This window comes from Eubacterium sp. AM46-8, from assembly GCF_003466705.1.
Classification (GTDB): Bacteria; Bacillota; Clostridia; order Lachnospirales; family Lachnospiraceae; genus Lachnospira.
Window position 1 is genome coordinate 1 of sequence record NZ_QSEU01000014.1, and the last position, 88562, is coordinate 88562.

Here is an 88562-nt window from a genome sequence, read left to right on the forward strand (position 1 = left end):
CTAGATACGTGGGTTCGATTCCCATCACCCGCTCTATTTTTTTATCTAAGTGAACTATTTTAGGGTGATGAGAATCGAACCCACGGGTTCGGTCTCCGCTTCGCTCCGGTCGGTGCCAGGCAGGTGCCACAGGCACCTGGCACCCCATCACCCGCTCTATTTTTTTGTCTAAGTGGACTATTGCTTCATTATATTTGCAGGTCGGGTAAATAAGTGTTATAACAGAAGTGCCGGATATATAAGGGGCAGAAAAGGTGAGTTTATGAAATTAAAGAAAGCAGCAATATGGGGGATTGCAGTGGTTTTGCTTGCAGGAGGTATTGCCGCAGGGGCTGTGGTATTGAATGGCAGACCGGAAACTAAAGATAATCTTATTAATATGGCTAAGATCATAAAACCACGTGGAGATAAAACACATGTAATTGTGAAGGTCTCACAGAATATCGGTACAGAAGATTATACAGAACCTTATGAAGATGATAAGGATTATTCAAGTGATACTGTATCAATTGCCTGCTGGGGCGACAGCATGATGGAAGGCTTTGGCTCAGATGATGCTTATATACTTACTAAAGCAGGAAGAGTTGATATAAGTTATTACACTGCACCATATACTTTAGGAAAGCTTACTGGTCTTAATACATTTAATTTTGGTGTATCAGGGGAGACATCAGAGGAGATAGCGAGAAGAGCTGGTGGTCTTAAGATGCATACTGACCGTAATCTTAATCTTAATAAGAATACATATCAGGATGTATGCCTTATGGATGATAAGGGGAATCCTGTTTATATGTATGATTTCAGCGGATATGGTATTGAATATAATGATTATCCTGATACTGTATATATAGATGGTGTATTATGTCAGATTGATAAGAAACGGGATATTGAAGATTACTGGGAAGATATGGAGGATGATGACTATAATATAGAGGATTATATGGTCAGCATCAGAATATGTGATGATACAGGTCTTGAACAGCCTGATTATATGTTTATTCCACAAGGTACTGCTGTTACAACTAAAGCAGCATATGATCATAAGGATGATATTCTTGTGATTGAGATGGGAAGTAACGGTGGATGGGATGACTATGATGAGCTTATTTCCCAGTATCAGGCAGTGATTGATTATACAGGTTGTGAGAATTATATCATAGTTGGAGACACGGATGATCCAGGTACATCTCTTGCAGACAACAGCCAGTCATATCTGGAGGATGGAGATGACTATGTAGGAGCTGATGACACTGCATGGGAAGCAGCGCTAAGAGAAGCATTTGGAGAACATTTCTTTAATACAAGAGTCTACATGATTCAGAACGGGCTGGATGATTGTGGTTTGAAAAAGGAAAAGATAGATGAGGTATATGGAGCGTTTGGATATATATCTGTGAAACTCCGTTCAGACTGGACACATTTTAATGCGTATGGTTATTATTCTAAAGGAGTAGGAATCTATAAAAAAGGTGTTGAGCTAGGATACTGGGAATAGTCTGTCCCAATGCTTTATAAAGGAAATTTACAATGAGTAAGAATAAATATGAAATAGATATGTGCAATGGCACAATAATGGATAAGTTAATATCGTTCTCAGTGCCATTGATGCTTTCAGGAATATTACAGCTAATGTTTAATGCTGTAGATATAATTGTTGTTGGAAGATTTGCAGGAAGCCAGTCGTTAGCAGCAGTAGGTTCAACGACAGCGCTTATTAATATGTTTGTTAATCTTTTCATAGGAGTTTCGTTGGGCGCAAATGTACTGGCTGCCAGATTCTATGCGTCAGGCAAACATAAAGAGATGTCAGAAACAGTGCATACTGCGATAACATTTGCGGCAATAAGCGGAGTTGTGATGGCGCTGATAGGCCTGCTGATGGCTAAGCCGGCACTTGAGCTTATGGGAACGCCAGATGATGTAATTAACCTTTCAACACTGTATATGAGGATATATTTTCTTGGTATGCCATTTTTTATGCTTTATAACTATGGTGCGGCTGTTCTTAGAGCAGTTGGTGATACCAAGAGACCGCTGATGTTTCTTATAGCAGCGGGAATTATAAATGCATGCCTTAATATGGTACTTGTTATTGTGTTTAACTTAGGGGTTGCAGGAGTAGCAATCGCAACAATATTTTCACAGTTCATATCGTGTGTGCTTGTATTAAGATGTCTGAATAAGACAGATGCAAGTTACCAGTTGAGATTCTCAAAATTAAGGATAAAGGGATACTATCTTAAACAGATATTTCAGGTTGGAATTCCGGCAGGAATACAGAGTACAGTTATTAATTTCTCAAATGCTTTGCTGCAGTCGTCAGTTAATTCATTCGGTTCAACAGCAATGGCAGGATATACAGCAGCCAACAATATTCTTGGTTTTCTATATGCATCAATTAATTCAGTAACACAGGCCTGCATGAGTTTTACAAGTCAGAATTATGGTGTAAGAAAGTTCAGGAGAATGGACAAGGTGCTTATAGATTGTGCAATACTTTCAGTAGGAGTGTCACTTGTATTTGGCTGCGGTGCATATATATTTGGTGATAAAGTGCTTATGATATACACTAACAGTGAAGATGTTATCAAATGTGGTGTTGAGATATTATCAATTACAACAGTGCCATATTTCTTATGTGGAATAATGGATCTGTTTCCGGGCGCACTTCGTGGAATGGGATATTCGCTAGTGCCGATGATATTATCAGTTATTGGTACAGTAGGAATGAGAATATTCTGGATATTCGTGATATTCCCAAGCCACAGAACACTGTATGACCTGTTCATATCATATCCGGCATCATGGACGGCAACGATAATTATGCAGGTTATATGTTTCCTTATAGTACGTCGAAAAGTGCATTCACAGATTAATAAATGATTATAAAATATTTAAGCCATTCCGTAAGGAGTGGCTTATTAACTATAAAGTTCTTCAAGAGTTCTGGCTATCTCGCCAGCATCACAGTCACATCCGTTTTCTTCCCATTTTAAAAATGCATTAAGCAATCCGCCAGAGTAACAGTATAGTCTGTACTCAGAGTAATTCTTAGGATTCGTAAAATGTTCAGACATAAAATTATTAATGCTGTTAATCAGAATAGAATAAAGTCCACATCTTGAAAGGGTAAGGAAATAATCCTTATACCGGTTAAAGAATTCAAGTGCAAAAAGGATGTGTGAATAATCAAGAAAGCTCCCGCTTTCAGGGTTGCTGGCACATTCTTCCAGATATTCAATTATAATAATATTAAGATAGTCGCATAGTGCATCATGGATTGATTGATAATATTTGTAAAAAGTTATGCGTGATACACCGGCACATTTCGCTACACTGGTAATGCGTATCTTATCAAAATCAGTGTCTTTAAGAAGCCTGATTACTGCTTCACCTATGCACATTCGTGTAAATGTATTCTTAGAATCTTTGTTTACTATATTCATAATGTACTCCTGAAATATACAAAAACGCTATTTTTGTATATTGTAACACTATAAGTTATAAAATACAATATGACGTAGTATTTAAAACTACATTAAAATGGAGTATATCTGGTAAACAGGAGGATTAATAATGAGATTAGTAGCAGATTCAGCATGTGATATAAAAGAACTTGAGGGAATGGTCTTTAAGGCAGTTCCGCTTACAATATCTACAGATAACGAGGAGTTTTGTGATGATGGACAGCTTGATATTCATAGAATGCTTGATGTTCTTGAAAAACATAAGGGACGTTCATACACTGCGTGTCCTGGAATAGATGCGTGGCTTGAAGCTTTTGGCGATGATAATGAGATATTTGTTGTAACAATAACTGCAGGAATGTCAGGAACATATAATTCTGCAATGGCAGCGAGAGCAGTGTATCTGGAGGAACATCCACAGGCTAAGGTCAGAGTAATAGATTCTAAAAGCACTGGTCCACAGATGCGTATTATACTGGAACAATTGCAGCAAATGATTAAAGAGGGAAAGACATTTGAAGAGATAGACGGAGCAATAGATGCATATATGCAGAAAACAAGATTGTTCTGTTCATTAAAATCACTGCATAATCTTGCACAGAATGGTCGTGTAAGCAAGGTTGTAGCATCGGCTGCGGAGGTTCTTGGCATAAGTGTAATAGGAACAGCAAGCAGTCATGGAACATTAGAAGCAATCGGTAAATGCAGAGGTGATAAAAAGCTTCTTGTAAAACTGCAGGCATTACTTGACGATGCAGGATATGAAGGCGGAAAACTCAGAATATGTCATGTTGAAAATGAAGCTCTTGCAGATAAGATAGCTGATATGATAAAGCAGGCATACGGTGCTACGGATGTGTGTGTATATAAAGCAGGAGGATTATGCAGTTATTATGCTGAGCGAGGCGGAATAATACTCAGCTGTGAAACGAAATAAATACTTTGAATATCAAAATAGTATTGACAAACCTGATTTGTGCTCTTATAATTAGCTCAAATATATTAGTTAAATATATTTAGATAAAATTATTTAAGGAGAACAAAACAATGACATTTGAAAAGGTAAAAGAAATTATTATGGATACTATTAACTGCTCAGAGGATAAGATTACATTAGAAGCGAATTTAAAGGATGATCTTGGAATTGATTCACTTGATTCAATGGAACTTATGATGGCAGTTGAAGATGCTTATGGAATTACTGTTCCAGAAGAAGAACTTCCTAATCTTACATCAGTTAAAGCAATTGTTGAGTATGTTGACAAGAATGCAGCTTAACATAAAGATTTTAAGGAAGACAGTTTGTTATGGATATTAATGATATTTATGGGATTATAGATAAGTTTGATGCAAGTGGATGCAGCGAACTGAATCTGGAGATGAATGGCGTATGCTTGGACTGAAGAAAACAATGTACGAAGCCATATGTGATGTGCCTGTAAAGAGAGATATTGTTCGCATTAATACAGAACAGGAACAGACCGTTACAGCTATTCAGGATGTACAGCCACAGTCAGATGAGCATATTAAAGAAATTAAGGCGCCATTGGTTGGAACTTTTTATACAGCAGCAGGTCCTGATGAGGAACCTTTTGTAAAACCAGGACAGAGCGTTCATGCTGGTGATGTTATTGGAATAATTGAAGCAATGAAGCTGATGAACGAAGTTACAGCAGATTGTGACGGTACGGTTAAGGAAGTGGCAGCAGAGAATGGCACTATGGTTGAGTATGGACAGCCGCTTGTAATCCTTAATTAACGGAGGTAGCAGAAGTGTTTAAGAGAATACTGATAGCAAACCGTGGTGAAATAGCGTTAAGGATAATCAGATGCTGCCGTGAGATGGATGTAGAAACCGTAATTGTATATTCAACAGCAGATAAGGATTCACTTGCTGTTATGGCAGCAGACAAGGCGGTTTGCATTGGACCGGCAAAGGCGGCTGAAAGTTATCTTAATCAGGATGCGATAATAGAAACAGCAATACTGACAGGGTGTGAGGCAGTCCACCCTGGCTATGGTTTTCTGTCTGAGAATGCTGCATTTGCAAGAAAATGTGAGGAGAACAATCTTATATTTATAGGACCATCAGCAGACATAATAAGCAGCATGGGAGATAAACAGTCGGCAAGGCAGCTTATGATTGAATGCGGGGTTCCGGTTGTACCAGGCTCTGATGGTCTGGTTGCAACAGCAGAGGAAGCAGCACACATTGCAGAAAGAATTGGTTATCCTGTACTTATTAAAGCGTCAGCTGGAGGCGGTGGAAAAGGAATGCGCAAGGCATTCAGCAGAGAAGATATAGAAAATGCATTTGAAACCGCTAAGAGTGAAGCTAAAGCTGCATTTGGCAACGATGATATGTACATAGAAAAGCTGATAATCAATCCACGGCATATTGAGATACAGATTCTTGCAGATAAATATGGCAATACAATATATCTTGGAGAACGTGACTGTTCAATCCAGCGTAATAATCAGAAGCTTTTAGAGGAAGCTCCAAGTGCAAAATTATGTAAAGATAAGCGGACAGTCATGGGAGAGACTGCAGTAAGAGCTGCCAGAGCAGCAGGATATTATAGTGCAGGAACTGTTGAATTCGTTATGAATGAACAGGGTGACTACTATTTTATAGAGATGAATACGAGAATACAGGTTGAACATCCGGTAACTGAGCAGGTTACAGGAATTGACCTTATAAGAGAACAGATAAGAATAGCTGCCGGAATGAAGCTTAATATCACTCAGGAAGATGCATGTGTCAATGGACATGCAATTGAGTGCAGAATAAATGCGGCTACACCGGGAGTTATTAAATTCTTACATTTTCCAGATGGTTATGGAGTAAGAGTTGAGAGCCATCTTTTTGAAGGTTATGAAGTGAGTCCGTTTTATGATTCAATGATTGCCAAGATTATAGTGACTGGAAGCAGCAGACTTGAGGCGGTAAGACGATTAAGAAGGGCTCTTGAGGAACTGATAATTGAAGGAGTTAAGACTAACAGAGAGTTCATGCATCTTCTTACATATCATAAGGATTTTATAAGAGGAAATTACAATACAGGTTTCTGGGAGAAGAATCATACCGAAATTGAAAAGTGGCTTAAGGAAGGAATTACAGTTAAATGAATATCAATGACATTTTCTTAAAGCGTAAGAAAAGGTGGGGTACTATCAACAGATTAAGGGATAGTGAGGAACAGGCAGATGGAAGCCTTACACCATCAAGAAGAATTGCACTTATAAGTGATGACAAAAGTTTCAGGGAATTGTATGCACAGGTTAAGACAGGCAATCCAAACAGCTTTCCGGGATATGAGAAGAAGGTTGAAGCAAACAGATTAAAGACAGGCCAGCAGGATGCAGTAGTTACTGGAACATGTCGAATAGGCGGAGTCAAAACAGCAGTTGCAGTTATGGATAAAAGATTCCTTATGGGAAGCATGGGAATTGCAGTAGGTGAAAAGATTACAAGACTTACAGAATATGCAATGAAAAAAAAGCTGCCTCTTATAATATTTGCTGCAAGCGGTGGAGCGAGAATGCAGGAAGGTCTTTTCTCGCTTATGCAGATGGCAAAGACAACAGCGGCAATTGAAAAGTTCAAGGATGCGGGTGGATTATTTATATCATATCTCACTAATCCGACAACAGGTGGTGTGAGCGCAAGCTTTGCAAGTCTTGGTGACATTATAATTGCTGAACCGGGAGCACTTATATGTTTTGCCGGTCCAAGAGTTATTGAACAGACTATCGGACAGAAGCTGCCGGAAGGCTTCCAGCACTCAGAGTTTCTGTTAGAACATGGCATGATAGATATGATAGTTGACAGAAAAGATATGAAGCAGACTTTATCAAAGATATTGAAAATGCATGTGAATACCGGAGGAGAAGCATGAACAATGAAAATGTTTTAACGCCATATGAGAAAGTTCTTGCAGCCAGAAAAAGCGACCGTCCGGATATTATGAAATACATAGAAGTGCTTTTCGATGATTTTATAGAAATGCATGGTGACAGATATTATAAAGATGATAAAAGCCTTGTTGCAGGAATTGCTTCATTTAATGGGAAAACGGTAACTGTTATTGGAAACCGCAAAGGAAAGAATATAGAAGAGAATATAAGATACAACTTCGGAATGGCGTCACCTGAAGGGTATAGAAAAGCAGTCCGTGTTATGAAACAGGCTGAAAAATTCAGGAGACCTGTCATAACATTTGTTGACACGCCAGGTGCATATCCGGGCATGGAAGCAGAAAGCAACGGACAGAGTAATGCAATTGCAGGAAGTATAGCAGCAATGCTTAAGCTTACAGTACCTGTTATATCTGTAATCACAGGCGAAGGTGGAAGTGGCGGTGCATTGGCACTGGCAGCAGCCGACAGGGTGTACATGCTTGAAAATGCAGTATATTCAATTCTGTCTCCAGAAGGTTTTGCGTCAATAATATATAAGGATGCTAAGAAAGCACCACAGGCAAGTGAGATTATGAAGCTTACTGCACAGGAGCTTTTTACTGCCGGACTCGTTGACGGTGTAATTGCAGAAGGAGACAGGTGCTTTTCAGATATAGCAAGAATGTTAGAAAAAGAACTCGGAATTCTTGGCAGGATGAAATCAAAAGAGATTGTTAATTCAAGATATGACAAATTCAGGAATATAGACAGGGGAGAGATAAAGTGAAAGGCATTCAGATAGTGTCCACAGGGAAAGCACTCCCAGAAGAGATAATTACGAATGATGACTTAAGCCGGATTGTTGATACAAATGATGAATGGATAACAACAAGAACAGGTATTAAGAAAAGATACAGATGTACACAGGAAAATACTACATCACTTGCAGTCAGAGCAGCATATGAAGCGGTAGAGGCATCAGGTGTGGATATTGCAGAAATAGGTGCAGTTATAGTTGCAACTTCAACGGCTGATAATGCATTTCCATCTACTGCAGCAATTGTACAGAAGGAACTAGGATTGGCAGAGAATGTACTTGCATTTGATTTAAGCAGCGCATGTACAGGTTTTCTGCATGCATTAAATGTCGGGCAGGCACTGTTTAACAGCACTGATTATAAATACATACTGCTTATTGGCAGTGAACAGATGTCTAAGATATTAGATTATACAGACCGCTCAACATGCGTGCTTTTTGGAGATGGTGCTGGTGCAGTTCTTATAAAAGCGGCTGACAATATGTATAGACAGATTAATTACACAAGAGGCGATACTGATGTACTTGTATGCAGAGGTATAGGTGCACAGGATGCATATGTAAAGATGAATGGAAATGCGGTGTTCCGTTTTGCAGTTGATGTTCTTAAACAGGGAATTGATGAAATATTGAAAAAATCGGACATGACACTTGATGACGTAGATTATATTGTGTGCCATCAGGCTAATGAAAGAATTATTAATCATGTAAAGAAGAAATATCCGGGGCATGAAGATAAGTTCTATGTAAATATAGCAGAATACGGTAATACATCAGCGGCAAGTATCCCAATAGCACTTGATGAGTTAGCACAAAGCGGATGCTTTGATAAAGGCAGAAAGCTGATTCTTGCAGGCTTTGGGGCGGGGCTTAGCTGGAGCAGTGCTTTGATAGAGACATAATAAGGAGCAGCATAATGAGATTAGATAAGATGTTAGGAATAAAATATCCGTTTATACAGGGCGGAATGGCTAATATTGCAACAGGAGAATTTGCAGCTGCAGTTAGTAATGCAGGCGGACTGGGGCTTATTGGAGCTGGTGGAATGAACACGGATATGCTTCGTGAAAACATAAGAAAATGCAGAACACTTACGGATAAACCATTTGGTGTGAATCTTATGCTTATGAATCCGGAAGCTGATGCAATGGCAGAACTGCTTGTGGAAGAAAATGTAAAGATTGTAACAACAGGAGCAGGAAGTCCGGCTAAATATATGGACAAATGGAAGTCTAATGGAATGATGGTTATACCAGTTGTTTCAAGTGCAGCACTTGCAATAAGAATGGAGCGCTTCGGAGCTGATGCAGTAGTTGCAGAGGGAACAGAAAGTGGTGGCCATGTCGGCGAGATGACAACTATGACACTTGTCCCAAAGGTAGTTGACAGTGTGAATATTCCGGTTATTGCAGCCGGAGGAATTGCAGATGGCAGACAGCTTGCAGCAGCATTTGCACTTGGTGCGGCAGGTGTACAGATGGGAACTTGTCTTCTGGCAAGTACAGAGTGTCCTATACATGATAATTATAAGCAGGCAATACTTAAAGCAAAGGATAATGACACTATAGTTACAGGAAGAATTGCTGGTACACCAGTGCGAGTACTTAAAAATGAGATGTCACGCGAGTATGTAAAGCAGGAGAAGGCAGGTGCTGATAAGATGGAACTTGAGAAATATACATTAGGTTCTCTTCGTAAGGCAGTGTTTGACGGTGATACAATGAATGGCTCACTGATGGCAGGTCAGGTTGCAGGTCAGATTGATAAGATACAGCCAATTGAGAAAATATTTGAACAAATATATGAAGAATATGAGGCTGTGCGAAAGGAATTGTATGCAGATTAAGGACAAGATACTTGATGTTCCGGTAATTCAGGGCGGTATGGGTGTCGGAGTTTCGCTTTCATCCCTTGCAGGTGCAGTCGCAGCAAGCGGGGCATGTGGAGTCATCAGTTCTGTTAATGCAGGTTATGATGAACATGATTTTGAGAGCAGCCCATATAAGGCTAATCTAAGGGCACTTGATTACCATATTAAGAGGGCTAAGCAGATTGCAGCAGAAAGTGCAAAGAAGGGACTTGTAGCTGTAAATATTATGACGGCGGTTTCTCATTATGATGAAAGCTGTAAGACTGCAGTTTCAGCAGGGGCAGATATTATTATCTCAGGTGCCGGACTGCCTCTTAATCTGCCACAGTTTACTAAGGGAACACACACACTGGCAGCACCCATTGTTTCAAGTGGCAGGGCTGCCAGGATAATTATGAAAACTTATAAGAAGCATTATGATGTGTATCCGGATATGTTCATTATTGAAGGCAGCATGGCAGGAGGACATTTAGGCTTTGATGCAGATGATATTACACAGGGAAAAACGCAGAGTAACGATGAAATACTGTCAGATGTACTTGCTGTAATAGAAGAGTCGGGTGCGGATATCCCGGTTTTTGTCGCTGGTGGTGTGTTTGATGGTAAAGATATGGCACATTATGTAAATAAAGGTGCTGCCGGGGTACAGATTGCGACAAGATTCATTGCTACCAATGAATGTGATGCTTCGGATACATTTAAACAGGCTGTTGTTAATGCAAAGAGAGAAGACATCCGTATTATTAAAAGTCCTGTTGGAATGCCGGCACGTGCAATTAACAGCCCACTGCTTGAAAGGCTTGATGCAGGAGAAACCTTCACGGCAAGAAAATGTAATGGTTGTCTTACAGCATGTAAGAAGGATGACAGTATACCATATTGCATAAGCAGGGCACTTATAGCAGCAGTTAAGGGTGACTGGGATAATGGACTGTTTTTTGCAGGAAGTAATGCAGACAGAGTTGACCGGATAATAAGCGTACAGGAACTTATTAATGAGATTATGACAGATTACAGATTGAATAAATCGGACATATAAGCTTTGGTTGAGCAAATCTGACATTGATTTGGAAAGGATAGGGAATGACTGAGAGAAGAAAAGCACTTATTACAGGTGCAAGCAGGGGAATAGGAAGGGCTATATGCGTTAAGCTTGCAAGTGAAGGAACAGATATTGTATTCAGTTACCGTTCAGGTGATGAGGCTGCCAGTGAAACAGTTAATTTATGCAGAGAGTATGGAATTGAAATCCATGCAATTAAGGCAGATGTGAGTGATTCAGAGGAATGTGAGCGTTTAATTAAGGAAGCTGTGGATTTACTTGGCGGAAGAATTGATATTCTTGTTAATAATGCAGGAATTACTAAGGACAATCTTATTGGACGTATGAAGGATGAGGATTTCGATGCAGTTATAGATGTGAATCTAAAGGGTACATTTTATATGATGCGTGGTGTCTCAAGACTTATGTTAAGACAGAGAGCAGGAAGAATTATTAATATGAGTTCTGTTGTAGGTGTCATGGGTAATGCAGGGCAGGTTAATTATTCTGCAAGTAAAGCAGGCGTTATTGGTATGACGAAGTCGCTTGCAAGAGAGCTTGCGTCAAGACATATTACTGTAAATGCGGTTGCACCGGGAATGATTGAAACTGATATGACTGGAGCAATGTCAGACGCTGTTAAAGAAAAAGTGGTGGAGAATATACCTTTTAAAGAGATGGGAAAGCCGGAAGATATTGCAGAAACAGTAGCATTTCTTGCAGGTGACGGAGCACGATACATAACCGGACAGGTACTTTGTGTAGACGGAGGAATGGCAATATGAGAAGAGTTGTAATAACAGGTATGGGAGCAGTTACTCCTGTCGGAAACAATGTTAATGATATGTGGGAAGCTGTAAAAGCTGGTAAATGTGGTATTGGAAAGATAACACATTTTAATACAGAAAACAGTGCAGTTAAGCTTGCCGGTGAAGTAAAAGGCTTTGACCCAGAGAGTATTGTCGATAAAGCAGAATTAAGGAAGATGGACGATTTCACGATATATGCACTTGCAGCTGCAGATGAAGCAGTGAAAGATTCAGCTATAGATTTTGGCAAAGAAGACACATTAAGGTGTGGTGTTATATTATCAAGTGGAATTGGTGGACTTACAACTATACAGAGAGAATGCTTAAGAGGCGAAAGTAAAGGATATGACAGAGTTTCGCCACATTTTGTGCCAATGTCGATAACTAACATGGCGGCAGGACATGTTGCAATCAGATTCGGACTACATGGAATGTGTACATGTGTTGTTACTGCATGTGCCAGTGGAACTAATGCTGTTGGAGATGCATTAAGACAGATCAGAGATGGATATCAGGATGTGATTGTGTGCGGAGGTGCAGAAAGCTGTATAACTGATTTTGGAATTGGTGGTTTTACATCAATGCACGCATTAAGCAAAGCAGAAGATGTAAACAGGGCTTCTATTCCGTTTGATAAAGAAAGAAGCGGATTTGTTATGGGTGAAGGAGCAGGTGTGCTGATTCTTGAAGAGTATGAACATGCACTGAAAAGAGGCGCTAAGATATATTGTGAAATTGCAGGATATGGCTCAACATGTGATGCAAACCATGTTACAGCTCCTCTCGAAGACGGAAGCATGGCGGCACAGGCGATGACTGAGGCTGTTAAGGATGCAGGAATAAAACCAGAGAATATTGATTATATTAATGCACATGGAACCAGTACAAAGCTTAATGATAAGGGTGAGACTAACGCGATAAAGAAGGCATTTGGAGAACATGCGTACAAGCTTGCGGTAAGCTCGACAAAGTCAATGACAGGACATATGTTAGGTGCGAGTGGTGCTGTTGAGGCAATTATATCGGCGCTTGCTGTAAAGAATGATATAATTCCGCCAACCATTAATTATCAGGTGCCGGATGATGACTGTGATCTTGATATCGTTCCAAATAAGGCAAGAGAGTCAAGAGTTGATTATGCAATGTCTAATTCACTTGGCTTTGGTGGACATAATGCATCCATCGTGCTTAGAAAGGTGGTGTAATGATGCAGCTTAATTCAGATGAAATACAGCAGATTCTGCCGCACAGATATCCATTTTTATTAGTAGACAGGATAACAGAGTGTGAGCCGGGAAAGAAGGCTTGTGGTATTAAATGTGTATCTGCCAATGAAATGCATTTTGTAGGACATTTTCCACAGAAGAAGGTGATGCCGGGAGTACTTATTATTGAGGCACTGGCGCAGACAGGAGCAGTCGCTTTGTTGTCGGAAGAAAAGAACAAGGGACATATAGCACTTTTTGCAGGAATTAAAAATGCTAAGTTTAAGGCTCAGGTAACACCTGGGGATGTGCTTTCCTTGTCATGCGAGATTATAGCAAGAAAAGGTCCTGTTGGCGTAGGAAAGGCAGAAGCTTATGTTGACGGAAAACTTGCAGTGTCAGCGGAACTTACATTTGCAATAGAATAGAGCTATTGTTATAATAATAAACAATTAAAAAAGCTTTGGAGGTAAAGTAAGGTGCTGCAGGATTCATTTAGTAAGGTATATACGAAGTTTAAGATGCATTTTTATCAGAAAATGTTTGAAAAGCTACAGGAGAGGGAGACATCTCTTACAACTGTAGAAACTTTCTGCATGGAGATAATATATGCACTTGATAAACCTACTGTGGCACAGTTTGCTGATATGGCAAATATATCATCTCCTAACGCGGCGTATAAGATTAATAACCTTGTTAAGAAGGGATACTTAAAGAAAGTACAGTCTGAGGAAGACAAGAGAGAGTATCATCTCGAGGTAACACAGAAGTATATAGATTATTATAATATCAGCAATACATATCTTAAGACTGTAATGGGCAGGATTGAGGACAGATTTTCTAAAGAAGAGTTAGAGACAATGGAACGTATGCTTAATGTAATAAGTGCAGAGCTTATGCCAGAGATAAAGTATTAGATTTTTACTTGACTTTGCTATTAACATGTTATATATTTCAAAAGATGAAATATATAACATGTTTTTTGCGTGTATGAAAAGGAGGATAAGAGAGCTATGGATTTAGCACTTATTACCGCGAAGCAGGTATTTGAATTATTCATACTTATATTGTGTGGAGTTGTTATCGGAAAGATTAAGATGGTTAATGAAGAGGGCAAGGGTATGCTTTCTAACCTTCTTATATATTTTGTTGTTCCATTTATGATTATTAATTCTTACATGTCAGGATATAATGCCGAGATTCTTGAGAATATGGGCAGAATGCTTTTTTACAGCATACTTACTATATGCATAGGAATGGCTTTATCGATTGGCATAACATTTTTGATGAAAAAGGAAGTGCGCGGCATTATAAGATTTGCAACTACATTTTCTAATGCGGCTTATATGGGATTTCCACTTATTCAGGCAATGTATGGTTCAGAAGGCGTACTGTATGCGAGCGTATATGTTACTGTATTCAATATTCTTTTATGGACTGTCGGAATTGTGTATGTTTCAGAGAGTATGAGTTTCAAGGAACTTTTAAAGAAGATTGTTACATGCCCACCAATTATATCGGTTGCGGTCGGTCTTGTCATATTCCTTGCAAGAATTCCGGTTGCGGATGTTCTTAAGGATACATTTAATGTTGTCGGCGGCATGAATACTCCGCTGTCTATGATAATAACAGGAATTACTATTTCACAGTTCCCGTTATTGAGTATCTTAAAGGATAAAAGAGTGTATTTTACGGTTATTCTCAGGATGTTTATTATACCGGTAATCTGTACTATAGTTATGTATCTGATACATGCCCGTGGAATGGTTGCTGTTATTACAATTATACTTGAGGCATGCCCGTGTGCGGCTATTACAACACTTTTCGCAATTAAGTTCGGGCATGACCAGAAGCTGGCGGTTGGTGCAGTTACTTTGTCTACATTGATTAGCATAATTACGCTTCCTTGTCTTGCATTGCTTGCAGGAGAGATTATAATGTAATAAAAAGCATTATCAGGGGGAATAATGAGCGGAGGCAATGCAGATAAAAGAAGATTAAATAGAATAGAAGTGATAACATCAGTTACAGCAGTTGTTGTGCTGTATGTAATACTTGAAAGTTTCGGGGTTACATGCCCTATAAAATACATAACGGGAATATCGTGTGCAGGCTGCGGAATGTCGAGAGCATGGATAGCTTTACTGCATTTTAATATACATGAAGCGTTCATGTATCATCCACTGTTTTTCCTGCCGCCAGTTGTTGTGATAGTTATGCTTCTTAAATCTAAAATAAATATTAAATTTTATAAAATTTTTATGTTTACAATGGCAGGTGCATTTGTTATAGTTTACTTGTATAGAATGTTTATTGGAGATGGCAATGTAGTGGTTTTTGAACCACAGAACAATATTGTATTCCGAATCATTCGCAAACTAAACTTATAAGGGGGAGGGAAATATTATGTTTTGTACAAAATGTGGAAAACAGATTCCAGATTCAACTAAGTTCTGCCCATATTGTGGAGCAAATTGTTCACCAGAGCAGGATATTGCTGGTCAGGCAGGTCAGGTATTCAATAAGGTTGAGAAAGAGTTAGGAAGTGCTTTTGATGAAGTAAAGCAGAGTTTCAATGGGAACAGCAATAACCAGAATTATAATCAGGGTTACAATGCTAATCAGAATTACAGCAATGGTTATAATAATGGCACAATCCCACCATACTCAGGTACAAGATTAAAGGATGACAGAGGTCTTGCTTCATACATAATTCTTTCAATTATCACATGTGGAATATACAGCTATTATTTCATTTACAAGATGGCACATGATGTTAATATTGCATGTGATGGAGATGGAGAGAATACATCAGGGCTTGTTGCATTTGTTCTTTTATCACTCATAACATGTGGTATATATGCATGGTTCTGGTACTATAATCTTGGTAACAGACTTGCAGCTAACGGACCTCGTTATGGACTTTCAATCCAGGAGAATGGTACAACTGTTCTTTTATGGCAGATATTTGGTGCTTTTATCTGTGGAATTGGACCATTTGTTGCAATGCATATTCTTATCAAGAATTCTAATAAGATATGTAATGCTTACAACAGAGCACAAGGTTTAATGTAATCTGTTAATAATTAAAAAGATAATCCTGCTTTCAGGTGGTTTGGGCTGCCAGAGAGCAGGATTTTTTATTTCGCAATTGATAAAAGTTATAAAAGGTTATATAATAAATAAAAAGTTATAAAAACTTATATAAAGTTATAAAACAAACAAAAAGTTATAAAAGGTTATATAAACTTATATAGGAGGCTGCGCATGAATAATCCGTTTACATTATCATTTGGGAAAAAACCAGTGCAGTATATTTCGAGAATTGCACAGACAGAAAGAATAATTGGAGATTTTACAGCGGAAGAATCACCTAATCAGATATATATGATAACAGGAGTAAGAGGTTCAGGAAAAACTGTAATGATGACTAACATTGCGTCAGAGATACGGAAACGGTCAGATGAATGGATAGTAGTTGAACTTAATCCTAACCGTGATCTTTTACAGAGTCTGGCAGCAAAGATATATGCAATTCCAGAAATGCATGCAGTATTTGTTAAAGCAAAGCTTGACTTTTCAGTATTTGGACTGGGGGTAACAGTAGAGAATGCTGTTCCTGTTACTGATATTGAAAATGTTATTGAGATAATGCTTTCTCACATAAAACGTCTGGGGAAAAGGCTGCTTATAACAATTGATGAGGTTGTTAATTCAGAGAATATTAAAATATTTGCAAGTTCATTTCAGATATTTTTAAGAGAAGAATATCCTATATATCTTTTGATGACAGGATTGTATGAGAATATATATGATTTACAGAATGAAAAGTCACTTACATTTTTATACAGAGCACCTAAGATTATATTAGAGCCGCTTAATTATACAGCTATTAAAAGCCATTACATGAGAATATTTGATATTAATGATGAAATGGCTGACAAGATGACACTTCTTACAAGAGGATATCCATTTGCGTTTCAGGTGCTTGGATATCTTTATTGGGATAATAGAAAAGATCATACACTTGAAGATATTATGCCAGAGTATGACCAGTATTTAGATGAATATGTATACAGTAAGATATGGGCAGAGTTATCACCTAAAGATAAGGAAATACTTAGCGTTATATCTGAGAGCGGTTATCAGTCAGTAAAAGATATTCGTGAAAAGCTTGACATGAAACCGGAATTATTCTCTGTGTACCGTGACCGTTTAAAGCGAAAGGGCGTTATAGATACAAGACAGTATGGAAAAATAGCAATGGCACTGCCAAGATTTGAAGAATATGTAAAAAACAGATTATATTAATAACACCTTATTTCCTGAATTCCCTCGGAGAAACACCGTATTTTTCTTTGAATTTTCTGTTAAAGTAAGATATATTATCAAAACCACAATCTGAAGCCACTATAATAACCGGCTGGGTTGTGGTTTTTAATATTCTTGCAGCAATAATAAGCCGGTAGTCATTTAAGTAAGTGATAAAAGATGTTCCGGTGCAGTTCTTAAAAAACTTCATAAAATGCGACTGGCTGAAATGACACCACTGCGCAATCTCTTCAATGGATATTGCACGCGCGAAGTTCTTTTCAATATAATTAAGTACCAGTTTCAGCTTATCCATCTTATCATCAGACAAGTGTACAGGCATATCTGTATGCGTGTAAAAATGTGCATTAAGCTCAAAAAAGAAATTAAAAAGACATGCACGGATTTTCAGCCTGTACCCGTCAGGGAAATACTTGCATATATTATCAGCTTCATCAATATAATGAATTAAATCAGAATAGTGTGGCGCAGTTTTACTGATAACAGGAGGGCAATACCCCTTAAAGCCGGAAATTCCGTTAAAAAAGCTCACGGTATCATAATCACACTGCCTGCTAACAAGCATATCAAGATTAAAAAGAATATTTTCGTATTCGCATGAATCACTTTCGTTCTGGATGATAGAATGGATATGTCCAGGCATGACAACAACAATATCTCCAGCATTTACAACAGAATACTCAAGGTCAACGCTTACGATCATGCGTCCCTTCTTGATGTATATAAGCTCCATCTCATTATGCCAGTGAAGCGGAACTTCCGCAAAATCAAGCGGGATAGAGCATGGGTAAGTGTTATATAAAAAATCTGAATCAAAATGAGACTTGGTTTCTTTCAGTGGTCCGTAATCTGTTATATTCATAAGGTTCTCCTTAAATATGATAGAATAGTACAAGTTTATCCCATTATAAAGCAAGAGAATTTTTCCAGCAACCCTATAATAAAATATAAATACAAGAATGGAGGGCAACGATATGCTTAACACTATATGTTTGGAAGAATATGGAAAAGACTTGCACTTATGCAGCAACGAGGAGTGCTTCATGCACTTATGAAGCTGGTTGCACAAAAGGGACGTGATAGAATAGTGAAAGACAATGGCAGAAAGGTATACTACATTTCTGCAGAGTTCCTTATAGGAAAGCTTTTATCCAATAATCTTATTAACTTAGGAATTTATGATGAAGTTAAGGAAGAACTTACACAGGCAGGAAAGAATCTTTCAGATATTGAAGAACTGGAAGTAGAGCCGTCACTTGGTAATGGCGGACTTGGAAGACTTGCAGCATGCTTCCTTGATTCGATTGCTAACCTTGGTCTTAATGGTGACGGAATCGGACTTAATTATCATCTTGGACTTTTTAAGCAGGTGTTTGAGAATGGAAAGCAGAAGGAGGTGCCTAATCATGGATTGGTAAGGACAGCTGGCTTGTTCCGACAGATGTGACATACACTATCAATTTCGGTGAAATCAGTGTAGTTTCAAGAATGTATGATATCAATGTGTATGGAGAAAAGAGAACGAATAAGCTTCATCTGTTTGATGTGGAGACAGTTGATGAGAGCATCGTAAAAGGTGACAGCATAGACTTTGATAAGTCAGATATTGCCAAGAACCTTACACTGTTTCTTTATCCTGATGACAGTGACGAGCAGGGAAGGCTTCTTAGAATCTATCAGCAGTATTTCATGGTAAGCAATGGAGCAAGGCTTATATTAGATGAATGCAGGGACAAATGTATTAACACCGGAAAAACATTTAAGAATCTGTCAGATTTTGCGGTTATCCAGATTAACGATACACATCCGACAATGGTAATCCCGGAGCTTATAAGACTTCTTACAGAAAATGGAGATATAGATGGAAGTCCGATAACAATGGATGAAGCAATTGATATTGTATCAAAAAGCTGTGCGTATACTAATCACACAATCCTTGCCGAAGCCCTTGAAAAATGGCCTGTGGATTATCTTAACAGGGTTGTGCCACAGCTTATGCCGATTATAAAAGAACTTGACAGAAGAGTGCGCAGGAAGTACACAGATAAATCAGTGTATATAATTGACGATAATAATCTCGTTCACATGGCACACATCGATATTCATTATGGAATGAGCGTTAACGGAGTAGCAAAGCTTCATACTGAGATATTAGAGAATACAGAGCTTAATAATTTCTATAGGATATATCCAGAGAAGTTCAATAACAAAACTAACGGAATCACATTCAGAAGGTGGCTTATCCACTGTAATAACGGACTTGCGAAATACATTGAGACACTCATTGGAAGTGAATACAGACATGACGCAGAAAAGTTAAAAGACCTTTTAAAGTTTGCCGGTGATAAAAATGTTTACGATAATCTTCTTGAGATTAAGACAGACAACAAGAGAAATCTTGCAGAATACCTTAAGCAGACACAGGGAATAGAGATTAATCCACAGTCAATATACGATATACAGATAAAGCGACTGCATGAGTATAAAAGACAGCAGATGAACGCACTGTATATAATATATAAATATTTTGACATAAAGGCAGGCAATATTCCAAAGACTCCTGTTACAGTGATATTTGGCGCAAAGGCTGCACCTGCATACACAATTGCGAAGGATATAATTCATCTGATACTTACATTGAGTAAGGTTATTGAGGCCGATAAAGATGTAAGTCCTTACCTTAAGGTTGTGCTTGTCCAGAACTACAATGTAACACTGGCAGAGAAGCTGATTCCTGCATGTGATATATCAGAGCAGATATCACTTGCATCTAAAGAAGCATCAGGAACAGGCAACATGAAATTCATGCTCAATGGTGCTGTGACATTAGGAACAATGGATGGTGCTAATGTTGAGATTGCAGAGCTTGTAGGTAAAGATAATATATATACATTTGGCGCAACAAGTGATGAAGTTATTGCACATTATGAAAAATGTGACTATAACGCAAAGAAGCTTTATGAGACAGATGCTCTTATAAAAAAATGTGTAGATTTTATAATATCGGATGTTATGCTTCAGGCAGGTGATTCACATAGTCTTAACAGACTGTATAATGAGATTGTAGGAAAAGACTGGTTTATGGCATTGCTTGACTTACGAAGCTATATAGAAACCAAAGAAAAGGCTCTCACAGATTACGATGACAGATATGCGTGGGCTGAAAAAATGCTCGTTAATATTGCAAATGCCGGATTTTTCTCATCAGACAGAACAATTCAACAGTACAATGAAGATATATGGCATCTTTAATATAACTAAATAAGTTGATAATAACTGCCCCGGAAGCTATAATCATTATAAGAGCGAAAGTTCGTGAATGAGGAAGGTTTCGGGGTGGATTTATGTATAATATACTTATAGTTGATGATGAAAAGATTGAGAGAAGCGGAATAAGAATGCTTCTTAAGAGAATGGGAATTGAACTTGGAGTATTTGAGGCATGCAACGGAAAGCAGGCACTGGAATATCTGACATCTGATAAGAATACAGGAATAGGACATATAGATATACTGCTTACAGATGTTAAGATGCCGTTTATGGACGGAATAGAGCTTATTAAGAATGTGATGCACAACGACATCAGTTTAAAGACAATTATATTCTCAGGCTATAACGAGTTTGAGTATGCCAAGCTGGCAGTTAAATTAGGTGTTAAAGATTATATATTAAAGCCGGTTGATCCGTCAGAATTCAGTTCAACAATTACAGGAGTTATAACAGAGCTTGACGAGGAACACAAGAAGGATGAGGACTATAACAGGCAGGCTAACTTTATAAAACAGTACTACATGTATACGCTGCTCAACTCAGGTGATGCATCAGGAATACTTGATAATGGGGATTTTCTGGCAGGATACAACAGACTTGCACTTATAGAATTTAATACTGATTTCTTTGGAAAATATGATACAGGTGAAGATATATTTAAAGAGGTAACTGGAGAACTGGATTATCAGTATCTTAATCTTAACCCATTACAGTCAGTTATTATATTTTCTGATAAATCATTCACAGCAGATGGTAATATTGATAAGAACATTGAAGAAATATTTACAAATATTCATGACTATATATATAGAAAGACAGGACAGTTTATGTATATTGCTGTGTCAGGTTTATTCAATGATTATCATGAACTTCCACAGATAATGGATGCAGTTGATACACTGATGAATAATAAGTTTTATGAGACAGGAAGATACATTTTTTCTGATAATGTCAGTGAAGATACACCTGTGCTTGTACAGATTGATGACGATGCACTTATGAAGCAGATGAAGCAGGATATCAAGATGAAGGATATCACATTTTTAAGAATACATTTTGATGCACTGTGTAAGAAATACAGGGGGCAGTCGAACTTCTCACATATATACATCAAGTTCGTATTTTCCAATCTGTTAAAAGATTTCTATGACAATATTCCGGGTGCTGATGAGGCGGAATTTGGAAGGGAGATTGACAGACTGTATAAGTCAGAGGATTTCTCATGCATTATGGATATAGTGAATAACAATATTGATTTGTTGGAGAAGAGTTTTGGGAAAGAGCCGGCCACGTCACACCGGGAGATTGAGACCGTAAAGAATTATATACATAACCATTATGGTGAGGAGATTGGCGCACAGCAACTTGCGGATATGGTTTATCTTGCACCAAGCTATTTAAGTTCACTTTTTAAGAAGGAAACAGGACAGAATCTGAGCAAATATATTAAACAGTACAGAATGGAGAAGGCTAAGGAACTGCTTACTGGTACGAACATGAAGATTGTGAATATAAGTGAGCAGGTGGGTTATCCAAATGTTTCATATTTTGTACAGAGCTTCAGGGAGTACTTTGGTATAAGTCCTCAGAAATTCAGGGATCAGGGAGAATTGAGTTGAAAAAGATTAAGCAGAAAATCAATGATATAAGATTGCAGAACAAGCTTGTCATCATATATGTAGTGACCGGACTTATTCCCCTGATTGTGCTTTTTGTTTTTGCATACTGTCAGATGAGAAACATTCTTATGGACAGGGACTTAAAGAGCATCAAGGGGGCAATTGAACAGTCTGTTACAACGGTGGATGGGCAGATAGAGGTGTATGACAATTTGTCTAATTATATAACATTTAATGATACGCTGTCGGGAGTGCTTTCATACGATTACAAAAGCACATATGAGATGTATAACCAGATTGTCACTACATTTGACCCTATGCTTTCATCATTAAAGTATTTTCACAATGATATTAATAGAGTAACAATATATGTGGATAAAGCTATTAAACATGATACGACTATAGCTCCAATAGAAGAGATAAAAGACAGACCTTTTTATAATTCTGCTGTAGAAAGCACGAAGATACAGTGGTTTGTTGATGAAGACAGCAGGACGCTTGTTTCAGCACGAAAAATGTCAACACTTGACCAGCTAGGGATTCTTGGAATCATGTACATAGATGTTGATTATGACAGCATGATGAGTTCATTTACAGGTGGTCTTGAGCAGAACTGCGGAATGGTGGTGCTTGACGCTGATGGAAGAGTTATATGCAGCAGTGATACATTTGAAAATAATAACACCAGATACAGATTAAACAGTAAGAAACTGCTTTCACTAATCGATGGGGCAGAATGGGATAATGATACATGTGGAAATACAGAAGGTTACTCGGTAGTAAAGAAGGAAAGCTCTGTTACCGGATGGACAGTATATGTCTATGAACCGAGAAAACTTGTGCTCAGGTCAGCTAATTCAATGATTACAATGATTGTAGTTGCATTTGTGGTAGCAGTTGCAGGTGCCGCCGCAGCGAGTATATTTACAACGGGCTTCATTACAAGAAGAATTAATAAATTAAAAAACAGTATGGCAAAGGTTGAAAATGGAGACTTTGATGCGGTAATTAATACACAGGACAAAGATGAAATAGGTGACCTTATCCATAGCTTTAACAGCATGACAACCCAGATTAAGAATCTTATCACTCAGGTATATGAAGGACGTATAAGCCAGAAAGAATCAGAGATGCGTGCATTAAGGGCACAGATTAATCCACATTTCCTCTACAATTCATTGTCACTTATCAACTGGAAAGCGATAGAATATGAGCAGGAAGATATAAGTGAAATAACACTTGCATTGTCTAACTACTACCGTACATCGCTTAATAAGGGAAAGAATATACTAAGCTTTGAGCAGGAATTAAGCAACATGCAGTCGTATCTTAAGATTCAGCAGATAATGCATGACAACTCATTTGATGTGGTGATAAATGTATCAGAGGAAGTTATGCCATGCGAATCTTTAAACCTTATACTCCAGCCATTGGTAGAAAATGCAATAGACCATGGTATAGATCTGTTGACAGACAGGAAAGGCATAATAACCGTAGAGGCAAAGATGCAGACGGATGAAGAAGGTAAAAAGCTTGTATGTGTAACCGTGTCTGATAACGGTGTAGGAATGGACAAAGAAACTGCACAAAACTTCTTAACAGTCCAGTCAAAAGGGTATGGCGCAAGAAATGTTAACGACAGAATAAGACTTTATTACGGCGAAAGCTATCATCTGGAAGTGCAGAGCATACCTGATGAGGGAACAACAATAACAATAAAATTCCCTGCAAAACCATACAACACAAAAAACTGATATGTTTCTAAAATATCTTATATTTTAATATTAACCCCTCCTTAATATAATTAGATTATCAAAAGAGGACAGTAATCAAAGCTGTCACGGATAATTATTAAGGAGGGTTTTTTATGAAGTTTAAGAGATTAGCGGCTGCAGTGATGGCAGCAACAATGTGTGGGTCACTTTTTGTAGGTTGTGGCAATGCTAAAAAGGATGACACAGCAGCAGGTGAGGAAAAAATCACAGCTACAATCAAGGTATGGGGTTGTGCGGAAGATCAGGCAGATGAGAACGGCAAATGGCTGCAGACAATGTGTGACCAGTTCAATTCAGAGCATCCTGACTGGGATTTAACATTTGAATACGGTGTATGCTCAGAGCAGGACGCAGGAAAGATAGTTCCACAGGATCCGGAGAATTCAGGAGATGTATACTTCTTTGCTAACGACCAGCTTCAGACACTTGTTGATGCTAACGCTATTGCAAAGCTTGGTGGAGAGACAGCAGATTATGTTAAGAAAACTAACTCGGATGCAATTGTGGATTCAGTATCAGTAGATGGAGCTGTATACGGAGTACCATTCACAACTAACACATGGTTTATGTACTATGACAAGAGCAAATTCACAGACAGTGATGTAAAGAGCCTTGATAAAATGCTTGAGAAGAATAAGGTAGCTTTCAATATTACAGAGGGCTGGTATATGTCATCATTCTTCCTTGCTAATGGATGTACATATTTTGGAAAAGACGGAAAAGATAATTCAGCAGGTGTTGATATCTCAGGAGATAAGGGAACACAGGCAACACAGGCAATGGTTTCACTTGTAAATAATCCTAACTTTGTCAATGACCTTCAGGGCGTTGGTATCGCTGGTTTAAGAGATGGTTCAGTTGGAGCTTACTTCTCAGGATCATGGGATTATAAGAGTGTTAAAGAGATTCTTGGAGACAAATTTGGAGCAGTTTCACTTCCTACAGTTAAGATTGGTGGAAAAGACAAGCAGATGTTAGCATTTGCAGGTTCTAAGGCAATCGCAGTTAATCCTAACTGCAAGTATCAGCAGGTAGCAGTTGCACTTGCAAAGTATCTTGGAAGCAAGGATGCACAGAAGAAGCATTATGAATTAAGAGGTGTTATTCCTTGTAATACAGAGCTTCTTGCAACTGATGAAGTAAAGAAGGATGCACTTGTAACAGCACAGAATGATACATTTAACAAGACATCAGTAATCCAGCCAACAGTAACAGGCATGAATGATTACTGGGCACCTGCACAGAACTTTGCTAAGGCAATTGTAAATGGTGAAATAACAGCAGATAATGCAGCAGCTAAGACACAGGATTTCTATAAGCAGATTAATACATCAATTGCAAAATAATTGATAGCGATTAAATGCTGAAAGGAGTGGCGCATAATGGCAGTTAAGTTCACTGAATCATTTAGAAAAGGAAATATATTTACGAAGTTAAGTATTCTGATTCCAGGACTTGGTAATCTTGTAGGAAAGCAGATTATAAAGGGAATTATGTATATAGCTATAGAAGCAGCCTTTGTATGCTTTATGATTATGAAGGGAATTAACTGCCTTGCGATGCTTCCAGGTCTTGGAAGCAGACCGCAGCAGGAGGTCTGGAATGAGAAGCTTGGAATATATGAGTATGTTGCAGGTGATAATTCACTTCTTATACTTCTATATGGAATAGCAACAATATTCATGATTATAGCTTACATAATAGTTGCAGCGGGTGCTGTGAAAAGTTCATATAAGCTGGAACTGTTAAAGGAAAAAGGAAAGCATATAAATACATTTGCAGAAGACGTGAAGTCGTTGTTTAATGAGAACCTTCATAAGCTGTTGCTTACACTTCCGGTATCAGGTGTGCTTATATTTACAATACTTCCACTTATTTTTATGATAAGCATGGCATTTACTAATTATAGTAAGGTTAACAATCATCTGGTGCTTTTCGACTGGGTAGGACTTGAGAATTTCAAGCAGATATTCGATTCAGGAAGCATGATAGGACAGTCATTCTGGTCAGTATTTGGCTGGACTATAGTATGGGCAGTATTTGCAACATTTCTCAATTACATATTCGGAATACTTGTTGCACTGCTTATTAACAGAAAAGGTACGAAATTAAAGGCTTTCTGGAGATTTATATTTATACTTTCAATTGCAATTCCACAGTTTGTTTCACTTCTTATTGTCAGAAGCATGCTGGCACAGGATGGAATTATAAATGTTGTTTTAAAGAATGCAGGCTGGATAACAAAATCACTGCCATTCTTTACAAATGCGACTTGGGCAAGAATCACAGTAATCGTGGTAAATCTGTGGATAGGTATTCCATATACTATTCTGCAGGTTACAGGTATATTACAGAATATACCTATGGAACTGTATGAGGCAGCAGATGTGGATGGAGCTAATGGATTTGTCAAGTTCATTAAGATAACAATGCCATATATGTTATTTGTAACGGCACCATATCTTATCACTACATTTACTGCTAATATTAACAACTTTAACATTGTTTATCTGCTGACTAAGGGAGATCCTGTTATGGCAGGTGCAACAGCAGGAAAGACAGACCTTCTGGTAACATGGCTGTACAAGATGACAATAGATTATCAGTATTATAATCTTGGTGCTGTTATCGGTATTATGACATTCATATTCTTAGCGATTGGTTCACTACTTGTATACAGAAGAACGAAAGCGTATAAAGATGAGGAGGGATTCCAGTGAAAAAGAAAAAGACTATTAAAAATATACTGGCACATACAGTGCTTACAATATTAGCGATAGTGTGGGTAAGTCCTCTTTTCTGGATAATCCTCACAAGCTTCAGGGCACAGAAGGGTGCTTATACAAGCTCCTTCTTCCCAAAGCAGTATTCATTTGATAATTACTTAAAGCTTTTTACAGATACAGGAATACTTAATTTCCCACGAATGTTTACCAATACACTGATAGTAGCAGTATTCTCGTGTATTATATCTACATTTTTTGTTCTGTCAGTGGCTTATTGTATGTCACGGCTTAAGTTTAAGATGAGAAAAGTAATGATGAATATTGCAATGATACTTGGACTTTTCCCTGCATTTATGGCGATGGTTGCTGTATATTATATACTTAAAGCAGTAGGACTTTCAGAAGGAGCAATGATAAGAGTTGCACTTGTGCTTGTATATTCAGCATCATCAGGAATACAGTTTTACATTGCAAAGGGATTCTTTGATACTATCCCTAAGACAATAGATGAGGCTGCTATGATAGATGGAGCAACGAAGTGGCAGGTATTTACCAAGATAACAATACCTCTTAGTAAACCAATTATAGTGTATACAATACTTACATCATTCATAGCACCTTGGGTAGATTTCATATTTGCAAGAGTAATCTGCAGGGCAAATGCGAAGTATTATACCGTAGCAATCGGCTTGTGGCAGATGCTTGAAAAGGAGTATGTTGATGTATGGTACACAAGATTTGCAGCAGGAGCAGTTCTTATATCAATTCCAATTGCAGCCTTGTTTATGATAATGCAAAGATGTTATAATGAAAGCATGACAGGTGCAGTGAAGGGTTAGATATATGAATAGATTAAAGCAAACATTAAAAAAATGTGTGGCATTTGGTGTCACAGGAATAATGCTTATATTAGCCGGGTGTAAAAGCCCGGCTGGTTTTGCGTCTAATGATAATGAAGAATACAATGCTAGAATGGAAGAAGCGAGAACAACGCCATTCGGGGCTTACCCCGAGACTATAGAATATACACTTGGAAAGATGACAAGTGTTAATAATTCCAATATGCCGGAGAATGACACATATACAGATAATGCGTACACACGCTATATTAAGTCTGTGATTAATGTGCAGAATGTTGATGCATTTGAAGCAAACGACAGCCAGTATGACACTAACGTTTCTATGGCAATCTCAATGGGAAGCCTGCCGGATATCATGGTTGTATCAAGTCAGGATGAGGTTGAACAGTTAGTGGAAGCAGGACTTATAGAGGACCTTACAGAAAGCTACAATAACTGTATAAGTGACAGAATCAGAAAAATGTATGAAAGCTATGGGGATTCACTTAAGGATATGGTTACATACGATGGAAAGATAATGGCACTGCCTGAGACTAATATAACAGACGGACCTAATCTGGTGTGGTTAAGAAAAGACTGGATGGATAAGCTTGGATTGTCAGAGCCACACACTATTGATGATGTTGTTAATATAGTGAAACATTTTATATCAGAAGACCCTGGAAATAATGGAGTGGATACATCAGGAAAACCTAATACAGTGGGGCTTGCAGTGGATACAGATGTGACAGGTGAATGTGGTTACAGCAGTGAATTTCTGCTGGATATAATATTTGCCTGCTTTGGGGCGTATCCAAAGCAGTGGATAATGAATGATGATGGTGAGATTGTATATGGTTCGGTTACAGATGAGGCAAAAGAAGCACTTTCGTATATAAGCAGCCTGTATAATCAGGGTGTTATAGATAATGATTTTCTTCTGAGAACATCAACCAACATATGTGAGCTTATAGAGAATGGTCTGTGTGGCTCGTTTTTCGGACCATGGTGGGCGCCGAATAATCCGCTTGCTAATGCAGTAAGCAGAAATCCGGATGCGGACTGGCAGCCATATTTAATAGCAACGGATTCGGATGGAACAACGAGTTATCACAGCCAGAACCCGTGTTACAAATATGTTGTTGTAAGAAAGGGCTATGAACATCCTGAGATTGCAGCAAAGATGATAAGCGTTATGTTTGATAAAGTAAGATTTGACTGTACAGACTCAGAAGAATTCAAGAATTACTATCAGCTTAATGTTGAACCTACGGCAAGACCTTTATCAATAAATGTTGATTATAATAATGCACTTTCAATATGTTACAGGAATATAGATGCCACAATTTCGGGAAGAAAGAATCCTGACAGTCTGGAACTTCTTGAGCGTTCATTTTATGATGCATGCAGTGAGTATATTAAGAATGCTAACAAAACAAGTACGCAATGGGCAGCGTATATGTCAAGAATTAAGGCATGCAGTCTTATTGCACAGGATAATATAAAGGTAGTTGACTCACTTTATTTTAAGACCACAGACACAATGAAGAGCCATTGGTGGAGACTTAAGGCTAAAGAAAAAGAGGCATATTTAAAGATTATAAGCGGAGAAGAAGATATATCTTACTTTGATACATTTGTAAAAGAATGGAATGAACAGGGCGGTCAGACTATTACATCAGAAGTCAGTCAGAGTATGAAATAATTGGCTGTGAAAATATAGTAATATATGATACAATCTTAATTAATGTAAATATATTAACGATGGAGGTTTTATTTTGAAAGAGAGAGAAAAATTCGGCTCGCGACTCGGCTTTATCTTAGTGTCTGCCGGTTGTGCGGTGGGACTTGGTAATGTGTGGAAATTTCCATACATATGCGGGGAAAATGGTGGTGCGGCATTCGTGCTTATCTATCTTGTATTTCTTGCAATTCTTGGATTTCCTATTATGTGTGCGGAGTTCACAGTAGGACGAGGAAGCGGTAAAGGTGCTGCAAGGGCATTTGAAGAACTGGAGACTAAGGGAAGTAAATGGCATCATTTCAAATGGGTATCGGTAGTAGGAAGCTACATATTAATGGCTTTCTATACTATGGTTGCAGGATGGATGCTTTATTATGCATGGCGTGAGGCAAGTGGTTCGTTAGCAGGTTTAGAGCCAGATGAGGTTTCAGGTGCATTTGGAACTATGCTTTCACAGCCGGGTACAATGACAATCTGGATGATTGTTTCAGTTTTACTTTCGTTTGGTGTATGTGTATTAGGGTTACAGAAGGGCGTTGAGAAGATTACTAAGGTTATGATGTTACTTCTCCTTATTCTTATTGTGGTACTGGCAGTTCATTCACTTGTGCTTCCTAATGCATCAGAAGGTGTTAAATTCTATATGGTGCCTAATCTTGATGCTATTAAATCAAGAGGTTTAGGGCCGGTTATATTTGATGCCATGACACATGCATTCTTTACACTTAGTGTAGGTATTGGTGCAATGGAGATATTCGGAAGCTACTTAAAGAAAGACAGAACAATAAGTGGAGAGGCTGTTAACATCATTCTGCTTGATACATTTGTTGCTCTTATGGCAGGATTCATAATTATTCCTGCATGCTTTGCATATGGTGTTGCTCCGGGTGCCGGTCCATCACTTTTATTTATAACACTGCCTAACATATTTAATCATATGGCAGGAGGAAGAATATGGGGAACAGCATTCTTTGTATTCATGTCATTTGCAGCATTATCAACTGTAATTGCTGTATTTGAGAACATTATTGCTTTTTATATTGATCTTAAGGGATTTTCCAGGAAAAAGGTTGTTGCAGGTAATGTTATATTCATGATACTGCTTTCACTTCCTGCAGTATTAGGCTTTAACAAGCTTGCAGCTTTCCAGCCTATTGGTCCGGGAAGTTCAATTATGGATCTTGAGGATTTCCTTGTTTCATATAATCTGCTTCCTCTCGGAAGTATGATATTTGTATTATTCTGTACCAAGAAGAACGGCTGGGGATGGGAAGGCTTCAGAAAAGAAGCTAATGAAGGAAAAGGACCTAAGCTTCCTGACTGGTTAAGATTCTATATGAGTTACATACTTCCGGCTATTATAGTAGTTGTATACCTTAAGGGTTACTATGACACATTTAAACCAATGGGAACAGGTTATCTTGTTGGCTGGATGTTATTTGCGTGTGTATTGCTTCTTGCAATATTCGGAATTGCTAATTATAAGAAGAAAGATGCGTAAGCTATGACTAAGAAAGAACTTGCTTTAGAGGTTATCAGAAGATTAAAGGCAGAATATCCGGATTCGGAGTGCAGTCTTGATTACGATGATGCCTGGAAACTGCTTGTAAGCGTAAGACTTGCTGCACAATGTACTGATGCAAGAGTAAATGTTGTGGTTAAGGGGCTGTATGAGGAATATCCTGATATAGCCTCAATTGCTGCAGCATCTCCAGAAGAGATTGAAAAGATTATAAGACCATGCGGACTTGGAAAAAGCAAGGCAAGGGATATATGTGCATGTATGCGCATGCTTCATGAACAGTATAATGATAAAGTTCCTGACAGTATGGAAGAATTATTAAAGCTTCCTGGAGTTGGAAGGAAGAGTGCCAATCTTATTATGGGTGATGTGTTCGGAAAGCCGGCAATTGTTACAGATACACACTGTATAAGGCTTTGTAACAGAATAGGTCTTGTAAAAGACGAGAAAGAGCCTAAGAAGGTTGAGATGGCATTGTGGAAGATAGTTCCACCAGAAGAAGGAAGCGGATTATGCCACCGGTTTGTAGACCACGGAAGAGAGGTATGTACGGCGCGTACTACGCCACACTGTGAAAGATGCTGCCTTAATGATATATGTAAGAAAAATGGGATAAAAGTGTGATTGAATATGCATTTTTATTATGGTAGTATTTTATTGTTGTTCATACTAATGGACAAATTGTATGGGAGGGGAACATGGAATTAAAAGAATTAATTAAATACGCAAGAGATAACAGGTGTTCAGATCTGCATATTACTGCAGGGGAAGCGGTTGCGGTAAGAAAATATGGTGAACTTCAGCTTCTTGATATAACACCTTCGATAGAAGAAACAGAAGAGATGATATTCTCAATTCTTGGCGATGAAGATATACAGACTGTTCAGGCTGGAAAAGATATTGATGTAGCATCTACTGATGAGTCTGGTGGACGATTAAGAATTAATATATATCATCAGAGAAGAAATCTTGCAGCAAGTATCCGTCTTCTTGATTCTGTTATACCGTCGTTTGAAGAATTGGGACATTCGGGAAAACTTTTTTCTAAGCTTGTTGAGAAAAGATCCGGACTTATTCTTGTAACAGGTCCTACAGGAAGTGGTAAGTCTACAACACTTGCAGCTATGATTGATTATATTAACAACAATATGGCAAGACATATTATAACAGTAGAAGATCCTATAGAGTATGTATATGGATTTAAGAAATCTATGATACATCAGAGACAGGTAGGAAGAGATGTACCTGATTTTGCGACAGCACTTCGTTCAGCACTTCGTGAAGATCCTGATGTTATTCTCGTAGGAGAGATGAGAGACTATGAAACTATCAATGCGGCAATTACAGCGGCAGAAACAGGACATCTTGTATTATCAACTCTTCATACAAGAAGTGCAGCACAGACAGTTGAACGTATAATCAGTGCATGTCCGGTAGAGGCACAGTCAGCACTTACATTACAGCTGGCATCTGTATTAGCAGCAGTTGTAACACAGACACTCGTACCTTGTGCAGAGCATGAGGGAAGAATTGCAGCTACAGAGATAATGATTAACAATACAGCAGTAGCTAATCTTATCAAAGAAAAGAAAACCAATCAGATTCAGACAGTTCTTCAGTCGAATATGCAGTCAGGTATGCATACAATGAATTATTCACTTGCTAATCTTGTTAAGACAAGGGTTATTTCAAGGGATGTAGCTCTGAAGTTTTCAGAGAACCCTGCTGAGCTTGCAAAGAGTATATAATATAAACTTGTAGTGTTATGCAGTTTTATAACTTTGCGAATAGTGTACAAAATACAGAACAACAAAAAATAATTTGAAAAGAAAGCCATTCTACTGTATTATAGGGTTAGATTCATTACGGACAACACTATAGTACGGCTGAAAGGCTTTTTTTATGAAAAGAATTAAATTAATTAACAGGTTTTTTTACGGTATATTTTTATTAGGATTTCTGCTTTTTATGGCTTCAGGATTTATATTCAGCACTGTAGATAAGGTGACACCGGAAGATAAAAGAACGGGTGCTGTAGTTAAACCAGAGGATACAAGATATATTGGAGATGACACAATTGAATATTATGTGAAGATTAAAGCAAGTGCAGGAAATAATAATGCACTGGCATTTGTAAGCAGGCATCAGGAAGTAGAAGTATATGCAGGTGGAAGACTTATATATTATATAAAAGCACATAGGTCTATATATGGAACAACCACTGGAACTAATTATACGATTGTGAACATTCCTCCATATACAACAGATATAATTGTAAGGCTTACTAATGTATATGATGGTCATAAGATAAGAGAAACAACATTTGGATATGGCGACGAGACAAAACTTGTAAAAGAGCTTATTGCGAAATCGCTGCCATCAGCAGTACTTAGTTCGTTTATAATAATAGTTGGATTTGCCATGGTTATATTATGGATTTTCTGTAGAAAGAAAATTGCACAGACACAAGCACTGTTTTATTTCGGTATATTTGCAATGATTATAGGTGCATGGGCTCTTAATGAAACTGATATTGCAACAATTCTTGTGGAGAACAGGAAGATAGGTTCACTGATAGGGTATATACTGCTTATGATGATGCCTATTCCTTTTATGCAGGCAGAGAAGAATTTTTTCCAGATAGGGAAAAGTGCTGTGAATAATATCTTGTGCGCCATATATGCTGCAACAGCTGTAATACTGCTTGTATGTCATATGACAGGTGTGTGGGAATTTAAGAATAGCGTGTACATTATACATATGATGCTTGCTATGTCACTTGTATATTTCTGGACAGTTCTTATTAAAAGAGTATGGGTTAAAGGCTTTGACAGGAAAGTAAAGTCTAATATTATAGGTGCGGCTGCACTTGGAATTTCTATGATTGTTGATCTTATTGCATATTATAAGGGAATGCAGCAGACAGATCTTATAGGAAAACTGGGTATTCTTATATTTATTATTGTGCTTGGTTATGAGAGCATATCAGAAGCATATGAGAAGATTAAAGAAGGTCAGAAGGTGGATTTCTACAAAGAGATGGCTGTAACTGATACTATGACAGGGGTTTATAATCGCTTTGCATTTGAAGAGTGGGAACAGGAAACTTCTGATTATGAAGGGTATTCTATAGTGACATTTGACCTTAATAACCTTAAGTGGTGTAATGATAATCTGGGGCATGCAGCAGGAGATGCCTATATACAGGCATCAGCCAGAATTATTAAAGAGATATTTGGCAGACATGGTAAATGTTATCGTATAGGTGGGGATGAATTCTGTACTGTAATTAATCAGAAGCAAAAAAGCTTTGATATTGGAAGACATGTGAAGCAGCTAAGGGAACTTGAAAAGTATGCTGAAGAAGCACTTGAAATCAAAGACCTTAATGTGCAGATTGCATGTGGTTATGCTGAATATGATATAAAGACAGATAAGAACTTTGAAGATACAAGAAGCAGAGCTGATAAGAGAATGTACGAAAGTAAGAGAAGATTGAAAAGAGAGTGATATATGGATAAATATGGAATTTTAAAGCATTATTTTGGGTATAATTCATTTCGTCCGGGTCAGGAAAAGTTAGTTGATGCTATTCTTGCAGGGCAGGATGTGTTAGGAATTATGCCTACAGGTGCGGGAAAATCATTATGTTATCAGGTGCCGGCATTGTTAATGTCCGGCATTACTCTTGTTGTGTCGCCACTTATATCGCTTATGAAGGATCAGGTTGGAGCACTTAATCAGGCTGGTGTACATGCGGCTTATATTAATAGTTCACTGACAGATAATCAGATAACTAAGGCACTCGCATTTGCAAAGCAGGGACGGTATAAAATTATATATGTTGCACCTGAAAGGCTGGAAACATGGGGCTTTATTGATTTTGCCACACATGTAGAGATATCTATGATTACCGTAGATGAAGCCCACTGTATATCACAGTGGGGACAGGATTTCAGACCAAGTTACCTGAATATATTGTCATTTGTTAAGAAGCTGGCAAGGCGTCCTATAATAAGCGCGTTTACAGCTACAGCGACAAGCAAAGTAAGAGATGATATATTGCAGATTCTTTCCCTCGAAAGACCGGTAATACTCACTACAGGTTTTGACAGAAGCAATCTGACATTCAAGGTCAAGCATATTAAGGACAAGGATTCATATATACTTGATTACCTTGTAAGCCACAGACAGGATAGTGGGATTATATACTGTGCTACAAGAAAAAATGTTGAAAAAGTCTATGACATGCTTAATGCCAACGGACTTTCTGTGACTAAGTATCATGCGGGCCTTTCAGCAGAAGAAAGAAAAGAAAATCAGGATTCATTTATATATGATATCAAGCCGGTTGTTGTTGCAACTAATGCATTTGGAATGGGAATTGACAAGTCAAATGTAAGATTTGTAATTCATTATAATATGCCGCAGTGCATAGAGAATTATTATCAGGAGCTGGACGTGCCGGAAGAGATGGGGAGGATTCAGAATGCGTACTGTTGTATTCTCCACAGGATATTATGATAAATAAGTTTTCATAGAACACAGAGAGCCTAATCCTGATATGGATGCAGAAGAACAGGCACGGCTTATGATTCTTGATAAAAGAAGGCTTAATGCAATGGTAGATTACTGCAAGACAACAGGCTGCTTAAGAGAGTATATACTTAAATATTTTGGAGAAAGGCCAGACAATCCAAAGGGGGGACGATACAACTGCCATAACTGTTCTAACTGTGTTATTGATGAGGCAGAACAGGAAGCAGACGAGGCTTATATGTATCCGGGAAACCGTTTCAGCGCACCTGTATCAAGGAATGCTGCAATGGTGGCAGATAGAATGAAGCGTTCTGCCGCTGCTGCAAAATCAGCATATGCAACGCCCAAGTCAAAGAAGCCGGAGGATGCACTTAATGACAGAGGCGTTATGTTGTTTAACAGACTGCGTGAGTTAAGAAAACAGATAGCTGTTTCAGTAGGCGTTCCGCCATATGTAATATTTTCAGACAGGACGCTTATAGATATGTGTCTTAAAGTTCCGTTTAATGAGGAAGAAATGCTGTCAGTAAGCGGTGTTGGTGAGAATAAATATGAGCGCTATGGCAAGGTGTTTATGGATGAAATATACGATTTTCTTGATGGAATGAAGCAGAATCTGGCAAGATGAGATTAAAGTGTTTATGGACAGAAGAATGAATGGGAGATATGAATGAAGAATTATAAGATGATAATTACTTATGATGGTACAAGGTATTATGGCTGGGAACATCAGCCGACTACTGATATGACAATTCAGGGCAAGTTAGAATCAGTGCTTTCTGCCATGACAGGAACTGAGGTTGAGGTTATAGGTGCAGGAAGAACAGATGCCGGAGTGCATGCAAAGGGAATGGTAGCCAATGCGCATATGGAAACTAAGATGAAGGAAGATGAGATATGCGATTATATGAACAGATATCTTCCAGAAGATATCTGTGTGCAGGAGGTCCGTGTTGCATCTGACAGATTTCACAGCCGTTACAATGCGCAGGGGAAAACTTACTGCTATACATGTTATGTTGGGGATAAAAAGCCTGTATTTAACAGAAAATATGTCAATATAATTGAGGGTAAGCTGGATGTTGAAGCCATGAAGAGGGCAGCAGACATACTTACTGGAGAACATGATTTTGCATCATTTTGTGGCAATCCCAAGATGAAGAAATCGACAGTACGTGAGATTTATTCAATTGATGTTTCTTTAAAGGGTTCATTCCTTAATCTTACATATCATGGAAGCGGATTCCTACAGTATATGGTAAGAATATTAAGTGGTACACTTCTTGAAGTTGGACAGGGAAAGAGAACACCAGAAAGTATGTATGAACTTTTAGAGGAGAGAAACAGAAGCCTTGCAGGTGCAACTGCGCCGGCAAAGGGACTGTGTCTTCTGAAGGTTGACTACTCGAAGGAGGCTTGATAGTCCGGACGCCGTACAGTAACTGTGGAAGGGTGTGTGGTGTCCTTAGGCATCTGCCCTTAGGATTCTTATGTCTAGTGAAACTAAATGCCGCAATCTGCTAAGTTTATAATGGAACTTGTAATCAAACGCGCTTCGCTTGAACGAGATTACAAGTCCCAACCTTTAGCAGATTGCGGCATTAACTTTCACACGACATAAGAATATTCGGGCATACACCTAAGGATACCACACACCTATCCCACAGTACACTGTACGGCTGACTTTTTCTTCTTCAAGTAGTCAGCCTCCGGACGAATGCTCGCCTGCGGCATTGCATTCTGGGTGTGGATATGTTTGTTTTGATGGACTTGAACAAAATTTTTCATAACTTTTTGCATATAGTGCAGGGATCTATTGCAGATAATGCAGAAGAAATATGGAATGAACATATGGGAATACCAATAGAGATGTAATGTATACTGTACGGCATGTCTGTAATTATTTTGGCTGCCTAGTAGCGGGGTGGTGGCTTTGAGATTGGGAGATGTTATGCAAGACCGATTTATGCCGAACCGTGTGTAAGTTAATGCCGTTATATACAAAAAGTGCTGTGTAAAAATCTCGTTCAAGCGAAGCGCGTTTGATTTTTACACAGCTAAAAGACATTGTATATGACGGCATTTACTTACACTAGGTGCAGGCATCCATGAGGCTTGTATAACATCTCCCTATCTCAATGCCCACCTTTGTACTAATTAAAGCACCTTCGACAAGAAATCCTTCAATCTCTCACTCTGAGGATTGCCAAAGAATTCTTCAGGAGCCCCCTCTTCATTGATGACACCATCGTAGAAGAACATGCATCTGTTGGCAACTTCTTTTGCAAATCCCATCTCATGAGTTACGACAATCATTGTCATTCCTGATGCGGCAAGTTCCTTCATGATTGCGAGAACCTCACCAACCATTTCAGGATCAAGTGCTGATGTCGGCTCGTCGAAAAGCATTATCTCAGGATTCATTGCGAGTGCCCTTGCGATAGCAACTCTCTGCTTCTGACCACCACTTAACTGGTTAGGATAAGCATCGGCTTTGTCAGAAAGTCCCACTCTTGCAAGAAGCTCATCAGCCTTCTTATCAGCGTCCTCCTTGCTCATAAGTCCCAGCTTAGTAGGAGCAAGTGTTATATTTCTTCTTATAGTCATATTAGGGAAAAGGTTAAAATGCTGGAATACCATTCCTATTTTCTCTCTTAATTCATCCACATTTACGCTTTTATCTGTAAGATCCTGTTCATGGAATAATACATGACCTTCTGTAGGAGTTTCAAGAAGGTTAAGTGAACGTAAAAATGTTGATTTACCGCAGCCGGATGGTCCGATAATTGCAATAACCTCTCCTTTGCGGACTGTTGTATTGATTGATTCTAATACAACATGGTCGCCAAAAGATTTCTTCAGATTTTTAACTTCAAGTATGATTTCGTTAGTATTATCGCTCATTGCTTCTTAACCTCCTCTCAAGTTTCTTAACAAGCTGTGAAAGTCCCATAACCATTACAAGGTAGATGATGGCAACCCCGATAAGTGGAAGCATTGGATCATAAGTTATGCTTCGAATAATATCGCCACCTCTTGTAAGGTCGTTAAGACCGATGTAACCGCTGATAGATGTTTCCTTTAACAGAACAATGAACTCATTAGCAAGTGCTGGGAGAACATTCTTGAATGCCTGTGGAAGAATAACACTTATCATAGTTGTTTTATAAGAAAGACCAAGACTTCGTGCTGCTTCAAACTGTCCGTTATCAATAGACATAATACCTGAACGGAATATTTCGGCAACATAAGCACCTGAGTTGATACCAAATGCAAGTATCGCAACAATAAGCTTGTCAATATGCACAGAACTGAATATTACATAGTAGATAATAAGCAGCTGTACCATAGTTGGTGTTCCTCTGATTACAGTAAGATAAATGTTACAAATAAAGTTAAGAATCTTCATGTGTCCTGTTTTATCATGGTTAGAACGGACAACTGCAATAAGGAAACCAATAACAACACCCATAAGTGCTGCAAAGAATGCAATAATTACTGTGTTTAACAGACCCTTAAGAAGATAAGTGTATCTTGCTTCTTTGATGAAGTCTGTCTTAAACTTCTCGGCAAAGCTCATGCCTGATGCAGACGCATTGTCGTCACGTACAATAATAACCTGCTTAGAAGTTGTATAAGTAGTTGTGAAATCGATATTTTTCTTACGCTCATCTGTAACTGTTATACCAGCCATACCAAAATCGGCTTTACCAGAAGATACAGCAGTAATAATTGAATCGAATTCCATATCCTCAATCTTTAAATTCATGCCGAGGTAATCAGCAATAGCCTGTGCAATATCAGCGTCAATACCGATAATAGAGCCGCCTTCATAGTACTCGTATGGCTTAAAGTAAGCATTTGTAGCCATAATAAGAGTTCCGTTAGTCCGGTTTACACCTTCTGGAGACTTGTAACCTGAAAATGTAGCATTATCGCCAACATAATCATCAATAAGCTTCTGGATAGTTCCATCTGCCATAAGTACTTCAATAGCTTCATTGAGCTTTGCAGTAAGGGAATTGCCCTTAGCAACACAGATGGCATAATCCTCATTTGCAAATTCTTCTTCGAGAATTGTAAGGTCTGGATTAGTTTTAACAAATGCTAAGGCAGGCTGTTCATCAATAACAACAGCATCAGCTTTACCCTGCTTTAAAGCCTGTATAGCATCAGAACCTTTGTTGTATCTTGATACGGTTGTGCCTGAACCGTCAGTTTCGTAATCACTTACGAGAGTATCACCAGTTGTTCCTAACTGAACACCAATAGTCTTGCCTGCAAGGTCATCTACAGAAAATACTGTGTTCTTAATCTTCTTGCCCTGACATGAAGTAAGAAGAACAGAAGAGAACAAGAGAGTGAGGGCCGCAAAAACCAAAAGGAATCTCGACCTGTACTTTTTAAAATTCATTAGTAACTCCTTTCTATGCGAGCTGTGTATAAAACAGTTCAATATAATATATTTCATTAATTATACACACATAGTGGGGAAATTAGCAATTAAAATATTTGCGATGGAAGAAAATATGTACATGGGAACAGCCGCCAGGCAGGCGTCTGTTCCCACAGGTTGAGGTTATCAGTTAGTCTTGCTGCATATGCCATTGCAAGGTCCGGCGCATGCACCAGAGGAAGTCTGGCTGTTATTGCCATTGCTACAAGTGTTCTGGCAGGCTGTGCTGTTAGTGTTGAGAGTGTCGGTGCAGTCATTCATGCAAGGCTTCTTGCAGTCTTTTTTTAAGTTACCTTCGCATGAAGGTGGGCTTAAATCGAGAGGTTTGATGGCTCTGTCTAAGAGGTTGCCGCAAACGAACTTGATGCAGTCAGATTCTTCACCGGTAACAATGCTGCCCTTAGGTGTTGAGATTCTGCCGGCACTTGTTACGCGGTATCCACAGAAGTAAAGGCTCTGTAAGATGAGAGTAAGACCTACAGTAACCTCATCATCTGTAGTATCAAGACCTAAAAGCTTAGGTATTGCATAGAGGTTGAGTCCCTGGGTTACAACATTGTCAGATGATAAGAAACCTATACTGTTAAGTGCAGGCGTATAAACAGGTGGAGTTGCGTTATTTGAGTTGTAGGAAACTCCGTAAGGAGCGAATATTTCAAGGGTCACAGATGTCGGATTGGTGTCTTCATCATAAGTTGCAGCAGTAGTTGAGTTAGGAAGGTAGACTGCCGTTGGGGTAAGAGTTGCTAATGCCCTGCATGACTCATCATAAAGTGTTACTGCAAATGTTACAGTAAGGTTGGTAAGTTTCACAGAGTAGCAGTTAGGCCTTCCGGCTATCTGGGTGATTTCAACATTTTCATCACCATAAGTGTAGGTTATATCTATAACACTGACTGATGCGTTGGTAGCTGTTGGATAAGTCGTTGAAATATCTGTGCCGACAGCGAATGTGGTACACAGATTAATACCTATCTCGTCATAGATAAGAGGGGCAAGAATACTGAGTTCATCGGGTGAACCGCATATCGGGTTCGTGCATACATCAAAGCAGCCATTAGGCATGTTCTGCACAATATTGCTTACAATGCGGGTAGAACCACATTTGCTGCATTTACATTTAGCCATTATCTTTTCCTTCTTCGTTTCTTTACTACATTATATGTTCTATCTACATTCGCGTGACCATATAATAATGTAAAAACGGGAGTGTCCTTTTATGGCAAATGTATACACAGCAGGCAGCGACAGACGGCTTATAATCTATAGCATATCACGATATATATTTTTGAGAACGGCGTACATAGACGGTATAGAGCGCCCGATAATGCTTGCGTCAGACTTTCTGGACGGACTTTCAGATGTGGTGCTGGGAGACACAATATATTATGCATATCAGAACCAGAACGGAGATATTCTTGTTAAAAATGTGATGAACAACGAAGCACTTTTTCGTGTGAAAAGCAGTGAGAACCCAGATATGCACTGTCCACAGCTTGTAGTAAATAAAGACAGGTTATTGCTGTTTTATATGGTGACAAATCCGCTTACGGACAGACTGTCGCTGAGGGCTGTCTGCCCACTGGAAGAAGGTGACAGTCTTAACATTCCTGTGGATTGTGAAAATGTTGATATGTATGAAGTGTTTGGAATGCAGGGAAGAGCATTTTTATATGTAGACAGTTTCTATGAGATTACGGCAGATGGAAAATTCGTACCGTGTCAGGACACAGGCAGCCTGAAACAAAATGAAGAAAAAATTCATGAATATGAGATACAGCTTAATACATATATGCAGCAACAGGCGCAGTCTAAGCAGGTAATTGCGCAGCTTGAGGCAACAATAGAAAGTGCTAAGGCACAGTATAATGAACTTATGGAGACAGCAATTGCGTATAGGGATGAGGCAATTAAGTGGCGCAGCAAGTTCATATAGACACAAACTTTATATTATTAAGCCACCCGCCGCCACTCACCCATCAGGCACGCACTGGTCCACTGGGGTTGGAACGATTCGTTAGAATTGCGTTAATTTATCAGGTGGTGCTTTTGGCTTAATGTTTGTGTCCATTCGCAGATGAACATTTCTGGTATTGTGTCCGCCTGTGGCATATGCCCTCAAGGATTGCTGCACTTAGTGGGAGTAAATGCCGCTATCTACAAAGTTTATTACGGTGTGCTAAATCAAACGCGCTCCGCTTGAACGTGCTTTAGCACACCGCCCTTATGTATATAGCGGCATTAACTCCCACACAGTTCGCAATATATCGGGCGTAGGTCACAGGCGGACACAATGACGGAAGTGTACAGATGTCGAATGAACACAAACAATAGAAAAAGCCAAAAGCACCACTTGCTAAATTAGCAATTCATAACGTGTTCCAGACCCCAGTGGACCAGTGCGTGCCTGATGGGTGAGTGGCGGTGGGTGACAATAAAATATGAAGTTTGCGCAAATATTTATTGAAATCTTCCTCCATAATTGCGATAATAATACAAATGGAGGAATTATGGATAACAGGAAGCTAAACAGAAGGAATTTTTTACTATTATTATTTGTTGTGGCGGCATGTATTATGGGAGGCCGCTCTATATTGGGGTTCTTTGCACTGCTTACAGGATATGAGACTGCGACAACGGAAGTATCTGCAATTGCAGCTTCTGAGATGTATATGATGTTTCTTTTATTTCTTGTATGTATAATCGGAGGCATTGTTATGAGCTGTCTTAGTAAGGCTAAGGTGAGCAGGACATTTTTCTTAATACGCAATGCTGTGCTGATCGTGGCACTTGTGCTTGGCAATATGTCTTTTCCTAATATAACAATCATGAGTACGGTTGTTATGTCTAAGTATATAGGTGATGCTGGAATGTATGATTTTGCAATGAGTTCACCACTTCTTGTGTCAGCGTTAAGACAGCCATATCTGTTCTATACATACATGGCAGCAGAGGGACTTATGATTATTCTTGCGTGTGTCACAGTGTATAAGTATATTGTGGACAAGAAAAAGAACAGTAATTATAATAATATGTACATGTAAATGTGTCTGCTGCACTAATAAGGTGTGGCAGACAATTTTTGCGCAGTTAACAGATGCGCTTAATATGCCGGTTTATATGCGGGAGATAATAGAATGAAAGTAATGACACCACATTATTATAAGGATTTCCGATGCATTGCAGGAGCCTGTACAGATACATGCTGTGCCGGGTGGGATGTTGATGTTGATAAGAATTCTTACAAATATTATAAAACAGTTAAAGGTGCTTTTGGAAAGCGCCTGAAGAGTGTAATGGTACCATCACAGGACGGAGAATGTACATTTACACTGAAAGAAGGAGGACGATGTCCTTTCCTTAATGATGATAATCTGTGCGATTTATATATAGAACTTGGAGAGGATAAGCTGTGTGAAACATGTGCAGAGTTTCCAAGATTTATTAATGATTATGGCAATATAAGAGAGATTGGCATAGCACCCTCGTGTAAGACGGCTGGTGAGCTGATGTTTTCTTACATAGATGAACTTACATTTGATACGGTTGAGGATAACAGTCTTTCGCCTGAGCCTAATGATATAGATGCATATACATATATGCAGCTTCGGCAGGCAAGAATAGTGGCTTTTGGAATAATATCAGACAGGGATATAAGTATATTTGAGAGGTTGATGCTCTATCTTGATTATGCAAAGCGTATCCAGAAGCATCTTGATGCTGAAAGGGACGAGCTTATAGCTGGTGTCGCAAAGCGGTTCTGTGGACCTGATTACAGAGAGAAGCTGCTTGACAAGCTGAAAAGCCGGGATGCGAAGCTGCATGGCAAAAGGCTGATAAAGGGATTGAGACATTTCTTTGATGACTTTAAAGGAATGGAGGTAATCAATCCTGACTGGAATATTCATGTGGCAAGAGTAAGACAGTTCCTTGACGGGCTGGCGGATGATTCTGAGCTTGCAGTGGTAATGAAAGATTACCATGCGGGAAGCGAAGCATTTGCACATGAATATGAGCAGCTTGCAATGTACTATGTGTATAGATACATGCTTGACGCAGTCAATGATTATGATGTCCTTCTTAAAGCCAAGAATGCAGTTATAGGCATACTTGCAGTGGACATTATGGCAGCAGCTAATCATGCGTCCGGATGTACGCCCAATTTTACAATGCGCGTTGATATAGCACATTTGTATTCAAGACAGTTTGAACATTCATATTACAATTATGAAGTTTATAGAGAATATTTTGGCACTAAGAGATGCTATTCGTATGAGTTTCTTATGGATGCTTTAGTGTCACTGAATTAACGGAGGAAGCTTTCTTATGAAAATGATTATGAGATTCCTTAAGGATTACAAGAAGGAATGCGTTCTGGCACCGCTTTTTAAGATGCTCGAAGCAATATTTGAGTTGTTTGTGCCGCTGGTGGTATCATCAGTTATCGATAGGGGTATTGTTAATGCGGATAAGGGATACATTATGCAGATGTGTCTTATGCTTATACTTCTTGCAATCATAGGACTTGTATGTGCCATAACAGCACAGTATTTCAGCGCCAAGGCTGCAGTTGGAGCAGCAACCGGAATGAGACACAGTTTATTTGCACATATCCAGACATTCTCATTCACAGAGATGGATACACTTGGTACATCGACACTTGTAACAAGAATGACAAGTGATATTAACCAGGTACAGAATGGTATTAACATGGTACTGCGACTGTTCCTTCGTTCACCATTTATCGTATTTGGTGCGATGATTATGGCGTTCACTATTGATGTGAAGGCAGCACTTGTATTCGTTGCGGCAATCCCGGTACTTGCACTTATCGTATTCGGTATCATGCTTGCAACAAGGCCTATGTACAAGAATGTACAGTCAGGACTTGATAAGATTCTTGGAATAACAAGAGAGAACCTTACCGGTGTGAGAGTTATCAGAGCATTCAATAAGGAACAGGATGAGGTTAAGCGTTTCAAAAACGATAACGAAAGCCTTAACAGATTGCAGAAATTCGTTGGTAAGATATCAGGACTTATGAATCCACTTACTTATGTTGTTGTAAATGTATCAATAATTGCACTTATCTGGATTGGCGGAGTAAGAGTTAACGCTGGTGCGCTTACACAGGGACAGGTTGTTGCACTTTACAATTATATGTCACAGATATTAGTTGAGCTTATCAAGCTTGCCAATCTTATCATTACAATAACTAAAGCACTTGCATGTGCAGGCAGAATCGAGTCTGTATTCGAGGTAAAATCAGGAATGTCAGATGGTGATGTTAACAATGTTGATGCTAAAGAAGAGACACCGAGCGTTGAATTTAAAAATGTTTCACTTACCTACAGCGGTTCAGGTGCACCTTCAGTTGAAGGAATTAATTTCAAGGCTATGAAAGGCCAGACAATCGGTGTTATCGGCGGCACCGGTTCAGGTAAATCAAGCCTTGTAAATCTTATACCAAGACTGTATGACACTACACAGGGTGAAGTACTTGTCGATGGCGTCAATGTTAAAGATTACAATATTGAGACTTTAAGAAATAAGGTCGGCATCGTTATGCAGAAAGCAGTACTTTTTAAAGGGACTATAAGAGAGAATATGTGGATGGGAAAGAAGGGTGCTACTGATGAGCAGATAGATGAAGCACTTGAGATTTCACAGTCTAAGGAATTTGTAGATTCTAAGCAGGGACGTCTGGATTATGTTATAGAGCAGGGCGGTAAGAACCTTTCAGGTGGTCAGAGACAGAGACTTACTATTGCAAGAGCAATCGTAAGAAAGCCGGATGTGCTTATTCTTGATGACAGTGCATCAGCCCTTGATTTTGCAACTGATGCAGCACTTAGAAAAGCTATAAGGGGAATGAACAATTCTCCTACTGTGTTCATAGTTTCACAGAGAGCGGCATCACTTATGTATGCTGATCTCATTATCGTATTAGATGACGGACAGGTTGCAGGAATGGGAACACATGACGAGCTTCTTGCAAATTGTGAGGTTTATAAAGAGATATATGAATCACAGTTTAAGAAAGCAGATTCAGAAGGGGGTGTAGCATAATGAAGAAGAATAAATCAACATTTGTAAAACTCCTTAAAAGAATTAAGAAGCACAGCTTTTTTATAATATTATCGCTTATTATGGCAGCAGTAACAGTTGCAACTACACTTTATGTACCAATTCTTGTAGGCCGTGGAATTGACTGCATTATCGGTGTGGATAATGTGGATTTTGCAAAGATTGTGAATATACTTATAAGAATTGGTATATTTGTTGGAATTACAGCACTTTCACAGTGGCTTATGAACATATGTAACAACAGAATCACATATGAAGTAACAAGAGATATAAGAAATGAGGCTATAGAGAAAATTCAGGTTCTTCCACTAAAATACATTGACGGACATTCATATGGTGAGATTGTGAGTCGTGTAATTGCTGATGTTGACCAGTTTGCAGATGGTCTGCTTATGGGATTCACACAGTTCTTTACAGGTGTCATGACTATACTTGGAACACTTATATTCATGATTACAATTAATGCTAAGATTACACTGGCAGTTGTTGTTATCACGCCACTTTCATTTTTAGTTGCAAGCTTTATTGCCAGAAAGACCTTCAGCATGTTCAAACTTCAGTCTGAGACAAGAGGTGAGCAGACAGCACTTATTGATGAAATGATTGGCGGACAGAAGGTAGTTAAGGCTTATGGCTATGAAGATGAGGCGGTAAGAAAATTTGATGAGATTAATGAAAGACTTCAGAAGTATTCCTTAAAGGCAATCTTCTTCTCATCTATTACTAACCCTTCAACAAGATTTGTAAACAGCCTTGTATATGCAAGCGTTGCGATTGTTGGTGCATTTTCAGCTATCAATGGCGGTATCACAGTTGGTCAGTTATCAAGCTTCTTAAGTTATGCCAACCAGTATACTAAACCTTTTAACGAAATATCAGGCGTTGTCACAGAGCTTCAGAACGCTCTTGCCTGTGCAGCCAGAATATTTGAACTTATTGAAGAAGAGCCTGAGATTCCTGATGCTAAAGACGCTAAGGTTGTTGAAGAGGTCGACGGAACAGTTGATCTTAATGATGTATGCTTTTCCTATGTATCTGACAGGAAGCTTATTGAGAACTTCAATCTTCATGTTAAGAAGGGACAGAGAATAGCGATTGTAGGACCTACGGGTTGTGGAAAGACGACAGTTATTAATCTTCTTATGAGATTCTATGATGTTAACAGCGGAAGCATTGATGTATCAGGAACTGATATAAGACAGATGACCAGAAAGTCTTTAAGACAGGGCTTTGGTATGGTTCTTCAGGAGACATGGCTAAAGTCAGGGACTATAAGAGAGAATATTGTTATGGGTAATCCGAATGCTACAGAGGAAGAGATTATAGCTGCAGCAAAGGCAGCGCATTCATATGGATTCATCAAGAGAATGTCTAATGGATTCGACACAGTTATAGGCGAGGATGGCGGAAGCCTTTCGCAGGGGCAGAAGCAGCTTTTATGTATTACAAGAATTATGCTTGCAAAGCCGCCAATGCTTATTCTTGATGAGGCTACATCTTCTATTGATACAAGAACAGAAATAAAGATACAGAACGCATTTGCAAAGCTGATGGAGGGAAGAACAAGCTTTATCGTAGCCCACAGACTTTCAACTATCCAGTCTGCGGATGTTATTCTTGTTATGAAAGACGGACATATTATAGAGCAGGGTAATCATGAAGAATTACTGGCTAAGAACGGATTCTATCACAAGCTGTATTACAGCCAGTTTGATACAGCAGCCCAGAATTAATGTGGAGATATATGTATGTTTATAGAGGCGGAGAATATTAGAAAATCATATGGCAGGAAAACGACAGTGCTTAACGGCGCTTCGTTTCATGCTGCCAGCGGAGAGTATATTGCCATAGTCGGTGCCAACGGCTGTGGCAAATCTACTCTTCTGGAGATACTTGCAGGAAGTCTTAAGGCTGATGGAGGGAGTCTTAAGATAGACGGCATTGATGCATTTGCAGATGCAAAGTTGTTTCAGAAATATATAGGTTTTGTGCCGCAGGAGAATCCGCTTATGGAGAAGCTGTCGGCAAGGGATAATCTTAAATTCTGGTACTGTGATACCGGAAGAAATATGGAAGCAGACTTACAGGGCGGTGTTCCTGCAGTGTTAGGAGTGTCAGGATATCTTGACAAACGTGTTGATAAGCTGTCAGGAGGCATGAAGAAGCGTTTAAGCATATGCTGTGCACTGGCTAAGAATCCACCTGTACTTATATTAGATGAGCCGGGTGCTTCACTGGATATTGTGTGTAAACAGGATATTATGAATTATCTGTCTGCTTACACGAAAAGCGGAGGTACAGTCATTATAACAAGCCACGAAGAAGGTGAATTAAGGCTTGCTGACAGAATGTACCTTTTAAAGAATGGTAAGCTTAATGAACTTGACCATCCGGTTACAGGCAATGAACTTTTAGAGATTATTCACAGATAGATTTAATTGGGGGATTAGATGAGAAGGAAACTGGAATTATTAAAATTGCAGATTAAATCCGCATTTTTATCTATACCGAAGATAATTCTGGGTACGATAGTGACGGCAGTGCTTGTTATTGCAATAAGTACATGCATAGGCATTGCAACGGCACAGGACAGTGACATGAGGATGAAGGTTGCTGTTGTGTATCCTGATTATGATGATACAGAAAACTCTGATTCGGCAGATAATAATAAGGAGTTTCGATATATTAAGATGGCATTCAATTATGTCAGTGAGATAGACACAATTAAGAATGTCTGTACATTTGAATATACTGACAGACAGAAGGCTATAGATGGTTTAAGAAATAATTATTATGTTATGGCTATTATTGTGCCAGAGAATATGATAAGTGATATTATGTCGGGCGAGAATACACCTGTTGAGGTTGTGTGTCAGTCAGAGGGCGTTAATAATACCTCGATGATATTCCGTGAGATGGTGAGGGCAGGAGGCTCTGACCTTGCAACTGCAGAAGCGGGGATATATACATTTGACGATTTGTTCAATGGTGTGCTTAAGAATTACAAGGGGCTGCGTGGAACACATGAGAATAAGCTTAATGACATATATCTTTCATATGCGCTTAACAGAAGCATATACTTTAAGACAAGGGATATATCGGCTAAAGAAGGTCTGAGTACAGTACAGTTTTATGTATGTACAGCAATTGTAATGATGCGTTTATTTAGCGCAATAACATGCGCCGGTAATATGAAGGGTGATAGCAGAACGCTTGCAAAGAGTCTTAAAGGTGTGGGAATATCAGCATTTGATACAGGAATTGCAAGAACTACCGGATTTGGCATTGTGTATATAGTGATATTTGAAGTGCTTTTTATTATAATTAATGTAATGAGGCTGGGGATACCTGCAATATCAGGAGTTATGGCAGTTTCGACAGTTGGAGAATTCATTGCTTCCATACTGGGAATTGTGGTGCTTGTGTATGCGGCAGTTTCATTTATAAACTGTATATTCTCCGTAGTCGACGACACGGTGTATTCAGTTATTACGGTGTGTATCCTTGGAATGGCGTGCATGTATGCATCCGGATGTATTGTTTCATCAGCATTTCTTGCGCCGGGGGTGCGGGTTGTTGGCATGTATCTTCCGACTAACGGCTTATTCACACTTGCAGGTCAGATAATTAAGGGAACTGTGGATATCAGTACCATTATAACAAATGTTTTGTGGATAATTATATTTCAGGCAGCAGGGGCATTGGCGGTTAAGATAAGGAGAGACAGATAATGAAAAGATTGTTATACTGGCTGTATCTGCTTGTTAAAAGGCAGTTAAAGAATCCTGTGATTGTCGTGGCGCTTATTGCAATGCCGGTTGCAGCGTTAATAATTACGCATACCGCGTCTCTTAAGGAAACAGGGCCTGTAAGGGTTGGAATAGTGCTTGAAGATGACGATAAGATTGCCATAATGACAAGAGATTATCTTGTGAATGGCAATTATTCAGTTCAATTCTACGAAGCAGAATCGCAGGAAAAGCTTGAACAGGATATAATGAATAAATATACAGAGTGCGGCTATGTAGTTGGTACAGGGCTTAAGGATAAGCTTGACAGTGGCAGCTACAGAGACATTATAGAGCTTATCATATGCAGGTCAGATTTTGTCAGTTCAATGACTGACGAGATATTCTTTTCTGCTATGTTTAAGGCGTACTCGCCGGAGGTTGCAGTTAATTATGTTAATTCTGTAGACATATTTAAAAAGCATGCAGAAAAGGCAGAGGAAGAGATAAGAAAAGGGTACAGGGAATACATATCTGGAGATGACACATTCAGAATTGATTTTAAGGTGTTAGACGGTGCACAGGATAATGGTACACAGCTTGAAGATAAGACAGGAGAGTTTCCGTTAAGGGCATTGCTTATAATTCTTGTATATATAGGCGGACTTTTTGGAATCGTGGAATATTATCTTGATAAGAATTCAGGAACATTTATAACACTGCCCCGTATGTACCGTGTTGCAGGAAAGCCGTTGTATGCATTCATATCGTGTGTACTTTTTGCAGTATCAGCAATTCTAACACTTGCGGTGGCAGGACAGCTTAATGGCACAGCAGATATTCTTCATATGGCTGTGTATGTAATAGCAGTTACTTTATTTGCATGGTTTGTGGCAATAGCTGTAAGGAGTGCCAATGCAATGATTTCAATAATACCGGTGCTTCTTATAGCGTGTCTTATATTATGTCCGGTATTCATTAATATAACGGCATATGTGCCATTTGCAAAATATATAAGAGCATTGCTGCTTCCGTGGTATATGCTTAAGTAGGAGGATGGGATACGGTGAATAATAAGAAAAACGTATATTTGACATTATCCAGATTGGCTATGCGGGCTTAACCTTCCAAGGGGACTGATTCTTGCAGCAGTGTTAAGAAATGGTGAGACACTTATGCCTAAGGGTGATATAGTATTCGTATTCTCAAAGCGTTATATGGCAGATGCACAGACAATAAGCGTATAGAGGGTGATTGATTATGATGATATTTGTGACAACTACAGATGCATTAGCAGATGAAAAGATATATGAAAAGGCGTATTCGCTTATTCCGGAATACAGGAGAGTTAAGGCTGATAAGATGAAAATGCGTGAAAATAAGCTGCAAACTGTGACGGCAGGCCTGCTTCTTAATTATGCAGTAGGAAAATGGAGAAACAGAGTTAACGGAGAAGGCGATAGTGTTTACTATGAAAATGTGGGCATTTTTTCTGTGATAGAAGCAAATAATCAGTGTTTTGATTATGAAATAGCTTATAATTTGCAAGGAAAACCATATTTTTTGTTACATCGTGAAATTTTTTTCAATATCTCTCATTCGTTTAACTATGTAGTATGTGTTATAGGCGATAAACCAGTCGGAATTGATATAGAAGGAGGCCGCAAAGGTAGACAGAATCTGGCACGGCGCTTTTTTGACAAGGCTGAGTCTGATTGGATAGAAGAAGCCGAAAGTGATGAGAGATTCTTCAGAATATGGACTCTGAAAGAGGCATATGGCAAGGCAACAGGTTTTGGTGTACTTGAAGTTTTAGATAAAATAGTTTATATATTAGAGCAGGGGAAAATTAAAGCATATATAGGTGGAATTCCCCAGAATTTCATTATTGTAGAAAAAAAAATAGATAAGTTCAGATTATCAGCAATACAATTGTGAAATTTATAGCATACTGTCAATTAATGAGTTGAAAAACATTTACAAAGGCAGTATAATAGATAATGTGTATATCTATGGAAAGCCTAAGGAGGGTTTTATGAGCAGAAATCATTTTAACGAATTAAGTCCATGTGAAGCATTAATTATGAAGCTTATATGGGAGGCACCACAGGACATACCTGTGCAGGAACTTATTGATCGGTTAAGAGACGATTATGGTAAGGATTACGCAAGGACAACAGTTGTTACTTTCGTAGGTAAGTTGAAGGACAAGAGATTTGTTGACACATACCGTAAAGGAAAGGCAGCATTTATTCATCCTCTTCGTTTAGAAGAAGAATACAGAAGACAGTTGTTAAAGGAAGAGGCTGACTTCTGGTTCAATGGAAAGGCTGTTGACATGGTAGCTTCTATCTGTGAATCACAGAAGTTAGAAGATGATGAAATTAAGAGAATTAAGAAGATTCTTAATGGTCTTAATAAGTAACAATTACATTAGTAAAAGCAATAAAAAGCATCACCTGATACGAAAGTCGGATTCGTTAGGTGATGCTTTTTTGTTATGCATATATTATATAATTAATGGTTTTTATCCTGATATTCAAGTGCTGCTGTTATGAAACCTCTGAATAATGGATGTGGACGATTAGGTCTTGACTTTAACTCTGGATGAGCCTGTGTGGCAACGAACCAAGGATGATTCTTTAATTCTATCATCTCAACAATTCTTCCGTCAGGAGATATTCCTGAAAGCATCATACCATTCTCAGTAAGAACTTTTCTGTAATCATTATTAACTTCATATCTGTGTCTGTGACGTTCATGTATAAGCTCTTCGCCATAGAGTTCATAAGCTTTGCTTGTTTTATCAAGTACACAAGGATAAGAACCAAGTCTTAATGTACCGCCGATATCATCAATGCCTTCCTGGTCTGGCATAAGATGTATAACAGGGTGGGTTGTGTTAGGATTAAGTTCAACACTGTGTGCGTCGTCATATCCTATAACATTTCTTGCAAATTCAACAATTGAAAGCTGCATTCCCAGGCACAATCCTAAGAATGGAATATTATGTTCTCTGGCATAACGGATAGCTTCAATCTTTCCTTCTGTACCTCTGTCACCGAATCCGCCTGGAACTAATATGCCAGATACTTCAGAGAGAAGCTCATCAGCAGTTTCAGGAGTTACAGTTTCTGAATCAATCCATTTGATAGTTACATCACATGAATTATATACACCACCATGCTTTAATGCTTCAACAACACTGATATAAGCATCATGAAGCTGGATATATTTACCAACTAATGCAACAGTTACCTTCTTAGTAGGATTCTTCCAGGCCTTGCACATTGCTCTCCATTCATCAAGATCTGGTTCTGGACAGTCAAGGTGTAAACATTCACATGCTACCTGTGCAAGATGTTCTTCTTCCATTGCAAGAGGTGCATCATAAAGAATCTCAACATCTAAGTTCTGAAGTACATGAGATTTAGGTACATTACAGAAAAGTGCTATCTTATCTTTGATACCGGCCTCAAGTGGATGTTCTGTACGGCACACAAGAATGTCCGGACGGATTCCCATTCCCTGAAGTTCCTTAACACTTGCCTGAGTTGGCTTAGTCTTCATCTCACCAGATGCCTTAAGATAAGGAATAAGCGTTACATGAATAAGAATTGCGTTCTCATGTCCGACTTCATGCTGGAACTGTCTGATTGCCTCAAGGAAAGGCTGACTCTCTATATCTCCAACAGTACCGCCAACTTCTATAATTGCAATTTTAGTTTCATCAGTTGAATAATCTCTGAAAAAACGGCTCTTTATTTCATTAGTAATATGAGGGATTACCTGGACTGTGCCTCCACCGAAATCTCCACGGCGTTCCTTCTGTAATACAGACCAGTATACTTTACCGGTAGTTACATTAGAATTCTTATTAAGGCTCTCATCAATAAATCTTTCATAGTGACCAAGGTCAAGGTCTGTCTCAGCACCATCGTCAGTTACGAAAACTTCTCCGTGCTGGATAGGGTTCATAGTACCTGGATCAATATTAATATAAGGGTCAAACTTCTGCATGGTTACAGAAAAACCACGGGCTTTAAGCAGTCTGCCTAAAGATGCGGCAGTGATACCTTTTCCTAAACCGGAAACAACACCACCTGTTACAAATACATATTTAACAGCCATCTTATCCTCCAATCTGAATGTGTAATCAAAAAAATATGCAATATTATACAGCCCTGTATTATAAATTTCCATAGTTTAAAGAAAAAAACTAAGAATATAAAGTAAATATAAACATCTTATTAAACACTTAGATTTTGGTTGATTTATATTTTTTCCTTCTTTATAATGAAAACAGACTTATTTGGAAATGCTTAAGATAAGTACAGTATCATATCAGGAGAAGAGTATGGATAATTATAACAACAACGGTTATGACAATGGTTATAATAATAACGATAACCGCAACAATAATCGTAATAACAACAATAATAACAAGAAGCCAAAGAATGTTAACCTTATAATATTCATTATTATAGCGGCAGTTGTAACATTTATAGGGCTTACGCTTCTTAGCAATATGTTTAAGAATGCGACATACAAGGAGATAAGCTACGACCAGTTCATGCAGATGATTGATGAAGATAAGGTAAAGAAAGTAGCATTAGAGCAGGACAGAATCCTTATTACACCAGTTGAAGAGGAGAAACAGTCTGGCATAGCAGGAGTTTCATACACATATTATACAGGATATGTTAATGATGATACTCTTGTACCGCTTCTTAAGAGAAAAGGAATTGAGTTTGAAGGATATATTCCGGATTCAAGTTCTTCAATCGTAGAATTTCTGCTAGCATATGTGCTGCCATTTTTATTTATATATATAATATTTGCATTTGTATATAGAAGAATTGCTAAGAATGGTGGAATGATGGGTGGAATGGGTGTTGGAAAGAGCAATGCCAAAGTATATGTCCAGAAAAAGACAGGTGTTACATTCAAGGATGTTGCAGGTCAGGATGAAGCTAAGGAATCTCTTACAGAGATTGTTGATTTCTTACATTACCCTGAGAAATATGCCAAGATTGGCGCAAAGCTTCCTAAGGGTGCACTTTTAGTAGGACCTCCTGGAACAGGTAAGACGCTTCTTGCCAAGGCTGTAGCCGGTGAGGCAGATGTACCTTTCTTCTCACTTGCAGGTTCTGATTTCGTTGAGATGTTCGTTGGTGTCGGTGCATCACGAGTAAGAGACTTGTTCAAGGAAGCAACTAAGCAGGCTCCTTGTATTATATTTATTGATGAGATTGATGCTATTGGTAAGAGCAGAGATTCCAAGTATGGCGGTGGCAATGACGAGCGTGAGCAGACATTAAACCAGTTACTTGCAGAGATGGATGGTTTTGATTCTTCTAAGGGAATATTTATTCTTGCAGCAACTAACAGACCAGAGGTACTTGATAAGGCTTTACTTAGACCAGGCCGTCTTGACAGAAGAATTACCGTTGACAGACCTGATAAGAAAGGAAGAATTGAGACTCTTAAGGTACATTCTAAGGATGTACTTATGGATGATACAGTTGATTTTGATGAGATTGCGATGGCAACAAGTGGTCTTGTAGGTTCAGACCTTGCCAATATCATTAATGAAGCTGCTATTGCGGCAGTTAAGAACGGAAGAAATGTTGTTACCCAGAAGGACCTTCTTGGCGCTTTTGATACAGTTGTAGCAGGTAAGGAGAAGAAGGAAAGAGTTCTTAGCAAGAAGGAAAAGCAGGTTGTTGCTTACCATGAGATTGGACATGCCCTTATAAGAGCTATCAAGAATAATTCTGATCCGGTCCAGAAGATTACTATTATACCTCATACTAATGGTTCACTGGGTTATGTGCTTAACTTCCCAGAGGAAGAGAAGCATCTTGAGACTAAGGATGAACTTATGACAGACCTTATATCACTTGTTGGTGGCCGTGCTGCAGAAGAAGTTGTATTTGGTTCAGTTACTAATGGTGCTTATGATGATATCAAGAAGGCAACTAACCTTGCCAAGACAATGATTACAAGATATGGTATGTCAGACAGATTCGGACTTGTTGCATTATCAACAGTCGAAGATGAGTATCTTAGCGGAAGAGCATCTATGAACTGTGCACAGGCAACAGAGGCTGAAGTTGATGATGAAGTAAAGAAGCTTATTGCGTCATGCTATGAAGAGGCTAAGCAGATTATAAGAGATAACAGAGAAGTAATGGATCAGCTTGCAAGATACCTGTATGACCATGAGACTATCACAGGCAAGGAATTCATGAAGATATTCAGAGAGGCAAAGGGAATCCCTGAACCAGTGGATACTTCATTATTCTCAACATCAGAGAAGGTTGCAGAGAGTGTAACATTTAATGAAGATGGAAGTTATTCATCAACAGTTAGTGGTGAGCCCGAGAGCGATATATGGAAGAATATAACTAACCATTCAGATGATAATAATAATGAACATCATGACAATTCAGATGATAAGAATGATGGAACACAGGAATAATAAGAATATTTAAGCATAAGACAGGAGTCCGAGATAATCAGGCTCCTGTTTATTATTATTGCGTGTAGATATATGACGGAAAATGTGGTATATTTTTTCTATTGATTTCAATATGTATCGTTATTTGATTGTTTAAGATTAAGGGGAAAATCTATGAGTTTTACACATTTGCATGTGCATACAGAATATTCACTGCTGGACGGTTCCAGCAAGATTAAAGAGATAACGAAAAGAGCGAAAGAGCTTGGAATGGACAGCCTGGCAATAACTGACCATGGCGTAATGTATGGTGTTATAGCATTTTATGAGGCGGCTAAGAAGGTCGGAATCAAGCCGATTCTTGGATGCGAAGTATATGTTGCTCCCGGCTCAAGATTTGATAAAGGCGCAGGGCAGAGCGAGGACAAATACAATCATCTTGTACTTCTTGCAGAGAATAACACAGGTTATCAGAACCTTATGAAGATAGTTTCAAAGGGATTTACAGAAGGATTTTATTATAAGCCAAGAGTAGATAAGGAAGTATTAAGGGAATATCATGATGGCATTATTGCAACAAGTGCGTGTCTTGCAGGAGAAGTGCAGAGATATCTTTCAAGAGGCATGTATGAGACAGCAAGAGATGTTGCATTAGAGCTTCAGGATATATTTGGTAAGGGTAATTTCTTCCTTGAATTGCAGGACCATGGAATTGCGGAACAGCATTATGTCAATCCGCAGCTTATGCGTATGCATAAAGAGACAGGAATTGAGCTTATATGTACCAATGATGTTCATTACACATATGCAGATGATGTAGATGCACACGATATATTATTGTGTATCCAGACTGGTAAGAAGCTCTCAGACGAGAACAGAATGCGTTATGAGGGCGGACAGTTCTACTTAAAGTCAGAGGAAGAGATGGCGGAATTGTTCAAATACGCACCAGAGGCTGTCGAGAATACACATAAGATAGCAGAACGATGTAATGTTGAGATAGAATTCGGAGTTACTAAGCTTCCAGCATTTGATGTACCAGAAGAATATGGAAAGAATTCATGGGTATATCTTAATGCGTTATGTTACGAAGGATTAAAGAAGCGTTATCCTGAAAAGACTGCAGATGTAAGTCTTGAGGATGTTATAGAACAGGCAAAAGCATCAATAGTGGCTGACAGAAAAGATGTTGTTATTAAACGTGCGAAAGATACTAATGATATATTTCAGAGACTTTCGTATGAACTGTCAGTTATCTACTCAATGGGATATGTAGATTATTTCCTTATTGTGTGGGATTACATTAATTATGCCAAGACACACGATATTCCGGTAGGACCGGGACGAGGTTCGGCAGCAGGAAGTCTTGTTGCATACTGTCTTGGAATAACAACACTTGATCCTATTAAGTATAATCTTGTATTTGAGCGATTCTTAAACCCGGAGCGAGTATCCATGCCCGATATTGATGTGGACTTTGCTCCGGAGGGCAGGCAGAGGGTTATTGACTATGTTATAGAGAAATATGGTAAAGAATGCGTATGCCAGATAATTACATTTGGAACAATGGCAGCAAGGGCGGTTATCAAGGATGTAGGCCGCGTTATGGATCTTCCATATGCGATGGTTGATAACATTGCCAAGATGATACCACAGAAGGTCGGTGTCACAATAGACAGTGCCATGAATGGTGATACAGACAGGGATATTAAGCCTAATGCAGAATTTAAGGCACTGTACGAGCAGGATGCGACAGTACATGACCTTATAGATAAAGCCAAGAGACTAGAAGGTCTTCCAAGACATGCATCAGTCCATGCATCAGGTGTTCTTATCAGCCAGAAGGATGTTGGTGAGTATGTTCCTGTTGCAGTAGGCACTGATAATGTCAAGGTAACACAGTTTGAAGGCCCTACATTGGAGCATTTAGGACTGTTAAAGTTCGACTTCTTAGGGCTTAGAAACTTAACTGTAATCCAACAGACAGAGAAGTGCGAACAGCAGATAGATCCTGCGTTCTCAGTGGATAAGATACCATATAATGATAAGGCAGTGTTCGATTGCATAAGTCAGGGCAAATGTGCAGGTATATTCCAGTTAGAGAGTGGTGGAATGAAGAATTTCATGAAGGAATTAAAGCCGGACTGTCTGGAGGATCTGATAGCCGGAATATCACTTTACAGACCGGGACCTATGGATTTCATTCCACAGTATATTAAGGGAAAAGAGAATGCCGGTAACATAACATATGAGTGCCCTCAGTTAGAGCCAATATTAGAGCCTACTTACGGCTGTATGGTGTATCAGGAACAGGTTATGCAGATTGTGCGGGACCTTGCCGGATATTCATGGGGCGGAAGTGATAATGTGCGAAGAGCCATGGCTAAGAAGAAGCTTGATGTGATGGAACAGGAACGCCAGAATTTCGTATATGGTAATGAAGCTAACGGAGTGCCTGGATGTATTAAGAACGGCATAAGCGAGCAGACAGCCAATAAGATATATGATGAGATGATGGACTTTGCAAAATACGCATTTAACAAGTCACATGCGGCTTGCTATGCGGTTGTTGCATATCAGACAGCTTATCTAAAAGTACATTTTCCTGTACAGTATATGGCGTGGCTTATATCGAGTGTTACGGATAAGACAAGCAAGGTTGCAGAATATATTCTTGCGGCAAGGGAGATGGGAATTAAGATACTTCCTGTTGATGTCAACAATTCAGTGGCTGATTTCAGCGTTGAGGGTAAAGATATAAGATTCGGATTTAATGCGGTAAAGAGCATGGGAAGGCCTACAATCAGCGCAATTATTGAAGAGAGAACCAATAACGGCGAGTTCCATTCAATGCAGGATTTCATAACGAGAATGGCTGGCGTAATTAATAAAAGAACTGTGGAACATTTGATATTTGCAGGTGCATTTGACACATTTGGACATACAAGAAGAGGCATGCTCAACGTATATGAAAGAATGATAGATTCGGCTGTTAAGCAGAATAAAGACGCTATCTCAGGGCAGATGTCGCTCTTTGACCTTGTAAGTGAAGAGGATAAACAGAGCCTGGAGATGAAGATTCCTGATATTTCTGAATTCGAGAAGGAGGATCTTCTTGAAAGAGAGAAAGAAGTTCTTGGTGTATATGTAACAGGACATCCTCTTGATGAATATACTGGTATGTGGGAGAAGCATGTATCTGCGAGAAGCACAGATTTCCTTATTGATGAGGAAACAGGAGAAACTAAGGCAGCAGACAGCACTAAGCAGACAATAGGCGGACTTGTAAGGAATATCAAGGTTAATACGACTAAGACAGGGCAGCAGATGGCTTACCTTACAATTGAAGATTTCGTTGGAAGTGTGGAAGTCATACTGTTTCCTAAGGCATATGAGAAGAACAGAAGAGTTCTTGATATGACCAATAAAGTGTTCATTACAGGACGTGTGCAGGCTAACGTAGGTGCAGAGGCAAAGCTTATTGCAGACAGCCTTGTAAGCTTTGACAGTGTACCAAGAAGACTTTGGTTAAGATTTGACAGTCTGGCACAGTATGAAGCGTGCAGGGATGATTTATTTGACATACTTAATGAATCAGATGGTAAAGATACAGTCACAATATATTGTGTGGCAGAGAAGCAAAGAATCGCACTTCCGCCAAGTCAGTGTGTGAAGGTTTCATCGGAGCTGCTTTACATTCTTAAGAATAAATATGGTGAAAAAAATGTTGCTACAACATAAAATTTAATTAAGATTGGTAAAAATTTGTCAAAAAATGAAGATTTTTCTTCTATTATGTGGTAACATAAAACAGAAAATATTATGAAGAGATAAGAAAGGGGAAGTTATGGCAAAGGAAATTAAAACAATAGGCGTATTAACAAGTGGTGGAGATGCTCCAGGCATGAACGCAGCTATCCGTGCAGTTGTCAGAACTGCTTTGAATAAGGGACTTAAGGTCAAAGGTATTCAGAAGGGCTATAACGGACTACTTAATGATGAGATAATCGATATGGACAAGCGAAGCGTTGCTGATATTATCCAGAGAGGTGGAACGGTCCTTTATACAGCACGTTGTATGGAATTCATGACTGAGGAAGGTCAGAAGAAGGGTGCTGAAGTATGCAGAAAGCATGGAATTGACGGAATTGTTGTAATCGGTGGAGACGGTTCATTCAGAGGTGCACAGAAGCTTGCTGCACAGGGAATCAACACAATAGGAATTCCTGGAACTATTGATCTTGATATTGCATGTACAGATTACACAATAGGATTTGATACAGCAGTTAATACAGCAATGGAAGCTATTGATAAAATCAGAGATACATCTACATCGCATGAAAGATGCAGTATTATTGAAGTTATGGGTCGTAATGCAGGATATATTGCATTATGGTGTGGTATTGCCAATGGTGCAGAGGATATCCTTCTTCCAGAAAGATATGACAATGATGAGCAGGCACTTATCAACCATATAATTGAGGGAAGAAAGAAAGGTAAGAAGCACCATCTTATCATTAATGCAGAAGGTATAGGACATTCTACAGGAATGGCAAGAAGAATTGAGGCAGCAACAGGTGTTGAGACAAGAGCTACAATATTAGGATATATGCAGCGTGGTGGTTCTCCAACATGTAAGGACAGAATGTATGCATCTATTATGGGTGCTTATGCAGTTGACCTTCTTGCAGACGGCAAGAGCAACAGACTTGTGGCTTACAAGGATGGCAGATTCGTAGATTATGATATTGATGAAGCACTTGCTATGACGAAAGATATTAATGATTATGAATTTAATATAAGTGCATTACTTTCCAAGTAATATATTTAATAATATTAGGAGTGATACATTTAAAGAAAGGTAACCTGATAATGATAACCAGTACCAGCAGTTCGCAGGTAAAGCATGTGATGTCACTGCTTTCCAAGGCTAAGGAAAGAAAGAAGAATAATGAATATGTGGTAGAGGGAATCCGCATGGTGTCTGAAGTGCCGGAAGATTCACTTGTGAAGATATACATGTCAGAAAGATTCCAGAATAATAATCCTGAATATGCCAGGGAACTGCTAAGAAAACAGGGAATTACTGCAGACATGATTGAGATTGTGGCAGATAATGTATTTGACAGAATGTCACAGACACAGACACCACAGGGAATTATGGCTGTTGTGAAGATGAAGAATAACAGTCTTTCTGATATGCTTGAAGGCAATCCGCTCCTTATACTAGTAGAGAATCTGCAGGATCCCGGCAACCTCGGAACTATCTTAAGAATGGGAGAGGGTGCAGGAGTCACAGGAGTTATCATGAGTCCTAATACTGTGGATATATACAATCCTAAGACTATACGTTCAACGATGGGCTCAATATTCAGAGTGCCATTCGTGTATGTACAGGATTTTAGTGAAGCTGTTACACAGTGTCAGAAAGCCGGCGTTAAGGTCTATGCCGCACATCTTGATGGTAAGAACACATACCTGGGTGAAGATTACAGTACACCGACAGCATTTCTTATAGGTAATGAAGGCAACGGACTTACCGATGGCATTACAAAGCAGGCTGATACGCTCATAAGAATTCCTATGCAGGGAGAAGTAGAATCGTTAAATGCAGCTATAGCGTGTACAATTCTTACATATGAGGCAGTACGCCAGAGAACAATATAGAATACAGATGCTTGCAAACCCGCTCTATGAGCGGGTTTTTAACATATTTGACAAAATGCTGTAACTTTGTTATTATAATTCCGTAATAAATTGTAACAATTCTGTAACAATTTTGCAGGCGTAGCTAAATAAGCCGCCGGAAAGGGAAGTATAATATGAGACTTAGAAGTAGCAAAGCTGCTTGCTATATTGGAGCTGCAATCGTGTTATTCATTACACCAGTTCTTCCAGCAGTAGCGACTACCTATGAGAAAACACAGAATACTGACACGGGAATTAAAGTTGCATCTTATTCGGCTAATACAGAAGAAGTTCTTGTGACTGGGTATGAAGAAACAGGAACATACAAGAATAAGGCAGTAGCAATAACTGATCCTTATCTTGATGTTTATGACACTACAGATGAAGATACATCAGAGGTTGTTGGAAGATTATATACTAACACACTTGTTGATGTTGATTCAGTTGGTAAAGAATGGACTAAAGTGAGTTCAGGAAACTGCGAAGGCTATGTGCTTACACAGTGCTTATGTTTCGGAGAAGAAGCAGAAGCATTAGCACAGGAAGTAGGAACAGATAATCTTCTTACAGGTTATACAATAGCAGAGATTCAGGCTATCGAGGCAGAGGAAGAAGCTGCAAGACTTGCAGAGGAAGCAAGACTTGAGGCAGAAGCAGAGGCAGCAAGAGCTGCTGCAGCAGCAGAGGAAGCCAGAAAACAGAGGATAATCGCTAATACAATATCTGGAACAGATATAACATACAATCCAACTATGAGCGTATCAGATGATGATATATGGCTTATGGCATGTATTATAGACTGGGAGGCTGGATACCAGCCATATGCAGGAAAGCTTGCAGTTGCCAATGTTATTCTTAACAGAGTAAGAAGCGGACATTATCCTGGTACAGTTACAGGGGTTATATATCAGAGATCACAGTTCTCTGGCGTATCTGATGGAGCAGACAATCCATCAGAAAGATTGCGCAAAGACTTGCCAATGGCCCTAGAAATACAGAATGTATGCAGGCAGCACTTGAGGCATTATCAGGTGTTAACAATATAGGTGGTTATACATCATTCAGAGCATTATATACTGTAGATGTTAACAACTATTCAGATTTCGTAATAATTGGAGATCATATATTCCATTAATATGGATATGCAATGTGGTGTGGTTATCAGGAAACTGGTGACTGCACCACATTTTTTGTAAGAAAAGAAGACACATTTGACGAAGAACTATAATTGCGATAGAATGAACAAAGTTATTAATTATTCAATGTATGCGAATTTGCCATACAGACAGGAGGATGTCATGGATTTAAAGGGACGCGACTTTTTAACACTCAAGGATTATACACCTGAGGAGATTTTATATTTGATAGACTTAGCAGCAGAGCTTAAGGATAAGAAGAAAAAGGGCATTGTAGAACAGCCACTTATCGGAAAGAATGTTGCACTTATATTCGAGAAGACAAGTACAAGAACACGCTGCTCATTTGAGGTAGCAGCCCATGACCTTGGTATGGGTGTCACATATCTTGACCCAACAGGTTCACAGATTGGCAAGAAGGAGAGCATTGCCGATACTGCAAGAGTTCTCTGTACAATGTTTGAGGGAATCGAATACAGAGGATTCGGTCAGGAGATAGTTGAAGATCTTGCAAAATATTCAAGTGTGCCTGTATGGAACGGACTTACTAACGAATACCATCCAACACAGATGCTTGCAGATATGCTTACAATCAAGGAAAAGCTTGGCAGATTAAAGGGCGTTAAGTTCGTATACATGGGTGATGCAAGATACAACATGGGTAATTCACTTATGATTGTCTGTGCTAAGTTAGGACTTCATTATACAGCCTGCACAGCTAAGGAATATTTCCCAGACAAGGAACTCGTTGCACAGTGTGAGGAATGGGCAAAGATAAGCGGTGGTTCTGTAACACTTACAGAAGATGTTGAGGCAGGAACTAAGGATGCAGACGTATTATACACAGATGTATGGGTATCAATGGGTGAGCCTGATGAAGTATGGGCAGAGAGAATCAAGGCACTTCTTCCATATCAGGTTAACAAGGCAGTTATGGACAATGCTTCTAAGGATGCAATATTTATGCACTGTCTTCCTGCATTCCATGACCTTAAGACTAAGATTGGTAAAGAAATTCATGACAAATTCGGTCTTGATGAGATGGAAGTTACAGATGAAGTATTTGAGTCAGAGCAGTCAGTTGTATTCGATGAGGCTGAGAACAGAATGCATACAATCAAGGCTGTGATGGCAGCTACACTTGGAGCTTATAAGTAAATTGGACGTTAGAGTGGTGTGTGTCATGCCGGAAGTCCAAAATCGGGAAGCCAACATGCGGAATTGGACGTTAGAGCAGTGGAAAGGTATGTGAAAGTCCAAAAGTGACGAGAAAGAATGACAGATTGGACTTTAAAACAGCGGGTAGACACGAGGAAGTCCAAAATCGGGACGACACAGCATGAAATTGTAATTCATCAGATATTTATTATGGAGGCGTTATGTATTATACAACGAGTGGCGCGTATAGAAAGAGCAAGATGCTCATAGACTATGCCAATATAGCACTCACATTTGCAATAGGAATTGTATTTATTATCATATTGTTTCTAAGAAGCGGAAGCGGCATATTGTTTGCAGTTGAATTCTTCCTTGGAGCACTGGTAAACGGTCTTACGGCTGCGAAAAATTTCATGAGCGACAGAACGGTGTCAGGCGTTATTCTTACAGTTGTTACGTTAGGACTTCTACTTATGGCAGTAATAGCATGGCGGGTAATGGTATGAAGACTAAGATTTTAAATGTTTTGAGAAAATCAGATGGATATGTGTCAGGACAGGCACTGTGCAATATGTTGGGGGTTTCAAGAACGGCTGTCTGGAAGGTGATAAACCAGTTAAAAGAAGAAGGCTATGTTATAGAGGCAGTCCAGAATAAGGGATATCATATAACAAAGTATCCTGATATTCTTACATCAGGCGAGATAATGAGTCAGCTTACCTGTGTGGATACAGGCAGTACAACCGGAATTATCCGCGAAGTAGTGTATTATGACGAGACAGATTCTACTAACAACGAAGCTAAGAGAGCGGCAGAGAGAGATAATGCAGCGGATGGAACACTTTATATAACAGAGAGCCAGACAGGTGGTCGGGGCAGACGCGGCAGGAATTGGGTTTCTCCTGCAGGAAGTGGGATATGGATGTCACTTCTTTTGAGACCGGATATTGCACCAGTCAATGCATCAATGCTTACAATAGTGGCAGCCATGGCTGTGCAGGAGGCAATCCACAAGGTTCTTACAGAGGACGGACATGACGCAGAGTGCTGTATAAAGTGGCCTAATGATATAGTTCTTAATAAGAAGAAAGTATGTGGAATATTAACAGAGATGAGTGCTGAGATGGATTACATACATTATGTGGTTATCGGAATGGGAATTAATGTCAATACGACAGAATTTGATGATTCAATCAAGGCAACAGCTTCTTCGCTGTATCTTGAGACTGGCGACCATCTGAAAAGAAGCCGTATAGTAGCCGCATTTTCAGAGAGCTTTGCAAAGTACTATGATACATTTGTTAAGACACAGAATCTGGCTGGGCTTAAAGAAGACTATAATTCAATGCTTGTCAATAAGGGCGGCGACGTCAAGGCAATATATGCTGACAAGGAAATTGTTGGAAAAGCACTTGGAATCAATGATGAGGGCGAGCTTATCATTAAGACAGACGAGGGCGAGAAGATTATCAGAACCGGAGAGGTTTCTGTGAGAGGATTATATGGATATGTTTGATGAAAATGTAGTTTTATGTGTATCTAATTCTTATGAGAAGAAATACTATTTTAACCCTGATTTCGACAAGCTTCCGGATGATGTAAAGAACGAGTTAAAGATTATGTGCGTTCTTTTCACAGAGGAAGTAGGCGGAATACTTGATATGGAATTCGATGAGGAGGGCAATCTTTTGTTCAAATCATCAGCAGACGAGGGCGATTTACTGTATGACGAGATAGCATGCGGTATGCTAGTCAAGAAGTATCAGTATGAGAAGAGAGAACTTCTTGAATCACTTGAGATGTTCTTCAAGGTATTCTTCTTAGGCATGGAGTAATTATGAGAATTGGAAATGTTGAGATAAAGAACAATATTGCATTGGCACCGATGGCAGGAGTAACAGACCTGCCATTTCGACTTTTATGCAAGGAGCAGGGCTGTGGGCTTATGTGTACAGAGATGGTCAGCGCCAAAGCAGTGCTGTATAACAATAAGAATACAGAAGACCTGATGAAGACGGTGCCGGGGGAGCGTCCGCTTGCATTGCAGCTTTTCGGTTCAGACCCTGATATCATGCTGATATAGCGAAGAGACTTTCTGAAAGAGAGTTTGATATAATTGATGTCAATATGGGATGTCCTGTGCCAAAGGTAGTCAATAACGGCGAAGGCTCGGCACTTATGAAGGACCCTGTGCTTGTCGGAAGAATAGTCGAGAAGATGGCTGATGCACTTGATAAGCCACTTACAATCAAGATAAGGGCAGGATTTGATGAGAATAGTATAAATGCGCCTGAGATAGCACATGTTATTGAGGAGTCAGGCGGGGCTGCCGTTGCAGTCCATGCAAGAACAAGGCAGCAGTATTATTCAGGACATGCAGACTGGGATATAATAAGACAGGTCAAAGAAGCAGTATCAATTCCTGTTATTGGTAATGGCGATATTAAAAGCGGCGAAGATGCTGTTAATATGATGAAACAGACAGGCTGTGACGGAATAATGATTGGAAGGGCAGCAAGAGGAAATCCATGGATATTCAGACAGGTTTCTGAATATATGAATAATGGGACAGTGATTGCACCGCCGTCTGTTGAAGAAGTGTGCCAGATGATTAAGAGACATGCCAAAGGACTGTGTGAGATAAAAGGCGAGTTTACAGGAATCCGCGAGATGAGGAAACATTTTGCATGGTATACAGCAGGAATCAAGCACGCAGCGGCATTAAGAAATGAAGCTAACCAGGTTACTAATCTGGAACAGTTTGATGCGCTGGTGGACAGGATACTGGAAGGGCTGCATTGACAGACAGGAACTGATAGTTTATAATATTGTGACGCTTGTGGGGTTTTATTCTCTAGTAGAGCAGAAGCATATTAGTGTAGCATATATATAGAAAGGTGATAAGAACATGGCAGAGAAACAGTTTCTTACTAAAAAGGGGTATGACGAAAGAGTAGCAAGACTTGAGGAGCTTAAGGTTGTCAGAAGAAAGGAAGTTGCCCAGAAGTTAAAGGAAGCAAGAGAGCAGGGCGATTTATCAGAGAACGCTGAGTACGATGCAGCTAAGGACGAGCAGAGAGATATCGAAACAGAAATTGCAGAACTTGAAGCAATTCTTGCTAACTGTGAGGTTATTCAGGATAACGATAAGAATAAAGATGTAGTTAAGATGGAGAGCGTTGTTGTACTTCACGACGTAGAATTTGATGAGGATATCGAGTACACAATCGTTGGTTCATCAGAGGCAGACAGCCTTAATAACAAGATTTCTAATGAGTCACCACTTGGTGCAGCTCTTATTGGAAAGAAGAAGGGTGATACTGTTAAGGTAGAAGCACCTGTTGGAGAGATTGAATATACAGTTGTATCTGTAAAGAACGACTAATTTCTGAGAGAACGACTAATAAAGATATATTTCAGTAACGTATAGAAAAGGAGATACTCATTCATGGGAGATAATAAATCTGCACAGCAGCCTGACGTTAACGAGCAGATTAAGGTTCGTATGGAAAAGTTAAAGAACCTCAGGACGCAGGAAAGGATCCATTCCAGATAACAAAGTATGATGTAACACATCACACAGATGAAATCAGAGCCATCTATGAAGCACATGAGAAGGAACTTCTTGGTGACAGACCAGCAGTTAATACTGAAGGTTTAGATGAGCAGCAGGCAAGAGAAGCAGTTACTGCTGATTACAATGAGAGAAGAGCTATTATGGATGCTTCTCCAATCAATGTAAGCTTTGCTGGACGTATGATGTTCAAGAGAGTAATGGGAAAGGCATCTTTCTGTAACATTGCTGATCTTAAGGGCAGAATGCAGGCATATATTTCAAGAGATGCAATTGGCGAAGAAGCATATGCAGACTTCAAGAAGTCTGATATCGGTGATATCTTCGGTATCAAAGGATTCATCTTCAGAACTAAGACAGGAGAGATTTCAGTTCACGCTGAGGAGATTACTCTTCTTTCTAAGAGTTTACAGGTACTTCCAGAAAAGTTCCACGGAATCACAGATACTGATATGAGATACCGTCAGAGATATGTTGATTTAATAATGAATCCTGAGGTTAAGGAAACATTTGTAAAGAGATCTAAGATTATCAAGGAAATCAGAAAGTTCCTTGATGGCAGAGATTTCATGGAAGTTGAGACACCAACACTTGTATCTAATGCAGGTGGTGCTGCCGCAAGACCATTTGAGACTCATTACAATGCACTTGATGAAGACGTTAAACTTCGTATTTCATTAGAACTTTATCTTAAGAGACTTATCGTTGGTGGTCTTGAAAGAGTTTATGAAATCGGACGAGTATACCGTAACGAGGGTGTTGATACAAGACACAACCCTGAGTTCACGCTTATGGAGCTTTACCAGGCATACACAGATTACGAAGGAATGATGGAACTTACTGAGAGTATGTTCAGACATCTTGCTGAGACTGTATGCGGTACAACTAAGATTACTTACAACGGCACTGAGATTGACCTTGGAAAGCCATTCAGAAGACTTACTATGAATGACGCAATTAAGGAATACGCCGGTGTTGATTTTGATACAATTAAGACTGACGAAGAAGCTAAGGCTCTTGCTAAGGAGAGAGGAATTGAGTTCGAGGAGCGTCACACTAAGGGCGACATCATCAACCTCTTCTTTGAGGAGTACTGCGAGGAGAAGTTAATCCAGCCTACATTCATCATGGATCATCCTCTTGCAATATCTCCACTTACTAAGAAGAAGCCATCTGATCCAGAGAAGGTTGAACGTTTCGAGCTTTTCATTAACACATGGGAAATGTGTAATGCGTACTCAGAGCTTAACGACCCAATCGACCAGAGAGAGCGTTTCGCACAGCAGGATAAGAACGCAGAGAACGGCGACGAGGAAGCACAGCACACAGATGAGGACTTCCTTAACGCACTTGCAGTAGGTATGCCACCAACAGGCGGTATCGGTTACGGTATTGACAGACTTGTTATGCTGCTTACAGATTCACCTGCGATTAGGGATGTATTATTGTTCCCGACAATGAAGTCCTTAGATGGTGTAAATAAGAAAAATGATGTAAATAATACAGCTTCTGAAGCACCTGAAAAAAATGTAAAAACTGAGTCTGAAAAGATTGATTTTTCTAAGGTAAAGGTAGAGCCTTTATTTGAGGAAATGGTAGACTTTGATACATTCAGCAAGTCAGATTTCCGTGCAGTAAAGGTTAAAGAGTGTGTTGCAGTACCGAAGTCAAAGAAACTGTTACAGTTTACTCTTGATGACGGAACAGGCACAGACAGAACCATTTTAAGCGGTATTCATAGCTTTTATGAGCCGGAAGAACTGGTTGGAAAGACTCTTATTGCTATCACAAATCTTCCACCGAGAGCGATGATGGGCATTGACTCTTGCGGTATGCTCCTCAGTGCTATTCATGAAGAAGAAGGCGAAGAAAAGCTTCATCTTCTGATGGTAGATGACCACATTCCGGCAGGTGCAAAGCTCTATTAAGATGATGTAAAGATGTACCGTTTTACAAAATAGACGGGACGTACTTCATTTGATAAAAAACTAAAAAAACAGCGATTTACATCAAACTTACATCAATTGATGCAGAAATCGGTGCAAGCAAGAAAAAATCGCATAATTGGCAGAATGAATGGGCAGTCCTGAAATCGGGATTGCCCATTTTTAGAAGAAAGACGAAAAACTCTTGACCTGCACGCAGCGTATACGCTTATACTATCAACATAAATCATAAGGAGGTGCATCGGATGTTATTAAATGAAATTATAAATGAGGTTGGAATGACAAAGCGTGCAGTTAAGTATTATGAAGAAAAAGGATTGCTGTCAGTGGATAAAGATAACAATGGTTATCGTAACTATACTGCACAAGATGTTGAAACTTTAAAAAAGATTTCAGTATATAGAAAACTCGGTATTAGTATTAAAGACATACAGAGCCTTTTGGAAACTGGCGACAAAAGTATTCTTCTTCGTATTTATCAAGAAAAAGTGCAGGAAAAAGTTTTAAAAGACTCAGAACTTGAAGCTTTGAAGCAATTTATAGATGATGGTGACGCAGACAAAGCAAATGAGGCACTTGATTATCAAACCGTTGAAAATGCAATTGAGTCTTTGCTACCGGGAAGAGATTATTTTAAAAGTCATTTCAAACCATTTCTTAATGTAAGGTTGAAGACTCTGGAACAGAAGCAGGCACTACAGAATATATTAGAATATTGTGATGAAACGACATTGAAAGTTCCTTTTATTATGGGAATAGGTGCGAAGATGATAGGTGGGATTGCACAAGAAACTAGAACCGCAGATGAGATGATAGCCTATTATCGTGATATGAGTGAAAGTGAATATGAAAGACTAAAAGAAAAAGTATGGATAGGTGCTAAAATGAAAAACGGTATAATGAAATACCATCCAGCATTTATTGCACAGAGAAAAATGCAGAAAGAGTTACAAAATAAAGGATATAACGATATATTCATTCCTAATTTAATTGTTCTGTCTCCAACGTATGCAGAATATAAGAAAGCGTTAGATAATGTGAACGATAGAATGTGTAGAGAACTTGGACTGTATTATGATAGCAATTATAACTTAGTTATTAAAAAAGATAATTCTAAGTAAAAGTTAAACTACCCTTTGGGAGAGGAAAAATCCTTTTCTCAAAGGGCTTTTTCTATTTATACGGATATTCGCAAACTACAAGATAAAGCCAAAACTTCATATACTCTAAGCACAAGGAGGTTGAGGTTTGGCTACACTGACGTACAGACACCGGTATGAAGTGATTGCAGTATTTAAGACAGTTAGTATGGCGACAAGCTTATTTCTCTTTCTACTTGTGAATATTCAAGAAACAATGGCAGGCTTGTTGTTGTCGCTAAGAAGATATCTGAGTAATGCAGGTAAAATTAACATTAAAAACACTTTTCTGACAAGTTTGTATGGTGGAAAGTGTACTTTCTTGGACGTATAATATTAGTAGACGAGGAGGTGATGTATGTGTTGGCAGATAACCTGATATTTTTTCGTAATATCAAAGGACTGACGCAAGAACAGGTCGCAGAAGTGATAGGAATTTCCAGACAGTCCTATTCTAAATGGGAACAGAGAGAAACTTATCCTGATATTGATAAGTGTGACAAGCTGGCAAAATACTATGGTGTTACGATAGATTCACTTGTTCATCAGGACAATAAAGTTGGTGATATAAAGATTGCTCCTGCCCCGATAGGTAAGCATTTATGGGGGACAGTCACTATCGGTAGCAAAGGTCAGATTATAATACCGAAAGCGGCAAGGGAAACATTTGAACTAAATGAAGGCGACAGATTAGTTGTTCTCGGAGATGATGCAGAAGGCATTGCTCTTGTTAAGGCAGATGTCTTTGAACAGCGAGTGTAAGACAGTTATATTTAAGTATTAAGCAGTTACAATTCAATAAAGAAATTATGAGACAGTCTTACGAAATCAAACGTAAGGCTGTTATTTTTTTCGAGAAAGGGAGCGAACTGAATTGAACAAAGAGTTAAAAGTTATAGGCGAATGACGTTCAGTAAACGTCGGTTTTGAGCCGACCGAAGCGGAGCGGAGACACGCGGTCTGCGAAGCAGGAAGCCCATTGGCTTTAGACAATGGGTAGTTCACCGGTACTACAAAGTAAGAAAAGCGCTTGACTCTACATCTGTTGTAGATGTTATAATACGGGTAATTTAACAAAAAGGAGGATTAGGCAATATGGAAAAGAACCTTACGACCGGTAGTGTGTTCAAAAATGTTGTATTATTCTCATTGCCGTATCTGCTCTCGTATTTTCTTCAAACGCTCTATGGCATGGCTGACCTATTTATCATCGGACAGTTCGAGGGTGTAGCCAGTACTACCGCTGTTTCTATCGGCTCACAAGTGATGCACATGCTTACGGTTATGATTGTAGGGTTATCGATGGGAACAACCGTCAGCGTCGGTCAGGCAGTGGGAGCAGGAAAGAGAAAACAGGCAGCGCATAACATCGGGAATACGGTAATATTGTTTCTGGTGGTTTCCATTGCACTTACGGCCATCCTGTTATCCCTTGTTCATCCCATTGTCGTTGCCATGTCTACGCCAGCGGATGCGGTGAGCGGTACGGTCACCTATTTGACCATTTGCTTTATCGGGATTCCGTTTATTACATCCTACAACATCATCAGTTCTATTTTTCGAGGGTTGGGCGACAGCAAAAGCCCGATGTGCTTTATTGCCACAGCCTGTGCTGCCAACATCGCTTTAGACTATCTTTTTATGGGTGTGCTGCACCTTGGGTCTGCGGGCGCAGCCTTGGTACAACTTTCTCTCAGGCAATTAGTGTAGTTGTTTCCCTTACCGTTATTTTGAAACGCAGGAGCATCGTTCTGAAAAAAAGCGACTTCAAGCCTTGCCGTGCGGTCATGGAAAAAATTTTGGGGATCGGCATCCCAATTGCGTTTCAGGACGGCCTGATTCAAGTCGCTTTTATTATTATCACGATTATTGCCAATCAGCGTGGACTGAATGACGCAGCGGCGGTCGGGATTGTGGAGAAAGTGATCAGTTTCCTCTTTTTGGTCCCCTCCTCTATGCTGTCTACCGTTTCTGCCTTGGGAGCGCAAAATATCGGTGCGGGCAAACCGGAGCGGGCCATTCAAACGCTGCGTTATGCGGTGATGCTCGCCGCAGGCTTTGGCGTGCTTGTTTCTATCGCGATCCAGTTTACAGCGGAAGGCATCGTTTCGCTGTTCACCGATCCCGGCACTGTGGACGGAGCGGCGGTGGTCCGTTTAGGCGGCCAGTATCTGCGTGGTTATATTTTTGACTGTATTTTTGCTGGCATTCATTTTAGTTTTAGCGGCTTTTTTTGCGCATGCAGGAAATCCGGCCTGTCGTTTTTACACAATATTCTCGCTATTGTATTGATGCGTGTGCCTGGCGTTTATGTTACTTCAAAATTATTCCCGGCAACGCTTTTCCCGATGGGACTGGCTACTGCGGCAGGCTCACTGATATCGGTCGTGATCTGCCTAATCGCCTTTGGAGTCATGCGGCGCAAATCAACACTTGTTCTGGTGGAGGAGTAAAATATGGATCGGAAAAATCTCTTCTCAATAGGTGAAGTGTCAAAATTGTTTCATATTAGTGTTAGTAGTTTGCGGCACTATGAAAAGCTCCTTGACTACATCACAAAAAAACAGATACAGATTGTTGGTTTTTCGCGAGAAATCACGCTCATAGACTATGGCCACAATTCTGTGATGATTGATGCTTGACAGTCTCCTTCGGGTTCGCTATAATAACAAACGTAAAATTTTAGTGGACTTTTCCGGATTCGGTCATCTTTTTGCCACACAGCTATCTTGTGATAGTTGTGTGGCTTTTTTTGCTGCCTGTATCTCGGAAGTATTAGCAGAATGGAGAACTATATCTGTATGGAAAATAATTTTTTGTCTCTTATCAAGATGCGCCGTAGTGTACGGGCTTATAAATCGGAACCTGTCCCCTCCAAGGCTTTGGACGCTGTACTGGAAGCCGGTCAGCCTGCAGCACGCAAACAAAACTATATTGTTCGGACAATTTGTGGAGGAGAGGGAAAGTATGCAAACCAATAACAAAATGGCGGTTGCGCCCGTTGGAAAACTTATCTGGCAAATGTCGATACCGCCGCTGATTTCCATGTTTCTGCAATATTCCTATAATCTGATAGATAGCGCGTTTGTAGCGCGGCTGAGTGAAAATGCTTTGACGGCTGTTTCCCTGTCGTTTCCCATTACAACTTTGATGAATGCGGCATCTATCTGGATTGGCGTTGGCGTGAATGTACTGATTGCAGGGTATCTTGGACAGAGAAAGCAGAATGAGGCAAATACTACCGTCACACATGGATTGCTACTGACCTTTGGAATTGGTGCTTTGCTCAATCTTCTGTCATTGCTGATTATGAAACCCTACTTTGGGGCATTCACCAATAACGAAGAAATTTATCAGTTGAGTATTGCCTATATGAGCGTATGTTCGTTCATGCAAATTCCCAACATGGTGCATATCGCAATCCAGAAGATGATACAGGCTACTGGGAACATGGTTGCTCCTATGTGGTTCCAGATTGCAGGAGTGGTCGTTAATTTTGTATTTGACCCACTACTAATTTTTGGTATTGGTGTTTTTCCAGCTATGGGAATCCGTGGCGCTGCGGTGGCTACTGTTGCGGGCTATTTGTTATCCATGATTTTGGCATTTGCCTTGCTGTTGGGCAAAAAGCAAAAAGTGCGGATAAAGATCAAAGAATTTCATATACAAAAGTGGATGATTGCCCGTATATTCACCCTTGGCTTACCATCTTTCATTATGAATGCCCTCAGTTCGTTTATGGTGACATTCGTCAATCTGTTTCTGGTGGCGTATTCCGATACGGCGATTGCATTCTTTGGTGCGTATTTTAAGGTGCAGCAGCTGATCGTTATGACAGTAAACGGCTTGATTCAGGGCTGTTTGCCTATTATGCGGTTTAACTACAGTGCGGGAAACAGAGATAGGCTGCACTCCGCTTTCCGATACGGAACCGCTTTGGTCTCCGGTATGATGATACTGGGAACATTGACCGTCAACTTCTTTCCGGCACAGCTTTTGGAATTATTTACAGCGTCTCAAGCCATGCGCTCCTTTGGAATATCCGCTATGCGAATTATGGCGGCAAGCTATCTGTTTTGCGGTCTCTCTACCATGATTTCCACCTATTTTCAGGCGACAGAAAAGTAGGTTCCAGCATAGCAATTCAATTATGCAGACAACTGCTTTTCCTTGTTCCTGCCTTATGGTGTCTGGACAAATTATTCCAGCTGAATGGAATCTGGCTTGCATTTCCTGTTGCGGAAACCGCCACTATGCTCATTGCGCTCGTAATAATGGCATGGCATCGCCACAAAAATATCTTATAACATGTTCCAAGGAGGAGAAATGATGAACGATACTTTTATGAAAGAAAAACCGGTATTGCCGTTGATTTTATCCATGAGCCTGCCTATGGTTTTATCCATGCTGGTTAATTCTCTATACAACATTATCGACAGCTTTTTCGTCGCGCAGATAAGCGAGGAAGCTATGACGGCATTATCACTGGTTTACCCGGTTCAAAATTTTATCAATGCTGTCGGAATTGGATTTGGGGTTGGAATCAACGCAGTGATCGCCTTCTATCTAGGCGCTGGAGATAACAAAAAAGCAGATCAAGCTGCCACGCAGGGACTTGTGCTTGCCATGATTCACGGCATTGTTATGACAGTCTGCTGTATTACAATGATGCCGGCTTTTTTAGGAATGTTTACTTCATCCAAGACAGTGATTGAACTTGGCGTCCACTATTCTGTTATTGCGTTCGCTTTTACATTGGTTATCATTGTTGGTGTTACATTCGAGAAACTATTCCAAGCTGTAGGAAACATGAAAACAACCATGATCAGCTTGATGTGTGGGTGTATAACAAACATTGTCTTAGACCCCATTCTGATTTTTGGCTATGGTCCATTCCCTGAAATGGGAATCGAAGGCGCTGCGCTGGCAACCGGCATCGGGCAGGCCTTGACGCTTGCGATTTATCTGGTCGTTTATTTTGTGCGGCCAATTCGCGTGCATATCCGCAGGCAGTACATTTTGCTCAGCAAAAAGATGGTAATAAAGCTGTACTCCATCGGCATTCCTGCAACCTTGAATCTTGCGCTCCCATCTCTTTTGATTTCGGCGCTTAATGCTATTTTGGCGGTATATTCCGAAGTGTATATTCTGGTTTTGGGAATCTATTATAAATTGCAGACATTCATCTATCTTCCGGCTAATGGCATTGTTCAGGGGATGCGCCCATTGATCGGCTATAACTACGGTGCGGGGGAGAACAAAAGAGTCAGCCAGATTTATAAAATCGTCTTGTGCATGAGCGGTATCATTATGGTGCTTGGGACAGTAATATGTCTGCTAATCCCCGGCCAGCTTATTGGGCTGTTTACCCACACAGAAGCGACAATCCAGATCGGGAAAACAGCCCTGCGTATCATCGGCGCCGGTTTTATCGTCTCGGCGGTTTCCGTTACATCTTCCGGCGCACTGGAGGGACTTGGAAAAGGCATTCCTTCATTACTGATTTCACTTTGCCGGTATGTTGTGGTTATCATTCCAACTGCATTTTTACTCAGCAGGCTTTTCGGAGCGGTTGGCGTCTGGAATGCGTTTTGGATCACGGAAGCGATTACAGCAATCATTTCTATTTGTGTTTACTACAAGGCAATAGCAAAAAGCCAGCTGAGCCAGTCAACAGTAAAATGAACGTTGCTTTGCGCCGCCGTTGACAGCCCCGTCTGCCTTTGCAGATAGGCAATCAAGGGGATGTCGCACTAAGAAATTAGTGCGGTGCCCCTTTTTCTCCTAAGAATGATTCTGTGCGGTTACTCAGTCAGTTTGTAGAGGAGATGGATTTGACTGATTTATATTCTACTTATGATAGAATAAATTCTTTATCGCCAAGAACACTTTTGAAGATTGTTTTATACTCTTACATGAATGGTGATTATTCATCCCGTTCTATGGAATTAAACTGCAAAAGAGATATCAATTTCATGTTTCTTTTAGAAGGGCATTCTGCACCTGACCATGCAACACTTGCACGATTCAGAAGCATTCATTTTGCCCCTTGTTCTAAGCGTATTCTCGCAGAAGTTTCAAATATTTTTTTTGATTTAGGTGAAATATCTGGTGAAACTATCTTTATTGATGGTACCAAGATTGAGGCAAATGCCAATAAATATACCTTCGTATGGAAAAAAGCCGTTACAAAATTTGGAACGAATCATATCTGATGAAGGGGTATTGTATCGGGTGAACCGGAGTATTCAGGCTGAAGGCTCGTTTGGAGACATTTATTTCCTTTAAAAAGTGCCTGAATTTAGAAATATCAAAATAAAAATTTTAAAACCTATATAGGTTTATTAAAGTACGCCAATTTTGGAACATCCCATTTATTTTAATAAATAGTAGCTTAAAAATCGTATTTTTATAGGAAAAAGAGGCACCAAGAACAAGCTGGCAAATCAGATGGATAACTTATCTGTATCGGACGAGTATTATGACAAGAAGTTAAAAAAGGTAATCTTAGTGCTGTTGAAAATAAGCCGGATGATCAAGAGTAAATGTACGTTCAGATTTGCTGTTAAGCCATCAATTATCATAGAAGATCTGAATTTACAGAAAAAATTTCACACCGTCGAAAAATCACCATAGTTCTAATGAATCTTCTGCATCTACCCACATCTGCATATTCCCGTCCAAATATAATCGTACATATTCAAGTGGTTCATCAATAGCAAGTGTGTTTAATGCACAATCTGATCTGGGTGTGGTTCTCAAATTCTTTTCTGCTTCCCAGCAGTCAATGCGAAGCATATAGTCTGCACTGGTATAAACATCAATGCTGTTTCGTCCGGGATTATATTCTGCAAATATTGTTCTCATCGTATCTTATCTCCTTATCGTTCAATCAATTATTTGCTACAAAAATCAGAAGCATTTCAATCAGTTCACCATGTCACTTCTATTTTGTGTTATACTGTTTTATATAATTTTTTTGGTCTCCGCTGCCGCTTCGGTCGGCACAGAGCAGAGGTCCACCGGACCTCTTGTGCCCTTGTATTTTCCCTTATCAGAGTTCGTAAACACTGGTGGGACGATATAACACAAGGAAAACAATAAGGGAAAGCTCACCTGCGACAAATCCAGTGTTATCAATGTTTTGCGGAGAATTTAATAACAAAATATAACAGTTATTAAATTTCTTAAAACAGGTGAAATCTCAATCGGGATTTGCACAATTCTTGAACTCAACACAAACTGCCATCAGTGTTGTTCCGTTGCCCGTTCTTTGCTGGTAGAATAAAACCATCAAATGAAGGAGGCAACAAGCCATGAATACAGATAAAATCTATGCAGAACAACTCGCAAACGAATATGCACTCAAGGACACCTCCAAGGTGATTGCTCTTCGCAAGCTGGATGCAAAAGCCAAGCTTCCCGCAACCGTTTTTACCTATACCTTCGGCATTATCACTGCGCTGGTAGCCGGTGTTGGAATGTGCCTTTCCATGAAGGTCATCGGCAGCGGTAGCACCACTATGTTTGTCCTCGGCGTGATTGTCGGCATTATTGGGCTACTGGGCATGGGCGTTAATTACCCCATCTACAAAAAATTGCTGGCACAGGGCAAGCATAAATACGCTTTTGAAATCATGGAACTGGCAAAAGAAATCAGCGAGATGTAAACAACAACACGAAAGAAGGTGAGAACGATTGAATAGATCGGAAAGCAGATATTTTGCTACCGCAGCCAGAATGGACGAAGCCTTTCTGACTCTTCTGGCAAAAAAGGATTTTGAGTATATTACAATCAAAGAAATCTGTGAAGTAGCAGGGGTCAATCGTTCCACCTTCTATCTGCATTATGAAACGATGTCAGACCTGCTCTCGGAGAGTGTCGGTCGTATGAACGAGCAATTTCTTGCTTCTATGGAGAAAGATTCGGATGCCTTTTCTACAAAGCTGCGGAATTGCCCGAGGGATGAATTATATCTAATTACGCCGGATTATTTAACACCTTACCTCAGCTACATTAAGAATAACAAGCAACTGTTCCGCATAGCAACAGAAAATGCGGCGGTGTTGGGGATGGATAAAAGCTATGATAGGATGTTCCGTCATGTGTTTACGCCGATTCTCGACCGCTACGGTGTACTACAGCAAGATCGACCTTATATCATGGCCTTTTATATTCGGGGACTGATGGCAATTATCTCAGAATGGCTCAAGAACGACTGCACCGATTCCATTACGTATGTTACAGGTGTGATTCAGCAGTGTGTAAAAATGCCACAAAGCGAAACAACGAACGCTGTTTGACAACTTCCAGTTTGCCAACTTGCCCTTTGAGAGAGGAGAAATCCTTTTCTCAAAGGGGTTTTTCTATTTATACGGATATTCGCAAACTACAAGATAAAGCCAAAACTTCATATACTCTAAGCACAAGGAGGTTGCAAGTTATGGGATGCAGGAGAAAAGGGACTTACATTATCTGCTTTTGAATGGGAGAAGGAAATCCTATAAGGTTATATAGTTTGGATGAAATAACGGAGATATTCGGTAAGTTAGGACTTCGTATTTGTAACAGCTTTGCTGATTTTAGTGGAAAGCCGAGTTCTGATAATGATATTCAATTGATGGTTTATTCTATACGGGAATAAATCTTCATCAAATCTTTATTTTTTTCTGTTAGGTTATATTTCAGTAAGAAATGAAATATAGAAGGAAGGATAGTAAAGATGGAAATGATGTTACAGACACAAAATCTATGTAAATATTTTAGAAAACAGAAAGCGGTAAATAATGTTTCGCTTAATATCGAAAAGGGACAGATTTATGGACTGCTTGGACCGAATGGCGCTGGTAAATCTACCACATTGAAAATGTTAACTGGTATGATGAAACCAACTGCAGGAAAGATTTACTTTGATGGAAAACTTTTGGATAGGAAAGATTTATCAAAAATAGGAGCGTTAATTGAAAATCCGCCTATTTATGAAAATCTTTCCGCCAGAGAGAATTTGAAAGTAAGACAATTATTGCTTGGTACAGATGAAAACAGAATTGATGAGGTCTTGCAGATTGTATCACTTACAAATACCGGAAAGAAGAAAGCTGGGCAGTTCTCTTTGGGAATGAAACAAAGACTAGGAATTGCAATGGCATTGCTTGGAGAACCGGAACTCTTGATATTGGATGAACCTACGAATGGATTAGATCCAATAGGCATCGAGGAATTACGAGAGCTGATCCGGTCTTTTCCGGAACATGGAATCACGGTAATTCTCTCCAGTCATATTCTCTCAGAGGTACAGTTACTTGCAGATAAAGTCGGGATTATTTCAGGTGGAATCTTAGGATACGAAGGAGCATTGAATCAGGGACAGAATCTTGAAGAACTGTTTATGGACGTAGTAAGGAAAAACCAGAAAGCAGGTGAAATCCATGGTTAATATTATAAAAGCAGAACATCAAAAAGCCAAAAGAACCATGCGAAAAAAGTTTATCTGGGGATTTCCTCTTCTTACATTTGTCATGGCATTTATATTTACTCTTGGGATGACAAATGCTTATGCAGAAAGTGTTTGGAACTGGTGGTATACACTTTTGCTGCCGGGGATGATTGCTCTATTTTGTTATCTTTCTGTGGCGCAGGAGAAAAAGATAAAATACTATCATTTAATGACTATTCCCACAGACAGAAGAAAATTGTTGCTGGGGAAAATTATTTATATTGGGTACATGATTTTGTTTTCTAATGTGATTGTGTTTGCAGGAGCAACGCTTGGAGGCTTTCTTCTAACGACACATGTTCCAGTTGGAGGAGCGTTGATTGCAGTATTGTTTCTAACGGTTTCTGAGTTATGGGAGATTCCGGTAGCTTTATTTTTAAGTGAACGATTTGGAATGATTGTAAACCTGTTCGTCTGCCTATTTATTACCGTCAGCGGTGTGGTAATATCACAAACCAGAATCTGGTATGTACTTGTTTCTGCAATCCCTATGCGAATGATGTGCCCGTTGCTTCATGTTTTACCAAATGGACTTGCCGCAGAAGCAGGGAATCCTCTTTTGGATACGGGAGTCATTGTTTCGGGAATGTGTCTCTCAATCATCTGGTTTGTTTTTTTAACGGTTCTGTTTTTGAAATGGTTTGAGAGAAGAGAGGTGAAATAAGATGATTGGAAGATCTCTTAATGCAGACTTGCGAAAGATGAAAGGAACATCTGTGATTCTGGCACACTTACTGATTCCGATTATAACCAGCGTTATATTTTTAATATATTACTTTTTTTCACCATGGAATGAAAATATGAAAGTGATTGCATTTTATCAGGCAATAGGAGCAGGACTTCCGGTACTTATTGGAATTTTTACAGCAAGTGTGATGGAACAGGAACAAAATGCAGGTGATTTTCAAAATCTGTTGTCTTTACCGGATAAACCTGCAGCATTTTTATCGAAACTGTTGATGCTACTGGTTTTGTGTCTGTGCTCTATCCTATTGACAGCAATCATATTCGGAATTGGATTTGGAAGAATCGCATCAAGCGATATCGAAATCATGAAAGGATGTATATTTGCAGCATTGCTGCTGTGGGGAAGCAGTGTTCCACTTTATCTGTGGCAGCTGATTCTGGCTTTTCAGTTTGGAAAAGGGGTATCCATTGGAGCAGGGATTATATCAGGACTAATTAGTGCATTGATGCTTACCGGACTTGGAGATTATGTGTGGAAATATGTATTTGTCTGCTGGACGGGTAGAGTACCATATACTTATCTGCAATCTGTATTGGGAGAAACTAGTGTAGGTGAATGGTTGTCATTCATACCAGGTTGCTTAATATTTACAGGGATTAGTATGGTATACTATTTTTGGTGGGTAAACCACTGGGAAGGAAACAGAATATCGGAATAGAATCGAGGGAAACTATGGCAAAAATACTGGCAGTTGATGATGAACCGGCAATTTTGGAAATGATAGAAAGCATTTTGAATAAGGATGGACATCTGGTTACCAAAGTAAGTAATCCACTAAAAATTAATATGGAAGAATTACATCGTTATGACCTGATTTTACTGGACATTATGATGCCTGGAATTGATGGCTTCGAATTATGCAAAAGAATCAGGGCACTTGTGGATTGTCCGATTTTGTTTCTTACGGCAAAAACGGAGGAAAACAGTCTGGTAAACGGACTTTCTTTAGGAGCAGATGATTATATTTCAAAGCCATTTGGAGTGATGGAACTTCGGGCAAGGATCAACGCGCATCTACGGAGAGAGCACAGGGAACATTCTGTCCGGATGGTTTTAGGGAGAGTCTGCATTCAGATGTCTCAAAAGAAACTGTTGATGGATGATAAAGAACTTCCGTTTACGAAAGCAGAGTACGAAATCTGTGAATTTCTGGCTAAAAACAGAGGACAGGTTTTCTCGAAGGAACAGATATTGGAAGCGGTCTTTGGCTTTGACAATGAGAGTAATGACAGTACTATAATCACGCATATCAAAAATATAAGAGCAAAATTTGCGGATTATGATTATATGCCGATAAAAACAGTCTGGGGGATTGGATATAAATGGGAAGAGTAAAGAGAAGCAATGCACTCAGCAGGATTTTTATGAGATATGTACTGGTCATGCTTGGATCATTAGTTGGTTTGGTGATTGTTGCTTATCTGCTGCTGTACCTTTTGATTAGTGTGGGCTGTATTTATCCGGCAAATTATGCAGAGCAAAAGATTAATGAAGCATATGATACGATTCTACGTGCAGATAAAGTGACTGCTGAGATGATTCCCGCACTTTGTGATTATGTAATCTTTTCAGAGAATGGAGAGAAAATAGGTGGAGATCTGTCAGAACAATACGAACAGATAGCATGGAATGTTGCAAAGTACGGAAACGCATCCGGGAAATATTTTTATAAAGTAATTGTAAGGGAAAATGAATATGTTGTATTGCAATATCGCCTGACACCTCAATATCATTCAGCTTTTTTGAGGGAGCATTTTATAGGACCACAGAATGTGATGATTATTATGTCTGTGATTGGAGCGGTAGCGATTATCATCATTCCGTCCATACGTTTTGGAAAAAGAATCAAAAAGCAGATGCAGCCTGTATTAGACGCAATCGGACAAATAAAGGATCAAAATCTGGAATATGAGACATCCTGTTCCGGTATCAAAGAGTTTGATGACTGTTTATCGGCAATCGATGATATGCGAGATGCATTGCGAGAATCTTTAGAAAAGCAGTGGAAAACAGAGCAGGAAAAGAAACAGCAGATGTCTGCTTTGGCGCATGATATTAAAACACCTCTTACGATTGTACGGGGAAATGCAGAACTACTTTCAGAGACTGAACTGACCACAGAACAGAAGAAAAATATCACTTATGTTTTGAACGGCACAACACAGATACAAAGTTATGTAAAACAGTTGATAGATGTCACAAAATCATGGAATTGCAGTGATGTTACCTATACAACGGTGAGGTTAGAAGATTTTTTCGCAGATATAAAGGAACAGGCACTCGGACTGGTAGAAATCTATCACCAGAAGATAGATTGGAAGGCGGAACAAAGTGATAAAAAGGTAACGATTGCTTATGATCCAATGTTCCGAGCCGTAATGAATGTTATTCAGAATGCAGTGGAGCATATAAAAGAAAATGGAATCATTTATATTGACGCAAAGGAGCAGGATGGCCGGCTGACATTCATTGTGGAGGATAGCGGATCAGGATTTACAAAAGAAGCATTATTGCATGGCACAGAGCAGTTTTTTATGGATGACACAAGTAGAAATGGCGAAGCCCATTATGGGATGGGACTATTTTTTGCAAAAACTGTGGCTGAAAATTATGGTGGAGGTATTAAACTTTCAAATTCTGAAAATACAGGTGGGGCGAGGGTAGAAATATTTTTCCTGAGTAGTCAAGAAACAAGCTAAATAGACCGCAATTAAGCTATGTAAAAGAAATTTTACATGCTTTTATCTAATATGTAAAAGCCTTTTGATAGACATTACTACTACGTTTGCTGTAATCTCATGGAAGAAGGAGGCATATTTCAAGTAAACTACTTTGCCGCCATGCACTTCATATATTAAATTATTTCTGATTAAAAACAAGCGCCATATACGTTACATACAAAATTTATGTGTCAGATTTGTCAAAAGTTTTTCTGTAAATTAAATAATTTGTGACACACTTTTACCTTGAATTTATCTTTCAATAAATATATTCTATAGATAAATTATTAAATGAATTTTATATAACTGCACTTTAATTTTTATTTTATATGCAATATTTTTTCTGAGGTGATAAGATTATGCTTTTTAAAAACCCTGTTATTCCGGGATACAATCCCGACCCAAGCATCTGCCGCGTTGGCGATGATTTTTATCTTGTTAATTCTACATTTGAATTCTTCCCCGGTGTACCAATATATCACAGCCGCAATCTTGTAAACTGGGAACTTACCGGATACTGCCTTAACAGACGTTCGCAGCTTGAACTTGAAGGCTGCCGAAATTCCGGTGGTATATATGCACCTACAATAAGGCACCACAAAGGAATGTTTTATATGATAACAACTAATGTTACCGATAAAGGAAACTTTGTTGTCCATACAGACAATATAAACAAAGAATGGTCCGACCCTGCATGGATTGACCAAGGTGGTATAGACCCATCACTTTTCTGGGATGATGATGACTGCTGTTATTACTGTTCAACCGGTAATCTTGACGGTGTAAGAGGTATTGTTGCATTTAAAATTAATCCAATGACAGGCGAAATTCTTTCCGACAAACACCTTATAAGCACTGGCTGCGGCGGTCAATGTGCAGAAGGTCCACATATCTACAAAAAAGACGGCTGGTATTACCTGATGATTGCGGAAGGCGGAACAGAATATGCTCACCGCGAAACAATACAGCGTTCAAAAAATGTATTCGGTCCTTATACACCATGTCCACACAATCCTATTATTTCTCATAAAGAGTATAAAAAATCCGAAATTCAGGCTACGGGACATGCTGACCTTGTTGAAGATGCAAACGGAAACTGGTGGCTTGTATTCCTCGGAATAAGACGCTTCAGCCATGCACTTCTTCACAATCTCGGTCGTGAAACCTTTCTTGCACCTGTCACATGGAATGAAGACGGATGGCCTGTTGTCGGATACAACGGAAATGGGACTATTGAACTTGTAATGGATGCACCTCTTCCGGGCATGAACGAGCCAGAGACAATTGCTAATACAATAACAGACGATGCAACAGGCAGGCCATTTTTACATGCAGACCATAGCGTCAATATTGACTTCCACCGCGATGCCATTGACAAACGCCTGCAGTTCACAAGAAATCCTGATATGTCTCATTATATTTATGACAGTAAAAACGGATGTCTCACGCTTAGAGGTACTGATATCACATTGAATGAACCAGGTAAATCCCCGACTGTTCTTTCATTTAAGCAGCCGGAATTTACAACATCACTTAAAGCTGTATTAAAAATAAAAGACAGTACAGCAAAACGATTTGGTGTTGCTGCCTATTATAACAACGATTATCACTATGAAATATATGTTGGCAGCGATGAAAGCGGAAAATATGTCGGATTTTATAAACATATACACGACATGGGAGCAGAACTTGCACATATTCCTATATCTAAAGAAGATGAAAATCTCAATCTTCTTGTAAAAATAGATACTGACCGTGAAAAATATACTTTTTCTTATGCCCTTGCTGATACAACGAATCTTGATGCAAAAATTGCCTGCCATGAAATCGGTTCAGGACTTAATGCCGGACTCAGCACGGAGGGTACACGTACAATGACTTTTACAGGAACATTATTTTCACTTTTTGCCGAAAACGGTAACGGTACATTTGAAACCGGTGTTGCACTCACCATAAACCCTGATGTTGATTACAAACTGTAATCCGCTAAACATATTGAATTACTTCCGCCGCAGACATTAAATGTGTCTGCGGTGTCTTATCCTACCTAAAAAATTGGTCTTTTATTCATCCGTTTCAATGTCAGTATGTATCTTTTTTATCTGTTCATACCAGTCTTGTACTTATCCTTCATTTTTTCTGATGAAATATCTACATTCAACTTCACATTAGAAAATGGAAGCAACACAACCAGCGTATACACTACAGCTGCTTTTATAACTATATAAAGTCCGCCGCATATAAATCTTGCTTTGGGATTAGCCAGATTAAATGAATAATTACCATCAAACATACGATTCTTCACAAGAATATGATTATCATTCGGATTATAATAATATCCTGTTTTCCAATATTCATCATCGTCTACATAAACCGGTTTCATATCTGACGACAGGAGTTCTTTTTTCTTTTTTATCAGAATCAGGTACGCTACCACAAGAAATATTGTTGAAAATGTCTGAATAGTTATATACAGCATCATCGACATAAAAGATACTTCTCTGTTTATCATATACAATATTGTAAATAACAGAAATGCTGCGGCATTGCACATGCTTAATGATTGAAAGAAGCAGTAAGATATCGCATAGGCACAGAAATTATGATATACTGTGTCTATGTGAATTAAAGAAATTTACAAATCGGTATTTTTAAAAGCGGAGTACGACAGAGATATGCGACTTCTACAGCAAATGATGGTAACTATAGGGATTGCCAATATTTCTGACTATTGCGTTTATTATCTTGCGGGCAGTTCTAATATAGTTATCAAAGTTTTGGTATTTCTGAGCGGATCATGGCTCTTTTTAGGAAATGTAATGATTGGATATATATGGGCTAAATTCATAATGGTACATATGAATATACCATTTTCTGATATATGTAGAAAAATTTATCGAACAATTGGACTTATTTCTATTGTACTGTTAGTAATCAATCAAGTATTCGATTTTAATTCTTATATCGAATGTTAAAAAAATATTCGATTGATTTATTGTGGAATTGCGATTCTTTTAAAGGTGAATCGCTAATTCTGATAAAAGCAGATGACCATGACGATTTTCAAAATTTTTTCCAGCAACAGCTGATTGTAGAACAGGGGAGTTATAATAAAATAGGTGAAATCTCATAAGGCGAAAGGAAGGTTTCTATGACAGTAAAAGAAAAAGCAGAACTGATTGCAAAAGATATAAAGAAAGAACGGGGAACAAATCCGGTTGTCATTTTTAAGCGGATTGCAGAGAAGGAATATGTCAGTATTCATGGACCGGAACACCATATATTAGATGGTGCAAGTTTGCTTGTAGCCTACAAAAACGCAGGTGGAGAGATAGACTTAGAACAGGCGTTGGACAGGCTGATGGCAGAGGCATTAGGATGCCCGGGGCAATGTGCGGTTTATGGGGAATATGCGGAGCAATCACATCTATAGGTGCTGCACTAGCAATCATCGACGGAACAGGTCCGCTTTCAACGGATGGAACATGGGGAAATCATATGCAGTTTACCTCGAAAGCAATTGGAGAATTAGGAACCATAAACGGACCAAGATGCTGCAAGAGAGATGCAATGATAGCATTTAAGAATGGTATAGATTATGTAAATGCTCATTATGGAGTAACATTGCAATACGAACAAATGCAATGCGGATTCACAGATTTTAATGAGCAATGTATAAAGGAGAGGTGTCCATTTTATGAGTAAGATAAAAGTAGCTTTTATTTGTGTCCATAATTCCTGCCGAAGTCAGATTGCTGAGGCTTTTGGAAGACATCTGGCATCAGATGTGTTTCAAAGTTATTCGGCGGGGACAGAAACAAAACCACAGATTAATCAGGATGCTGTCCGTATTATGAAGGAATTATATAATATAGATATGGAAGCAGAAGGACAGTTCAGTAAGCTGGTTAGTGATATTCCAGATCCGGATATTGCAATATCAATGGGATGTAATGTAGGGTGTCCATTTATAGGCAGACCATTTGATGATAATTGGGAACTTGAAGATCCAACCGGGAAAAGCGATGAGGAATTTAAGATAGTCATTGAAAAAATCAGAAAAGATATTTTGAAATTAAAAAATGGATTGGATAAGAGGTAGAGAGCATCAGATTCCAGATTGTCCGTTTCACAAACAACTTAAGTTATACAGGAGATACAGCGGTGACTCTGTACATCCAGCAGTATATAAATAACAAGGCAATGTAATCGCCCCAAAACACCCCGCACAGCCACATCTCCCCCTCCATCCCCACAAGAAAGTCGACCTTACCCCCGTAATAAAAAGAACAATCCATTACAAAAAAGAACCCTGCCTGATACATAAGAAAGCTCCAATGTCATTGCAAAAGAGAAAAGCCCATGGAAAACTAATGCAGATAAATCACATAGCTAATATAGATATGAAACAGCTGCGACAAGAAACACTGCTAAGAAAATATGTATGTCATATATGCTTAAGACCAATGCACCTGATAAAAGAACAGTTATGCAAAATAACGACAGGCAAAACACAGAAATGTACATATGTGAAAACTGCACAAAAAAAAAAAAAAAACTTGTTCACTTGTTGCAAATTGCACAATAACCAATTGACTGTAAATGTTTAAAATAGTAATATATCCATGAGTGTTGAGGCACCGCAAATGTAATGAAACTTCAACATTCTACTTCAATGATAAAATAATTTTAGGAGGGAAATTATGAAAAAAAGAATATTCGCAGGAGCGCTTGCTTCTTCTGATG

General features: G+C 39.2%; 79 protein-coding genes and 5 pseudogenes. 76 read left to right on the forward strand and 8 right to left on the reverse strand.

Going from position 1 to position 88562, the window contains the following annotated elements:
- The first annotated feature begins 262 nt into the window (after positions 1-262).
- Both DW963_RS13760 and DW963_RS09785 read left to right on the forward strand, forming a co-directional pair.
- Positions 263-1495, forward strand: a complete 1233-nt coding sequence (locus tag DW963_RS13760; protein WP_286169291.1) for a hypothetical protein — start codon at positions 263-265, stop codon at positions 1493-1495.
- A 32-nt stretch (positions 1496-1527) separates the two neighbouring features.
- On the forward strand, positions 1528-2883 hold the full coding sequence (locus DW963_RS09785; RefSeq protein WP_117915434.1) for an MATE family efflux transporter: 1356 nt from the start codon (positions 1528-1530) through the stop codon (positions 2881-2883).
- Positions 2884-2921: 38 nt separating this feature from the next.
- Here the strand turns inward: DW963_RS09785 and DW963_RS09790 are convergent, their stop codons facing one another.
- On the reverse strand, positions 2922-3446 hold the full coding sequence (locus tag DW963_RS09790) for a TetR/AcrR family transcriptional regulator (protein WP_117915436.1): 525 nt from the start codon (positions 3444-3446) through the stop codon (positions 2922-2924).
- Positions 3447-3576: 130 nt separating this feature from the next.
- Here DW963_RS09790 and DW963_RS09795 point away from each other — a divergent pair, with 130 nt between their 5' ends.
- From DW963_RS09795 to DW963_RS09875, 17 genes are all read left to right on the forward strand, one after another.
- Entirely contained in the window at positions 3577-4404 is an 828-nt protein-coding gene (locus DW963_RS09795; protein ID WP_117915438.1) for a DegV family protein, read from the forward strand.
- A 110-nt stretch (positions 4405-4514) separates the two neighbouring features.
- Positions 4515-4745 (forward strand): acyl carrier protein, encoded by a 231-nt coding sequence (gene acpP / locus DW963_RS09800; protein ID WP_012739952.1) that lies wholly within the window; start codon positions 4515-4517, stop codon positions 4743-4745.
- Between the two features lie 112 nt (positions 4746-4857).
- Positions 4858-5226: an acetyl-CoA carboxylase biotin carboxyl carrier protein gene (locus DW963_RS09805; protein ID WP_286169292.1), complete on the forward strand. Its 369-nt coding sequence runs from the start codon at positions 4858-4860 to the stop codon at positions 5224-5226.
- A gap of 14 nt (positions 5227-5240) precedes the next feature.
- Positions 5241-6596 (forward strand): acetyl-CoA carboxylase biotin carboxylase subunit, encoded by a 1356-nt coding sequence (gene accC, locus DW963_RS09810; protein WP_117915442.1) that lies wholly within the window; start codon positions 5241-5243, stop codon positions 6594-6596.
- Positions 6593-7366 carry an acetyl-CoA carboxylase carboxyltransferase subunit beta gene (locus DW963_RS09815; RefSeq protein ID WP_117915444.1) on the forward strand — a complete coding sequence of 258 codons (774 nt, stop codon included), beginning with the start codon at positions 6593-6595 and terminating at the stop codon, positions 7364-7366. Before accC ends, DW963_RS09815 begins: the two co-directional genes overlap by 4 nt.
- Positions 7363-8154, forward strand: coding sequence for a carboxyltransferase subunit alpha (accA, locus tag DW963_RS09820; protein ID WP_117915446.1), 792 nt, complete (start codon positions 7363-7365; stop codon positions 8152-8154). Before DW963_RS09815 ends, accA begins: the two co-directional genes overlap by 4 nt.
- A complete protein-coding gene (locus DW963_RS09825) occupies positions 8151-9086 on the forward strand; it encodes a beta-ketoacyl-ACP synthase III (RefSeq protein ID WP_199669380.1) in 936 nt (311 codons plus the stop codon). Before accA ends, DW963_RS09825 begins: the two co-directional genes overlap by 4 nt.
- 14 nt (positions 9087-9100) lie before the next feature.
- Entirely contained in the window at positions 9101-10030 is a 930-nt protein-coding gene (locus DW963_RS09830) for a nitronate monooxygenase (RefSeq protein WP_117915448.1), read from the forward strand.
- Positions 10020-11093 (forward strand): NAD(P)H-dependent flavin oxidoreductase, encoded by a 1074-nt coding sequence (locus tag DW963_RS09835; protein WP_117915450.1) that lies wholly within the window; start codon positions 10020-10022, stop codon positions 11091-11093. The genes DW963_RS09830 and DW963_RS09835 overlap by 11 nt, the downstream gene beginning before the upstream one ends.
- Before the next feature lie 44 nt (positions 11094-11137).
- Positions 11138-11881, forward strand: a complete 744-nt coding sequence (gene fabG, locus DW963_RS09840; protein ID WP_117915452.1) for a 3-oxoacyl-[acyl-carrier-protein] reductase — start codon at positions 11138-11140, stop codon at positions 11879-11881.
- Positions 11878-13110, forward strand: a complete 1233-nt coding sequence (gene fabF, locus DW963_RS09845; RefSeq protein WP_117915454.1) for a beta-ketoacyl-ACP synthase II — start codon at positions 11878-11880, stop codon at positions 13108-13110. The genes fabG and fabF overlap by 4 nt, the downstream gene beginning before the upstream one ends.
- Positions 13111-13112: 2 nt before the next feature.
- Positions 13113-13538, forward strand: coding sequence for a 3-hydroxyacyl-ACP dehydratase FabZ (gene fabZ / locus DW963_RS09850; protein WP_055215868.1), 426 nt, complete (start codon positions 13113-13115; stop codon positions 13536-13538).
- Positions 13539-13589: 51 nt separating this feature from the next.
- Positions 13590-14027 (forward strand): MarR family winged helix-turn-helix transcriptional regulator, encoded by a 438-nt coding sequence (locus DW963_RS09855; protein WP_012739941.1) that lies wholly within the window; start codon positions 13590-13592, stop codon positions 14025-14027.
- A 96-nt stretch (positions 14028-14123) separates the two neighbouring features.
- Positions 14124-15053, forward strand: a complete 930-nt coding sequence (locus DW963_RS09860; RefSeq protein ID WP_286169297.1) for an AEC family transporter — start codon at positions 14124-14126, stop codon at positions 15051-15053.
- Between the two features lie 24 nt (positions 15054-15077).
- Positions 15078-15500 carry a DUF2752 domain-containing protein gene (locus DW963_RS09865; protein WP_117915457.1) on the forward strand — a complete coding sequence of 141 codons (423 nt, stop codon included), beginning with the start codon at positions 15078-15080 and terminating at the stop codon, positions 15498-15500.
- Positions 15501-15516: 16 nt separating this feature from the next.
- Positions 15517-16185, forward strand: a complete 669-nt coding sequence (locus DW963_RS09870; protein WP_055215871.1) for a DUF4234 domain-containing protein — start codon at positions 15517-15519, stop codon at positions 16183-16185.
- Positions 16186-16377: 192 nt separating this feature from the next.
- On the forward strand, positions 16378-17421 hold the full coding sequence (locus DW963_RS09875; RefSeq protein WP_117915459.1) for a DUF8462 domain-containing protein: 1044 nt from the start codon (positions 16378-16380) through the stop codon (positions 17419-17421).
- Positions 17422-17428: 7 nt separating this feature from the next.
- On the opposite strand, the gene DW963_RS13195 is transcribed toward DW963_RS09875, so the two are convergent.
- Positions 17429-18304: a helix-turn-helix transcriptional regulator gene (locus DW963_RS13195; protein WP_158568696.1), complete on the reverse strand. Its 876-nt coding sequence runs from the start codon at positions 18302-18304 to the stop codon at positions 17429-17431.
- Positions 18305-18401: 97 nt separating this feature from the next.
- On the opposite strand from DW963_RS13195, the pseudogene DW963_RS09885 reads away from it, so the two are divergent.
- The 13 genes and pseudogenes from DW963_RS09885 (at position 18402) to truA (ending at position 36896) form a co-directional block, all read left to right on the forward strand.
- Positions 18402-20694, forward strand: a pseudogene (locus DW963_RS09885) (glycogen/starch/alpha-glucan phosphorylase).
- Between the two features lie 92 nt (positions 20695-20786).
- Positions 20787-22331 (forward strand): response regulator transcription factor, encoded by a 1545-nt coding sequence (locus tag DW963_RS09890; RefSeq protein WP_117915461.1) that lies wholly within the window; start codon positions 20787-20789, stop codon positions 22329-22331.
- Positions 22328-24085: a sensor histidine kinase gene (locus DW963_RS09895; RefSeq protein ID WP_117915463.1), complete on the forward strand. Its 1758-nt coding sequence runs from the start codon at positions 22328-22330 to the stop codon at positions 24083-24085. Before DW963_RS09890 ends, DW963_RS09895 begins: the two co-directional genes overlap by 4 nt.
- A gap of 113 nt (positions 24086-24198) precedes the next feature.
- Positions 24199-25452, forward strand: coding sequence for an extracellular solute-binding protein (locus DW963_RS09900; protein WP_117915465.1), 1254 nt, complete (start codon positions 24199-24201; stop codon positions 25450-25452).
- Positions 25453-25488: 36 nt separating this feature from the next.
- Positions 25489-26826 (forward strand): carbohydrate ABC transporter permease, encoded by a 1338-nt coding sequence (locus tag DW963_RS09905; RefSeq protein WP_117915467.1) that lies wholly within the window; start codon positions 25489-25491, stop codon positions 26824-26826.
- Positions 26823-27671 (forward strand): sugar ABC transporter permease, encoded by an 849-nt coding sequence (locus DW963_RS09910; protein ID WP_117915469.1) that lies wholly within the window; start codon positions 26823-26825, stop codon positions 27669-27671. Before DW963_RS09905 ends, DW963_RS09910 begins: the two co-directional genes overlap by 4 nt.
- Before the next feature lie 4 nt (positions 27672-27675).
- Complete coding sequence (locus DW963_RS09915) at positions 27676-29376, forward strand: extracellular solute-binding protein (protein ID WP_117915471.1); 1701 nt, start codon at positions 27676-27678, stop codon at positions 29374-29376.
- Between the two features lie 73 nt (positions 29377-29449).
- Complete coding sequence (locus tag DW963_RS09920) at positions 29450-30916, forward strand: sodium-dependent transporter (RefSeq protein ID WP_117915473.1); 1467 nt, start codon at positions 29450-29452, stop codon at positions 30914-30916.
- A gap of 3 nt (positions 30917-30919) precedes the next feature.
- The gene (locus DW963_RS09925) at positions 30920-31561 is read left to right on the forward strand and encodes an endonuclease III domain-containing protein (protein ID WP_117915475.1); all 642 of its coding nucleotides are present in this window, start codon (positions 30920-30922) and stop codon (positions 31559-31561) included.
- Between the two features lie 74 nt (positions 31562-31635).
- Entirely contained in the window at positions 31636-32685 is a 1050-nt protein-coding gene (locus tag DW963_RS09930; protein ID WP_117915477.1) for a type IV pilus twitching motility protein PilT, read from the forward strand.
- Positions 32686-32839: 154 nt separating this feature from the next.
- Complete coding sequence (locus DW963_RS09935) at positions 32840-34447, forward strand: GGDEF domain-containing protein (RefSeq protein ID WP_117915478.1); 1608 nt, start codon at positions 32840-32842, stop codon at positions 34445-34447.
- Positions 34448-34450: 3 nt separating this feature from the next.
- A pseudogene (locus DW963_RS09940) lies at positions 34451-36104 on the forward strand (RecQ family ATP-dependent DNA helicase).
- Between the two features lie 42 nt (positions 36105-36146).
- Positions 36147-36896 carry a tRNA pseudouridine(38-40) synthase TruA gene (truA, locus tag DW963_RS09945; protein WP_117915480.1) on the forward strand — a complete coding sequence of 250 codons (750 nt, stop codon included), beginning with the start codon at positions 36147-36149 and terminating at the stop codon, positions 36894-36896.
- A 737-nt stretch (positions 36897-37633) separates the two neighbouring features.
- Here the strand turns inward: truA and DW963_RS09950 are convergent.
- From DW963_RS09950 to DW963_RS09960, 3 genes are all read right to left on the reverse strand, one after another.
- Positions 37634-38356: an amino acid ABC transporter ATP-binding protein gene (locus tag DW963_RS09950; protein WP_195366962.1), complete on the reverse strand. Its 723-nt coding sequence runs from the start codon at positions 38354-38356 to the stop codon at positions 37634-37636.
- Between the two features lie 13 nt (positions 38357-38369).
- The gene (locus DW963_RS14160) at positions 38370-39947 is read right to left on the reverse strand and encodes an ABC transporter permease subunit (RefSeq protein ID WP_502694417.1); all 1578 of its coding nucleotides are present in this window, start codon (positions 39945-39947) and stop codon (positions 38370-38372) included.
- 111 nt (positions 39948-40058) lie between these two features.
- Complete coding sequence (locus tag DW963_RS09960) at positions 40059-41060, reverse strand: hypothetical protein (protein WP_117915486.1); 1002 nt, start codon at positions 41058-41060, stop codon at positions 40059-40061.
- Positions 41061-41151: 91 nt separating this feature from the next.
- On the opposite strand from DW963_RS09960, the gene DW963_RS09965 reads away from it, so the two are divergent.
- From DW963_RS09965 to DW963_RS10010, 10 genes are all read left to right on the forward strand, one after another.
- Positions 41152-41868 (forward strand): hypothetical protein, encoded by a 717-nt coding sequence (locus tag DW963_RS09965; RefSeq protein WP_117915488.1) that lies wholly within the window; start codon positions 41152-41154, stop codon positions 41866-41868.
- A 574-nt stretch (positions 41869-42442) separates the two neighbouring features.
- Positions 42443-42976, forward strand: coding sequence for a hypothetical protein (locus tag DW963_RS09970; RefSeq protein WP_117915490.1), 534 nt, complete (start codon positions 42443-42445; stop codon positions 42974-42976).
- A gap of 93 nt (positions 42977-43069) precedes the next feature.
- Positions 43070-44242: a flagellin lysine-N-methylase gene (gene fliB / locus DW963_RS09975; RefSeq protein ID WP_117915492.1), complete on the forward strand. Its 1173-nt coding sequence runs from the start codon at positions 43070-43072 to the stop codon at positions 44240-44242.
- Positions 44243-44258: 16 nt separating this feature from the next.
- Positions 44259-46001 (forward strand): ABC transporter ATP-binding protein, encoded by a 1743-nt coding sequence (locus DW963_RS09980; protein ID WP_117915494.1) that lies wholly within the window; start codon positions 44259-44261, stop codon positions 45999-46001.
- Positions 46001-47752 (forward strand): ABC transporter ATP-binding protein, encoded by a 1752-nt coding sequence (locus DW963_RS09985; protein WP_117915496.1) that lies wholly within the window; start codon positions 46001-46003, stop codon positions 47750-47752. Before DW963_RS09980 ends, DW963_RS09985 begins: the two co-directional genes overlap by 1 nt.
- 15 nt (positions 47753-47767) lie before the next feature.
- Complete coding sequence (locus DW963_RS09990; RefSeq protein WP_117915498.1) at positions 47768-48451, forward strand: ABC transporter ATP-binding protein; 684 nt, start codon at positions 47768-47770, stop codon at positions 48449-48451.
- Between the two features lie 18 nt (positions 48452-48469).
- On the forward strand, positions 48470-49750 hold the full coding sequence (locus DW963_RS09995; RefSeq protein ID WP_117915500.1) for an ABC transporter permease: 1281 nt from the start codon (positions 48470-48472) through the stop codon (positions 49748-49750).
- A complete protein-coding gene (locus tag DW963_RS10000; RefSeq protein ID WP_117915502.1) occupies positions 49750-50799 on the forward strand; it encodes a hypothetical protein in 1050 nt (349 codons plus the stop codon). Before DW963_RS09995 ends, DW963_RS10000 begins: the two co-directional genes overlap by 1 nt.
- 208 nt (positions 50800-51007) lie before the next feature.
- Positions 51008-51685 carry a 4'-phosphopantetheinyl transferase family protein gene (locus DW963_RS10005; protein WP_117915504.1) on the forward strand — a complete coding sequence of 226 codons (678 nt, stop codon included), beginning with the start codon at positions 51008-51010 and terminating at the stop codon, positions 51683-51685.
- Between the two features lie 97 nt (positions 51686-51782).
- Positions 51783-52172 carry a BlaI/MecI/CopY family transcriptional regulator gene (locus DW963_RS10010; protein ID WP_117915506.1) on the forward strand — a complete coding sequence of 130 codons (390 nt, stop codon included), beginning with the start codon at positions 51783-51785 and terminating at the stop codon, positions 52170-52172.
- A gap of 92 nt (positions 52173-52264) precedes the next feature.
- Here the strand turns inward: DW963_RS10010 and pyrG are convergent, their stop codons facing one another.
- Positions 52265-53878, reverse strand: coding sequence for a CTP synthase (gene pyrG, locus DW963_RS10015; protein WP_117915508.1), 1614 nt, complete (start codon positions 53876-53878; stop codon positions 52265-52267).
- Positions 53879-54104: 226 nt separating this feature from the next.
- Between pyrG and ftsH the strand changes: the two genes are divergently transcribed.
- The 23 genes and pseudogenes from ftsH to DW963_RS10125 all read left to right on the forward strand — a co-directional run bounded on the left by ftsH (position 54105) and on the right by DW963_RS10125 (position 77487).
- A complete protein-coding gene (ftsH, locus tag DW963_RS10020; RefSeq protein WP_243269227.1) occupies positions 54105-56231 on the forward strand; it encodes an ATP-dependent zinc metalloprotease FtsH in 2127 nt (708 codons plus the stop codon).
- A gap of 153 nt (positions 56232-56384) precedes the next feature.
- Entirely contained in the window at positions 56385-59951 is a 3567-nt protein-coding gene (locus DW963_RS10025; protein ID WP_117915512.1) for a DNA polymerase III subunit alpha, read from the forward strand.
- Positions 59952-60057: 106 nt separating this feature from the next.
- Positions 60058-61032, forward strand: a complete 975-nt coding sequence (gene pfkA / locus DW963_RS10030; protein ID WP_117915514.1) for a 6-phosphofructokinase — start codon at positions 60058-60060, stop codon at positions 61030-61032.
- A gap of 50 nt (positions 61033-61082) precedes the next feature.
- Positions 61083-61877, forward strand: a complete 795-nt coding sequence (locus DW963_RS10035; RefSeq protein ID WP_117915515.1) for a TrmH family RNA methyltransferase — start codon at positions 61083-61085, stop codon at positions 61875-61877.
- Between the two features lie 155 nt (positions 61878-62032).
- On the forward strand, positions 62033-62944 hold the full coding sequence (locus DW963_RS10040) for a cell wall hydrolase (RefSeq protein WP_117915517.1): 912 nt from the start codon (positions 62033-62035) through the stop codon (positions 62942-62944).
- A 252-nt stretch (positions 62945-63196) separates the two neighbouring features.
- Positions 63197-64192: an ornithine carbamoyltransferase gene (gene argF / locus DW963_RS10045; RefSeq protein WP_117915520.1), complete on the forward strand. Its 996-nt coding sequence runs from the start codon at positions 63197-63199 to the stop codon at positions 64190-64192.
- Positions 64193-64413: 221 nt separating this feature from the next.
- Complete coding sequence (locus DW963_RS10050) at positions 64414-64698, forward strand: hypothetical protein (RefSeq protein WP_117915521.1); 285 nt, start codon at positions 64414-64416, stop codon at positions 64696-64698.
- Positions 64695-65708 carry a biotin--[acetyl-CoA-carboxylase] ligase gene (locus DW963_RS10055; protein ID WP_117915523.1) on the forward strand — a complete coding sequence of 338 codons (1014 nt, stop codon included), beginning with the start codon at positions 64695-64697 and terminating at the stop codon, positions 65706-65708. The genes DW963_RS10050 and DW963_RS10055 overlap by 4 nt, the downstream gene beginning before the upstream one ends.
- The gene (locus DW963_RS10060; RefSeq protein ID WP_012739898.1) at positions 65695-66027 is read left to right on the forward strand and encodes a DUF6145 family protein; all 333 of its coding nucleotides are present in this window, start codon (positions 65695-65697) and stop codon (positions 66025-66027) included. Before DW963_RS10055 ends, DW963_RS10060 begins: the two co-directional genes overlap by 14 nt.
- A 2-nt stretch (positions 66028-66029) precedes the next feature.
- Positions 66030-66994 (forward strand): annotated as a pseudogene (dusB, locus tag DW963_RS10065) (tRNA dihydrouridine synthase DusB).
- A 106-nt stretch (positions 66995-67100) separates the two neighbouring features.
- Positions 67101-67577, forward strand: coding sequence for a transcription elongation factor GreA (greA, locus tag DW963_RS10070; RefSeq protein WP_022097996.1), 477 nt, complete (start codon positions 67101-67103; stop codon positions 67575-67577).
- A gap of 329 nt (positions 67578-67906) precedes the next feature.
- Positions 67907-69694 carry a lysine--tRNA ligase gene (lysS, locus tag DW963_RS10075; protein WP_353652814.1) on the forward strand — a complete coding sequence of 596 codons (1788 nt, stop codon included), beginning with the start codon at positions 67907-67909 and terminating at the stop codon, positions 69692-69694.
- A 263-nt stretch (positions 69695-69957) separates the two neighbouring features.
- Complete coding sequence (locus tag DW963_RS10080; protein WP_117915525.1) at positions 69958-70833, forward strand: MerR family transcriptional regulator; 876 nt, start codon at positions 69958-69960, stop codon at positions 70831-70833.
- 186 nt (positions 70834-71019) lie between these two features.
- Positions 71020-71109: pseudogene (locus tag DW963_RS13765) on the forward strand (class B sortase); the annotation flags it as partial.
- Positions 71110-71211: 102 nt separating this feature from the next.
- The gene (locus DW963_RS10090; protein WP_199669381.1) at positions 71212-71613 is read left to right on the forward strand and encodes a helix-turn-helix domain-containing protein; all 402 of its coding nucleotides are present in this window, start codon (positions 71212-71214) and stop codon (positions 71611-71613) included.
- 333 nt (positions 71614-71946) lie between these two features.
- On the forward strand, positions 71947-72561 hold the full coding sequence (locus DW963_RS14040; RefSeq protein WP_353652809.1) for an MATE family efflux transporter: 615 nt from the start codon (positions 71947-71949) through the stop codon (positions 72559-72561).
- Between the two features lie 77 nt (positions 72562-72638).
- Positions 72639-73304 carry an MATE family efflux transporter gene (locus DW963_RS14045; RefSeq protein ID WP_353652810.1) on the forward strand — a complete coding sequence of 222 codons (666 nt, stop codon included), beginning with the start codon at positions 72639-72641 and terminating at the stop codon, positions 73302-73304.
- Between the two features lie 3 nt (positions 73305-73307).
- Positions 73308-73493: a MerR family DNA-binding transcriptional regulator gene (locus tag DW963_RS14050; protein ID WP_117915529.1), complete on the forward strand. Its 186-nt coding sequence runs from the start codon at positions 73308-73310 to the stop codon at positions 73491-73493.
- Positions 73494-73682: 189 nt separating this feature from the next.
- On the forward strand, positions 73683-73832 hold the full coding sequence (locus tag DW963_RS13770; RefSeq protein WP_286169304.1) for a nitroreductase family protein: 150 nt from the start codon (positions 73683-73685) through the stop codon (positions 73830-73832).
- Positions 73819-74979, forward strand: coding sequence for an MATE family efflux transporter (locus DW963_RS10110; RefSeq protein ID WP_353652811.1), 1161 nt, complete (start codon positions 73819-73821; stop codon positions 74977-74979). Before DW963_RS13770 ends, DW963_RS10110 begins: the two co-directional genes overlap by 14 nt.
- Before the next feature lie 201 nt (positions 74980-75180).
- A complete protein-coding gene (locus tag DW963_RS10115; RefSeq protein ID WP_117915531.1) occupies positions 75181-76536 on the forward strand; it encodes an MATE family efflux transporter in 1356 nt (451 codons plus the stop codon).
- Between the two features lie 98 nt (positions 76537-76634).
- Positions 76635-77045: pseudogene (locus DW963_RS10120) on the forward strand (transposase); the annotation flags it as partial.
- A 256-nt stretch (positions 77046-77301) separates the two neighbouring features.
- Positions 77302-77487, forward strand: coding sequence for a hypothetical protein (locus DW963_RS10125; RefSeq protein ID WP_117915533.1), 186 nt, complete (start codon positions 77302-77304; stop codon positions 77485-77487).
- On the opposite strand, the gene DW963_RS10130 is transcribed toward DW963_RS10125, so the two are convergent.
- Positions 77479-77718, reverse strand: coding sequence for a DUF6061 family protein (locus DW963_RS10130; protein ID WP_117915535.1), 240 nt, complete (start codon positions 77716-77718; stop codon positions 77479-77481). The two genes, DW963_RS10125 and DW963_RS10130, sit on opposite strands and share 9 nt — an antisense overlap.
- A 449-nt stretch (positions 77719-78167) precedes the next feature.
- Between DW963_RS10130 and DW963_RS10140 the strand changes: the two genes are divergently transcribed.
- From DW963_RS10140 to DW963_RS10175, 8 genes are all read left to right on the forward strand, one after another.
- Positions 78168-78521, forward strand: a complete 354-nt coding sequence (locus tag DW963_RS10140; RefSeq protein WP_117915539.1) for a dihydropteridine reductase — start codon at positions 78168-78170, stop codon at positions 78519-78521.
- Positions 78522-78549: 28 nt separating this feature from the next.
- Positions 78550-79155 (forward strand): TetR/AcrR family transcriptional regulator, encoded by a 606-nt coding sequence (locus DW963_RS10145; RefSeq protein ID WP_117915541.1) that lies wholly within the window; start codon positions 78550-78552, stop codon positions 79153-79155.
- A 419-nt stretch (positions 79156-79574) separates the two neighbouring features.
- The gene (locus tag DW963_RS10150; RefSeq protein WP_117915543.1) at positions 79575-80288 is read left to right on the forward strand and encodes a lantibiotic protection ABC transporter ATP-binding protein; all 714 of its coding nucleotides are present in this window, start codon (positions 79575-79577) and stop codon (positions 80286-80288) included.
- A complete protein-coding gene (locus DW963_RS10155) occupies positions 80281-81012 on the forward strand; it encodes a lantibiotic immunity ABC transporter MutE/EpiE family permease subunit (RefSeq protein WP_117915545.1) in 732 nt (243 codons plus the stop codon). The genes DW963_RS10150 and DW963_RS10155 overlap by 8 nt, the downstream gene beginning before the upstream one ends.
- Position 81013: 1 nt before the next feature.
- Positions 81014-81754, forward strand: coding sequence for a lantibiotic immunity ABC transporter MutG family permease subunit (locus DW963_RS10160; RefSeq protein ID WP_005330844.1), 741 nt, complete (start codon positions 81014-81016; stop codon positions 81752-81754).
- A gap of 14 nt (positions 81755-81768) precedes the next feature.
- Positions 81769-82431: a response regulator transcription factor gene (locus tag DW963_RS10165; protein ID WP_015512795.1), complete on the forward strand. Its 663-nt coding sequence runs from the start codon at positions 81769-81771 to the stop codon at positions 82429-82431.
- Positions 82419-83795, forward strand: coding sequence for a sensor histidine kinase (locus DW963_RS10170; protein WP_117915547.1), 1377 nt, complete (start codon positions 82419-82421; stop codon positions 83793-83795). Before DW963_RS10165 ends, DW963_RS10170 begins: the two co-directional genes overlap by 13 nt.
- Before the next feature lie 380 nt (positions 83796-84175).
- Entirely contained in the window at positions 84176-85798 is a 1623-nt protein-coding gene (locus DW963_RS10175) for a glycoside hydrolase family 43 protein (RefSeq protein ID WP_012739883.1), read from the forward strand.
- A gap of 116 nt (positions 85799-85914) precedes the next feature.
- Here the strand turns inward: DW963_RS10175 and DW963_RS10180 are convergent, their stop codons facing one another.
- A complete protein-coding gene (locus tag DW963_RS10180; RefSeq protein WP_117915550.1) occupies positions 85915-86304 on the reverse strand; it encodes a hypothetical protein in 390 nt (129 codons plus the stop codon).
- 663 nt (positions 86305-86967) lie between these two features.
- On the opposite strand from DW963_RS10180, the gene DW963_RS13775 reads away from it, so the two are divergent.
- The 3 genes from DW963_RS13775 to DW963_RS10195 are packed head-to-tail and all read left to right on the forward strand — an operon-like array spanning position 86968 to position 87918.
- On the forward strand, positions 86968-87249 hold the full coding sequence (locus tag DW963_RS13775; protein WP_286169303.1) for a DUF5714 domain-containing protein: 282 nt from the start codon (positions 86968-86970) through the stop codon (positions 87247-87249).
- A complete protein-coding gene (locus tag DW963_RS13780; protein ID WP_278320271.1) occupies positions 87207-87521 on the forward strand; it encodes a DUF5714 domain-containing protein in 315 nt (104 codons plus the stop codon). Before DW963_RS13775 ends, DW963_RS13780 begins: the two co-directional genes overlap by 43 nt.
- Positions 87514-87918 (forward strand): arsenate reductase/protein-tyrosine-phosphatase family protein, encoded by a 405-nt coding sequence (locus DW963_RS10195; protein ID WP_117915554.1) that lies wholly within the window; start codon positions 87514-87516, stop codon positions 87916-87918. The genes DW963_RS13780 and DW963_RS10195 overlap by 8 nt, the downstream gene beginning before the upstream one ends.
- Positions 87919-88562: the final 644 nt, after the last annotated feature.

What these genes read in the sequence shown, in the direction of transcription:
- DW963_RS10050 (WP_117915521.1), top strand. Translation starts at nt 64,414, where the DNA reads ATGTATTATACAACGAGTGGCGCGTATAGAAAGAGCAAGATGCTCATA.
- fabG (WP_117915452.1), top strand. Translation starts at nt 11,138, where the DNA reads ATGACTGAGAGAAGAAAAGCACTTATTACAGGTGCAAGCAGGGGAATA.
- argF (WP_117915520.1), top strand. Translation starts at nt 63,197, where the DNA reads ATGGATTTAAAGGGACGCGACTTTTTAACACTCAAGGATTATACACCT.
- DW963_RS09990 (WP_117915498.1), top strand. Translation starts at nt 47,768, where the DNA reads ATGTTTATAGAGGCGGAGAATATTAGAAAATCATATGGCAGGAAAACG.
- DW963_RS14050 (WP_117915529.1), top strand. Translation starts at nt 73,308, where the DNA reads ATGGATCGGAAAAATCTCTTCTCAATAGGTGAAGTGTCAAAATTGTTT.
- DW963_RS13195 (WP_158568696.1), bottom strand. Translation starts at nt 18,304, where the DNA reads ATGAATATAACAGATTACGGACCACTGAAAGAAACCAAGTCTCATTTT.
- DW963_RS09965 (WP_117915488.1), top strand. Translation starts at nt 41,152, where the DNA reads ATGGCAAATGTATACACAGCAGGCAGCGACAGACGGCTTATAATCTAT.
- DW963_RS13770 (WP_286169304.1), top strand. Translation starts at nt 73,683, where the DNA reads ATGCGCCGTAGTGTACGGGCTTATAAATCGGAACCTGTCCCCTCCAAG.
- DW963_RS09905 (WP_117915467.1), top strand. Translation starts at nt 25,489, where the DNA reads ATGGCAGTTAAGTTCACTGAATCATTTAGAAAAGGAAATATATTTACG.
- DW963_RS10170 (WP_117915547.1), top strand. Translation starts at nt 82,419, where the DNA reads ATGGGAAGAGTAAAGAGAAGCAATGCACTCAGCAGGATTTTTATGAGA.
- pyrG (WP_117915508.1), bottom strand. Translation starts at nt 53,878, where the DNA reads ATGGCTGTTAAATATGTATTTGTAACAGGTGGTGTTGTTTCCGGTTTA.
- DW963_RS10195 (WP_117915554.1), top strand. Translation starts at nt 87,514, where the DNA reads ATGAGTAAGATAAAAGTAGCTTTTATTTGTGTCCATAATTCCTGCCGA.
- DW963_RS10175 (WP_012739883.1), top strand. Translation starts at nt 84,176, where the DNA reads ATGCTTTTTAAAAACCCTGTTATTCCGGGATACAATCCCGACCCAAGC.
- DW963_RS09870 (WP_055215871.1), top strand. Translation starts at nt 15,517, where the DNA reads ATGTTTTGTACAAAATGTGGAAAACAGATTCCAGATTCAACTAAGTTC.
- DW963_RS09960 (WP_117915486.1), bottom strand. Translation starts at nt 41,060, where the DNA reads ATGGCTAAATGTAAATGCAGCAAATGTGGTTCTACCCGCATTGTAAGC.
- DW963_RS09995 (WP_117915500.1), top strand. Translation starts at nt 48,470, where the DNA reads ATGAGAAGGAAACTGGAATTATTAAAATTGCAGATTAAATCCGCATTT.
- DW963_RS10150 (WP_117915543.1), top strand. Translation starts at nt 79,575, where the DNA reads ATGGAAATGATGTTACAGACACAAAATCTATGTAAATATTTTAGAAAA.
- DW963_RS10080 (WP_117915525.1), top strand. Translation starts at nt 69,958, where the DNA reads ATGTTATTAAATGAAATTATAAATGAGGTTGGAATGACAAAGCGTGCA.
- DW963_RS13760 (WP_286169291.1), top strand. Translation starts at nt 263, where the DNA reads ATGAAATTAAAGAAAGCAGCAATATGGGGGATTGCAGTGGTTTTGCTT.
- DW963_RS14040 (WP_353652809.1), top strand. Translation starts at nt 71,947, where the DNA reads ATGGAAAAGAACCTTACGACCGGTAGTGTGTTCAAAAATGTTGTATTA.
- DW963_RS14045 (WP_353652810.1), top strand. Translation starts at nt 72,639, where the DNA reads ATGGAAAAAATTTTGGGGATCGGCATCCCAATTGCGTTTCAGGACGGC.
- DW963_RS09900 (WP_117915465.1), top strand. Translation starts at nt 24,199, where the DNA reads ATGAAGTTTAAGAGATTAGCGGCTGCAGTGATGGCAGCAACAATGTGT.
- DW963_RS10055 (WP_117915523.1), top strand. Translation starts at nt 64,695, where the DNA reads ATGAAGACTAAGATTTTAAATGTTTTGAGAAAATCAGATGGATATGTG.
- DW963_RS09875 (WP_117915459.1), top strand. Translation starts at nt 16,378, where the DNA reads ATGAATAATCCGTTTACATTATCATTTGGGAAAAAACCAGTGCAGTAT.
- DW963_RS10040 (WP_117915517.1), top strand. Translation starts at nt 62,033, where the DNA reads ATGAGACTTAGAAGTAGCAAAGCTGCTTGCTATATTGGAGCTGCAATC.
- truA (WP_117915480.1), top strand. Translation starts at nt 36,147, where the DNA reads ATGAAGAATTATAAGATGATAATTACTTATGATGGTACAAGGTATTAT.
- pfkA (WP_117915514.1), top strand. Translation starts at nt 60,058, where the DNA reads ATGGCAAAGGAAATTAAAACAATAGGCGTATTAACAAGTGGTGGAGAT.
- DW963_RS10110 (WP_353652811.1), top strand. Translation starts at nt 73,819, where the DNA reads ATGCAAACCAATAACAAAATGGCGGTTGCGCCCGTTGGAAAACTTATC.
- DW963_RS10115 (WP_117915531.1), top strand. Translation starts at nt 75,181, where the DNA reads ATGAACGATACTTTTATGAAAGAAAAACCGGTATTGCCGTTGATTTTA.
- fabF (WP_117915454.1), top strand. Translation starts at nt 11,878, where the DNA reads ATGAGAAGAGTTGTAATAACAGGTATGGGAGCAGTTACTCCTGTCGGA.
- ftsH (WP_243269227.1), top strand. Translation starts at nt 54,105, where the DNA reads ATGGATAATTATAACAACAACGGTTATGACAATGGTTATAATAATAAC.
- DW963_RS09890 (WP_117915461.1), top strand. Translation starts at nt 20,787, where the DNA reads ATGTATAATATACTTATAGTTGATGATGAAAAGATTGAGAGAAGCGGA.
- DW963_RS10035 (WP_117915515.1), top strand. Translation starts at nt 61,083, where the DNA reads ATGATAACCAGTACCAGCAGTTCGCAGGTAAAGCATGTGATGTCACTG.
- DW963_RS09865 (WP_117915457.1), top strand. Translation starts at nt 15,078, where the DNA reads ATGAGCGGAGGCAATGCAGATAAAAGAAGATTAAATAGAATAGAAGTG.
- DW963_RS10060 (WP_012739898.1), top strand. Translation starts at nt 65,695, where the DNA reads ATGGATATGTTTGATGAAAATGTAGTTTTATGTGTATCTAATTCTTAT.
- DW963_RS09915 (WP_117915471.1), top strand. Translation starts at nt 27,676, where the DNA reads ATGAATAGATTAAAGCAAACATTAAAAAAATGTGTGGCATTTGGTGTC.
- DW963_RS10000 (WP_117915502.1), top strand. Translation starts at nt 49,750, where the DNA reads ATGAAAAGATTGTTATACTGGCTGTATCTGCTTGTTAAAAGGCAGTTA.
- DW963_RS09985 (WP_117915496.1), top strand. Translation starts at nt 46,001, where the DNA reads ATGAAGAAGAATAAATCAACATTTGTAAAACTCCTTAAAAGAATTAAG.
- DW963_RS09805 (WP_286169292.1), top strand. Translation starts at nt 4,858, where the DNA reads ATGCTTGGACTGAAGAAAACAATGTACGAAGCCATATGTGATGTGCCT.
- accA (WP_117915446.1), top strand. Translation starts at nt 7,363, where the DNA reads ATGAACAATGAAAATGTTTTAACGCCATATGAGAAAGTTCTTGCAGCC.
- DW963_RS10165 (WP_015512795.1), top strand. Translation starts at nt 81,769, where the DNA reads ATGGCAAAAATACTGGCAGTTGATGATGAACCGGCAATTTTGGAAATG.
- DW963_RS09860 (WP_286169297.1), top strand. Translation starts at nt 14,124, where the DNA reads ATGGATTTAGCACTTATTACCGCGAAGCAGGTATTTGAATTATTCATA.
- DW963_RS09980 (WP_117915494.1), top strand. Translation starts at nt 44,259, where the DNA reads ATGAAAATGATTATGAGATTCCTTAAGGATTACAAGAAGGAATGCGTT.
- DW963_RS10180 (WP_117915550.1), bottom strand. Translation starts at nt 86,304, where the DNA reads ATGTCGATGATGCTGTATATAACTATTCAGACATTTTCAACAATATTT.
- DW963_RS10025 (WP_117915512.1), top strand. Translation starts at nt 56,385, where the DNA reads ATGAGTTTTACACATTTGCATGTGCATACAGAATATTCACTGCTGGAC.
- DW963_RS09935 (WP_117915478.1), top strand. Translation starts at nt 32,840, where the DNA reads ATGAAAAGAATTAAATTAATTAACAGGTTTTTTTACGGTATATTTTTA.
- DW963_RS09835 (WP_117915450.1), top strand. Translation starts at nt 10,020, where the DNA reads ATGCAGATTAAGGACAAGATACTTGATGTTCCGGTAATTCAGGGCGGT.
- DW963_RS09970 (WP_117915490.1), top strand. Translation starts at nt 42,443, where the DNA reads ATGGATAACAGGAAGCTAAACAGAAGGAATTTTTTACTATTATTATTT.
- DW963_RS10010 (WP_117915506.1), top strand. Translation starts at nt 51,783, where the DNA reads ATGAGCAGAAATCATTTTAACGAATTAAGTCCATGTGAAGCATTAATT.
- DW963_RS09930 (WP_117915477.1), top strand. Translation starts at nt 31,636, where the DNA reads ATGGAATTAAAAGAATTAATTAAATACGCAAGAGATAACAGGTGTTCA.
- DW963_RS10155 (WP_117915545.1), top strand. Translation starts at nt 80,281, where the DNA reads ATGGTTAATATTATAAAAGCAGAACATCAAAAAGCCAAAAGAACCATG.
- DW963_RS09830 (WP_117915448.1), top strand. Translation starts at nt 9,101, where the DNA reads ATGAGATTAGATAAGATGTTAGGAATAAAATATCCGTTTATACAGGGC.
- DW963_RS09785 (WP_117915434.1), top strand. Translation starts at nt 1,528, where the DNA reads ATGAGTAAGAATAAATATGAAATAGATATGTGCAATGGCACAATAATG.
- DW963_RS13780 (WP_278320271.1), top strand. Translation starts at nt 87,207, where the DNA reads ATGTGCGGTTTATGGGGAATATGCGGAGCAATCACATCTATAGGTGCT.
- DW963_RS10130 (WP_117915535.1), bottom strand. Translation starts at nt 77,718, where the DNA reads ATGAGAACAATATTTGCAGAATATAATCCCGGACGAAACAGCATTGAT.
- DW963_RS13775 (WP_286169303.1), top strand. Translation starts at nt 86,968, where the DNA reads ATGACAGTAAAAGAAAAAGCAGAACTGATTGCAAAAGATATAAAGAAA.
- DW963_RS09790 (WP_117915436.1), bottom strand. Translation starts at nt 3,446, where the DNA reads ATGAATATAGTAAACAAAGATTCTAAGAATACATTTACACGAATGTGC.
- DW963_RS14160 (WP_502694417.1), bottom strand. Translation starts at nt 39,947, where the DNA reads ATGAAATATATTATATTGAACTGTTTTATACACAGCTCGCATAGAAAG.
- DW963_RS09795 (WP_117915438.1), top strand. Translation starts at nt 3,577, where the DNA reads ATGAGATTAGTAGCAGATTCAGCATGTGATATAAAAGAACTTGAGGGA.
- DW963_RS09925 (WP_117915475.1), top strand. Translation starts at nt 30,920, where the DNA reads ATGACTAAGAAAGAACTTGCTTTAGAGGTTATCAGAAGATTAAAGGCA.
- greA (WP_022097996.1), top strand. Translation starts at nt 67,101, where the DNA reads ATGGCAGAGAAACAGTTTCTTACTAAAAAGGGGTATGACGAAAGAGTA.
- acpP (WP_012739952.1), top strand. Translation starts at nt 4,515, where the DNA reads ATGACATTTGAAAAGGTAAAAGAAATTATTATGGATACTATTAACTGC.
- DW963_RS10140 (WP_117915539.1), top strand. Translation starts at nt 78,168, where the DNA reads ATGAATACAGATAAAATCTATGCAGAACAACTCGCAAACGAATATGCA.
- fabZ (WP_055215868.1), top strand. Translation starts at nt 13,113, where the DNA reads ATGCAGCTTAATTCAGATGAAATACAGCAGATTCTGCCGCACAGATAT.
- DW963_RS10125 (WP_117915533.1), top strand. Translation starts at nt 77,302, where the DNA reads ATGGATAACTTATCTGTATCGGACGAGTATTATGACAAGAAGTTAAAA.
- DW963_RS09815 (WP_117915444.1), top strand. Translation starts at nt 6,593, where the DNA reads ATGAATATCAATGACATTTTCTTAAAGCGTAAGAAAAGGTGGGGTACT.
- fliB (WP_117915492.1), top strand. Translation starts at nt 43,070, where the DNA reads ATGAAAGTAATGACACCACATTATTATAAGGATTTCCGATGCATTGCA.
- DW963_RS10160 (WP_005330844.1), top strand. Translation starts at nt 81,014, where the DNA reads ATGATTGGAAGATCTCTTAATGCAGACTTGCGAAAGATGAAAGGAACA.
- DW963_RS10005 (WP_117915504.1), top strand. Translation starts at nt 51,008, where the DNA reads ATGATGATATTTGTGACAACTACAGATGCATTAGCAGATGAAAAGATA.